Genomic DNA, 115343 nt, shown 5'->3' with positions numbered 1-115343 from the left:
AGAAAAAATGGAATGCATAAAAGAATGTCCTTTTGAATAGAAAATGAGAGATAGAGGAGGGGAGAGCAATGGCTAAATTTATGGATAAGATGGGAAATATAGCAAAAAAAGCCGCGGATAAAACTGGAGATATGGTTGAAATCGGGATGCTGAATTCTAAAATAGGGGCACAAAGACAGAATATTTCCTCCATAAGAGAAAGGATGGGCGGAATTATTTACGAGCAATTTCGCCAAGGGATAGAATTATCTGAAGAACTAACTCAATTCTGTCAGCAGATTGAAGAAATTGAAGCTACCATTGCAAAAATGCAAAAAGATATTCAAGATTTAAAAGAGTAAGGAAAAACCCGCCAAGGCATATGTTCCATGGCGGGTTTCTTTATAAAATTAATATGCTCTGCCCCAATAAACCATATGTTTTGCTTTTTTTCCACAGCAAACGCAGGTATCGGAGATTTCTTCTTGTTCAAAAGGGATGCAACGGCTTGTCGCGGCAGTTTTTTCTTTGATAGCATCTTCGCAAGCCTGATCGCCACACCACATTGCTTTTACGAAACCGGGTGTTTCGTTTAAGGTACGTTCGAAATCCTCCAAATTTGTAGCTGTATAAGTTTTGGAATCTCTTCTTTCTGTTGCTTTTCTCAGAAGGTTATCCTGAACTTCCTGAAGCAGGGCGGGAATTCTTTCCTCCAGTTCATCCAGAGAAACAATAATTTTTTCCCCTGTATCACGTCTTGCGATCACCGCCTGATTTTTCTCCAAATCCTTAGGGCCAACTTCCAGACGCAGAGGAACACCCTTCATTTCGTATTCACTGAATTTCCAACCGGCAGATTTATCTGTATCATCCAGTTTAATGCGACATGTTTTGCTAAGGCTTGCCCTTAGGGCTTCGGCTTTTTCCAAAACACCTTCTTTATGCTGAGCAATAGGAATGATGATAACCTGTGTAGGAGCTACCATTGGAGGTAAAACTAGACCGCTGTTATCACCATGAACCATAATCAATGCGCCAATTAAACGAGTTGTCATGCCCCAGCTGGTTTGGTGAACATATTGCAGCTGATTATCCTTATCTGTATATTGAATTCCGAAGGCATGAGCAAAACCATCACCAAAGTTATGGCTTGTGCCTGACTGCAATGCTTTTCCATCATGCATCAAACTTTCAATCGTATAGGTAGCTTTTGCTCCAGCAAAACGTTCTTTTTCTGTTTTTTCACCCTTTACTACAGGGATTGCCAAATATTCATGGCAGAAATCTGCATAAACGTTAAGCATGCGAACGGTTTCCTCTTCCGCTTCCACAGCAGTGGCATGGGCAGTATGTCCCTCCTGCCATAAAAACTCAGTTGTTCTCAGAAAAGGGCGGGTTGTTTTTTCCCAACGCACAACGGAGCACCATTGATTGTAAAGCTTGGGTAGGTCACGATAAGATTGTATAATATTTGCGTAATGATCGCAAAATAGAGTTTCGGAAGTAGGGCGAACACAAATACGCTCCTGCAATTTGGTTTCACCACCATGGGTTACCCATGCAACTTCAGGCGCAAAGCCTTCCACATGATCCTTCTCTTTTTGAAGCAGACTTTCGGGAATAAACATAGGCATGTAAACGTTTTCGTGTCCTGTTTCCTTAAAACGTCTGTCAAGTTCTTTTTGAATTAATTCCCAAATTGCATAGCCGTATGGACGAATAATCATACAGCCTTTTAAAGTTGAATAATCAGTTAAGTCCGCTTTTTTTACTACGTCAGTGTACCACTGAGGAAAATCCAGCTCCATATCGGTAATGGATTCAACCAGTTTTTTGTCCTTTGCCATTATAGTTCCTCCTAACATTTTCATTTAAAATAAGCTTTGTCAAATACATTTATTTAGGCAATGCTTTGTATATTCATCTGAATGGGTTTTCTTGACCAGTTTGTGCAAAATTTACGCAAATATTTCTAGAATTCATACAGGCTTTCTATTTTGGCCAACAGCACTGCACAGATTTATATACAGAAGTAATGGATTGCCTTTGCTTTCCTTAGACTGTGATGACGATGTTTTTTCCACAAAAAAAGACCTAATCCCATAAAAGGGACCAAGGTCGAATCGGCGGTGCCACCCTCATTGACGGAAAAAATCCGTCCACTTAAGTCTTGTTAACGCCAAGATACGCCGCATTTTCCCTGCGGAACTCAGGAGGGGGGTTCAAAAAGGTTTGTCAAGGCTTGCATCAACCGCCTATTTTCTGAAGACAAATGCACTTTTCTACTATTCTCTTTCACAGTTTTTATCAGTTATCATCATAAACCGAAAAGAAATGTTCTGTCAAGGGGATTCCCTTGAAATTTCCCATTTGCCCATAATTTATAGTATTCTTGCCTTATAATTGGGAAAATGCATATAGAAATTTGAGAACGCTTGTTGTATGATTAATTCATTATAAATGTTATTCTACGTTTGGAGGGTATGCCCATGAAAAATATATTGCTTGTTATTGATATGCAGAAAGATTTTATTGATGGTTCATTAGGAACAAAAGAAGCACAAAAAATTGTGGATTGCGTACTGAAAAAAATTAGTGAGAATCCCAAGGAAAATATTATTGCTACAAGAGACACCCACGAAGCAAACTATCTGGAAACCCAAGAAGGGAAAAACCTACCGGTTGTTCATTGTGTGCGAGGCACAGAAGGATGGCAGTTAGATAAACGAATTGCAGAGGCTTTGGAGGGTGTGCGGGTGCTCGATAAGCCTACCTTTGGTTCTGTGGAACTGGCTGAGCTGTTATATCAGGAATCAAAAGATGAAGAAATTGAAGTTGAAATGGTGGGGCTTTGTACTGACATTTGTGTTGTGTCCAATGCAATTTTATTAAAAGCCAAAATGCCTGAAATGAAAATTTGTGTGGATTCTTCCTGCTGTGCAGGTGTGACACCTGAAACCCATCGGGCTGCCCTAACAACTTTGGCTATGTGCCAAATTACAGTGAAATGAGGTGTTTTTTTGAGAGATGAGCGTTTGGAAAAACTGGCGGAAGTATTGGTAAACTATTCCACCAAAGTAAAAGCAGGTGACCGTGTTGCCATTTCCGGCGAGGAGGCGGCGTTACCCTTTGTGAAAGCAGTGACCCGTGCGGCATTGAAAAAAGGTGCTTTGATAGAATACTATATTGATATTCCCGAAGTAGATGCGGAAATTATTAAAAATGGTACTCAAGAGCAATATGCAAGGGAAAATATGCGTTTTGGTGCATGTGCAAAAAGTGATGTATGGATTAGTGCTTGGGGAAGTGAAAACGTTAAAGTTTTTCAATCTGTTGACGGAGAGAGATTAAAAAACCGTCGTTTAGCTAATCGGGAAAACCGTAAAATTTATTCGGAGCGCATGGGGAATGGCTCCCTGCGTTGGTGTGGTACCCAATTCCCCACCAATGGAGATGCACAAAATGCAGGTATGAGTTTAGATGAATATGAAGAGTTTGTTTATCGTGCCGGCTTTTTATATGAAGAAGATCCAGTTGGGAAATGGGAGGAAATGGCCAGAAAACAAGAAAAATGGGCGAATTATCTAAATAATAAAAAGGAACTGCATATTCTAACAAAAGACACAGACATTCATGTTTCCATTGCAGGAAGAAAATGGATTAATTGTTGTGGTCAAGAAAACTTTCCTGATGGTGAAATATTCACCTCCCCTGTGGAGGATGGCATCAATGGGTACATTACTTTTTCCTATCCTTCTATTATGAATGGAAATGAATTTGAAGAGGTTCGCCTTACTGTTGAAAATGGGCGAATAATTGAAGCTACCTGTAAGAATAAAGTGAAAGAAAAACAGCTTTTATCTTTTATTGACACGGATGAAGGCTCTCGTTATTTTGGAGAAGTAGCCATTGGCACAAATTATGGCATAAAACAACATACAAAAAACATTTTGTTTGATGAAAAGATTGGTGGCTCTATGCATATGGCCATAGGTGAGGCGTTCCATGAAGCAGGGGGTAAAAACGAATCTGCCATTCATTGGGATATGATTACAGATATGACCAAAGAAGGAAAGATTTTTGCAGATGGAGAGCTTTTCTATGTAAACGGTAAGTTTCAAGAAGCGCTTTTAGAAAAGTAAATATTAGTTTCTTTCATTCGTGAGTAATAAAAAAGCTTTTTTACATCTAAAACAAATGTGTAAAGAAGCTTTTTTTTATTTTAATTTTGTCTTGTAGGTATTTTATAGGCAAACAAATTTTTCTGTGATTCATTTAATCATTTTCAAACTTAAGACTGAATATAAGTAGGCTTTTCTTGAATGGTCTTAAGAAACGATGTATACTAGGTTTAGTTTAAAGCTTTTCTGAAAACTGATTTTCGTCCTGAATACACAGAACAACTTCCTTTTTTTAAAAGGGATGAAAGGGTTTTCAGAAGTGTTTTCGTGATTTAATGGGAGGAGGGGCTATTGTGTGGGAAAAAACAAAGACCCACATCATGAGTTGTGAGAGTGTTTTTACCATTTTTTTAAAATGGATAGTAATTGGGTGCGTGGTTGGAGGAATTGTGGGCATCATTGGCATCACATTTCATTGGTTATTGGAGGTAGCTACGGCTTTTAGAATGGAACACCCTAAAATATTGTGGTGTTTGCCTTTTGGTGGACTTGCAATCGTTGGTTTATACCATTTGTTAGGAATTAAAAAAGACCGTGGCACTAACTTTATTTTAGTAGCCGTTAGACAAAATGAGGCTGTTTCCTTAAAGATGGCTCCTTTGATTTTTATTAGCACTATCATAACCCATCTTTTCGGAGGGTCAGCGGGAAGAGAAGGTGCGGCATTACAGCTTGGGGGTAGTATAGCTTCTTTTTTGGGACGAATCATTAATCTAAATGAGAAGGATGAGCGAATTATTACTATGTGCGGTATGGCTGCTGGCTTTTCATCCCTGTTTGGCACACCTTTGACGGCGGTAATATTTTCAATGGAGGTAATTACCGTCGGGATTATGCACTATTCCGCTATAGTGCCTGCTACAATTGCCGCACTTGTTTCTTCGGCAATGGCGCAAAAATTGGGTTTTCTGCCCGTTACATATGCTTTACTTGGTGTTCCTGATGGGCTGAATTTAAAATTGGTTCTTTCTGTTGGCATTCTGGGCATTTGCTGTGCATTGGCAAGTATGCTGTTTTGTATTGTGATGGACAAAACCTCCGGTTTTTATAGAAGATATATAGAAAACCCATACATAAGGGTGTTTGTTGGTGGCGTTTTGATGCTGGGCTTTACATTGCTTTTGGGGACAACAGACTATAATGGTGCAGGCATGGATATTATACAGAAAGCAGTTGGTGGAGAGGCAAGGCCTGAAGCCTTCTTTCTAAAAATTTTGCTCACAGCAATTACCCTAGGAGCAGGGTATAAAGGGGGCGAAATTGTTCCTACATTTTTCATAGGTGCCACTCTTGGTTGTGTTTTAGGCCCTTTATTGGGAATTTCCCCATCGTTTGCTGCCGGAATGGGTTTAACGGCTGTTTTTTGTGGTGTTACGAACTGCCCCATTGCCTCCGTATTTCTTTGCATTGAGTTATTCGGTGCAAAAGGCATTGTTTACTGTGCTCTTTGCTGCGGAATAAGCTATATGCTATCCGGTTATTATGGGCTTTATAGCGAGCAAAAAATTATGTATTCTAAAGTGAAACCTGAATTTATTGATAGAAATGTAGCATAAAATCATTGGATTCATGAATATACAATGTTTATGCAACTAAAAATACATTTGAGTTACGAAAATATTAGAAACATATGTAATTTAAAGGTTCCCTAACCACTTTGACAAAGAGATTTAGTTGACTAAATAAAGCAATTTGCACAAAAAAATTTTTATTAATTAGAATTTATAGTGAAAAAATATCATTGTATTTTATGCAATTTTAGAGTATAATTTCATAAGTAAAAATGAATATTTTGATGTATGAATAGAGAAAAACAGGAGGAAGGGTATTTATGAAAAAGTTTTTGAAAGGTTTTTTAGCAACAACAATGGTTTTTGCAATGACAGCTGCTTTGGTTGGCTGCGGTGGATCTAAAGGTGCGGAGCAACCTGCAGGTGATAAAGATGCTGAAAATGCAGCAAAGGAAACCTTAATTATGGCAACCAATGCGGAGTTCCCTCCATATGAATATCACGAAGGTCAGAGCATTGTGGGTATTGATGCAGAAATCGGTGCGGCAATTGCTGAAAAGCTGGGCTATAATTTCCAGATTGACGATATGGCATTTGATTCCATTATCCCTGCTGTTACAAGCGGGAAAGCAAGCTTTGGTATGGCTGGTATGACAGTAACACCTGATCGTCTTGAGAGTGTAGATTTCTCTGATTCTTATGCTACAGGCATTCAGGTTGTAATTGTTAAAGAAGATTCTGCAATTACATCTGTTGACGACTTGCTGAAAGAAGGCGCAAAACATTCCGTTGGTGTTCAAACAGGTACAACCGGTGATATTTATGCTTCCGATGATATTGAAGGCAAAGGTCTTGGCACTATCGAACGTTATAATAAGGGCGCAGATGCAGTGCAGTCTTTGGCTACAGGTAAAATTGACTGTGTAATTATTGATAAAGAGCCTGCAAAAGCATTTGTTGAAGCAAATCAAGGTTTGAAAATTCTTGATACAGAATATGCTGTAGAGGATTATGCAATCTGCTTCGCTAAGGATAGCGAATTGACTGAAAAAGTGAATGGCGCGCTGAAAGATCTTGTTGCTGATGGTACAGTACAGAAGATTATTGATAAATATATCAAGGCTGAATAATTTTTGATACGCTTGGATTGGGGATGAGTTGCCCCTGTCAGAATGCATGCAAAGTCATTTTTAAGCAGCGGAAGGACTTGAAAAGTAGAATGCTTTGGATAATGGTGAGCTTTTCTTCCAAAGTGATTTTCCGTCCTTCTTCTGCTTCTTTGAAAAAAGCTTAAAAACTTTGAGCTTTTTTCAAAGAATAATGACTTTGTTGACTTTCATAGGGGCGAATTTCGTCCCTATTTTGGTTTCTAAAGAGAAGGAGGGTTTCTATGGCTGAATGGCTGGAAAAAATGCAAGCCCAATTTGAATTGAATTTCATTACCGAGGACCGTTGGCGTTATATAACCGATGGTTTGGGTGTAACGCTAAAGGTAACTTTTTTTGCCGTAATTCTGGGTATTGTGATTGGTGTACTTATTGCAATTATACGTTCCACATATGATAAAAACAAAAAGGAAATGCGTCCCGGCTTTGGGAAGTTTATTTTAAATGTGCTAAATGGCTTGAGTCAGGTCTATCTGACAGTTATCCGTGGCACACCTGTTGTTGTGCAGTTAATGATTATGTATTATATAATTTTCGCTTCTTCCAATAATAAGATATTGGTAGCTGTATTGGCGTTTGGTATTAACTCTGGTGCATATGTAGCTGAAATTGTACGTAGTGGTATTATGTCTGTTGATTCCGGACAATTTGAAGCAGGGCGCAGCTTGGGATTTAATTATTTTCAAACCATGCAGTTTATTATTGTTCCTCAAGCATTCAAAAATGTATTGCCTGCTTTGGCAAATGAATTTATTGTATTATTAAAAGAGACCTCTGTTGCTGGTTATGTTGCATTACAGGATGTTACCAAGGCGGGGGATATTATCAGAAGCAGAACTTTTTCTCCTATGATGCCTTTGATTGGTATTGCCCTCATTTATTTGGTTATGGTCATGTTCTTTACGTGGCTGGTAGGCAAGCTTGAAAGGAGGCTGAGAAACAGTGAACGCTAATACGACTTTAATTAAAGTTGAAAATGTTCAAAAATATTATAACGGCGGAGCAATAAAAGCCTTAGATGGAATTAACACCGAAATAAAAAAAGGTGAGGTCGTTGTTGTAATCGGGCCTTCCGGCTCAGGAAAATCCACCTTTTTGCGTTGCCTAAATTTATTGGAAGTCCCCACAGGGGGGAGTATTTATTTCGAAGATGTAGATATTACAGATTCTAAGACAAACATCAACGTTCATCGTCAGCGCATGGGTATGGTTTTTCAGCATTTTAATTTGTTTCCTCATATGACAATTCTAAAAAATATGATTATTGCGCCAATGAAGCTGCAAAGAAAAAGCGAAGCTGAGGCTACAGCCATTGCCATGGAGCTTCTGAAAAGAGTTGGGTTGGAGGATCGTGCCAATGCTTACCCCTCTCAGCTTTCCGGCGGACAGAAACAGCGTATTGCTATTGTGCGAGCACTTTGCATGCAGCCTGAGGTTATGCTTTTTGATGAGCCAACTTCAGCTTTAGACCCTGAAATGGTAGGCGAAGTTTTAGAAGTAATGAAACAACTGGCAAAGGATAATATGACTATGGTGGTTGTAACCCATGAAATGGGCTTTGCAAAGGAAGTTGGCACAAGAGTAATGTTTATGGCTGACGGAAAACAGGTAGAAGAAGGCTCGCCTGAAGAGATTTTTGAAACCCCCAAAAGCGAGCGTTTACAGGCTTTTCTTGCAAAGGTGCTATAAGTTTTAAAATGATTTAAATGATAACCCCGTTCGTTGCATAGATTTTGCAAAGTGCGGGGTTTTTATAATGAAATTTTATTTTTCAACCTATGATTCATCATTGGAACTATGGTATAATATGTATATCTTTTATTCGAGTACTTGCAGTGTATACTAATTCAAAAGAGGGCATGATAAATATGATTGTCTGTTTTAGTATATTTCCAAAGTGAAAAGGGGGATAACTATGATTTTAGTGAATACAGACTATATTACCGGCAAGGAATTTGATATGCTTGGATTAGTACAAGGTGCTACTATTCAGTCAAAGCATATTGGTAAGGACATTGGCGCCGGATTAAAAAGCATTGTTGGGGGAGAACTTGTCGGTTATACAGAAATGATGATAGAGGCGAGAAATATCGCCACGGAACGTATGATTAAAATGGCAGAAAAAATGGGTGCTGACGCGGTGATAAACGTGCGATTCGCAACCAGTTCCGTTACACCAGGGGCAGCGGAAGTTATGGCATATGGAACGGCTGTGAAATTTAAATAAATAGCTGTATATTCAACTTAATATTATCACTTGAAAGGGCGGTTTGCTGTGTTTTTAACAATCGAAGAGGGGAATTATAAAATCTGCCCGTTCTTAGAAAAAAATCAAGGGAAGAATAAAGAATTTTTGTCCATATCCACATACGAGGAAATGGAAGGCAGGGCAAATACTTGGGGTATTTCCATGAAAACTTTAGAAGAAGCTCGGCGATTCGGCTATGCAAAATACGACTCTTTTGAAAACTTTGATTGCATCAGCCTTGAAATGCCTGATTTCAAAAAAGTTATGATTAGTTTTGGTAGTGTAATCATTTATCTGGAAAAAGGACGGGCTTTTTTCTTTACCTCTCAAAAAGAGCGTGTTATGGAGCTGTTAGAAGAAAGTGCAAAAAGCTTGGGTGAAAAAATTTCCTTAAACCGTATTATCTATCTATTCTTTGAGGCGCAAACCAGAGAGGACTATCAGGTTTTTGATTCCCTAGAAAAAGAGATTATGGATTTGGAGCAAGCACTAATCACTTCTCAAAAACACAATTGTGTAGCCAACATTATTAGCCTTAGAAAAAGGCTAATGTTTCTAAAGAGATATTATGAACAATATTTAAATGTTTTGGATATACTAGGAGAGAATGAAAATGGCATTTTTGATGGCAAAACTTTGCGTTCCTTCAAAATGTTAAATCGAAGGACGGAGAGAAGGTTTCAAAGTGTCTTAAACTTACGGGATTCCGTTACTCAAGTGAGGGAATCTTATGAGGCAGAGGTGGATATTAGCTTAAACTCTACCATGAAAGTTTTTACTGTGGTGACAACAATCTTCCTGCCTTTGACCCTAATTGTAGGTTGGTATGGCATGAATTTTACCATGCCGGAGTATGATTGGAAGTATGGATATGCCATGGTAATCATCATCTCCATACTATTTATTATTGGAGGAATTTATTTTTTCAAGAAAAATAAATGGTTTTGAAAATCTGAAGTAAAATTGGAATAGAAGTTGGGTTTTTAGGGTAATTATTAAATATGAAAGCAAGATTCCAACAGAGTGTTTATGTAACTTGAAAAGGTAAATGTATATCATTGAGTATTTTAAAATTGTGTTTAGTGACTTTATTTTTTTAGCAAAAGTGTTGACAAGTTAGTTTTTAGTGCTATAATCAGAAGTGTTTCAATTGAAGAACAGAAAGCGTTGATGAGGACAGTAGTCCTTTCAAAACGGCCAGAGAGGGACATCAGATTATTCATAGTCTTGGGTGGAAATGTCCTACGTTAAGAAAGAGCACGAAAACCACCTCGGAGTGGCTCTAATAAAGCCCGTTGACTACGTTACAGTTATAAATGAGTGGTTTTTTAACAAAAAGGGTGGAACCGCGGGAGTATTATGCTCTCGTCCCTTTCCGAAAGGAAAGTGGACGGGAGCTTTTTTATTGCAGTCTGCTTTCCGAAAAATCTTGTTTATATCGAGAAGGAGAGGAAAATTATGAAAATTACACTGAAAGATGGCGTTGTAAAAGAATTTGAACAGGCAGTATCTGTGCTGGATATTGCAAAGGCAATCAGCGAAGGCTTGGCAAGAAATGCTTGCGCAGGTATTGTTGATGGAGAAGTTAAAGATTTGCGTTTTGTTGTAGACAAAGATGCGGAAGTAAGCATCTGTACTTTTGAAGATGAAGCTGGAAAAATGGCATTCCGCCACACAACTTCTCATATTTTGGCTCAGGCTGTAAAGAATCTTTACCCAGATACAAAACTGGCAATTGGCCCTTCCATTGCTGAAGGTTTCTATTACGATTTTGACCGTGAAAAAGCATTTACACCTGAAGAATTGGAAGAAATTGAAGCTGAAATGAAAAAAATTGTAAAGGCTGACTTGGCAATTGAACGATTTGAATTGCCCCGTGGAGAAGCTATTCAATATATGGAAGAGAGAAATGAGCCTTATAAGGTTGAATTGATTCAGGATTTACCTGAAGATGCAATCATTTCTTTCTATAAGCAAGGAGATTTTACAGATTTGTGCGCAGGCCCTCACTTGATGAGCACAAAATATATCAAAGCAATTAAATTGACTTCTGTAGCAGGTGCCTACTGGAGAGGTAGCGAGAAAAACAAAATGCTTTCTCGCATTTACGGTACTTCTTACCCCAAGGCATCTGAATTGGAAGCATATTTGACAATGATGGAGGAAGCAAAGAAGCGTGACCACAGAAAGCTGGGCAAGGAACTTAAGTTGTTTGCTCTGTTGGATGAAGGCCCTGGTTTCCCATTCTTCCTGCCTAAAGGCATGATTATTAAAAATACTTTATTGGAGTATTGGAGAGAGATTCATAAAGAAGCAGGCTATGTTGAAGTTTCAACACCTATTATTATGAATCAGCATTTGTGGGAAAACAGCGGTCATTGGGATCACTACAAAGACAATATGTATACCACAATGATTGATGAAATGAATTATTGCATTAAGCCAATGAACTGCCCTGGTGGTATGTTGGTTTATAAGCAGGATATGCATTCTTACAGAGAATTGCCTATGCGTGTTGCAGAAATCGGTTTGGTTCACAGACATGAAAAATCCGGTGCTCTGCACGGTTTGATGCGTGTACGTTGCTTCAATCAGGATGATGCGCACATCTTCATGACAGAAGAACAGATTAAAGATGAAATCAGCGGCGTTATCCGTTTGATTGATGGGGTTTACCGTCAGTTTGGCTTTAATTATCATATTGAGCTTTCCACAAGACCTGAAAATAGCATGGGTTCTGATGAAGCTTGGGAATTGGCAACAGAGGGCTTGAGAAGCGCTTTGGATGAGAATGGAATTGCCTATATTGTAAATGAAGGCGACGGTGCTTTCTACGGCCCTAAAATCGACTTCCATTTGGAAGACTCCATCGGCAGAACATGGCAGTGTGGCACAATCCAGCTGGATATGCAGATGCCTGAGCGTTTTGATTTGGAATATATGGCGGCAGATGGCAGCAAAAAACGCCCTGTTATGATTCACCGTGTTGCTTTTGGTTCTATTGAACGTTTTATTGGTATTTTGATTGAGCATTTTGCAGGTCAGTTCCCTACATGGCTTTCTCCTGTACAGGTAAAAGTATTGCCTATTTCCGAAAAGTTTGCTGATTATGCGAAACAGGTGGCTGATCAGTTAGATGCAGAGGGTATTCGTGTTGAAACTGACTATCGTGCAGAGAAGATTGGCTATAAAATAAGAGAAGCGAGAAATGAAAGAGTACCTTATATTATCGTTGTGGGCGAAAAGGATGTGGAAGCAAATAAGGTTTCCCTGCGCTCCAGAAAGAATGGCGATGAGGGTCAGGTAGATTTGGCAGATGTTATCTCTAGAGTTAAAGAAGAAATTAAAGCAAGAAGTATGAACTAAGCTGGTTTCGGGTGCAGATTAAAATATCTGCACCCATATTTAAATATTTCTTTAGAAAATTATTGACGTGGTTGTCAATTAATGCTATACTACTAGGGTAATAAAGAAGAAGTTCCGCTTCTCACCTTATGGCATGGGCTTTATAAGGTTAATACACGATTTTTAAAGCAGGGCTTTACTCTGTTTTTCTGTGTGCGGCGGGTTTCTTCCGGCGCAATTTTTTTTTGCGCACTTGCGGATAACGGTACAATAATTTGGGAGGTGCTTTGCTATTACAGAATTAATGATCAACGAGCAAATCAGAGACAAGGAAATTAGATTGATTGGCGAAGATGGGGAACAGTTGGGAATCGTGTCTTCTAAAGATGCGCAGAAGATGGCGGATGAAAAGAAGCTGGATTTGGTGAAAATTGCCCCGACTGCGAAGCCTCCGGTTTGTCGTATCATGGACTATGGTAAATATAAATTCGATCAGGCTAAGAAAGAAAAAGAAGCCAGAAAGAAACAAAAAACTGTAGACGTGAAAGAACTTCGTTTGTCTCCTGGTATCGATACTCATGACGTTCAGGTAAAGGTGAAAAAAGCGAATGAATTCCTGAAGGATGGGGATAAGGTAAAGGTAAGTATTCGTTTTAGAGGACGCGAAATTGGTCATTCTAAGGCGGGTATGGTCATTCTTGAGAACTTTGCAAACGAAACTGCAGAGTTTGGTGTGGTTGAAAAAGAACCCAAGATGGAAGGTAGAAGCTTAGTTATGTTCCTTGCACCAAAGAGCTAATCCGCAGGATGGAAGAAAGCAACAAGACATAAGCAGCAGATATATCTGCTAGGATTATTTTAGGAGGTTTTAACATTATGCCTAAGTTGAAAACAAAAAAAGCAGCAGCGAAGAGATTCAGAATTACTGGCACAGGTCAGCTGAAAAGACAGAAATCCAATACACAGCATATTCTTGGCAAAAAGTCCAGAAAGAGAAAAAGAAACTTGAGACACGCTACAACTGTTGATAAAACTGTATTGAACAGCATCAAAAAGAGACTGTTACCATACGCATAATTTCGAGTATATTTTTAGGAGGACTTTACCATGGCAAGAGTGAAAGGCGCGTTAAACGCGAGAAAAAGACATAAAAAAGTATTGAAGCTGGCTAGAGGCTATCGTGGCGCTAGAAGCAAACAATACAGAGTTGCAAAGCAGTCTGTAATGAAAGCTATGGCATTCGCATTTGCCGGCAGAAAGCAGACAAAAAGAGAATACAGAAGCCTTTGGATCACAAGAATCAATGCAGCAGCAAGATTGAATGATATTTCTTACAGCAAGCTGATTCACGGTTTAAAAATGGCTGACGTTAACATCAACAGAAAGATGTTGGCTGACTTAGCTGTTTCCGATCCCGCTGCATTCACTACATTAGTAGCTACAGCAAAAGCAAAACTGTAATTTATTAATTGAGAAACCGACCTTTTGTTTTGCACAAAAGGTCTTTTTTCATTCATAAGACATTGCTTAGGTTGAAGGGGGAGGGATAACACTACTATGGAAATTGTCTTGACAAAAGCTTTCGGGTTTTTGTTTATGATTGGCGTGGGTTTTGGGCTAAAACGAGGTGGGTTATTCTCTCAAAAGGATACCGACCTTTTGTCTAGATTGGTTATGAAAATTACTTTGCCAATGGTAATTATAAGTAATTTTAGAACCCTTAGCCTGGATGTTTCGTTCCTGATGGATATTGCCTTGGGCTTCATAACAAATCTTGTGGCAATTAGTCTGGTTCTACTCCTTACAAGAAAAAAACGGCCCTCAGAGCGAGCATTTTTTATTATCAATGCCTCCGGTTATAATATTGGACTTTGTACGTTGCCCTTTATGCAGAGCTTCTTCGCCTCGGATGCAGTGGCGGTTGTTTGTATGTTTGATGTGGGTAACGCCATTATGGTTTTTGGAATTACCTTTACCATTGCCACCCTTATTGTAAAAGGAAAAGGTAATGTAAGCGTGAAAGAAATTCTAAAAACATTATTTTCATCTATGCCCTTCGTAGCATATTTGGTTATGATTTTATTGTGCAGTCTAAACATTCAATTACCCAATATTATATTTGATCTTGCAACCATGATGGGTCAGGCAAATACATTTTTGGCAATGATTCTAATCGGGATTATGTTTGAACCTAAAATGAAAAAAAGTGTTTTAAAAGATATGGGGAGTGTTTTTGTATTAAGGATTGGAATCGCTTGCGTATTTTCCTATTTGATTTATCATTACTTACCAGGGCCGTTGCTACATAGACAAATACTTTCCATTGTTGTTTTTTCGCCTATTTTAAGTATTGCGCCGATTTATACTGAACGCTGTGGTTATGATCGTTCCGCTGCAGCCGTTTTAAACTCTTTGATGCTCCCATTTAGTTTGATTTTAATGACTATATTATTGATTGTTTTAAAACTGTACTAGACAATATTGATTTTATACGAAAGTCACACGAAAAAAGGGCTTTGATTGTATTAGAATATATAGAAATAATTCTTATTTCTTTGAGTTTATAAAAATAGTATGGTATAATTGCTTTGAAAAACGCAAAAGATTTGATAAAAAATCTTTTCGTTTGTTTTGAATTTACCATGATTGGGTTTATGGTTGTTGCAGGGGAGAATATGAAACAGAAAGGATGGTTTTCATGATTGGAGAAAAAATAAAGGCTGCAAGAGTGGAAAAGGGAATCACTGCAAAGGATTTGGCTGAAAAAGCTGAGGTGACCCCCGGATATATTTCACAAATTGAACGTAATTTAATCAGTCCATCTCTGTCTGTTTTGATGCGTATTGCAGAAGCGATTGAAATTCCTTTGGTTTCTCTTTTTTCCCAAGAGGAGCAAGAACAAGTTACAGTAATCACCAGAGATAACCGCACGAAAATTCAGTTTGCCGATATTAATATGGAGTACCAGTTTGTAACACCCTATAGTAGAAACAAAAATGCTTGTACTAAAATGGAAATGTTATGTTTTAAATTAGGTGCAAAAAGCTGGGGCAGTACCATGGTGCAGTATCACCAGGAAGCGGCGGAATGTACTTTGGTTCTAAAAGGAACACTGGAATATCATATTGGTGACGATGTATATATCTTAAATGAGGGGGATAGCATTTATGTACCCCAGCAAACATATCACCAGTTGTATAATCCCGGTGATGAAGATGTAGAAGCGGTTGCTGTTATATCACCGGCTTTATATTAAATAGATTTGTTCGATTTGAGAAACCAAAAAAAGTTTGCTTCAAGAGCATACCTCTTATCAACTTTTGAAATGATATCTATTGTATTAAATTAAGAACAAAAATTGCTATAAGAACTTTTCTTTTTTGCATGAAATTGCATAAAGGACAGGTTCTTTTTTTTATGATGTTTAGAAAGATAAACAATATAATTATCCTATTTGAAATCTATTTATTCTAAAGATATAAAATTTAAAAATACTAAAATTTATTTAATATTTCGTTGACATTTATATATATTAAATATATAATCCTATTAAACTAAATTTAGTATAATTAATTACAAAAGAGAACCTTGAAAATATAGGTAAAAGGAGGAATTATATGAGTATTTTATCATCAAAGAAATTTCAAAAATATTTTGTTCCAGGTATTGTTTTTCAGTCTTGCGTCATAGCAGGCGGTTACGGAACAGGCAGAGAGTTAGTCGAATATTTTATGGGATATGGGCCTTTGGGTGGTATCTTGGGTATGACCATCGTATCCATGTTGACATGGTCCATTGTTTGCGCAGTTTCCTTTGCTTTTGCAAGAAAGTTTCAGAAATATGACTATAAAAATTTTATGAAAAAACTCATGGGACCAGGCTGGTTAGTCTTTGAGGTCGCTTACATAATTTTTATTTTAATCGTTTTAGCAGTTGTTTCCGCTTCTGCGGGTTCCATACTTCATGAGCTTTTTGGCCTAAATAAATGGTTTGGTATCATTGGTATGTCAGCAGCAGTGTTTTTATTGGTAATGAATGGTTCAGATGTGATTGAAAAGGTATTATCTTTATGGTCCTTTGTGCTTTATGGTGTTTATTTTCTGTTTTTGGTATTGGTAATTTCCAGATATAGTTCAGACATCGGCCATAATTTTGCTACAGTGCCTGTAAGTGGAAATTGGGCTTTAGGTGGTTTTCAATATGCATTCTACAATTTAGCTATCATTATTGCGGTGCTTTATACCATTAGGCATTCTGATAATTCCAAAGAAGCATTTACCTCAGGGCTGATTGCAGGCGTAATCGGTATGTTGCCAGGTATTATCTTATTTGTGGCAATGGCAGGTTTTTATCCTACCATTATTGATCAGGAACTTCCTGTGGATTATATTTTAACCCAAATGAATATGCCATGGTTGCGTTATATGTTCCAAATTGTATTGTTTGGTACCTTGATTGAAACAGGTTCTGGTCTAATCTATTCAATTACAGACCGTATTGCCGAAAGCTATAAAAGCAAGAAACAGATAGTACCTAACTGGATAACACCGGTAATTGCAATTATTCTGTTGGTAGTTACTACCTTTATTTCTTCCTTCGGATTGATTAATCTGATTGCAAAGGGTTACGGAACATTGGCATGGATATTCTTCTTTGTATATGTCATTCCAATTATGACTCTTGGTGTATATAAGCTGATGAAAAAAGCCTAAATTGGTTTGAATGGTAAAGACGGGGAGATGAGAGAAATGGGTTTAACAACAACAAAAAGTGCTGCTTGGATTGCGCGTGATGAGAAAGTAATTGCACCATGTCAGCATTTTTCATATTTTCCGCTGACAATACAAAGGGTTGTGGGAGATATTATTATCGATCAAGATGACAATCGGTTTATAGATTTTCTAAGTAGTGCATCATCTTTGAATCTTGGTAGTGGTTTCCCTGCTGTTACAGAGGCAATCAAAGAGCAGTTGGAATTGTATAGCCAGTATACACCTGCCTATATTTATAATACGAAAAATATTAGCTATGCAGAGCGATTAACATCCGTCTATCCAGGAGGTGCTTCTGCTAAGGTATGCTTTGGAAACTGCGGTTCCGATGCTAACGACGCCTCCATTAAATTTGCAAGAGCCTACACCGGAAGAACTAAGATTATTACTTTTATTAATGGGTATCATGGAAGTACATATGGCTCCATTTCCTTAAGTGCAGTTACAACAAGAATGCGTTCAAAAATGGGGCCGTTCCTACCAGACATTTACAATTTCCCCTTTTATGGGGATGATTTGGAGGATGAGGTTTGTGAAAGGGAATGTATAAAGGATTTGGAAAGGGCCTTTGAGGCATATTTGCCACCAGAAGAGGTTGCAGCGGTTATCATTGAACCCCTTCAAGGAGATGCCGGATTAATTGCCGCACATCAAATCTTCATGCAAAAATTATACGCCCTTTGCAAAAAACATGGAATTCTTTTTATCGCCGAAGAGGTTCAGCAGGCATTTTTCAGAACGGGAAAATGGTTTTCCATCGAACATTACGATATAGTTCCCGATGGCATAATATTGGGCAAATCTGTAGGGGCAGGTCTTCCGCTGGGTGCTTTTATGGCAAAGGAGGAAATTATGGATTCCTTGCCTGCTCCGGCACATCTATTTACTTTAGGTGGTCACGCGCTAGCTTGCGCTGCTGGCTGTGCAGCATTTGATTATATGCAAGGAGAAGAATTTCAAAATATTTTAGCAGAAAATGAGAAAGCTATGGAGTACTATTTAAATAATATGATGGATAAATTTCCTCAAGTTGCAACAAAGAAAAGCGGAAAGGGAATGTCTAGAGGTCTGACTTTAACAAGAAAAGACCCCGAAAGCGATAAACAAATTCCTGATGATGTGGGAACCTACAAGGTTTTGTACCGTGCCTATGAAAAGGGATTGGTTGTGATATCCCTTGGGAAAAATGTATTGCGAATCCAACCCCCTCTAAATATTCAGCCCGAAAATTTAAAAAGAGGCTTTGAAATCATTGAGGAGTCTATACAGGAATACCTAGATGGAAAAATTCCCGATGATGTTCTGAAATTTAAAAAAGGCTGGTAAAAAAGCTGTCTAGTTCTTAATCGAAATCTAAAATGATTCAAAAATACCCCCAACAAATACTGTGGGGGTATTTTTTAGAAATATTAAAGTGCATACCATGAATTATTAAGACATCATTTCGCCACCCACGATATATGACCATTTTCCATCCTCTTTTTTTGCCGTACAATCTACAAAGCCATATGCACCTAAAGAGGAGCGCCATTTTTGAACAGAAAATGTAAACATATCCTTTTCAGCTTTCGTAGACTTCAGATTTACCCAAATTCCGTTCTCCATTTGGGCAAATCCCGTATCTTTTTCAATCGTAATTAAGTTTTCTGCAATCAAATCATCATAGGTCGCCATTCGTGTTTCTATTTGTGTCTTATTCCAAAGTAAGTAGAGAAGGGCTTTTTTCTCGCTGTCGGTAAGATTTTCTTCCTCTGATAAATTTATTGCAATAAGATTGATATCACTGTTTAGCGCAGGATCGGTCTTGAATAAATCTAGGAGGATATTGTAATAGAGTCCTACGAAGTCCTCACTTTTTTCGGTGAGAATTACGTAATCCGGATTGGCAAGAATCTCAGGGTAAATATCCAAAACCATACCGCTAAACCCGATCTCTACCATATCCCCCGGTTCTATTTGGGTGATATCCCCTATAAATGCGCTAGTAGAAACTTGACAGATATCTTTTTCTTCTGTTATCGCAACAAAGAGCATATCTTTTTCTATTTTGATGATTTTCCCATGTAACGTTTTCACTGACTTCTCTTTGGGTTTTTCGTTGGTGAGTGTAATGGGAGGGTTTTCGGCGGTTTCTGATGGTTTTACATTTCCGCATCCGCTAAAAAAAACCAAACAGCATATAAATAGAATCATGTATAATTTTTTCATCTTCTCAGCTCCTCTTTGTCTTACTAGACGCTGAAAGTAAGAAAATGTTTCCTAAATTCTAATTTTATTTATACGCTCATATTAAATGGGAGTATTCATGAAAGACTCTTTTCTAATTTCACAAAAGCTTCCAAGGCAACTAAAATCTCATTTTTCTCCCCTTGCATGGAAAGGGATTCACCATCAACGTAATTTACAATACTATCAAGGGTATCACCTTGGTATTCTACAACATTATTTAAAATAGAAGCGGTTTTTACCCCTCTTAAATGGCCAATTGTAAAAATTGCCGCTGTTTCCATATCACATCCAAGAACGCCTTTTTTTGACCAAAATGCATCTATCGCATCTTCGTCGTCTGTATAAAAGCTATCGTGGCTTCTTGCAATACCAGTATGATAAGAAATATTTTTTTCCTTTGCAGATTCAACGCAAGCATATAACAGTTCTGCATCGGGCACGGCGGGGAACATAGCATCCACATAGGTCTTGGATGCTCCATCATCACGCACAGCACCGCTCACCAGAATAATATCTCCCATTTTTACTTTTGGCTGTAAACTACCACAGCTTCCGATACGAATCATGGCTTCTACACCAATATTATGCAGTTCTTCAACGGCAATTCCAGCGGAAGCACCACCTATTCCCGTTGAAATGGCTAAAATTTTAATACCTTTATAGGTACCGATCAAACTTCTATATTCACGGTTAAATTTTAATTCCACAACATTTTCAAGAAATGGAGAAATTCGATCTAATCTGGCGGGATCCCCAGGAAGTAAAGCATATTTCACCTCAAGAGTATCGTCTAGCTGAATATGTGGCTGTATATTTGGCATATTTGTTCCTCCTTTGTAGTCCTTTTGTATGATATAATTTACCTTAATTTTTGAAAAAATGCAATGTTTGCAGTCTAATAATTTGAATCTATTTGAATAATATGTTAAAATCATTAGAAAGAGAAACACGGTCTGTGTTTTAGGGAGGGTAAGATGATTTATTTTGTTTTTTTAATTTTGGCCGGTATTTTTCAAGGCTTTATGGTATCACTAAATGGGCAGTTAGGAAATTACTATAGCCTTTTCGGGGTTTGTTTTTTTGTCCATGTCATTGCTGCGTTACTTCTTTTCCTATATATTAAGTTTAAGGAAAAAAAGCCAATTACCTTTGGCGGAGTGCCAAAATATGTTTATGCCGTGGGTTTTATGGGGGTCACATTGGTCGCCAGCAGCAGCTGGTGCATCTTGCATATTGGCGCAACCCAATTATTGAGCCTATCTATCATTGGACAAATGATTTCTTCAGCATTGGTTGACCATTTCGGATGGTTTAATGCAATGAAAAAACCGTTTCGCTTCAAACAGTTACCTTGCTATTTATTGGTGTTGGCAGGAGTTTTGATAGTTGTTTATGCTTAAGGAGGCAAAAAATGATATACTATATAGCGGCGATTGCGAACGGATTTTTGTCTGTTATTAATAAAATGGTAAACGTAAAGGCGGGAGAATGCTTGGGTACAGCCAGAGGGGCATTAATCAATTACATTGAAGCCTCTGTTATTGCTTTTTGCCTTGTTTATATCACCGGAAAAGGAGGGGAATTCAGCCTTTCCTTTATAAAGGAGGTTCCACTGCTTTTTTATTTAGGCAGTGTTTGTGGATTGGTTGCCATGATTTTTTTAATCATTGGCACGAAAAATACGGGAGCCATGACATCAACGGTTTTGATGCTTTTTGGGCAGTTGAGTGCCTCAATTGTGTTAGATTATGTTTTTTTTGGAACCTTTCGACCCATTCAAATTTTGGGCATCTTTATGATCTTAAGCGGAATTGCATGGAAAGAAAAGCTTCGTGAATTAGAATTGAGAAAATCTATTTTAATGAATACTAAGGAGGAAATAGAATGAAAATACTGAATTTTGGTTCTTTAAATATGGATTATGTCTATGAGGTGGATCACTTTGTTGAACCCGGGGAGACCATGTCCTCTAATGGTCTATTTGTCAACTGTGGTGGAAAAGGATTAAATCAGTCGATTGCAGCGGCGAAGGCTGGGAATGAGGTATATCATGCTGGTTTTGTTGGCAAGGGCGGAGAGGCTTTAGCAGAAAAACTTGCAGAAAATCATGTAGATATTTCTTTACTCAAGGAAACCACCGAAAACTGTGGACATGCTATCATCCAGGTAGATGAAAATGGGCAAAATTGCATTTTGCTTTATGGTGGCACAAATCAGCTGTATACCAAAGAATATATCAACGAAACGTTAGATAAATTCGGCAATGAAGGGCTTGTCCTGTTACAAAACGAAACAAATTTAGTGGATTATATGATTGAAGAATCCCATAAAAGAGGGCTGAAAATTGCATTCAATGGGGCACCCATGAATGAAAAAGTTTTAGAGTATCCTTTAGAGCTTTTAGATTGGTTGATTGTAAATGAGGTTGAAGGTAGACAGATTGCGGGCTGTGAAAAGGATGAAGAGATGCTTCCTATTTTAAAAGAAAAATATCCTAAGGGAAATATTCTACTGACCCTTGGCAGCCGAGGTGCCATTTGTTATTCCCAAGGGGAGACTTACAAAATCGGATGCCATCAAGTTGAAGTTGTGGACACTACTGCTGCGGGGGATACCTTTAGTGGTTATTTCTTATATGGTATACTAAATGGAGAATCTATATCGGATTCCTTATTACTAGCTACAACAGCAAGTGCGCTTGCCATTGGTAAAAAAGGTGCATCTGACTCTGTTCCCTTAAAAGCAGAGGTTGACTATGTTTTGCGAGAAAACAAATTTGGCGTTTTAGCCGTTGATAAAATAGATTAAAGGAGCGTGTTTTCTTTGGAAAAAGTATTATTTGTAAATTGCTGCATTCGTAGAGATGCTTCTCGAACCAAAAAACTGGCAGATTTATTTCTGGAAGAAATAAAAAAGAAAGGTGACTATGAAATTGAGGAGCTTTGCTTGATGGATGAAGCCTTAATCAATATGACTGAAGGTTATTTTCACCAAAGAGACGTGTTCCTAGCGAACAAAGATTTTTCTCACCCACGTTTTCACTATGCCCATGCATTTGCTCAGGCGGATAAAATTGTGATAGCGGCACCTTTTTGGGATTTAAGCTTTCCTGCTTTATTGAAAACATATATTGAAAATCTGTGTGTGGAGGGCATCACTTTTGGCTGTAACGAGCAGGGGTGTGTTGGCACTTGTAAAGCCAATCATATGGTTTATGTTACCACACGAGGTGGGTTTTATCAGGATTCTCCTATGGAGATGGGTTCCAGATACATGGAAGCAATGAGTCAATTTTTTGGCATTGAAAAGTATGATTGTATTTTTGCAGAAGGATTAGATATGGGACTTCGTCCTGTTGAGGTTATTATAGAAGAAGCAGCTGCAAAAGGAAAAGAGGTTGCTGCTACATTTTAATAGAGTATGTTATAATGCATATTATATTTTGCCGAAACAAATAAAAACAAAAATAAAAAGGGTCTACGATCTAGAATTGGGGGCTGAAAATGGGGGAAATGATGAAAGCAGTTGTATACAAGGGAAATGGTATTGTGTGCTTGGAAGATAGACCAATTCCAGTGATTGAAAAGGAAACCGACGCCATTGTAAGAGTAACCAGATCCACAATTTGTTCCAGCGATTTGCATATTAAGCATGGGGCTGTGCCTAGAGCTAAGGAAAACACGGTTTTAGGTCATGAATTTGTTGGAGAAATTGTTGAAGTTGGCAGAAAAGTGAAGCATTTTTATGCGGGTGACCGTGTTTCTGTAAATGTAGAGACTTTTTGCGGCGAATGCTTTTTCTGTAAACAAGGTTATGTAAATAATTGCGTCCACGGCGGTTGGGAGCTGGGTTGCCGTATTGATGGGGGGCAAGCGGAATATGCCCGCATTCCCATGGCTGACCAAGGTTTAACGAAAATTCCCGATGATGTATCCGACGAAGAAGCATTGTTTAATGGTGACATCCTAGCAACAGGCTATTGGGCCGCAAGCATTGGAGAGTTAAAACCAGCGGATACGGTGGTTGTTTTAGGAGCCGGTCCTACAGGTTTGTGCACTTTAATGAGCATTAAACTCTATAGTCCTGCCATGGTTATTGTCGTGGATACAAGTACAGACAGATTAAATTTGGCAAAAGAGCAGGGGCTGGCAGATATCTGCCTAAATCCTCTGGAAGTTGATATAGAAGAAGAAATTTTAAAGCTGACTCAAGGCAGAGGTGCCGACCGTGTGTTTGAAGTAGCAGGTGGAGAGAATACCTTCCAGCTGGCATGGAAAGTTGCAAGACCAAATGCCATTGTGGTTTTGGTGGCTCTTTATGAAAAAGAGCAAACCTTGCCGTTGCATCAGATGTATGGCAAAAACTTAGTATTTAAAACTGGTGGGGTGGATGCCAATAGCTGTGAAGCCATTATGAAAATGGTGCAGTGCAAAAAGATTGATACCAGCTGTCTGATTACCCATCGTGCCCCTTTAAATGACGTAATGGAAGGGTATCGTATATTTGAAAACAGACTGGATGGCTGTATTAAATGGGTCATTACACCATTTGAACACAATTAAAGAAAATTGCACAAGCCGTAAACCCCTCGATTTTAAGCTGGGGAAACCATTGCTAAATATAAAGCAGACATCTATTTGGTGTCTGCTTTTAAGCATATGTTATTAATAAAAAAGTCTGAGAAAAGGAGGAAAGCAATGAAATTTTTTCACATAGGAGATTTACACTTGGGAAAGAAAATTTACGATTTTTCTATGATTGATGATCAAAAATATATCCTTATCCAGATTTTAGAAAAGGCGAAGGAAGAGAAAATAGATGGCATTTTTATCACCGGAGATGTTTATGATAAAGGTGTTCCTCCGGTGGAAGCTGTACGACTGTTGGATTGGTTTCTGACAGAGCTATCCAAACACCAAATTGCCATTTATATGATAGCGGGAAATCATGATTCTGCCCATCGTTTGGATTTTGGCAGCCGACTGTTTCAAGAAAACCAAATTCATATTTGCGGAAGCTATGATGGCACTTTAAAATCCGTGGTTTTGCAGGATGAATTCGGAGAAATTGAAGTGCATTTACTCCCCTTTATAAAGCCTGCATTAGTAAGTCCTTTTTATGCTGAGGAAATATCCTCCTATCAGAAAGCTATGGAACTTGTTTTGCAAGAATATCCGCACAAAAAAGAGAGAAGAAATATTTTATTGGCTCATCAGTTTGTGACGTGGCATGGAGAAGCGGAGCGAAGTGATTCGGAAACAAATTCTTTAGGTGGTGTGGATGAGATTGATGCAAGTATCTTTTTTGACTTTGATTATGTTGCTTTGGGGCATTTGCATCGTCCACAAAAGATTGGGAAAGAAACCATTCGATTTGCAGGCTCGCCACTGGCATATTCTTTTTCTGAAATCAGCCGCAAAAAAAACATTATAAAGTTAGAATGCAGAAAAAAAGGAGATACACAGGTAGACTTTATACCTCTTTCCCCCAAAAGACCCCTTCGGGAAATCAAGGGTCCTCTGCAAGGCTTGTTAGAAGCGGCAAAAGCCGAGGATGGCTCTGAGGACTATATTCGAGGGATACTTACGGATAAAATGCCATTAAACGACCCGCTGGGTCAACTTCGTGTATTTTACCCCAACTTAATGACATTAGAGGTGGAAGCTAGAACCTATGAGGAACGGGAGTTTTCTTATTCAGCAGAGGAAACATCACCCCAAGAATTGTTCCAGATATTTTTCGAAAGACAAAATCAAAAGGAAATGGATGACCTGCAAAAACAAGGTGTAAAAAAAGCTTGGGAAGCGTTGGAGGATGATATGGAATGAAACCAATACATTTAACAATATCAGCTTTTGGTCCTTTTGCTGAGAAAATAGAGATTCCATTTTCAAAGCTTGGATCGGGAGGCCTTTTTCTTGTAAGCGGTGATACAGGGGCGGGAAAAACCACAATTTTTGATGCCATTTGTTTTGCACTGTTTGGAGAAACCAGTGGATCTAATCGGGGCATTGACAGTGTGCGCAGTGATTTCGCCCAAGGCACTACAAAAACATACATAGAACTATTGTTTCAACATAAAGGCAAGATTTATCGTATTATCCGCAATCCTGCTTATCGACGCCCCAAAAAAAATGGTGATGGAATGACAACGGAAGTGGCGGAAGCGGCATTATTTTGCCAAGATGAAACCATTTCCACAGGTTTTGTTCAGGTGAAAAAAGCAGTTGAAGAGCTCTTATCTGTGGATGCAAAGCAGTTTAAACAAATAGCTATGATTGCTCAGGGTGAGTTTTTAAAGCTTTTATACGCTGAAAGCAGTGAAAGAGGAGCAATTTTCCGAAAAGTTTTTCATACCAATACTTTTGCAGATTTTCAGCAACGGTTAAAGGAAATGGAAAAGCTAAATCGTACACAATTCGAGGATAGTGAAAAACGTTTGCTACACTATTTGCAACAGCTTTTCCACGAGGAAAGTCTTGATGCAAAAAGTCTGATTTACCAAGCCGAAGCCATACTAGAGCAAGAAGAAAAGACCTTTGCAGATGCGCAAAGAGAAGTTTTACACCTAAAAGAGGAGAAAGCAAGTCTTTCAAAAATGGAGCAGGAGCTTACCAGGGATATCAGTAAGGGTGAAATCAATAATAAGCGCATTGAAAATCTAGAAAAAGCAAAAAAGGAACTGCAACAATTATCAGAGAAGAAAAAAGAGAAGCAAGATGCGCAAGCGTCTCTTATAAAGCAAAAAATTGCACAGGATTATGTGCTCCCTCTGGAAAAAGCAATGCTTCATGAAAAAGAAATGCTGGAAGAAACGGAAGCCCAAACTTTAGCTTTTCGAAAAAAATTAAGTGCACTTTACCCTGTTTTAAAGAGCATAGAGGATGAGCGGCAAAATCAAGAAAATGCACAGCCAAAGTTGAATGAAGAGAGAATCCGTCTGAAGAAAATGGAAAGTGATTTTGCAGACTATTCCAGGAAAGAAGCTTTACAAAAAGAAAAGGTTGTTTTAAAGGAAGAAAAGGAAGCTTTGGAGAAAGATATAATTGCAATACAAACGAAAATAAAGGTTCTGGAAGAGAGAATATTAGAAGTTAAAACAAAGCTGGAGGATAAGCCTCTTTTGGAAAAAAAAGAGCTAATGCTCGAGCAAGCAAAGCAGGGGAAAAAAGATAGAGAGAAGCGGATTAGACAGATTATTTCCATGCAAGATACCTTAAAGGTGGATGAGATCGCTCTGGATGCTTTGAGAAAGCAATACAAAATAGCCGAGTTGCAGTGGAAAGAAGCAAGACAATATCGAGAGGCCATAGAAACGGCTTTTTTAGGGGAGCAGGCGGGTATTCTGGCAGAAAAACTTCAAGAGGGCATCCCTTGCCCAGTATGTGGGTCCTTTGAACATCCAAAAAAGGCAGTACTTTCTTCAAGTGCACCTACAGAAGAAGAATGGAAAAAATCTAAGGCAGATGAAGAGCTTACAGGTGCAAATTTGCAAGAAATTGCTTCCAAAGGAAAGGAGCATTCCGCCAGATGCCAAGTGGAAAGAGAAAATATCTTAAAATCTTGTACCGAGGAAGCCATATCCATAGAAACGATACAAGAGAATCTAACATGTATACAAGAGGAAGTATACAGCTTGGAACTTGAGTTGAAAATACACAAGTCCAAATTATCGGAGTTTTCAGAGTTTGAAAAGGTATTGGAAATAGAGACTACCTTCCTTGCTGAGCAAAAGAAGCAATTAGAAGGGATAGAAACAAAAGTCAAGAGTAATATTGAAAAATCAGGACTTTTACAAGGGGAATTCATTTCTTTGGAACAACGTCTTGAGAAAAATACAACAGCAGAGCAAGCAAAATCAGCAATTGATGGGTTACAACGATATATCGATAAAGCGGATAAAGAATATAAACGCATACTTACCCTTCATCAGGAGAAAAAAGAGGAAGTGCAAAAACTTGAAACCCGGTTAGAGGAAAGCCGAAGCATGGCTTTACAGGGGGAAAAGCGCTTCAAACAAGCACAGTCTCTTTTTTATACCATGCTAGAGGAAAAAGGATTTACTGAGGAACAGTACCATTCAGGCTTGCCTGAAAGCAGAGAGGCTTTAGAGCAGGAGGAACAAAGGGTACAAGCCTTTTTTTATCAATTGACCCAACTTGAAAATTTCGTTCAACGCACTGAGTTAAGTGAGGAAACGAAACGATATGATTTGACAGCGCTGCAAGATGAGAAGGATACCATTACTTTGCGTATAAAAGCCATTGATGATGCATTGGAAGAATTAAACGGAAGCAATGCCGTTCGAGAAATTGCTTTGCAAAAAGGAAAAGCAGAACTGAAGGATAGAAAAAAGTTGGAAAAACAGTATTTGCCCATTCTTGAGCTATCCAAAACAGCGAATGGTGAGCTTTCAGGTAAAGAAAAAATCACCTTTGAATCTTTTGTTCAAGGTTTTTACTTTGAACGTGTGCTTCAGGCTGCGAACTTACGCTTGGGAGAAATGACCGAAGGCAGATATCGTTTGCTTCGGGCGGAAAACGCTTCCGATAAACGAAGTCAAAGTGGTTTGGAAATGGAAGTTATGGATTATTATACGGGAAAGAGCCGCTCCGTGAAATCCCTTTCAGGGGGTGAAGCATTCAAAGCCTCTCTTTCCTTGGCCTTGGGACTTTCTGACGTAATTCAAAGCCATGCAGGCGGTGTTCAAATCGATGCTATGTTCATCGATGAAGGTTTCGGAGCTTTGGATGAGCATTCCAGAGAGCAGGCTGTACAGGTCTTACAAAGACTCTCCTATGGCAATAGATTGGTTGGCATTATATCCCATATTACTGAATTAAAGGAAAATATCGAGAAGAAAATATTAGTTCAGCGTAGCTCAAAAGGCAGCTCTGTTGAGGTAATTTCTTAATGATATCCAAGCAAATGAAAACAGCAGGCTTAGTGTTTTAGGCCTGTTGTTTTTTACGTGGTCAAAAAGACGAAAAGATAGGGATTCCTTCTTGCTGTTATCCAGACAAACACATGATTTTTTATAATGCATATTTTAATAAAGATAGGGGGCGGGATAATGGAATGGTCAGAAAAAAAAATTCTTGTACTGGGAGGAGATCTTAGACTTCTTTACTTGGCAGATGCATGTAAAGATATTTTTCCCCAAGTAGGAACATATGCCTTAGATGGTGCGGAACAATTATCGGGGAATGAACGGTTTGAGTCATTGGAAAGTGCCATGCAATGGGCAGATATTACAGTTACGCCTGTACCTTTTACGAAAGATGGTCAGCATCTTTTGACAAAAGATGAAACAGTGATTGCGTTGTCCGATTTTTCTAAACTGTTAAGAGAAAATACAGTTTTATTTGGAGGTAATATTGCAAGCTCCGTATTGGAAGCGGCAAACACAAAAAATGTGCTTTGCTATGATTTTATGAAGATGGAAGAAATAGCAGTGGAAAATGCTATTACTACTGCTGAAGGTGCTATTGCAGAGGCAATTACTTTAAGCACCCAAAATATGAATCAAGAAAATTGTCTTGTGTTGGGATATGGTCGATGTGCAAAGGCTATTGCAAAAAGATTACAAGGATTGGATGCAAAAGTAACCATAGGAGCAAGAAAAGAAGCTGCCCGGGAAGATGCAAAAGCACAGGGCTATCAGGGTGTTTCTTTGGATGAAGTACCTGAGCTTATTTCTACACAGCAGTTTATTTTTAACACGATTCCAGCCATGGTGCTTGATGCAAAACTCATTGACAAGGTGAATCCTGATGCAGTGATTATTGATATTGCCTCATCTCCTGGAGGCACGGACTTTGAAGCTTGTAAGAAGAATGGGATTACTGCAAAGTTATCCCTAGGGATACCTGGTAGATATTCGCCAAAAACCAGTGCACGAATTTTATTGGGTGGTATTGTAACCTCATTGGATCATTGATATAGGGGGAGTTTATGATGAAATTAGAAGGGAAAAATATCGGTTTTGCTATTACAGGTTCCTTTTGTACATTTGATAAAATTATCAAAGAGTTGGAACAATTGAAGCGGGAAAAAGCTAACATAATTCCTATTTTATCTACAAATGCCGCAACCATGGATACCAGATTTGGTAAGGCAGATGACTTCTTAAAAAAGGTTGTGGAGATAACAGGAAATGAACCTGTTTTAACCATTGTTGATGCAGAGCCCCTTGGGCCTCAAGGAATGCTGGATATTTTAATTATTGCGCCTTGCACCGGAAATACCATAGCTAAGTTGAGCAATGGTATCACAGATACCTCTGTGCTTATGGCGGCGAAGGCACATATGCGGAACAATAAACCTTTGGTTATCTCTATCTCCACCAATGATGCGTTGGGTCTGAATTTAACCAATATCGGCTGTTTAATGAACACAAAAGGGATTTATTTTGTTCCCTTCCAACAGGATAACTATGAAGGAAAGCCTAAATCTATGATAGCCAGAACAGAATTGATTGTTCCAACTTTAGAATTTGCATTTGACGGTATTCAAATTCAACCTTTGCTACAGTAGAATTAGGGAATAGGTATTTTTGTTTTGAAAGATACTTCAGTAGTTAAAAATTTGGTACCCAATTGCTTCATCCCCAAGCAGTTGGGTACATTTTTTATTCAAGCAGTATTCTGGTTACTTGCAAAAAAAGCGATATTCTGGAAACATCTGCTGCTTTTGATTATAAGTTATTTAAAACGTTTCTTTCGTATTTATGCTTATATTCAGAAAAAAATGGCATGGATAGAACATCATACTTTACTGTTTTTATAAAGTTTTTATTGACAAACAAAATTGAGGTGCTATAATGAAACAAATTAAATATAAAAGCTATGACGAAGAGGGCTGAGTTGCTGCGTTTACAGAGAGTCGGGTTTGGTGGAAACCGATAACAAAAATACTTAATGCCTATGGCTTCTGAGCTGAAGGTTCGAAAACATGAAAATGTCGGTAGGCTCCTTCCGTGATTGCTGCGTAAAAGCATAGGGCTTGTTTGAGCCTGAGAGGTGGCATTATTTTTTATAATGCAATTTGAGTGGTACCGCGGGAATATCCCGTCTCAAAGTTTATCTTTGAGACGGGTTTTTTTAATTTCAGACAGAAAAAGGAGGATTTGAGAATTATGAGTGATTACAGAATAGAAACAAAATGTGTACAGGGCGGTTATACACCACAAAACGGTGAACCCAGACAAATTCCAATTATTCAAAGCACTACGTTTAAATATGAAACCAGTCAGGAAATGGGAAAACTCTTTGATTTGGAAGCAAACGGTTATTTTTATTCAAGACTGCAAAATCCTACTTGTGACTATGTTGCTGCAAAAATTTGTGAAATGGAAGGCGGCACAGCGGCCATGTTGACTTCATCAGGTCAAGCAGCAAACTTTTTTGCCATCTTCAACATTGCATCCTGCGGAGATCATGTTGTGTCTTGTGCTACAATCTATGGGGGTACTTACAATCTATTTTCCGTTACCATGAAGAAAATGGGTGTTGATTTCACTTTTATCGCCCCAGATTGTACAGATGAAGAATTGCAAGCTGCATTTAAACCAAACACAAAAGCTGTTTTTGGCGAAACCATAGCAAATCCTGCTTTGACTGTCCTTGACATTGAGCGCTTTGCAAATGCAGCCCATGCCCATGGCGTACCTTTGGTGATTGATAACACCTTTGCAACCCCGGTAAATTGTCGGCCTTTTGAATGGGGGGCAGATATCGTTACACACTCCACAACAAAATATCTGGATGGCCACGGCGCAGGTGTGGGTGGTTGTATTGTAGATTCAGGTAAATTTGATTGGAAGGCAAATGCAGAAAAATTCCCAGGTCTTTGTACCCCTGACCACAGCTATCACGGCATTACTTATGTGGAAAAATTCGGTCAAGGTGGAGCTTTTATCACCAAGGCAACAGCCCAACTCATGCGAGATTTCGGAGCTTCTCAATCTCCTCAAACGGCATTTCTGTTAAATTTGGGGTTAGAAAGCCTGCATGTAAGAGTGCCATGTCATTGTGAAAATGCCCTTGCTGTTGCAAAATATTTAAAAGCAAATGACAAAATTTCATGGGTAGTTTATCCCGGTTTAGAGGGTGATAAGTTCTATGAAACTGCGCAAAAGTATATGCCAAATGGAACATGCGGCGTTGTTAGTTTTGGCGTAAAAGGCGGAAGAGAAGCCGCCGAAAAATTTATGAATGGATTGAAGCTTGCTTCCATTGCAACCCATGTTGCTGATGCAAGAACCTGCTGTTTGCATCCTGCAAGCGCTACCCATAGACAGATGAATGAGAGTGAGCTTGTTGCGGCAGGGATCTCTGGGGATTTGGTTCGTTTCTCCTGCGGTTTAGAAAATGCGCAGGACTTGATTGATGATATTGAACAGGCTTTAAAAGCAATCTAACACATGGTTTCATTAAAATTTTGCTTTAATATTCTTGAAGAAGCCCCTTTAAGGAGAAATTACAGAATATCCTTAAAAATAGCTTTTCAGATGCATATACAACAATTATACAAATCCCTGCAACATCATCTATTCACAGATGATGCATTACATTCAACTACTTTGATGTTTGCAGGAATTATTCTGTTAGTAAAATAAAGAAAGCGGTGATGGAAAATGCCAATCAAAATACCTAATGAGTTGCCCGCAGTAAAGGTATTAACCGAAGAAAATATTTTTGTTATGACGGAGCATAGGGCAATAACTCAAGATATACGCCCATTAAAAATACTATTGTTAAACTTAATGCCCACAAAGATTGATACTGAAACCCAAATATCCAGACTTTTAGGGAATACGCCTTTACAAATTGAGTTAGAATTGATTCATATTAAATCTCATATAGCTAAGAATACCTCAAGTGAACACTTGTTGGCGTTTTATAAAACCTTTGACGAGGTAAAAAATGATAACTTCGACGGATTTATCATTACTGGTGCGCCAGTGGAAAAAATGGAGTTTGAAGAGGTTGATTATTGGGATGAATTGAAAGAAATGATGGAGTGGAGCAAGACAAATGTTCACAGCACATTCCATATTTGCTGGGGTGCACAGGCTGGTCTTTATTACCATTATGGAATTCAAAAACATGAAATGAATGAGAAGCTCTTTGGCGTCTTTCCGCATGTTATTGAAAAGAAAAATTCGATGCTTTTAAGGGGAGCAGATGATGTGTTTTTTGCACCCCATTCTCGATATACAACAGTAAAGGAAGAAGATATTCAAAAAGAAAGTAATTTGGAAATCCTTGCATCCTCTAAAGAAGCAGGCGTCTATGCAATTTCTTCCCTAGATGGCAAGCAAATTTTCATTATGGGACATTCGGAATATGATCCTTATACACTGAATAATGAGTATACAAGGGATAAAAATTCCGGGTTGGATACTGCTGTTCCTGCAAATTATTTTCCAAATGATGATGATACAAAAGAGCCCCTTGTACGTTGGCGTGCCCATGGTAATTTATTATACTCAAATTGGTTGAATTACTACGTCTATCAGACCACTCCTTATGACATAACGAAAATCAACACATAGTCCAATGTTTACAAGGATTTGAGTATATAGCATTATTGATCAGTTTTATGCGTAAAATGGGATACGGATTGGGTTGCTATTATTAAAAATTAGAGTGAAAAACAATGGAACATCTGTAAAAAGCCATGATTATTTAAATTATTGATTATTTTGTAATATAAAATAGATACGCATCTTTCTTTTAAGGCAGGTAAGAGATACTCTTGCCTGCCTTATTATATAAATATAATGGTGATTCTTTAGAGTTGTGTAGCATCCTATGATATCACTATTAAGATACTTTTATTTATATACTCCAATAACTGGTAAAACAAATGGAAAAACTGTAGTGTTTTTGTTGAGATTTACTCTATCGAAATCACTTGCATTTTGATATACTGGAAAAAGAATTTCTAAATAATACAAATGTTTTATTGGAGGACTTGCCATGAATAGAAGATTTAAAAAACTAATTACAGCGGCATTGACTATGGCAATAGGATTCTCGTCCATGTCTCAAGTCGCTTTTGCTTATGAGGTACCCCAAGTGGTTCGAATTGGACTGGAAAGTATCTGTAAAAACAAAACCAATGCTTCAATCGGCGGAAGAGAGCTGTTAATCGGAATAGAAAAAAATGGTTCATTCAAGGAAAATGGATCGATTTCTTCAAGCTCAGGCTTTACCGCCTCCATTGCCTCTGGTGAATATATTGCAATTGAGGAAGAAATGAGTCAAGGGAATGCTTCTGATTTGGCAGATATTTTGTCACGATTGGGACATCGGGCATACTTGGCATATCTGGGTAATGACGTATGGACAGTATATGTTTCAGGCAGTTCTGTTTCTGAGGTGGAATCAGCCAGTCGATACAGCGCAACCAGAACAGCCTTTACAGGCATACGAATAGATGGAAGCCAGACTTCTGTTCTTTTCCCCAGTGATATAAACCCTGCGTTTATGGGAACAGGAGAACAGGATACCTTTAGCTTAAACGGGAAGATCTATCGGGGAATGCTCACATTTGTGATTCACGGTGGAACCATGACAGCAGTAAATATTGTGGATTTGGATAAGTATCTTTATGGTGTTGTGCCTGCCGAGATGCCGGCGTCTTATGAAATGGAAGCATTGAAAGCTCAGACTATTTCAGCCAGAACTTATGCACTGATGAAGATTAGCGCTTATCGCAGTTTAGGTTATGAATTTAATGATACAATAAGTTGTCAGGTTTATAATGGCTATAGTGGTGAGTCAGCTAGAAGCACGCAGGCTGTGAATGCGACATCAGGAGAGATTGCTGTTTATAATGGTAATCCTATAGAGGCATACTTTTGTGCATCCACAGGGGGATATACTGAAAACAGCGAAAATGTTTGGGCGAATGCATTGCCATATTTAAAGGCAGTACCCGAGATAGCAGAGGATGGGGATAATTCGTGGAAAGTGACCTTAACCCTGAATGACTTAGATGCACTGCTTTCGGCAAAGGGCGAAAATATTGGTAGTGCTGAGGATATTGTTATTACAAAGCTTTCTACTGGTGGCAGAGTGCAAGAAATGAAGATTGTTGGTTCTAGAGGTTCAAAAACCCTCACAAAGGAAAGTATCCGAACCTATTTTTCCGCAGCTTCCATAGGCAGTCTACCAGGTAAAATGTTTACGATCAATGGCAAGGGCGGTGAAATTGGTCTATATGGGGAAACCGCAAAGAAAAATGGAAGCGGTAATCAAACCTCAAATTCAGGGAATGGTTCCTTGTCAGAAGCAGCGGCAAAAAATGGTATAGTTGCCAATACCGAAGGCTCCTTATCTGCAATGAATGGAAGAAACATCTCCATTTCTGGGGGGAGTAACCCAGGCGCTAATGTATCTCAATCCTCAGATTACGAAGTTTATTCTGTGAACATCAGTACAGTTGATAATAGCGGTCGTTTTGTCATTGAAGGAATTGGCAGAGGACATGGCGTTGGGTTAAGCCAGAAGGGTGCCCAAGCTATGGCGAAGTTAGGCTATAAATACGACGAAATATTGAAATACTATTATACAGGTATTACAATTGAGGGATAAGTATGGAATTAAGAGAATTCTTATTGCAACAGCATGGCTTTGCAGATGATAACGAGAATAAAGTCTATTTCACCGATAGAGGCCTAACACAAGAGCCCCAGGGTAGTGAATTTTGGATTTTTCTTGATGAGGGTTTGCGTTGTGGTGGCACAGCACGGAAGATTTCCTGTGACAAAGAGCATATTCAAGAGGTATTATTGGGCTGTGGCAAAAAAGATTTGTGGAATAAAGTCTTATATCATATTGAAACATGGGAAAAAGATAAAAATTAGGAGACAATATATAACAGATAAGTTTATTGCCGGTTGGATAAACTTATCTGTTCCTTTTGCTTTAAAGGGGAAGGTAAAATAGTCATATAATATAATTTTCAAGGAGTTTTAAAGCAATAAAACAATATTATTAAATATATAGGAGTTTAACATGAAAACAAGTGATTTTTATTATGATTTACCAGAAGAATTAATTGCCCAAGAACCATTGGAGGATAGAGCCTCATCCAGATTATTAGTGGTGGACAAGCTGACGGAAAAATGGGAACATAGGCATTTTCGAGATATTAAAGAATATTTGCGCAAAGGGGATTGCTTGATCATAAATGACACCCGTGTATTACCTGCCCGCTTATATGGAGAACGTGTCGGCACTGGAGCGGTGATGGAGATTCTCCTTTTAACAAGAAGGGATTTGGACACTTGGGAGGTATTGGTACGTCCCGGGAAAAAGGCTAAACCAGGAGACAAAATTTCTTTCGGTAATGGCAGACTCATTGCCGAGGTTTTAGAGGTTGTAGAAGGGGGGAACCGCATCATTCGTTTTTCCTATGAAGGTGTTTTTGAAGCAATTTTGGATGAACTGGGAGAAATGCCTTTGCCGCCCTATATCACCCACCGCTTGGAGGACAAAGAACGCTACCAAACTGTTTATGCAAAGCATGAGGGTTCTGCTGCAGCACCTACGGCAGGGTTGCATTTTACCCCGGGGCTTTTAAAGGAAATTGAGGAAATGGGTGTTCATATTGCCCACGTCACCTTACATGTTGGTTTGGGTACCTTTCGGCCGGTGAAAGCAGAAGATATTTTGGAGCATGAAATGCATTCAGAATATTACGTGGTTGAGCAGGAACAGGCGGATATCATTAATCTTGCTAAGAAAAATGGCGGACGCATTTTTTCCGTTGGTACAACCAGTACAAGAACCCTAGAATCGGTTACGGATGAAAATGGCATAGTACAAGCAAAAAGTGGCTGGACACAGATTTTTATTTATCCAAGCTATAGCTTTAAAATAGTTGATTGTCTCATTACAAACTTTCATTTGCCTGAATCTACATTAATTATGCTGGTTTCTGCATTGGTTGGAAAGGATTTAACCATGGCAGTATATGCCCAGGCGGTGAAGGAGAGATATCGGTTCTTCTCCTTTGGAGATGCTTGTTTGTTCTTGACAAAACCATAAGGCGGTGAAGGAATGGATCTTTTTGAATATAATCGAAGCTTAAAAGGAAATGGAGATTCTCCCTTGGCCGCTCGCATGCGTCCAAAGACCCTAGAGGAATTTGTGGGTCAGGAGCATATTGTGGGTGAGGGCAGGCTGCTATACCGTGCAATCAAAGGCGACCGTATCAGTTCTGTTATTTTTTATGGCCCCCCTGGCACAGGGAAAACCACCCTTGCGAAAATTATTGCGAATACAACGAAAAGTGAATTCCGTCAGATTAATGCAACGACTGCAGGGATTAAAGATATTAAAGAGGTGGCCTCTGAAGCAAAAGACAGACAAGGGATGTATGGAACAAAAACAATATTGTTTATTGATGAAATTCATCGGTTCAACAAAACCCAACAGGATGCCCTATTGCCCCATGTGGAGGATGGTACCATCATATTAATTGGTGCAACCACGGAAAACCCCTATTTTGAAGTGAACAAAGCCCTTGTTTCCCGTTCTATAATTTTTCAACTAAAACCCCTAGAGCAAAAGGATATTGAGAAACTTTTACTTTGGGCGATAAAAGATGTTGAGCGAGGCATGGGTGCATATCAAGGGGAGATTGATGCAGATGCACTGGCTTTTCTTGCAGATACTGCTAATGGGGATGCCAGAACGGCTTTAAATGCATTGGAACTTGCCATACTGACTACCGATAAAGGGAATGACGGCAAAATTCATATTACATTACCAGTTGCAGAAGAATGCATTCAAAAGAGGGCTTTGAACTATGATAAGAACGGGGATAACCATTATGATACCATTTCCGCATTCATCAAAAGCATGAGGGGTTCTGACCCTGACGCCGCTTTATACTATTTGGCAAAAATGATTTATGCCGGAGAAGACCCTAAATTTATTGCCCGAAGGATTGTAATTTGTGCCTCTGAGGATGTGGGGAATGCAGACCCTCATGCCCTTCAGGTGGCCATCGCGGCTATGCAAGCAGTGGACTTTATTGGCTTGCCCGAAGGAAGGATTCCTCTGGCTCAAGCGGTGACTTATGTTGCCTGTGCACCAAAAAGCAATGCAGCTTATATGGGAATCAATAAAGCCCTAGAGGATGTAAAGAACATTCGGATTTCCTCGGTTCCTGCTCATTTGAAGGATTCCAGTTATGGCGGTTCAAAAGAAATGGGCAACGGCATCGGCTATTTGTATACCCATAATTACCCAAACCATTATGTGAAACAGCAATATCTACCCGATGAATTACTGGGAACGGTCTATTATGAACTTTCTGACAGTGGCGTGGAAAAAAGAATCAAAGAACACATGAGACGTTTAAAGGAGAATCGTAATTAGATTAAATTGCTATTCCCCATCAATGAGGTGCTTTTTTGGTTTTACGGAATTAGATACGGACTACTATACCCTCCGCTTTCAATTTCTTGTAAATCCATTTATAAATGACTACATGTCGCTTCCATAGGCAATAAAGTGATTGGTGTGCAATATTATGGTGATGAGAAGATATCTGATTATTTCGGTGATAAGGATTTATCAAAATTTAGTGATGAGATTTATCATTCTCTCATTCAATTTGAATAATACTCTGATAACCTTTATCGGATGCCACTGACGTTCCCGCAACCAAAAGTAATATTTTTCTTTTCTAAAGCAACCTTTTTAGGTTGCTTTTTATCTTTGCAATTTGCAAGGAAATATATGGATAGTTTATTTGACAATATCGTTATACGATAATATACTAAGGGTAATATCATTTATCGATATTATGAGGGGTGATACCATGGCGAAAAAAGCTTTTGAAGGCCTAACGGAAAGTATGTATTATATTTTGATGGCATTTGCAAAAGAGGAAATGTGTGGTACTGATGTGGCACAGTTTATTGACACCCGAACAAAGGGCAGAGTGAAAATTGGCCCTGGTACACTATATACCATACTAGCTCGTTTTGAAGAAGAGAAAATCATTGAAGAAACCGCTGTGGAGGGAAGAAAACGTATTTATCGTATTACTGAAAAGGGACACGGTATGTATCAAGACGAACTTATGCGGTTGAAGACTTGTATTTTTGATAGTGAGGGGGACACTTTATGAAAATTGTAAGAAGACCTATACCAGTGCCTTTGCATTCTGCAAATTTGTATGATATCGCTCAAGCAGAAGCGTACCTTAGCCACATGGCATCCAGAGGCTTTTTTGTAAAAAAAATTGGTTTAATTACTACCTTTGAAAAGAACTCTCCGGAAAAAACAAAATATCGTCTAGAACCAGTAAAGAAAGAGAATGAAAAACCAGATGAAGAAATACGTGAGTACTATGAAACCCAAGGTTGGAAATATATTTGTACCTTCTCCTCCTTTCAAATTTACCAAGCAATTAGAATGGATGCAATGGAAATTCACACAGACCCCATTACTCAAAGCGAAACTTTCGCTAGTTTGAATAAGCGTACAAAATATATGTTTTGGTATATAACCATACTTTATTCATCTTGTATCGTTGTAACTTTATACACCCTGTTACACATCCACCCTGTTTATTTTAGGGTTAGCTCTATATATAACATTGCCCAGATACCTATGATGTTAATGTTTCTTTATGCCATTTGGTCGTCCTTTTGGGATTATAGAAAGATAAAAAAACTAAAACAGCAATTGGATGCGGGCGTTAGAATGAAACACGACGTTAAATATAAGCCTTCCTATGGTCGGTACTTTTCGTTGGCAGTACCAATTATCATTCTAGCTTATATGTTCTTAGCATCCCAGTATAATAAGAAGGTCTATTGGGAAGAGAGTTTATTCACATATAATGGCAGTATTCCTACCATATCCATCAATGCATTAGAATCAGCCCCTAATTTTTCAATTGAATATGGCATAGATTCTGTTGGAGATAATATTAGCTATGTTTCCCATCACTGGACTGAACTATCACCACAAGCTTATCAAATTAAGGAGCAGGGAAGACTAGAGGGTAAAATGAATAAGGATGCCGCCCCAGTATCTTCACCTTTTATGGAAACAGAATATTATAATATGAGGTTCCAGTTTCTTTCTAAAATACTTTTTGATGAAATGCTTCAAAATAAAGTTGATAAAGGCTCCTATGATACAGTGCAATATCATAATATACAAAATACAAACTTCGATGAAGCTACCTTGGTTGAATCAGGGGGAATTCAAATCCTTTTTGCAAGAACAGGGAAAGACGTAATTTATGTTGCGTATCACGGAAACGGTAGCCTTGAGTCGGTAGTTGAACAAATCTACGATGCAGTTACGAATTTTAAAGAAAATAAAGTAAATAATACAAATAATACAAATGAACGGTAATTTGTGAAAGCCTTGAAGGCTTTTCTTCAAGCGTCAATCTGGAATTAGAAATAGATTATCCTACTCTTTTATATAATTTCAAGGGTAATATAATTTTTACCCTTGACTTTCTATTTTGTTGTGATAAAATTATTTTGATATAAAATGAATAAATAGCTATGAAGGTGAAAAGTATATAAGCAAAAGGCATCAGAGAGAAAACGTCATCGGCTGAAAGCGTTTTTGGCACAGTAGCTTTTAGAAGTTCCCACCGGAGCTGGTTTTCTGAACTATAGTAGGAAAATCCGATTCATGCTCGTTACGCATAAGAGTGCCTGTGTTTGCAGGAATTTGGGTGGTACCACGGAAGTCTTCGTCCCTTTGTCGGATGAGGGCTATTTTTTTTGGAATAAGAATTGAGAGGAGAAGCGTTATGAAGGATATGTTGAAATTAATCCATGACAAGGCAATTGCTGCCTTTCATGAAGCGACAGAAATGAAAGATATTGAAGATATGAAAGTAAAATATCTTGGGAAAAAGGGTGAATTAACTGCCATTTTAAAAGAAATGGGCAAGCTTTCTGCGGAAGAACGCCCCATTATTGGTCAGTTGGCCAATGAAGTAAGACAGGATATTGAGAATAAATTGGAGGAAGCAAAAAGACGTCTGGAAGCGGCTGAAATTTCTAAGCGTCTGGAAACCGAAAAAATTGATGTTACTATGCCTGGGAAGCCTCAACCCAGTGGACATAAGCATCCTATGAGCATTGTTATTGATGAAATTTCAAATATTTTCATGGGTATGGGCTATGAAGTGATTGAAGGACCCGAAGTAGAGCAGGAATATTATAACTTTGAGGCTTTGAACATTCCTGCGAACCATCCCGCAAGAGATGAGCAAGATACTTTCTATATTGGTAATGGGATTTTATTGAGAACACAAACCTCTCCCATTCAGGTACGTACCATGGAGAAGGGTAAAATGCCTATTCGTATGATCTCTCCCGGTACAGTTTATCGTTCCGATGAGGTAGATGCTACCCATTCTCCTGTATTCCATCAGTTAGAGGGTCTTGTAATTGATAAAAATATTACCATGGGTGACTTAAAGGGTGCTTTAGCGGTATTTGCAAAAGAGTTGTTCGGAGAAGATACAAAGGTGCGTTTCCGTCCTCATCATTTCCCATTCACAGAGCCCAGTGCAGAAATGGACGTAACATGCTTTGCTTGCGGCGGTGAAGGCTGTCGTGTATGTAAGGGTGAAGGATATATCGAGCTTTTGGGCTGTGGTATGGTGCATCCTAAGGTATTAAAAATGAGCGGAATTGACCCCGATGAATACAGCGGTTTTGCTTTCGGTATGGGCCTTGAGCGTGTTGCAATGCAGCGTTATGGTATCACCGATATGCGACTATTATTTGAAAATGACGTAAAATTCTTGAAGCAATTTTAAGGGATACCAAAAGCTTTTATTTGAAAGGAGAGTTATTATCATGGATTTACCGATGTCATGGTTAAAAGAGTATACTGATGTAAACGTAGGCATAAAAGAATACGTAGAAGATATTACAATGAGCGGCTCTAAGGTGGAGGGCTACACCACTTTAGCGGGGGAAATTAAAAATGTTGTTTCCGGCTATATTAAAGCCATTGAAAAGCACCCCGATGCAGATAAACTGCAAATCTGTACCATTGATGCAGGTCAAGGTAAGGATTTGATCATTGTAACAGGAGCACAAAATATCAAAGTTGGGGACTATGTGCCTGTTGCTTTAGATGGTTCTGTCATTGCAGGTGGAAAAGAAATCAATACAGGGGCTTTGCGTGGAGTAGAATCCCAAGGTATGCTTTGTTCTGTGGAAGAATTGGGCTGTGACCGTCATGATTTCCCTGAGGCACCTGAACATGGCATCTATATCTTCCCCAAAGCTGTTGAATTGGGCAAGGATGTCGTAGAACTGTTAGATATCAAAGACGTAGTTGTGGAATTTGAAATCACATCCAACCGTCCAGATTGCTTTAGCATTTTAGGTTTGGCAAGAGAAACAGCCGCAACCTATAAAAGCGAATTCAGATATCCTAAAATCACAGTGAAAGAAGAAGGAACAGGCAAAATCGAAGAAATGATTTCCGTCGAAATCAAAAACTCTGACCTTTGCCCCAGATATATTGCAAGAGCGGTAAAGAACGTAAAAATCGGGCCTTCTCCTCGCTGGATGCGCAAAAGATTAAGAGCCGCAGGCGTTCGCCCCATCAATAATATCGTAGATATTACGAATTATGTAATGCTGGAAATGGGTCAGCCTATGCATGCATTCAATATTGATTGTATTGCTGATAGAAAAATCATTGTAAGAAATGCAAAAGCCGATGAAAAAATTGTAACGCTGGATGGTGTTGAAAGAACACTGAACGAATCTATGCTGGTGATTGCTGATCCCGAGAAGGCTGTTGCCATTGCCGGGGTTATGGGCGGCGAAAACTCAATGATTAGTGAAGATGCGGAAGCGATTTTATTTGAATCCGCAAACTTCAATGGCCCTAACGTGCGTATTACTGCAAAAAATGTTGGTCTGCGTACTGATGCTTCCAGCAAATATGAAAAGGGCTTAGACCCTAATCTGGCAATTGATGCGGTAAACCGTGCAGTTCAGTTGGTTGAAATGCTGGGTATTGGTGAGGTTGTTCCAGGTATGGTGGACTGCTACCCCAATCAGCGTAAGCCTTGGGAGCTTTCCTATTCTCCTGAATGGATTAATAAATTCCTTGGAACAGAGATTTCTGAGAAGGAAATGCAGGAAACCTTTGAACGCTTGGGTATGGTTGTTGACCCTGTAAACCACACGGTGATTGTGCCTACCTATCGCCCTGATTTGGAAGCACAGGCAGACTTATCAGAAGAAGTCGCTCGTTTCTTCGGCTATGATAAAATTCCTGATACTTTGGCAGCGGGCACACCTACCGTTGGTAAGAAAAATTATGAGCAAACCATTACTTCTTTGGTAAAGGATACCATGATTGCTGATGGTCTTTGCGAAGGAATGACCTATAGCTTTGAAAGCCCCAAGGTTTTCGATAAGCTGTTGATTCCTGCTGACAGCAAATTGAGAAAAACCGTTACCATTTCCAACCCTTTAGGTGAAGATTTTAGCATTATGCGTACTGTTTCCTTCAATGGCATTTTGAACTCACTGTCCACCAATTATAATAGACGTAACGAGCAGGCAGGTTTATTCGAGGTTGCAAGAGTTTATTTGCCTAAAGCGTTGCCTTTGACAGAATTGCCCCACGAAATCCCCACATTAACCGTTGGTATGTATGGAAATATGGATTTCTATGACTTAAAGGGAATTGTGGAGCATTTGGTTGATGTTTTGGGCTTGGCTGAAAAAGCAGAATATTTGCCAGAAAAGGAAACCCCTTGGATGCATCCCGGTAGAACTGCATGCTTGAAAATAAACGCAGAAACTGTAGGTTACTTTGGTGAATTGCACCCCGTTGTTGCGAAAAATTATGAAATCGGAACAAAAGCATACATGGCAGTTCTGGATTTGGAAAAAATGACTGCTTATGCAGATAGAAATGTAACTTATAAGCCTCTGCCTAAATTCCCTGGCATGACAAGAGATATTGCTATGCTAGTGAAAGAGGACGTTACCGTAAAGGAAATCAGCGACATTATCAAGAAAAATGGCGGAGAATATTTGGAAAGCGTTACTCTGTTTGACGTTTACAAAGGAGCGCAAATTGAAGCAGGCTATAAATCCGTAGCTTACTCCATTTCCTTCCGCAGTGCCGAGAGAACCTTGGCAGATGCAGATATTTCTGCTGCAATGCAAGCAATTTTGAGCGGTTTGTCTACAGAATTGGATGCGCAGTTAAGAGATAAATAATTGAAAGCAACAAATGAATAGTTTCGAAATGCCGTATGTATGAAAAGCTGACTTTATTCTATTAAGCTTTTATACTGATAAAAGCAGGAATAAACAGAATTTCCATGGAGCTTTACAGCTTTAGAAACACATAGTATATAAAGAAAGAGACCCTTTATCTTTGGATGTAAGGGTCTTTTTCATATGTTGACAAAATAAGGCGTTGATTTTTAATAAAAGTGAAACGTAAAAAATTTAAAATAAAAAAGTAAAAAAATTTAACAAAAACTATTAAGTCGTAGAAAATTTTACCGATTATATAGTTGTACAACAAAAAGTGTTGTATATGCATTGGTAAGAGATATCCTTACCAATTTAGCAGGCAAAGCCAGTGCACGGGCTTTGCTTGGATAATAAATCACGGAATGCATGGATGCATTCCATTGACAAACAAGGAGGTTTTATCATGAGAATTCAACACAATATCGCAGCTTTAAACTCCCACAGACAGTTGGGTGCAAACAACAATGCAGTGAGCAAAAACCTTGAGAAATTGTCTTCCGGCTACAAAATCAACAGAGCTGGTGACGATGCTGCAGGTTTGGCTATTTCCGAAAAAATGAGAGCACAAATCAAAGGCTTGGAAACAGCTACAAAGAACGCTAACGATGGTATTTCCTTGGTTCAGACAGCGGAAGGTGCTTTAACAGAAGTTCACTCCATGTTAAACCGTATGGTTGAGTTGGCAACACAGTCTGCAAATGGAACTTATGATAATGAAGTGGATCGCAAAAACCTTCAGAAAGAAGTAGAATCTCTGAAGTCTGAAATCGATCGTATTGCAGAATCTACAAACTACAATGGCATTAACCTATTGGATGGTTCCATGGGCGAAGGTGCTACAGGAGCAACAGGAAAACTTACAGGTGGTGGTACTCCGGATGTTTCTTTCATAGCCGAGGAAGGATGGAGTTTGACCTTTGCTGATGGTAAAGCAGCAAGTAATGATGATGTTGCAGTTTCAGGGAAAGATATTACAATTACTTTAGGTACGAAAGATTCTGCCAAAACTTATACCGAGGCAGACATCAATAAATTGTTAGCTGATGCTGGTATAACTGCAAAGGTTAAACTAAGTAAAGATATTACAACAGCTGCTGCTGCAGAAGAAGTTTCTATGGGAAAAATCACTTCTGCAAAAGCCACAAATGCAAAGGCAACAGTTGGTGGCATCGACTTTGAGGCTATGAAGGCAGGGAACATTACCAGTAATGTAGAAGTTGTAAAGAACGCTTCCGCTTCATCTACAGGTGTTTTAGTTGACGAAAAAACAGGTGATGTAAAAATCACTCTTAACGGAGATGAAGACTTAGATACCATAAATAAAATGCTTACAGATGCAGGCGCTAATGTAAAAGCAACAAAAGTTGGTACAATTGCCACTGGTTCTGCTACAGCTTTGTCTGGGGGAACAGGTATTGCGGGCGATGGACTTGAACTTCAGGTGGGTGATACTGCAGAAAAATTCAATAAGGTTGCCGTAAAGGTTGGTAACATGAGCTCCAACTCTTTAGGAATTGGTAGCATTTCTGTTGCAGATCAGGACAAAGCTTCCGATGCAATTGCAAAAATCAAAACAGCAATCAACACCGTTTCAGGAACCCGTGGTGATTTGGGTGCGATCCAGAATAGATTGGAGCACACAATCAACAACTTGGGTGTTGCAAGCGAAAATATGACAGCTGCTGAAAGCCGTATCCGTGACGTTGACATGGCAAAAGAGATGATGGACTTCACAAAGAATAACATCTTAACTCAGGCTTCTCAGGCAATGCTTGCTCAGGCTAACCAGTTGCCTCAGGGCGTATTGCAGTTATTGCAGTAATTCCAAAAGCAACAATTCATATTTTAAATTTAAAGCCCATACCTTTGGTATGGGCTTTTCTTTCAATTTACAATATTTAAGTTTTCTATTTCATCATAGGTTTAAGGTAAGAGAATCTAACCGGAGAAACTTAATAACGAGTGAATTTTCTACGAATAATAAATGAGAACCTTAATAAATACATAAGAAGTGATATTTAAAAGGCCTAGAAAGGAATGATATAAAAGGAAGAAATTTGAAGTCCTATCGGGAATGGAATCACTTTTTTTGACAAATGTAAATCAAAAATGATGTTTTGGGAGAATAGAATTACTAATGCATGTTGATGAATTATTATAAACTTGAAACTGGTTGACTTTTGTCGAATAAAATGCTAGAATTTAATGGAAAACTCTTGGATAATCAATGGAATTGATACCAAAAAATAGGAAATTTCAGGTTTATTTTCATAAAATAAAGAGAAAAGATTAATAGATTTTATTGGTTTTATACAATTAAATTTCATGAAGAAAACGAATGGATTATGGATTTCCCCAAAAAATTGAGGAGGATATTGCTGTGTCTTTCACGAAGACTGTCCTTATTGTTGATGATAATAAAGTAAATAGACAAATGCTATCCTTAATTTTAGGCTCTCAATATGAAATAATGGAAGCAGAAAACGGTGAAGCAGCCCTTGAAGTTTTGCAGAATTCATATGCAGGCATTTCTGTAATACTGCTTGATTTGGTTATGCCCATTATGAATGGGTATGAACTTTTAGCAGAAATACACAGAGATGCTTTTTTACGCAATATTCCTGTTGTTGTAATCTCTCAAAATGAGGTTCTGGATGCTGCCGCTAAGGCAAAGGCTCTTTCATATGGAGTACAAGATTTTATTCAGATGGCATGTGGCCCTGATGAAATTAAGCGAAGGGTAGAGAACACCGTTTTATTAAAAAAGACTGCAAATATTCTTGATTTGGTTCAGAGAGATACCCTTACGGGTTTGTATTCTAAAAAGCATTTTTATAGCTTAGCGGAAAAAACAATAAAACAAAACCCAGAACAAAAATATGACATCATCTGTTGCGATATCGAGCGGTTTAAATTGGTTAACGAGCTGTTCGGCTTTAGCGAAGGGGATGCCCTTTTAAAATATGTAGCCCTGATGATTCGAGATAAGTTTCAAAAGGGAGGTATCTGCGGCAGAATTGGCGGCGATATTTTTGCAGTTCTTGTAGAGCATAGGGAAGAATATAACGAAAATGATTTTTTTGATTGCGTTGAGTATATCAACCGTTTTAATGAAAATTTACATAGTGTAATAAAATTTGGGATTTATACAATTGATGATGCGATGTTACCTGTTAGCATTATGTGTGCAAGAGCTTGTCTTGCGTTAGAGTCAATCAAGGGTAAATACGCTTCATATTTGGCTTTTTATAAAGATGATATTCGCCAAAAGTTGTTAGATGAACAATTCATTTTATCAAATATGAAAACTGCATTAAACAATAGAGAATTTGTTGTTTATTTTCAGCCGAAGTATGATTTGATGAATGAAAAAATTTGCAGTGCCGAAGCCTTAGTTCGTTGGATGCACCCTGAAAAAGGAATGATCCCACCCAATCGGTTTATAAAAATTTTTGAAGACAACGGGTTTATTACTGAGTTGGATTTATATGTATTGGAGGAATCCTGCCGATGGATTCGTTCTTGGATAGATCGAGGGAATCCCGCAATTCCTGTTTCCGTTAATATGTCAAGGGCTGATATTTATAATCCAAACATTGATGGGATTTTGTTATCTTTGCTTGAGAAATATGGCTTAACGCCTAATCATATTTATATTGAAATTACAGAAAGTGCATATACTGAAAATTCAGAGCAGATTATTAATGGCATTAAGCAGCTGAAGGAATTGGGCTTTACCATTGAAATGGATGACTTTGGAAGTGGCTATTCTTCTTTAAATATGTTGTCTGAACTCCCCATTGATGTTCTCAAATTGGATATGCGCTTTGTGCAGGATCAAGAAAAATTCAGAGACAAAAGAAGTGTCATGAGCTTTGTAATCAGTCTTGCAAAATGGATGAACTTAAAGGTTATCGCTGAAGGGGTTGAAACCGAGGAGCAAGTGAACCTATTGAAAATTCTAGGATGTCATAGCGTACAGGGTTATTTTTTCTCCAAACCCTTACCCTTGCATTCTTTTGAAGAGTTAATCAACGAGGTAAATTTGAGCCTGATTGATTCCGAGGCTGAGCTTGTTGCCACTAGTAATGAAAACATCTTAAAGCTTGATACGGATAATAAATATATGTTGATATTCGACCCAACTTCTGAGGATTTTGAAAGGTTTCAGGCTGTTTTTGCCTACAAGTATGCACTATTACAAGTTAAAACAATACCTGAATTACATGATATCTTAAAGGAAGAAAAAGCAAATATTGCTATTTTGGTTTTTTCTGTTACTGAAAATGTAATGGAGGAAGACTTACATGAAATCAGTTATTTAAGCAAACAATTTGATATACCTATGATTACAATTCATGAAACAACGGAATTGGTAGCGAAAGCTGTTTCTTTTGGCGTATTAGACTGTATTTTCAAACCGTATTTATCTGAAACCCTTGAGAATACAGTAAGCAACACCTTATGCCGTATGCAAACCTCTCAGTTCCAAAAAGAGGTTCAATTCAATGACGCAATTGCAGAAATGAAAAAACGTGCAGAAGTTGACTTTTTATCAGGGCTTCTAAACCGTTCAGAATTAAAAATCAGAATTCAAGATTTCTTTAATCATAATCAAGAGTTTACAGGGGTATTTATTTTAATCGATATTGACCATTTTAAGTCAATCAATATCGCTTTGGGGTATGGCATGGGGGACAAAGTTCTATGTGCCGTTGGGGAAATGTTAGAATCTATTTTTGAAGAAACCAACTTTATCAGCAGAATGGATGGAGATTTATTTGCTATATTTATTCCATTCCGTATAGACGAGGAGATTCTAGAGGAAAAGCTTGAAAAAATTTGCCATGCCATTGCATATGATAATGCAAACCTAAAATTATCCCTTACTTGTTCCGCTGGTGTTTGTTATTCACCTGAGCATGCTACAAACTACGAAGAGTTGTACAGTAACGCAGAAATTGCCTTGTTGAATGCTAGGGTAAACCGCAAAAAACGATTTCTTATTTACGATGAAGGCATGAAGGCTCCATTAAATGAAGAACATCAGCAACAGACCTTTATGTTTTTGGATGATGTTTCTGATGGTGTATTCATATGTGATACATTAAACGGAGAGATTATTTACATTAACGATACGGCCTGCAGATTAATAGACAAAACAAGAGAAAACTGCATTGGCGCCAGTTGCTCGGCCATTTTTGGTGAAATGAATCAAAACTTTGATTTTTCTTTCCAAAATATGAATTCATCAGATACTTTTTATGAGGAAGATAAATATTTAAAAGGTGCCGATGTGAAAGTGCATTTAAAAGCAAAACCAACAATCTTGAATGGAAAAAGATTAATCATCTATTACCTGCAAGAAAGTGAAGCTAATGCTTCTGTGAACTACGGACATTAAGGTGTATTATCAGTTGGCTGTCATTTTTTTATTGCCAGCTTTCGGTAAAAGTACACCAAAAACGATAAAACATAGAGTATTCGTCTGCCCCCCTGGGAATAATCCTTGGTGGGGCATTCGCTTTTATCCTTTATTTTTGAGATGGAATGAAGGGTTTTTCTTAAAAGACTTCCTGAATTTACAAAAAAATGAAAAAAAACAACTTTTTTTGACAAAGAATAATTGCATCACATGAAACCCTGTGCTACAATATAACGATGTTTAAATTTTAGAAACGATTGGAGCTTGTTATGGAACAAAAGATCGAAAATATTAGAAATGTGGCAATCATCGCCCATGTTGATCATGGCAAAACAACGCTGGTTGACCAGTTACTGCGTCAGAGTGGTATTTTCCGCTCAAATCAAGTGGTACAAGAACGAGTAATGGACAGTGGTGATATTGAACGTGAAAGAGGCATTACCATTCTTTCCAAAAATACTGCTGTAAACTTTCATGACACCAAAATCAATATTATTGATACCCCCGGGCACGCGGATTTTGGCGGTGAGGTAGAACGTGTATTGAAAATGGTAGATGGCGTTGTTTTAGTTGTTGATGCTTTTGAAGGACCTATGCCTCAAACAAAATTCGTATTACGTAAGGCTCTTGAGTTAGACCACCCCGTTGTCGTTTGTGTGAACAAGGTTGACAGACCCGAAGCACGTCCTGATGAAGTTGTGGATGAAGTTCTGGAGCTTTTTATGGAGCTGGATGCCAGTGAAAAGCAGTTAGATTCTCCCTTTGTTTTTGCTTCTGCAAGAGGGGGTTATGCTTCCACAGATTCCTCCGCCAGAGAAGGGGATATGATGCCTTTGTTTGAAGCGATCATCAATCATGTTCCAGGCCCCAAGGGTATTTTAGATGCGCCTTTGCAGGCGTTAATTTCTACCATTGACTACAGCGAATACGTTGGTCGTATTGGTATTGGCAAAATTGAAAACGGCACAATTCATGTGAATGATGAAGTTGTTGTTTTGAATATGCATGATGAGGATTCATTGAAAAAACTGCGTATTTCAAAGTTATATCTTTTTGAAGGTTTGCAACGAGTTGAAGTAAAAGAGGCAAGTGTGGGTAATATTGTTGCTATTAGTGGTATCGAAAACATTATGATTGGTGACACCATTTGCTCTCCCGATAAACCGGAGGCACTGCCTTTTGTAAAGATTTCTGAACCTACTTTATCTATGAATTTCGCTGTTAATGATAGTCCTTTTGCTGGACAGGATGGTAAGTTCGTTACTTCTCGTCAGGTAAGAGATAGATTATATAAAGAATTGAACACAGACGTTAGTCTTAGAGTGGAAGATACTGAATCCATGGATTGTATGCGAGTTTCCGGCAGAGGGGAACTGCATCTTTCAATTTTGATTGAAACATTGCGCCGTGAAGGCTTTGAATTTCAGGTTTCTAAACCCGAAGTTTTATTCAAAGAAATTGACGGAAAACAATGTGAGCCTATGGAATTTGTTACAATCGATGTTCCTGAAGAGTTTGTTGGGAATGTAATTGAAAAGCTTGGCTCCAGAAAAGGTGAAATGACAAATATGTATCCCTCAAAGGGAGGATATACTCGTTTGGAGTTTACCATTCCTGCCAGAGGATTGATTGGTTATCGTAACGAGTTTTTAACAGATACAAAAGGAAATGGTATCCTGAACTCAATTTTTGAAGGATACGAACCCTATAAAGGGGAAATCCCCATGCGTTCTCAAGGGTCCTTGGTGGCTTTTGAAAGTGGCGAGGCAATTACCTATGGTTTATACAATGCCCAAGAAAGAGGCAATTTGTTCATCGGTGCCGGCGTTAAGGTATACGAAGGAATGATTGTGGGTAGAAATGCTCGTGTAGATGATATGGATATTAATGTGTGCAAAAAGAAACAGCTTACCAATACACGTTCTTCTGGTTCCGACGATTCATTGCGTCTGACCACACCAATTCAAATGTCTTTGGAACAGTGCATGGAGTTTATTGGTGAGGACGAGCTTTTGGAAGTGACACCAATAAATCTGCGTATGCGCAAAAAGATTTTGGACAATAACCTTCGCAGAAAGCAAAAAGCACGTAGTAATTAATGAGTATGAGTGAGTATGAGGTGTGATATGGAAGAACGAGTAAATAGAAAGACTTCCTTTGTCAAGCAGGCCGCCATTTTAGCGACGGCCAGCATCCTTGTACGCTTTTTAGGCTTTGTATACAGAGTACCTCTAACCAATATGATTGGAGACTCTGGGAATGGTATTTACAGTGCTGGATACTATATTTATACTTTTTTACTCATACTTTCTTCAGCTGGCTTACCGGCAGCTATCTCAAAGATGGTCTCTGAAAGACTTGCGTTAAAGGAATACCGAAATGCACATAAAGTATTTCAAAGTGCTTTGATTGTTTCTGGAACTTTAGGACTTATATTTGCCGTCTTACTTGCGGTTTTCGCTCAAGAGGTGGCAAGCTTTTCTAATGCTCCAGAGGGTTATTATTGCATTTTAACATTATCTCCTACAATTTTTATTGTAGGAATTATGTCTGCATTCCGTGGGTATTTTCAAGGAATGAATACCATGGTGCCAACAGCAATTTCTCAAATTATTGAGCAAGTGTTTAATGCTTTTTTCAGTGTCTATCTTGCCTATCTGTTTTTAAGCTATGGTGTACCTACGGGACAAAAAAATATTCCCTTAGGTGCCGCCGGTGGCACGATGGGTACGGGTATTGGTGCAGTAGCAGGTCTTTTGGTGATTTTATTCAGTTACCTTTTAATTCGACCAACCATAAAAAAGAAGGTAAAAAGATGTCATCAGGCCTACGAAGAAAGCCGTAAAGATACTATATTGCAGCTTTTGAAAACAGCTTGGCCAATTATTGCCGGTACAGCGGTATTTAGTATTACTAATTTAATTGATATGAAGATGGTTATGCATATTCTGGAAAACACAGGCCATACCCATGAAAAGGCCTTGCTACTTTATGGGCAACTTTCTGGTAAGTATGTAACCTTAACAACATTGCCAGTTTCTATTTCAACAGCTTTGGCAACTGCGGCTTTGCCCAGTATTGCAAGTTCGGTTAAATTAAAGGAGTTTAAGCAGGTTCGTAGAAAAATGAATTTAACATTTCGTCTTTCTATGATTATTTCTGTTCCTGCGGCAGTAGGGATTGGTGTTTTGGGTGATCCCATCATTCAATTGCTGTTTCCTAACGCCAAAGAAGGTGGAACGCTCTTAATGGTAGGTGCAGTTTCTATTCTATTCTTGGCACTATGCCAAACTGCAACAGGAATCCTTCAAGGTATCGGACATATTAAAATCCCTGTGATTGGTGCAGTGTTAGGTGCAATTGTCAAGATAGTTTTAAACTATGTCTTAATTGGAATTCCTCAATTGAATGTGCTTGGAGCAGTTTTGTCAACAACAGGATGTTATTTTGTGGCAGGTGTTTTTGATGTAATCATGCTTTCAAGAATTACTGGGGTAAAATTTGACATGATGGGTACATTCTTAAAACCCATTGCCGGCTCAACGGTTATGGGAATTGCTTCTCTTGCAATATATCACATTGTAAATATGCTCTATCCAAGCAATACTTTAGCAACGCTTATTTCAATTATGTTTGCGGTAGGAGTTTATGGATTGGTAATGCTTTTAATTGGTGGAATTACAGAGGAAGATTTACGTAGCTTGCCTATGGGTACAAAACTTATTGGTATTTTAAGACGCTTTCGTATGATATAATTATATGATTTGATTACCTAGGTAATAGATTGTTTGTCTGCAATTCCAATGAGATAGGTTATCTTTTAATATCAAAACCTTCTATGGAGATTGGTGTTTATGAAAATACCTTTGCTACATAGAAGGTTTTTTTAGATTTTAAGGCTTGAAATTGCTGTTTCAACAATTTCAAGCCTTGTTAAACTTTATTTATAAACTTTTCAATCTAAATTTTAGCAAATCATTTTTCTTTTTCGGCTGTTACTGCTTTTTCTTCTTGGGGATTTCTTTTTCCCTCATCTCCTCTGCCTTTTCCTTGACTTCCCATGGTGGAGATGTCAATTGTACTTGCATCTATCAAATTTGCTGTTTTTTGTTCTGCCGTGGTAGAAGCAAGGGTGCCATCAAGCTGACTGCGAATGCTCTGGGCACGAAGGAGACAGAATTGGGTAATGGTATCCACAGCTGTGTCAAATTCTTCGACTGTATACCACGCAGTTGGATCACTTTCTACGTAAGGTCGAATCATTGCAGAAACACGACTAACCGTGCTTTCAAATTTGCCGGACTCAAAGTAATCAGTAATTAAAGTGTTAAAATATTCATGATATAGCTGTAAATTTTCTTCCTTTGCCATCACCTTATCCCACATAGGCCTATTGCCTACATTTTGTTCATCTAAAGGCGTATCAATGGCTGTATTTACAATGCTTGTTGCATCATTATCACCTTTCATATGGAATCCACCAAAGGCAAGATTATAGTCCCATGGGAGCATAGACAGGATTCCGTCGTCCTCATAAAGCCAATAGTTGTGCAGCATAGAGCCGGTATAGCTGTCACCATTCAATACGAAATTGTGTGCCACAAAATAGCGAATCACTGCATCGACATCCACACATTTTTCCAAGTCTTCTCCTGTTGATAATTGTTTTAATGCTTGAATTAAGCGTGTCTTGTCTTCATCTGTAGCATCCGTTTCGGCATTATCAAAAATATCAGAATAGCTGGATATTTCATCATCGGTATAGACAAGGTCAGCACCTTTTGCTGTACCACCCATACCCATTCCTCCCTGTGGACGTTGTCCTTCGCCCTTAGGCATATCTGTTTTTTCTTCGTTAGTAGGTATTTGTCTTTGTGTGTCATTTTCAGGGCGTTCCATGCCTTCCGGCATTTCCATACCCTGGGGAGGCTCCATGTTTTTCTTATCATGCTGTCCCATATTGCCTAACATTTCGGTTTCCGGCTTATAAAGCTCTCCGTAATCTGCGCCATAGGTCCGTTCCAAGAAAGAATCGCTTATATCCTCTAAAGCCAAGTATAAACCATAGACCTCACCGTTAATGGAAAGGGAAACATAGCTTGTAAGGGGAGATGCAACACCGCTTTCTTTCATGATTTCATACGCCAAATAGTCTTTCATATAAGTGGCATCGGAGCATATATTTTGCAAATTTAATTTATCCAAACCAACATAAGTTTGGCCTTCTGTAAATTTGCCAAAATTGATTTTAAAACTATACCGATCACTTTCACTATCTGCCACCTGAGAAAGAGAAGAGTTTCCTTTTGTGGCAAAGGAAACATTTTCAACCGTGTTTCCATCAATTACAACGGTGGATTTATACTTCGTTTTCTCCATTGGATTTTCCAGTAAGTCTGCCCAGCTATCCTCATCAATTTGAATATCTATGGTATGTACATAGCTGTCGTTAAAAAGAGCATTGGCGTATTCCTTACTGTCAGATTCTGCTCCTTGGGCATTGCTGCAACCGGTTGAACCTAGCAGTAACGTTAAACAAAGCAAAGTTGATATCATTCGTTTCATTCATTTCATCCTTTCAAGCTTTTTGGTTCATTTTACTTCCTTTCATTTAAACATACCTTAAAAAAACGAAAGATAACGTATCTAAATAAAATTTCACCAAAGCTTTTATAACACAAATAGCCATCAAAGTATTTACAAAACCTCTTCCTATTTTACTTGAAGTCCTTTATAATACTATGTATTCGGTAAGAGACAAAAGGTCGTCTTCATGGCCTGTCTTTTTTGCATTGTGTTTATAAATAATTGTAAATATGGGGTTTTTCTCAAAAAATCCGTTTCAGATAAAATTAAAATAGGATGAATAGAGCAATACGTGTGTAAAATCGTAGAAATTAAGCATTTTAGGAAAGCTACACATACGCTCATAGAGAAGGTGAGAACGTGTTTGATATCAGCGAAGAATTAAAGAAGCTTCCCCAAAAACCAGGGGTTTACCTTATGAAAAATGATAAGGGACACATTATATATGTAGGGAAGGCAATTAATTTAAAAAATAGAGTTCGCCAATATTTTCAGAGCAACAAAAATCTAACTGCAAAAACCAGAGCAATGGTACCGCAGATTGTGGAATTTGAGTATATTGTTACCGATTCAGAACTGGAAGCATTGATTTTAGAATGTAATTTAATTAAACAACATGAGCCTTATTACAACATCATGCTGAAGGATGACAAATCCTATCCCTATATTAAGGTGACCATTCAAGAGGAATTTCCTCGAATTTTTATTACAAGGCGTTTGGATAAAGATAAAGCTAAATACTATGGCCCTTATACCGATGGTTTGGCAGTGAAAGAGACTGTAGAAACGTTGCATAAGCTATTTCCCATTCGTAAATGCAAAAAAAACCTACCAAAAGAAATCGGAAAGGAACGTCCTTGTTTAAATCATCATATTGGGCAGTGCCTAGCACCATGCAGTGGCGCAATAGCATCTGATGAGTATAAGGAATTTATCAAGGATGCCATGGATTTTCTGGAAGGAAAGCATGACGGCATTCGTAAAAAAATGGAAGCTGAAATGGCAGAAGCTGCAGAAAATATGGACTACGAAAAAGCTGCGGCATTAAGAGACAAAATTCGTGCTGTGCAGAGTGTTGCTCAAAAACAAAAGATGGCAAATATGTCTGTGGGTGATGCTGATGTCATCGCAATGGTTCGTGCCTTCCATGAATGCTTGGTTCAAGTTTTCTTTATCCGTGATGGAAAAATGACAGGAAGAGAAAACTTCACCATGACCGCTTCGGAAGAGCAAAGCCGCAGTGAAATATTAACTGCTTTTGTTCAGCAATTTTATACAGGTACTGCTTATATTCCCAGGGAAATTATTCTGCAAGAGGACTTGGTTCCCGAGGAAAAAGAACTTTTGTTAGAATATTTCTCGGGAAAAAGGGAAGGTAAAGTTGTTTTTACCGTTCCAATAAAAGGAGAAAAACAGAAACTGGTTGAACTGGCTCATAAAAATGCAATGCTGATTTTTGAACAGTTTGGTGAAAAGCTTAGAAGAGAGGAACAGCGCACCAAAGGGGCGATGGAGGAGCTGCGCCAGGCTTTAGGAATCGAAGGGACATTACACCGGGTTGAGGCATATGATATTTCCAATACCCAAGGATTTGAATCCGTTGGTTCTATGGTGGTTTTTGAAGACGGTAAATCGAAAAATAGTGATTACCGAAAGTTTCGCATCAAAACAGTCATTGGTGCCAATGATTATGCCTCAATGAAGGAAGTCATTACCCGTCGCCTGAATCATGCATTAAAGGAAAAGGCTGAGGGTAAAACCAGCAGCTTTACCCGTCTGCCTGATTTGATTTTTATGGATGGCGGAAAAATACAAGTAAGCGCTGCCGAGGAGGTTTTACTATCCTTTGGTATGAATATTCCTGTTTGCGGCATGATAAAGGATGATAAGCATCGTACACGAGGACTGCTATTTGATGGCGAAGAAATCAAAATACCCTATACTTCTGAAGGTTTTAAGCTTCTGACAAGAATACAAGATGAGGTTCACCGCTTTGCAATAACCTATCATCGAAAACTAAGGCAAGAGGCAGGGCTTCATTCTGTTTTAGAGGATATCAAAGGGATTGGCGAAGTTCGCAGAAAGGCTTTGATGCGGCATTTTGGCTCTATAGAGGACATTGCTCGTGCCGAGGTGGGAGACCTTTTAGAAGTAACAGAAATGAACATTCCTTCGGCGGAGCAGGTTTATGCCTTTTTCCATCAGGATGAATTGCAAAATTAACCTTTTTGGGTTATGATAGCAGTAGGTATAAGTTTGAAGCCTTAGGAGGTTTTTATGTACAGTGCAAAACTAACAAAAATAGTTGAAGAATTTCAATTGGAAGCAATTTTACCTGAGATAGATATTTCTGGAAGAGTGATAACCCGTAAAGAAATCAATCGTCCTGCGTTACAGCTTACTGGGTTTTATCATCGTTTTGATAATGATAGATTACAAATTATCGGCAGAGTTGAGCATGGGTATTTACAAACATTGAATGCCCAAGCAAGGGATGAAGCCATTTGTCAGTTATTTGAATATCATATTCCATGCTTAATTATTTGCAAAAATCTAGAGGTTTTTCCTGAAATGCTTTATTATGGAAGAAAATATGGCATCCCCATTTTTCGGACAAATAAAACCACCACGGACCTTGCCGCGGAACTGATTATGTGGTTACGAGGAGAACTGGCGGATCGTGTTATGATGCATGGTGTTTTGGTAGATATTTATGGGGAGGGTGTACTGATTACTGGTGCCAGCGGCATCGGTAAGAGTGAAACTGCGTTGGAGCTGATTAAAAGAGGTCATCGTTTGATTGCCGATGATGCGGTTGAAATTAAAAAAATTGCAGATCAGACCCTTGTAGGCACTTGCCCAGAGCTGATTCGGTATCTTATTGAATTACGAGGCATCGGTGTTATTAATGTAAAAGAATTATTTGGTATTGGTGCAGTAAAACAGTTAAAATCCATTGATCTGGTAATCAAACTTGAGATTTGGGATGGAAACCAATGCTCTTATGACCGTTTGGGCTTAAGTGAGGAATATATCGAAATTTTAGGGAATAAAGTACTTTGTAATACCATTCCCATTCGTCCCGGCAGAAACGTTGCAGTAATTTGTGAGTCTGCGGCAATCAGTAACCGCCAGAAGAAAATGGGAACTAGCACAGCAGTAGAATTTGAGAATAAGATATTAAAAAACAATCGTACTGAGGCAGAATAGGAAGGTGACTAAATGGATACAGTAGTTGAGGCATTACGCCTAAAACTTGGTGAGGATGCCGTTGCATTGGCAGAACCAATGAGTGGACATACTACTTTTCGTACAGGTGGGCCTGCGGATATTTTTATTATGCCAAAGAGCTTGGAGGAAGTAAAAGCAAGCATTGAGATTTTGCAGAAACACCACATACCTATTTTGGTTATTGGGAATGGAAGTAATCTTTTGGTCAGTGATAAGGGCATTCGTGGTGCAGTGTTGCATATTGGCGGAAGAATGTCTGAAATATCAGTAGATGGAGAAACCATTTATGCCCAAGGTGGCGTATTACTATCCACTTTATCCGCAAAGGCGGCAGAAAATAGTCTGACAGGGCTGGAATTTGCTTCGGGCATTCCAGGTTCATTAGGTGGTGCCGTTACCATGAATGCTGGTGCCTATGGCGGGGAAATGAAGGATGTTTTAATTTCGGCAGATATTTTAACAAAAGAATTAGAGGTAAAAACCATTCTGGCTGAAGATTTACACTTATCCTATCGTCACAGTGTTTTACCAGAAAAAGAATATATTCTCTTAAATGCTATTCTACGCCTGAAAAAGGGAAATATAGATGAAATTAAAAACAGAATGAAGGAACTTGGGGAGCAACGAAGAGAGAAACAGCCTTTGCAATTTCCTAGTGCAGGCAGTACTTTTAAACGTCCTGAGGGATATTTTGCAGGTAAATTAATACAAGATGCAGATTTAAAAGGTAAGAGCATTGGCGGTGCACAGGTTTCTGAAAAGCATGCCGGTTTCGTAATAAATAAAGGTAATGCCACAACACAAGATATCCTTGATTTAATTTCCTTTTGCCAGCAAACAGTGTTTGATAAATTCGGTGTCTCTTTGGAGACAGAAGTGAAAATTGTTGGGGAATTTTAAGTGTAACAAAGGAGAAGATGATATATGAGGTTCGTTGTAGTTACGGGTATGTCCGGAGCAGGAAAATCTTCTGTTCTTAGGTTCTTAGAAGATATAAATTTTTTCTGTGTGGATAATCTGCCCCCTGCTTTAATACCTAAGTTTGCCGAGCTTTGCTATGAGCAGGAAGGAGAAATTGAACGGGTTGCCATGGGAGTTGATATTCGTGGTGGAAAACTGTTTAACGACCTGTTTCAGGTTTTGTTCTCCTTAGAGGAAAAAGGCTATCAATATGAAATCATTTTTTTAGATGCTTCTGATAACGCATTAATAAAACGTTATAAGGAAACACGCCGCAGTCACCCCCTTTCTAAAAAAGGTTCCATCGAAGATGGAATCCTGTTAGAGAGAGAAATGCTGCAGGAGGTTAAGAGTCGGGCAACCTATATATTAGATACAACAAATGTGCTCACGAGGGAATTAAAGGCTCAGATTAATCGCATTTTTGTGGAGAATCAGCAATTTGATAATCTGGTGGTTACTGTTTGCTCCTTTGGTTTTAAATATGGTATCCCTGTAGACAGCGATTTGGTTTTTGATGTTCGTTTTCTGCCCAATCCATTTTATATTCAGGAGTTAAAGGAGATGACAGGGAATGAATCCCCTGTGAGCGATTATGTAATGTCCTTCCAGGAAAGCCAAGATTTTTTGAAAAAATTGGTGGAAATGGTTGAATTTTTATTGCCTCTTTATGTAAAAGAGGGGAAAAATAGTCTTGTTATCAGCATAGGATGTACTGGAGGCAAACATCGTTCAGTTACATTGGCAAATGCATTATATAACGCTTTGGATAAAAATAAGCACACACTTTTACTAAAGCATAATGACATGGAGAAAGATGGACGTCACAAAAAGCAATCATAAACTTTTCGTAATGTGTAAAAACTTGCAAGGAGGCTCAAATTTGTCATTTTCATCTAAGGTAAAGCAAGAGTTATTCGAACATTTTGGGAATGCAAGACATTGCAATATAGCTGAACTTGCAGCCATCATAAATATTTGTGGTCAAATTCGTTATTTTAATGATATTTTTTGTTTAAAAATACAAACAGAGAACTACCTTGTCGCGAAAAAATGCTTTACATTATTGAAAAATACTTTTAATATTAACAGTGAAATATTTATCAAATCAGGCGGTAAAAAACGCAAATCAAAGGTCTATGTTCTTATACTAAAAGATTCTGACCAGGTTGAAAGGTTACTTAGAGCAACGGGTATTTGGTTGACCGAGAATGGTACTACAATCATTCGAAACAAGATGTATCCCACGGTAGTCAGCAGTATATGTTGTCGACGTGCGTACATCCGGGGAGCATTTATTTCGGTTGGTTCTGTAAACAACCCTGAAAAAAACTATCATTTAGAGTTTGTTTTGCCATCTTACGAATTAGCGATACAGCTTCGTGATTTGGTAAATACTTTTGATCTCGACTCAAAAGTGGTAGAGCGGAAAGATCATTTTATTGTTTACCTAAAAGAAGGGGAGCAAATTGTAGATTTGTTGAACGTTATGGGTGCCCATATTGCACTGATGAATCTGGAAAACGTACGTATTGTAAAAGAAATGCGAAACGATATTAACAGAAAAGTCAATTGCGAAACAGCAAATCTCAATAAAGTGGTACTTGCGGCGGTCAAACAATTGGAAGATATTACATATATCCAACAAACTATCGGGCTGGACAAACTCCCTAAGCAGTTAGAGGAGGTTGCGAGGCTCCGGTTGGAATATCCGGATACTAGCCTTAAGGAATTGGGAACCTTTTTAACAGAACCTGTAGGCAAATCTGGTGTAAATCACAGACTGCGTAAAATCAGCAATTTAGCAGAGACGCTCAGAGAGGGTAAGGGTGAAGAAAAATGACTCAGAGAACAGTGACAATCAAAACATCTTTAGACGCAAGACAGGCTGCTTATTTCGTGCAGACTGCAAGCAAGTTCAATGCGGAAATCCAAGTGAGTATTGATGAAAAAAAAATTAACGCAAAAAGCATTATGGGTACCATTGCGTTAAACATGAAGGAGGGCCAGACTGCTACAATTATTGCAGATGGCGTAGATGAGGCACTGGCTGTTGAGGAATTGGCAGCTGTTTTGTGTTAAGCAATTATTTTTATTAATTTATAATTTTCCGCCCTTCGTTTACGAAGGGTTTTTCTATTTAAACTATAAAAAAACTGCAAAGCCGATGAAGGCAATGCAGTTTTATTTTTATGCACGGGGTGGTTTTGGCCCTTCAAATTGATAATAATCGGTTTTAATACGACCATTGAACAATTTTCTTTTTTTATCCGCCTGTCTTCCGAACAAAGTTTCAAAATATTCCATGGATGTAATGACATATGTTGACCATGTACGATCACTTTTCATCGTTGCGCCTAAGGCACGATACATTTCTTCAACTTCCTTTAACTCACCAATTCGCTCACCATAAGGAGGATTTGTGATTAAGACACCATATTTTCCTTGTAAGGTGATTTCTTGAGAAGGTTTAACCTCAAAAGTGATGCAATCATCCACACCCGCTTTTTCTGCGTTTTCCTTTGCAAGGGCGATGGCAGCTGGGTCAATATCACTTCCATAAATTTCAGGGGTAACATCATAATCAATTGCTTGATAAGCCTCTGCTCTAGCTTTTTTCCAAAGCTCTTTACCAATGCGCCCCCATTCCTCACTGGCAAATTTTCTTTGCAGACCAGGAGCAATATTTCTAGCAAGCATAGCAGCTTCAATGGGGATGGTCCCGGAACCACAAAAAGGATCCAGTAAAATTCTATCCTTACGCCAGTAGCTCAGCTGCACCATGGCAGAAGCGATGGATTCCTTTAGCGGTGCATCCAAGGCGTTGGCACGATAACCTCTCATGTGTAAGCCAGAACCACTGCTATCAATCGCCAAGGTAACAACATCTTTTAAAATACCAACTTGAATGGTATAAGAAGCACCCGTTTCATCAAACCAATCGGTTTGATATTTTTCTTTCAATTTTTCTACAATGGCTTTCTTTACAATGGCCTGACAATCTGGCACACTAAAAAGCGTTGATTTTACAGATTTTCCAACAACAGTAAACTTTCCATCCTCAGGAATCCAATCACCCCATGGTAAAGCTTTTGTTCTATCAAATAATTCGGTAAAAGTTACTGCTGTAAAAGTTCCCATTTTTACCCACACTCTACCTGCACAACGCAGCCAGAGGTTTGCTTTTACTATGTCTTTTTCGTCTCCTGAAAACTCAACCTTGCCATCGGCAGTGTTAATATTTTGAAATCCAAGGGCTTGACACTCACGTTTTACCACAGATTCCAGCCCAAAGGTTGTACTTGCAATTAATTGTATGCTCATTGTTTTAACTCCGTTCATTCTCTCAAATAATATAAAATAGAAGGTGGGCAAATCAGATTTTATTCAACATAATATATCCAAATACATAAATAAAAAAAGCCCAATTAAATAATAAATTCCACAAGATATAAAGCTCAATTAAAAGATACTCATAGCAAGTGAATTTAAGCAAAAAATAAAAATCCAAAATTAGGTCAACCTACTAAGTAGAAAATTTCCATTTTTATGCCATGAATCAGATTATTATATCATGTTCTTGGAAAAAACAAAAGAATTGAGATTATATTTATCAGAAAAGTATAAATATTCTTGATAAAAAAATGGAAAAACGTTATTATAGTATTTACGTATGTAAAAATAGAAACGAGGAGAATTATGTATAAATTATTAAAAACTTGCGGAAGAGCGAAACGCGGTGAGTTTCACACCCCCCATGGAGTCATCCAAACTCCAGTTTTTATGAATGTAGGAACATTGGCGGCGATTAAGGGCGCCTTATCAACAGAAGATTTGGAACAGATCAAATGTCAGGTGGAGTTGTCAAACACCTATCATTTACATTTGCGTCCCGGTGATACAGTGGTAAAGAAACTTGGTGGATTGCATAAATTTATGGTTTGGGACAAACCGATTCTCACTGATTCCGGTGGATTTCAGGTATTCTCCCTAACCTCTCTCAGAAAGATTACCGAAGAAGGTGTACTTTTTAATTCCCATATTGATGGCAGAAAAATTTTTATGGGCCCTGAGGAGAGTATGCAAATTCAATCCAATCTTGCCTCTACCATTGCTATGGCCTTTGATGAATGTATTGGCATCCCTGCTGAACGACCTTATGTTGAAGCATCTGTTGCTCGTACGACACGATGGTTGGAACGCTGCAAAAAGGAAATGACAAGACTAAATAACTTGGATGATACCATAAATAAAAAGCAGATGCTTTTTGGCATAAACCAAGGTGCAATTTACCCAGATATCCGCATCGAGCATGCAAAACGTATATCCGAATTAGATTTGGATGGCTATGCAGTGGGCGGTCTTGCAGTAGGGGAAACCCATGCTGAAATGTATCATATATTGGAGGAGGTTGTGCCATATCTACCTCAAAATAAACCTACCTATCTTATGGGTGTTGGTACTCCGGAAAATATTTTAGAATCCGTGGAACGAGGGGTTGACTTTTTTGACTGCGTTTTGCCTGCAAGAAATGGTCGACATGCTCATGTTTATACCAATGCGGGTAAACTGAACTTGATGAACGCAAAATATGAGTTGGATGAGGCTCCCATCGATGAAAGCTGTGATTGCCCTGTTTGCCGAAGATATACAAGAGCTTACATTCGTCATCTCTTTAAAGCGAAGGAAATGTTGGCAATGCGCTTGTGCGTGATGCATAATCTTTACTTTTTCAACACCATGATGGAAGAAATCAGACAAGCACTGGATGAAGATCGGTTCCCTGCGTATAAAAAAGCAAAGTTAGAAGGATTTGAAAAATCGAAAGGGAAATAATTCCTTGACGTAAAATTGATTTTTATATATAATTGTCTTATTGCACAATCATAGTTTGAAGTTTGGTACTTATGTACACTTCAAACCTAAAGAAAAATATGTTAGGAGAGATACAAATGTCATTCGTACCATTTTTATTAGACACAAGCACTACAATTTTGCCTAGTAGTGGCGGTACTGCTGCTGCTCCAGCAACTTCTGGTGGTGGCAATATTTTTGGTTCCTTTGCTGCCAGTAACCCAGTTATGTTAATCGTTCTTTACTGCATCCTTTTAGTTGGTGTAATGTATTTTCTTTCTGTAAGACCCAATCAGAAAAGAGAAAAACAAATGGCTGAAATGAGAAGCGCCATTGCAGTGGGTGACTCAATCGTGACCAATAGCGGCTTGTTTGGCAAAGTTGTAGATATCACTTACGAATGTTTCATCATTGAATTTGGTATGAATAAGGGTGTTCGTGTTCCTGTTGTAAAGGGTGAAGTTTTCGGCAAAAGAGAGCCTAATTTATCCAATGAAGCTCCTCCTCAGGCAGAACAGCCTAAAAAGAAGAAAAGCCTTTTTAGCCGTGGTGAGTAATAACAGAAACAGATTTTTAAGCTTTGCAGAATTGAATAAAGTAATTATTTATTAAAATGATTATCTCTGAAACGTTTTAACTGAACCGAAAAAAGCCCCGTTTGATTAGGTGAAAACCAAACAAATAGGGCTTTCTTTATGAAATGTAGCATAAATCTTTCTAATCTCATTTCTCATATATATCAGTGAATGCTAAAACTTCTATTTACTGCAAGAAAAATAGATTTAGTCATAAATAATAAATTGGTAAATAATTACTCAATAATTCACAAATAGTCATTTTGATTCAATGTCTGCCATATTACAAACGTATAAAAACGCAGTGATTGTCGTAAAATAACAAACATTTCATACAAATTTTAGACCAGATAGTGGTAATTTATTGACAAAATTGAGCAATAGAGGTAAAATATCCATATGCGAAAGCTCGTATGATTATGACGCTTTTGCAAATAGTATTAAAAAATATGCAAAAAGAAAGGGAGAAAAACTATGAAAAAATTGCTTTCCATGCTTCTTGCTTCTGCACTGGCTGTTTCCATGCTGGCTGGTTGTGGTAGCAAAGCCAACACAGACGCTAATAAAGGAGATGCTGCAGAGGGAGACAAAAAGGTTTATAAGGTTTGCAACCTGGTAAACGGTACTTTGGGTGACAAATCCTTCTTTGACTCCGCACAAGCTGGTCTGGAGAAATTGAAAGCCGATGGGAGAATTGATTTCAAAACCATCGAGATGGGTGGTACAACAGAAGATCAAGCAAAATGGCAGGGATATTTGGAAGAGGTTTCCGCTTCCGGCGAATATGATCTGATTATCTGTGGTACATACCAGATGCCAGATTACCTGAAGAATGTTGCTGAACAGTTCCCTGATCAGAAGTACCTCATTTATGATGACACAACCTACACACTGCCTAACGTTGCAAACTTAAGCTATGCTCAGAATGACTTGGGCTACTTGGTTGGCGTTTACGCTGGTGCAATGACAACAGAGACAAGCGTTGAAGGTATTAACGAAGATGCAGTAATCGGTTTTGTTGGTGGCGTTGACAGCCCTGTTATCAATGACTTCTTGTATGGCTTTATTCTGGGTGCACAGAATTCCAACCCTGATATTAAAATTGATACAAGATATGTAAACAGCTATGTTGATCCCGCTAAGGCAAAAGAATTGGCAGAATCTATGATTAACGATAAAAAGTGTGACATCATCTGGGGTGTTGCTGGTAACTCCGGTAATGGCGCTGCTGAAGCAGCATTGGAGACAGGTAAAGCTTACTTTATCGGTGTTGACTCCGATCAGGAATTAACTTTCTCTCCTGAAATGGCTGCAATCACATTAACATCTGGTTTGAAGAACATTGGTAATTCTCTGGTATGGTTCTTTGATGAATGGGATAAGGGTGTTGAACATTTCGGTCAGCAGACTTTATTGGGCATGAAAGAAGGCGGCATCGGCGTTGTTACAGATAAAAACTACGACAGCAAAACACCTGCTGCAGTGAAAGAAAAAGTAACAGCTGCAATTGATGCTATTTCCAAAGGTGAAGTTGTAGTTCCTACAGCAATTGGAAATGAGACAAACGAAGTTCAGCAGTTAAGAGAATCAGTAAAACCTTGATGATTTTTATCAAAGCGTTTGAATGCTGGTAAAATGTAGGGGGGCTTTTATGCTCCCCTTTTACCTTTAAACAAATAACTTCCTTTAATTTACTTTTATTGTTTAATTTTGACAATGTTTGAATGAAATTGTTAAATTAAGCAGTATCATGCAAATTGAAAAAAATTTTTTAGATACAATTTAAAGAATTTTTTTGAAGGTGCATGGTTAAAAAAAGTAAATGGACTTTCTGCTTAATTTAAAGAAATGCAAAAGAGGAGGGGAACCGCAATGTCTGACAACAACGATTTCGTTGTTCAAATGAAAGGGATCACCAAAGTTTATCCAAACGGGATTGCCGCAAATCAAGGGGTTGACTTTAGTGTAAGACGTGGAGAAATTCATGCGCTTATGGGTGAGAACGGTGCCGGTAAATCTACGTTAATGAAAATGCTTTTTGGATTAGAACAGCCTACGGAAGGCGAGATTATCATTAATGGGGAAAAAGTATCACTTTCATCGCCAACTGTGGCAATTTCTAAAGGAATCGGTATGGTGCATCAGCATTTTATGTTGGTACCGAGCTTAACTGTAGCCGAAAATATGGTTTTGGGGATGGAACCAAAGCAAGGGAATAAATTATTTATCAATTACAAAAAAGCAGTAGAAATTACAGAGGAATTTTCAAAAAAATATAACCTCTTTGTAGATCCTCATGCAAAGGTAAGAGATATCCCTGTTGGCATGAAGCAAAAGGTTGAAATTCTAAAAGCATTGGTGCGTGGGGCGAAAATACTTATTCTTGATGAGCCAACCGCCGTATTAACAACACAAGAAACAGAGGAATTATTCAAAGAATTGATGCATTTAAAAGAACAAGGCTATACTTTGATCTTCATTTCTCATAAGTTGAACGAAATCAAACAGATTACAGATAGACTTACCATTATGCGTAGTGGCAAATCCATGGGCGTACATGAAACAGCTGAAATTACAAAAGAAGAAATTTCTCGTTTGATGGTTGGTCGTGATGTAGTTCTTACGGTTGAAAAAGAACAGGCACAGCCTACAGATATCGTTTTAAGCGTGCGTGATTTGGAATATACCAATGATTGGAATAAAAAAATGCTTGATAAACTCTCCTTTGACGTAAGAAAAGGTGAAATATTAGGAATTGCTGGTGTTGAAGGCAACGGTCAGCGAGAATTGGTTGATATGCTTTTTAACTTAAATGTTCCTGATGATGGTGCGGCAACTGTAAATGGGAAAAACATTTTAGGTCGACCCCAAAGAGAAATTCGAGATATGGGTGTTTCTTTAATTCCTGAAGACAGAATGACATTTGGTATTGCAGGCACCGGTACAATTGAAGAAAACCTGATGAGTGACCGTGCTGCTGATAAAAAGTATAACAACGGACCCTTATTCAATTTGAAGGCCATGCATGAGGATAGTGATAAGCTGATTAAAGATTACAAAGTCCTATGCAAGTCTCGCAGACAGCAGGTTGGTATGCTTTCCGGCGGTAATATTCAGAAGGTTGTTGTTGCCAGAGAATTTTCCAGCGAACCTATTTTGATTATTGCAGATCAGCCTACTCGAGGCATTGATGTTGGTGCAACAGAGTTTATTCGCAAAAAATTAGTTGAACTAAGCCGTGAGGGTGCTGCGGTTCTTTTGGTTTCTGCCGACTTAAACGAAGTAATGGAGCTTTCCGATAGCTTAATTATCATGTATAACGGTAAAATAGCCGCTTATTTTGAAGATACAGCTGTTTTAAATGACACCATTATGGGTGAATATATGCTAGGTTTAAAACAACAAAGTGCTGAAGAGATAGGAGGAGTTATACATGGAAAATAAGCGTCAAAATATGTTTGAATTTTTCCGTGGATTCGTAGCAATTGCCATTGCGATTCTCGTTGCTTTTATTTTAATTTTAATTTGTGCTGATGATCCCGGTAAGGCTTTGGAGTGTTTGTTAGTTAAACCGATTATTAGCAATGGTGCACTAAACGCTAAATCAATTTTTACGATTTTTGCTCGTATGACACCAATTATTTTCACTGGTTTGGCGGTTTGCGTTATGTTCTCTGCCAATCAGTTTAACTTGGGAGGCGAAGGTGCAGTAATGCTTGGCGGTTTTATAGCTGCTGTTATCGGTATCTATCTTCCTTTGGGCGCAGGTGTTCATGTTTTTGTTGCAATATTAGCAGGTGCAATCATTGGCGGATTGGTTATGATTGTTCCCGCTGTAATTAAGGTTAAGTTAAAAGCCAGTGAGATGGTGTGCTCCTTAATGATGAATTACGTTATTATGTTTATCATATTACATTTTTTGAATAATGTTTTTGCAGATAGAAGCAAAGGTGCTACCCAGACGTATCCTTTTTTGGATACCGCTACAATTCCTAAAATGATTCCAAACACAGAGTTGTCTTGGGGATTTGCAATAGCAATTATTGCAACCATCATTGCTGCATATTTTATGCATCGCACACGTTGGGGATACTCCATCCGCATGATTGGTATTAACGAATCCTTTTCTAAATATTCAGGCATGAAAGTTGGGGGGATCATTGTTTTATCTCAGGTTATTGGTGGTATGCTTTCCGGTATGGGTGGCGCTATTGAAATGCTGGGTAGATATAAGACCTTCCTATGGCTTGATTTGCCGGGATATGGCTGGACAGGTATTACCGTTGCAATCCTTGCTAAAAATAATCCCATTATGATTCCATTTGCTGCATTCTTTATCTCTTATTTGAATAGAGGATGTGAACTTATGTCTATTTACGCAGGAGTTCCTGCTGAAATGATTGATATTATTCAGGCTGTTATCTTCCTATTCTTTGCGGCAGAGCATTTCCTCTCTGGCACACGTCAGAAGATTGTTGTAAAAGACGCAAAAGAAGAATTGCAGAAAAAACAACTGGAAACAGCAAAGGAAGGGGGTAATGCATAATGTTTGAACAGTTAATTAATATGGTATTTTCCGCCAGCTTTGGCTATTCCATCATTCGTATTACTTCTCCTATTTTATTTGCTGCTTTGGCGGCAGTTGTCGCTGAAAAGGGCGGTGTGGTAAACATCGGTCTTGAAGGAATTATGATGATTTCTGCATTATTTGGCGTGCTATTTTCCTATTGGACAAACAGTTGGCTGCTAGGCGTACTGGGTGCTGTGGTAATAGGTATTTTAGTGGCAATGATAATGGCTGTATTCGCATTGAAATTGAAAACCGATATCATTCTATCGGGTATTGCTGTCAATTTATTAGGTGGTGGAGGTACGGTTTTCTTGCTTTACCTTTTTACAGGTTTAAAAGGAAATACTGCAAGCCTTACAACACCTAACATGCTGACGCCTAAGATTCATATTCCTTTATTAAAGGATATCCCTGTAATTGGACAAATTTTTTCTGGACATTCAGTGTTGACTTATGTTGCGTTCCTTCTGGTATTCCTCGTTTGGATTTTACTGTATAAAACAGCAATGGGACTTAGAATTCGTGCTGTAGGTGAAAATTCTCATGCGGCAGATAGTGTTGGCGTTAGTGTGCTGAGAACACAGTATATTGCATTAGCAATTTCTGGGGCTTTAGCAGGCTTGGGCGGTGCATATATGTCTATGTATTATTCTCAAAGTTGGAACATTGGTATTGTTGCAGGTCGTGGTTTCATTGCTTTGGCTGCCCAAGCAATGGGGCAAGGTGAGCCTGTTGGTGCAATGTTGGCATCCTTATTATTCGGTTTCGCCAGTGCATTGGGGAGTAAGATGGAGGGTATGCAAGGATTTTCCTCATATCTGGTGGCATCTATTCCCTATGCGGTTACGATTATCGGTTTGGTCATTTATGCTTTGAGTACACTGAAAAGAGTAAAGCGTTTTAGAGATAAGGCAAAATAATAATATTCCTGAAAGTTGGCGGGGGACATACCTTGTCAACTTTTCAAGTATAGTAAATAAGGAGGATAACATGAAGAGGATTCCTATTATTTTAGACGGAGATCCAGGACATGATGATGCCATTGCGTGGGTATTGGCGAATGCTAGTCCGGTTCTTGACATTCGAGCAGTTACATCTTGTTGTGGTAATCAGACAATCGAAAAAACAACATACAACGCCCTTCGTATTTGTACTTTGATTAACCTGCATGTTCCAACCGCAAAGGGTCGTGTTAGACCTTTGATAGCAGAACCCATTATTGCACCAACGGTTCATGGTGAATCTGGTTTAGATGGCCCAGAGCTGCCTGAACCTGATTTTGAAGTTGTTAATATGGATGCAGTTACCTTGATGGCTAAGATCATTCAAGAGAGTGATGAGCCTATTACAATTGTGCCTACAGGCCCATTAACAAACGTGGCAGCGCTATTGTTGGCTCACCCAGAATTGAAAGGAAACATTAAGCAGATTTCACTGATGGGTGGCGGTGTGCAGTACGGCAATTGGACACCTGCGGCAGAATTTAATATATTAGTAGATCCTGAAGCTGCTGATGTGGTATTCAAATCCGGAATACCAATTATTATGGCAGGTTTGGATGTAACGGAAAAGGCCATGATTTTTCCTGAAGATTTTGAGCGTATCCGTGCCTTGGGTAATCATGTTGCCATCATTGTTGCTGAATGGTTGGAATTCTTTTATCAATTCCATAGAACCTTGGGTTACGAAGGTGCACCTGTCCATGATGCAGTGGCAGTGGCTGCCTTAATTAAACCAGAAATTATGGAATCAAAAGATTTATATGTTGAGGTAGAGACCACGGGTGATTTCTGTAAAGGCGCAACGGTGGCTGACTTTGATCATGTTTTAGATGTAGTTCCAAATGCTAAAGTATTGATGGGTATTGACAGACAAGCATTTGTCGACCTGTTAGTAGAAGCAATCAGTGTATATGGGGAGGTGGCGAAATGAATCGTTTCCCAGTAATTATCGACTGTGATCCAGGTGTTGACGATACAGCGGCGTTGTTGTTGGCAAGCCGCTTAGAAGAATTGGATATACGTGCAATTACAACTGTGGCTGGTAATGTTGGTGTTGATAAAACAACGGCAAATGCTGTGAAAGTAAGACATGCTATGGGCAAAGACATCCCCATTTATATGGGAGCAGACAGACCAATGTTTCGCGAGCCTGTAACTGCAGAGAAAATTCATGGAGTCGATGGATTTGGCGGGGTTTCCTATCCTGCTGAAGTAACAAACACAAAGATTGAAGAAGAAAAAGCATGGGATGCCATTTATCGTATTGCAAAAGAGTGCAATGGCGAATTGGTTATTATCGCAGTTGGCCCTATGACAAATCTAGGAATTGCTTTATCCAAATATAGCGAACTGCCTAAGCTCATTAAACGTATTGTTATTATGGGTGGAGCTGCAATCGGCGGCAATGTGACACCCTCTGCTGAATTTAATTTCTACGTTGACCCGGAATCAGCAGATATGTTGTTCTGCTGTGGCGTGCCGGTTTATATGTGTGGTTTAGATGTGACCTTAAAAGCTTATTTAACTCCAGAGGAGCTTGAAGAAATCGGTTCTTTAGGTTCTTTTCAGGCAAAAATTTTTCGAGATGTTATGCAGGGCGGTCTAAGACATTATCTAGAGTTGGGTTATAAAGGTGTGGCCTTACACGACCCTGCGGCAGTATTATACGCTGTAGATGACAGTATATTTGAAACCCATCATGTGGGCATCCGAGTAGAAACAAAAGGACAAATAACCCTTGGTAAATCGGTGACAGATTTATATAGTGATAAACAGTTTGAGCATAACGCTTATATTGTGACCAATGTAGATCGTCAGGCATTCCGCGATAAAATTAAAAACCTAATGTCTAAATTTTAAAGAGCAATCCCTTATCCTATAAACGGATAGGGGATTTTTTTTGATAAAATTTTTATTAAATAATTTTTGACTCCTTTATTATGAATCGAAATAATGTTGCTCAACAATAAATTCCTTTTTTATTTTTCTCAATTTCCTTGACAAAAGAAAAAAGAACAAATAATATATTTATATAGACTGACAGTCGGTCAAAAAAAGTGTTATTACTGTTTCAATTTTGAGGAGAGTCTTTTTTAATTTAATTGGAGAAATAGATACACTTCTAAATGATTTCTGTAGATGAACTAAAGCAGATTTTTTGATCAATAGACATTCTTTTTATATTAGACAAAAGGTTTTTTGTTTCATCTTTGAAGATATTAATACACTTCTTTTTAAGGAAAAATGACAGACTGATCTTTCAGTGGAAATGGAGAAAAATATGAAAAACTTTATAATTATATGGATAGGTGAATTGGTATCCAGCATTGGAAGTGGCATGACAGCATTTGCTTTATCTATTTACGTATATCAGCTTACTGGAAGCGTAACTTTCGTGTCATTAATCACATTATTGGCATTTATGCCAACAGTATTGCTCAGCCCATTTGGAGGGATTTTGGCGGATCGGTATGATCGTAGGCTTTTAATGATATGTGGTGATGTATTCTCAGGCCTAGGATTGCTTTATATACTGGTCAACTTAAAAACGGGAAATCAAAGTATTCTACCAATCTTAATTGGGGTAAGTATTAGTTCCATCTTCGTATCTTTAATGGAACCTGCCTATCGGGCAACTGTGTCCGATTTGCTTACGGAGGAGGAATATGCAAAAGCAAGTGGAATGGTACAAATGGCCGGAAATGCAAAATATCTAATTTCGCCAGCACTTGCTGGATTTTTGCTTCATATTTCAGATATTAGTCTAATTTTAATGCTGGACTTCGGAACATTTATTATTACAGTCTCATCTGTTCTCATTGCAAGAAGTCATCTGCAAAAACCAATAAAAAAAGAGGCAAAAAATAGTTTTGCTAAGGAATTCCAAGAGGGCTTTCAAGTGGTTTCGAAAAACAAGGAAATACGTTCCCTTATCATAATTATGACAATGATGTGTTTCTTTTTAGGCTTTATTCAAACACTGACTGCGCCAATGATTCTTGCTGTAAGTGATGCAAAAACAGTGGGCTATATTGAATCAATCTGTGCAGGTGGTATGCTGGTAAGCAGCGTCTTTATCGGTATTTTTGGCATTAAAAGTAATCAGTATAGAAAAGTGTTGATACTGTCTGCTGTATTGTGCGGTCTTTTTATGGCATTGGTTGGTGTGAAAACCAATTTATACTTTGTTTCTTTTATGTTATTTATGTTCTTTCTAACCCTTCCTTTCATTAACTCATGTGCTGAGGTACTTCTTCGCCTAAGCATACCCAATGAATTACAGGGAAGAGTATGGGGATTGGTCAGCTTACTCACACAAACTGGTATGATTATCGCATTTGCCAGTTGTGGCGTGATTGCAGATGTTGTTTTTGAACCAATGTTTCAAAATTCAGGGCTTCTTGCCGATAGCATTGGAAAAATAATTGGAATAGGGCAGGGGCGAGGAATCGGGTTTATGCTAATTCTATCAGGCATCGGTATGGTTCTGTCAATGCTAATTCTGGGAAGAAAAAGCTATCTGCGCAGGTTAGAATCGAAATAATAGAAAATCCTATAAGATGGATTTATAATATATGGTACTGAACTTCAGAAGCTCAGATATTAATTCATGAACAAGAAATTAAAAACCCCTGACCATAGGTACTTCCTATTGTCAGGGGGTGAATTATGTCTTAACTCATTATTTACCGAAGTATCTGTTCAGAAGACCTTCGAAAGCCTTACCGTGTCTAGCTTCATCACGAGCCATTTCATGTACTGTATCATGAATTGCATCCAAGTTTGCTGCTTTTGCACGCTTAGCAAGATCAGTTTTACCAGCAGTTGCACCATTTTCAGCATCAACTCTTAATTCTAAGTTTTTCTTGGTTGAGTTTGTAATAACTTCGCCTAACAATTCTGCAAATTTTGCAGCATGTTCAGCTTCTTCCCAAGCCGCTTTTTCATAATACAAACCGATTTCAGGATATCCTTCTCTATGAGCAACTCTTGCCATTGCTAAATACATACCAACCTCGGTGCATTCGCCTTCAAAGTTTGCTCTCAAATCCTTCATAATATCTTCACTAGCGCCCTGAGCAACCCCAACAACATGTTCAGCAGCCCAAGATTTTTCGCCGCCTTGTTCGATAAATTTTTCAGAGCCTACCTTACAAACTGGACAGATTTCAGGTGCGGAATCACCTTCATGTACATAACCACAAACGGAACAAACAAATTTCTTCATATAATTTTCCTCCTTGAATTTTTAATATTATTTACTAACTAATAATGATTATAAACTAACGACTTCTATTTGTCAACACAAAATTTTAAATATAGAAATTTTTTCTTTCCTGTGATAAACTAATGATTGCATTCTAATATTGCTTAAGAAAACAAAGATGAATTTACTATAACTATTTGCAAATGAAATAAGGAGGTTCTTATATGGAATTAAAGCTTAATACAGTGATGCATGGCTTCTTACTAAAAGACAAAGAAGTTATATCAGACATTCATGGAGAAGGATATTTATTTGAACATCTAAAAAGTGGAGCAAGGCTTATCTATATAAAGGCAAAAGATGATAACAAGGTATTTTCTATTTCCTTTAAAACGCCTCCTGAGGATGATTGCGGTACCCCTCATATTTTGGAGCATTCTGTACTATGTGGTTCCAGAAAATACGCTTCAAAGGATCCCTTCAATGAGTTGGCAAAAGGATCATTAAATACATTTTTAAATGCCTTGACTTATGCGGATAAAACCATGTATCCCATTGCCAGCTGTAATGAGGAGGATTTTCATAATTTAATGGATGTTTATTTGGATGCTGTTTTTTATCCTAACATCTACACAAAAAAAGAAATATTTATGCAAGAAGGTTGGCGGTATATTGTCAATGAAGAAACAGGACAGCTTGACATTACAGGCGTAGTTTATAATGAGATGAAAGGAGCTCTTTCTGATCCTGAAAGCTTACTGCAAGGGGCTATCTCTAGGAACTTATTTGGTAAAACCACATACGGCTTTGAATCCGGTGGAGACCCTGCCTCAATTCCGGATTTAACTTACGAAGCGTTTCTTGCTTTTCATAAGAAATACTATCATCCATCAAATTCCTATATTTATTTATATGGTGATATGGATATAGATCGTTGTTTAGCCCACATTGGCGATGGATATTTGAATGATTTTATGCGAACCATTGATTTGCCGGAAATACCGGAGACAAAAGGTAATAATTTACAGACATCATCAAAAGAAACCTATCCAACTGATAGTGATGAGGAAAAAGGGTATTTTGCATACTCTGTGAACGTTGGTCTATGTACGGATGAAGAGCTCACAATGGCCTTACAAGTACTATCCTATGTTTTGTTGGAAACAAATGCCTCTGTGATAAAAACTGCTCTAATGGAAGCTAAAATTTGTGATGATGTAGAAGGGTGGTTCGACTCCTCAACCTTTGAAATGCTGTTTAGTATCGTTGCAAAAAATGCTGATTTGTCCAAGGTTTCTGAATTTGAAAAGACAATTAATAAAACGCTTGAGGGCATACTTCGAGATGGACTTGATCAAGAATTATTGTCCAGCAGCCTTAGAAGGCTTTCGTTCTTATTGAAGGAAGAGGATTATGGCTCAACACCAAAAGGATTAATTTATGGAATGAAATTAATGAAGAGCTGGTTGCATGGGAAAAATCCATTTTTCTGTCTACGGCATTTTGAGACTTTGGAGAAACTTAAAAATCCAAATTATGATTGGATTAGCTTAGTTGAAAACCATATCCTGCATAATGAAAAAAAGAATATTTTGGTCTTTTCCCCAGATAGAGATAAGGAAAAGGAAATACAAAGGGCCTTTTTACAGAAAATGCAAGACAAAAAGGCTTCTTTCACTGAAGAAGATATGATGCAAATAAAGGAAGATACGAGAAAACTTGAGATTTTCCAGCATACAGAAGATTCTCCAGAAATTCTTGAGCAGATTCCCATATTGCAGTTATCTCAGATTAATCCCGCACCTTCTATTCCTGTATACACAAAAAGCAGGGTAGGAGAGGGGAAACAAATTTTTGTCCCAATGCAGAGCAATGGAATCATTTATTTGAAATTACATTTTGATGTGGATTCCTTAAATGAAGAGCTTTTACCTTATGCAGGACTTTTAACAGATGTCCTAGGAAAACTGGATACCAAAAAATATTCATATCAACAATTACCTATGGTAACCAACAAAGTTTTTGGTGGACTATCTTTTCAAAATGATGTCTATAGTGAGAATACGGAAAATTATACGGGATTTTTAACTTTGAAAAGTAAATTCTTAAAAGAAGATATTGCTGAAGTTGCTGAATTGACAAAAGAGATTCTTTTAAATACGAATTTTAACGCCCTGGATAGTCTGAAAAAAATTATTCGTGGAGCTAAAATAAAAGGTGAAAACTATCTCCTTAATTATTCTCACTTAGAGGCGATACATTTTAGTGTTGGCCAACTGTCCAATGGAGGAAAAGTAAATGAGATTACAAGTGGAATTGATTATTTTCATTTCCTAGTTAACATTGACAAGTTGCTTTCTCAAAAACCTGAAATTGTTATTGAAAATCTAAAGAAAACTGCAGAATGTTTATTTACGCAAAAAAGTTTCTATATTTCCTTAGGCTGTGAAGAAGATGATTTAGATAAATCTATTGAATTGCGTGATTATATTTATAAAAATTTAGAACCTGGAAAAGATAGGAAATTAAAGAATTTCTCTTTCGATAAAAACCCATCATCCATTGGATTTACAGCGAACAGTACCGTGCAATACAATATTTTTTCAGCAGATTATAGAAAACTGGGTTATAACTATACTGGGAAAATGCAAGTATTGAGAACCATTTTAAATTTAGAATATCTTTGGAACGAAGTACGCGTTAAGGGTGGCGCTTATGGAAGTGGTTGCAGCTTCCAGCAAAATGGAATTTCCTATTTTTATTCCTATCGAGATCCAAACGTGACCGAGACCTATGAGATTTATAAGGAATTATGGAAAAAAATTGGAAATTTCTATGCTACAGACAGAGAAATGACAAAATATATATTAGGTACAATTAATCGATTAGATCAACCTAAAACAAATGCAGAAAGACTCAATGACGCAATAAATAAAGAATATCGGGATTTTCCAGAAGATTTTGAAATCATGGAAAGAAATCAAATCATACACACAACAAAAAATGATATTTTAGAATTTTCAGTTTTATTAAGAGATATTTCTAAAGTTAAAAATTATTGCACAATTGGTGGCGAGGGAAAAATAATTGCTAATAAAGATTATTTCGATTCTATACAAAAACTAATACCATAACATAGACAAGAAAACCCTTATGGAATATTACCATAGGGGTTTATTGTTAATATTAATAACAGCTATAATGCTATAGCAAAATTTCAGATTGCAATATCATTGACAAAACATTATATAGAAACAAACAGGGGGATAGCTATAACTATTCGCAAAACGACACTTTTACGAATAGTTATGTTTGTATTTTATATTATCTTAGATAATCCAGCTATATAGTCTCTGTATTTCTTTACCTTTAATAAAAGTATTAAATTCTTCTTCAAATCGTAAACCATACTTTTCATATAATCCCTCATGAGTCGTATATAAAAAAATTTGTTTTATTCCAAGTTGCTGACAATTATCCTTGGCTGATTTCATCAAAAGATTTAAATATCCTTTGCCTCTATGTGGTTTATCAATATAGACATTAATAAGCCATGGATAAATATCCGGCCGAACATCAATATCCATTACAGACAATTGGTATACACCTATCAATTCTTCATCAGCTAACAATATATACGTTTGAGGTATTCTATCTTCACACAATGAATGCAATACATAAGCTTCCATTTTATCGCTGCTAAAGCCTTCCTGTTTTCCCCACCAGTGATAAAACCAAGAGCTGATTTTTGTAATATAGCATTTATCATCTTTTTTGAGCCGTACAACACGCACATTCAATTAAAAAGCCCCCATTTGTTTACATAATATAATTATGGTATCCTGATAATCCTTGTTTAAAAAAACACCCTCACAAAGCACTATCTATATTCATATAGGCCATCTGTGAGGATGTTTCATCAACAATATTCTTTTTTAACAATTAACGACTAATATTTTTAACGCCTAAGTAAGATTGAGGATTAACATATTTGCCATTTACTAAAACTGAGAAATGACAATGGTTACCCGTTGAAATTCCTGTACTACCACATTTTGCAACGGTCTGCCCTCTTTTTACCATTGCGCCCTTCGATACAACAAGAGAAGAGTTATGTCCATATAGTGTGGAGAGTCCGCCGCCATGATCAATGATAATGGTATAGCCATAGCCATTCATCCAACCGGAATATGTAACCTTCCCAGCTTCTGCGGCAACAATAGCTGAACCATATGGTGCAGGAATGTCATAACCACTATGATTCTCGCTTCTTCCTGTAACAGGATTCACTCTATGCACAAAACCACTGCTTAAGCTTGAGGAAGACGCCGATTTTGCAGGTACCGGCCATCCTAAAGAGCCATTTCCAGTATAATATGGTGTAGAGCTACTTGTTTGCTGAGCAATCAAGTTTAAAACCTGTTGATCAGCCTTTGCATTTGCAGCAATTAATTGCTCCTGCTTCTTTACATCTTTTGCATAAGACGCCATCAAAGCTTCTTTCTCTGAAATGACGCTCTTCATACTTTCAACTTTTTCCTTTTGTACTTTCACCACTTCAGCCTGAGCCGCATGGTTTTTTGCAATCTCTTCTTTCTTGGTCTGAATTGTTGTTTGAATTGCTTGCAGCTGATCCAAAATATCTTTATCAAAAGACATAATATCATTCACATACTGCATTCTTAAAAATAAATCAGAAAAACTTTCAGCCTCCAAAAGAATTTCCAGATAGCCTGAAGAACCCTTTTGCTGCAAAAAACGCATGCGACTGCCCAAAAGCTCAAATTGTCTATCTCTCTTTGCAGTTGCTTCTACTAATTCTTTTTCAGTGGCCTTTAAAGATGCAGCCAGCTCATCTAAATCTGATTGCGCATTATCCAACTCTGCTTGCAAACTATTCATAACCTTATCCATGGCATCAATTTCTTGTTCCACAGTTAACTGCTTGTTCTTTAGGTTTGCAATTTCCTTTTTTGCTTTGTCCGTCTGCTGTGACAGTGTCTTTCTTTTTGCTTCTAATTCAGCAACAGTAGCAGCACCCGTCTGATAGGTAGGAAAAACACCGATGGCTAGAAAAGCCGTTAAAACAAGGCAAGTAGCCTTTTTTAGTATTTTCATTATTTAAACCTCATTATTATCACAATTTGTCTCTTTATATTATACAGATTTTGTGACAATTTTCAACTTTAAAACACAATTAAATATTTTTAATTTTCAATTAAAATATTCCAATCTATTTTTTTAACCTCCTGAGGAAAATTCCCCCGTTCGTTACATAAAGAAATCATATAATCTTCCATCTGAAACGATTTTAAACACAATTTTTTACCTTCTATAAAGATGATATTTCTGTTTCGCAACCCATCCATTACAGTAAAGCTGTTAAAGGGATATGTGATACCTGTACCCATCCATTTTGTTACGCTTTCTTTCCGGGTCCATAGTTGAAAGAAAAACGCTTTTTTATTTTCATCATCTAATTCATAAGAAAATTGCTCTTCTTCCGGAGAAAAAATTTTTGCAACTCTCGGTAAGCGATCCCGCATTTTTTCAATATCACAACCAACGGATTCAAGAGAAAAACCGCAAATTGCAAACTGCCCAGAGTGAGACAAGCTAAAGTAATATTCATGATTGGGTAAATATAGCATGCCTTTTTCTGTTATTTCAATCTCATTATAAAGAGCGATTTGATTCAACTTTGAAAAAGCATACCTCAATAAAAGACCCGCACATAAAGAAAGACGTTTACTTTCCTCTTTCATCATTTTTTCAACTTTGGCTCTACGTTTCTCCCCCACAAGCTCCATAGCAATCTGAAATTTTGCAGTATCTTTTAATACATCCCCATCCATCATCAGTAATTCTACCATTTCAATCACCTCATAGCACAAAAAGCAGAGCTGCTAGAGAACAAGCTCTCACAACTCTGCAATAATAGTTCAATGAATTTACTTAACAATGAGATTTACGATTCTACCGGGTACATAAATCTCTTTTACAATTTCTTTTCCATCTAAGCGACTACCTAAAGTCTCTTTTGCCTGTGCCAATACTGCTTCCTTATCGGCATCAGCGGAAATCTCCATGGTTCCTCTTAATTTACCACCAATTTGAATAGCGATTTCAATGGTATCCTGTACAAGCTTACTTTCATCCACTACAGGCCAGCCAGCGGCAAAAACGGAGTCCTCATGACCCAATTCCTTCCAAAGCTCCTCAGAGATATGAGGTGCAAAGGGAGCTAACATAGTAACCACTGTTTCCAAGGTTTCCTTTGAAAGACCGCCCTGTTTTTTGGCAATTTCATTAAATTTATTGGATGATTCCATAAAACCGCTGACAATTGTATTCATTGTCAAAGCTTCTAAACGGCTGGTAATATCAGCAATCATCTTATTGCAAACAAATGCTTCTTCTTTGCTTGCTTGCACAGGTGCATCTTTATAGGAATAAACCATTTTCCAAATTTTATTTAAGAAACGGAACACCCCATCAATACCGCTATCGTCCCAATCGCAATCCATTTCAGGAGGGCCAACGAACAATTCATACATTCTCAGTGAGTCACAGCCATATTTTTCAACCAATTCGTCGGGAGATACCACATTACCCAAGGATTTACTCATCTTGCCGCCATTCTTGGTTATCATACCTTGGTTAAACAGCTTCTGGAAAGGTTCTTCAAAAGGAACCGCACCAATGTCATATAAGAATTTTGTATAGAAACGAGCGTACAGTAAGTGCAATACAGCATGCTCGATACCACCAACATATAAGTCAACAGGAGCCCATTTTTTCAAAGCTTCCATACTTGCCAATTCTTTATCATTATGGTTATCTACATAACGCAAGAAATACCAGCTGGAACCTGCCCACTGTGGCATGGTATTTGTTTCTCTCTTTGCAGGCTTGCCGCAAACAGGGCAAGTTGTATTCACCCACTCATCAATATGAGCCAAAGGAGATTCTCCTGTATCCGTAGGCTTGTAGGATTCTACTTCTGGAAGCAGAACAGGCAACTGATCTTCGGGAACAGGAACAGCCCCACAGTGATCACAATGGATAATAGGAATAGGCTCACCCCAATATCTTTGTCTGGAGAATACCCAATCGCGCAATTTATAGTTTACTGTTTTCTTACCAATTCCCTTTTCTTCCATCAAATGAGGCACTTTTTTCTTGGCTTCAAATGCCTTCATTCCATTCCAATCACCGGAATTAATAATAACACCGTCACCAACATATGCTTCGGTTAAAGGCTTCTCTTCTTCTCCTTCAGGCAAAATAACCTGAATAATAGGCAATTCAAATTTTGTGGCGAACTCAAAGTCACGTTCATCATGAGCAGGTACACACATTACTGCACCAGTACCATAATCCGCCAATACATAATCAGCAACCCAAACAGGGATTTCTTTACCATTCACTGGATTTACACAATAAGTGCCAGTAAACACACCTGTTTTTTCTTTATCTGTCATACGGTCAACAGAGGATTTTGTGGAAGCGTCAAAGCAATATTTCTTCACGGTTTCCTCATATCCAGGGGCAATAAAATCATCAATTCCTTTATACTCAGGAGCCAAAACCATAAAGGTACAGCCAAAAAGTGTATCAGGTCTCGTTGTGTAAACAGAGATATTTTTATCACTTCCGCTTACTTTAAACTCTATTTCAGCACCGTAGCTTCTTCCAATCCAATCAGACTGCATTTTCTTTACTTTATCAGACCAATCCAACTTCTGTAAATCTTCCAATAATCTGTCTGCGTAAGCAGTGATTTTCAGCATCCATTGACGAAGATTTCTCTTTGTTACTGTAGAACCACAACGTTCACAAGTACCGCCGGCAGCTTCCTCATTCGCCAAAACGCATTTACAGCTAGGGCACCAGTTTAAAGGCATTTCTTTTTCATAAGCTAAGCCTTTTTTAAACATTTGAACAAAAATCCACTGGGTCCATTTATAGTAACCCGGGTCTGTTGTATCAACTTCTTTATCCCAATCATAAATTGCGCTGATTTCGTGAAGCTGACGCTTTACGTTTGTAATGTTATTTGCAGTGGCAATACGAGGATGCATATTATTCTTAATTGCAAAGTTTTCAGCAGGCAAACCAAAGGCATCCCAGCCCATGGGGTGAAGCACCTGATAGCCCTGCAAAACTTTGTATCTGCTGACAACATCGCTTAAAACGTACCCTCTCCAGTGACCAACATGAAGCCCTGTACCAGATGGGTATGGGAACATGTCCAGACAATAAAACTTAGGCTTTTTGTCATCCTCTACATTAATAGGATTCTTCTCCCATTCATCACGCCACTTTTTCTCAATTTCACCAAATTCATAGCGACTGTTCATACAATCTCCTCCTTAATAAAACAAGCTCCCAAACAATCTATTTCCTAAACATAGCCCAAATTTCAGTATAATTATTCAGATTTATCAAACAGAAATAAATACACCTTATAAGGTCTGGAAATTTTTATACCAAAAAATAAAAAAACCTTCGTCTCAGTTAGAGACGAAGGGATACTCCGTGTTACCACTCTAGTTTGCCAAAAGGCACACTCAAAACCGATAACGGTGGCAGCCGTTGCCGCCTACTAATCTAAAAAGATGTTCAGGGCAAAACTCCGAGGCCAGTTCCAAAACGCGTTTTTACCGACTTGCACCAACCGACGGCTCTCTGAAAAAAACAAATCGAATTGTACTCTTCCTCATCAAAGTCTATTCATGAAAATATTTATATCATATTTACCAATAAAAATCAAGTGTTTTTGGTTGTTTTTCAAAAGAATACAGTCTACACAATTTTTTATACAGCCTGCTCCGATTCAAACTGATTGCTATACAGACTATGATAGAAGCCTTTTTTCGCCATCAATTCCTCATGGTTCCCTCGCTCTATAATTTCGCCATGGTTAATTACAGCAATCAAATCAGCATCTTTTATGGTGCTTAAGCGGTGAGCAATGACAAAACTGGTGCGCCCCTTCATCAAATTCTGCATAGCTTCCTGAATTTTCACCTCTGTACGTGTATCTACACTGCTGGTTGCTTCATCAAGAATCAATACTGAGGGGTTCGCCAAAATTGCTCTGGCGATGGCAAGCATTTGTCTTTGTCCTTGGCTTAGATTTCCACCGCCGTCGGTTAAAACGGTATCATAACCATCGGGTAAGCGTCGAATAAATTCATGGGCATTGGCAAGCTTCGCCGCCGCTATGATTTCATCATCTTTCGCATCTAATCTACCATAACGAATATTCTCACGAATGGTATCCGTAAATAAATAGGTATCTTGTAAAACAATTCCTAGGTTTGAACGCAAACTTTTTCTCTTGATATCCTTAATTTCTCGTCCATCAATGGTAATGGTACCTTTATCTATATCATAAAAACGAGTCAATAAATTTATAATCGTGGTTTTTCCAGCACCGGTAGGTCCAACTAAGGCAATAGTCTGCCCCGGTTTTGCATACAGGTTTACTTCTTTCAAAATAGGATGACCTTCTTCATATGAAAAATCAACATTTGAAAGAACAACATCACCTTTTACATCAGTGAGCGCAATGGAATTGGGTTGATCCTTCATTTCCTCCGGCTCATCCAAAACCTCAAACACTCTCTCAGCTCCGGCGAAGGCCGCCATCATGGCATTTACTTGGTTTGCCAATTCATTCAAAGGTCTTGTAAATTGCTTGGAATATATAATAAAGTTAGAAATGGTACCTAATGTCATAGGCATACCCATAACCATCATAAGACCGCCTGCTGCAACAACAATGGCATATGAAATGTTGTTCAGAGCCATCATAATTGGTGCAATGATTCCCGAGAAGATTTCTGCACGAATACCAACCTTCAGTAAATCGTTATTCTTTTCAGAAAACGCTTGTGTCATTTCATCTTCTTGACAGAATACCTTAACAACCTTTTGCCCTGATATAATTTCTTCAATATAACCATTCAGTTTTCCAAGACGCTCTTGCTTTTCTTTATAATTTTTTCGTGAGCGAGTGGTTATGGCTTTTGTGACAATAAGCAATATTGGTATAGTCACGATAGATGCAATGGTCAAAGGAATATTTAAATAAAGCATCATTGCGAAGGTCCCAATTAAGGTTAAACCGCTTTGTAATACTTGGGAGATGCTGTTATTTAGAGCCATAGAAATATTGTCTACATCATTAGTAACACGGCTCATGATTTCGCCATGGGTTGTAGTGTCAAAATATTTTAAAGGAAGTCTCTGAATCTTTTCAAAGAGCTCCTTACGGATTGTGGCAACAACATTTTGCCCTACTAAAAGAAGCAAATAGCTTTGAAGCCACATGCACAAAGAAGAACCAACATAAATGGCTAAAAGTATTGAACAAACTTTGGCTAAACCAGCAAAATCAAACTTTGTAATATACTGATCAATGGCAATACCAATCAGGCGAGTTGCATAAACTGTCCCAAGTGTAACAAAGGCAATACAAATAAAAGAAATTAATAAATAGAGCCAATATTTATTTAAATATTTTAAGAGTCTGCCAAGGGTTTTCTTCGTATTTTTTGGTTTCCTGGATTCTATTGGCGGTTTACCACCCATACGGGGATTAGGCATCTATAACTACCCCTTTCTTCATTTGAGATTGATAAATTTCCTGATAATCCAAGCTAGTTTCCATAAGATAGTTATGGTTACCTTGCGCGGAAATTTTACCATCCTTCAGCACAAAAATTTTATCTGCATGTTTAATCGAGCTGATTCGTTGGGCAATAATGAACTTTGTACACTGGTCATGAGAATCTTTCATTGCTTGACGAATTCTTTTTTCAGTTAATGAGTCCACCGCACTGGTACTATCATCAAAAATAATAATACTTGGATTTTGAATTAATGCTCTGGCGATAGAAATACGTTGTTTTTGCCCACCGGAAACATTAACCCCCTTCTGTCCCAGTTCAGTATCATAGCCATTGGGTAATTCTACGATAAAATCATGGGCTTGTGCAGCCTTCGCAGCAGCAATCACTTCTTCCTCTGTTGCATTTTTATTTCCCCACATGATATTCTCTCTAATTGTGCCGGTAAATAAAATCGTTTCTTGCAGTACAACAGCCACTCTTTTTCTTAAGTTATGGATGGAATAATCTCGTACATCCACATCATCAATAAAAACGGCACCTTCGGTCACATCGTAAAGACGAGGCATCAAATTCACCAAGGTGGACTTCCCTGAACCGGTCTCTCCCAGAATGCCAATGGTTTCACCGGCATTAACGCTAAAGCTAAGATTCTCCAAAACCGGTTCACCACTTCCACCTTTATAACGAAAGGTTACATCTTTAAATTCAACCTTCCCTATACTTTTTTCAGGCACAATGGGATGAACGGGGTCTGCAATGTCAATATCCTCGTTTAAAACCTCATTTACACGGTTTAATGAAATTTGCGCTCTAGAGATATACATAAACACCATGGCAATCATCATCAGTGCTATAATCATTTGCATTAAATATGTGATAAATGCCATAATCTCTTCAATTCTTAATCCGCCTATGGAAACCTGAATTCCACCATACCAAAGAATTGCGATAATGGAAATGTTTAAAATAAACATCATCAGAGGCAGCATAAGCACTACAATGCGGAATGCTTTCACACTGGTTTCTTTATAATCGTCATTGGCTGCATTAAATTTTTCCATTTCATAATCATGGCGCACAAAGGCCTTTACCACTCTCATACCTGCCAAACATTCTCTCATAACTGTATTAACGCCATCCAGTTTATCCTGAACCATTTTAAATTTTGGCACAGCCTTGCGCATTACCAAAAAAGTTGCGATAGCCAGAACAATAATTGAAATTACAAAAATCATAGCCAACTTAGCATGAATGGAAAATGCCATAATTAAACTACCGAAACATAGCAATGGGGCACGTATCAACATACGCAAAGACATCAATATAACCATCTGAATTTGGGTAATGTCATTGGTTAATCTTGTAATCAACGAAGGTGTTTGAAATGTATCTATATTATGGAAAGAAAAATTTTGTATTTTTGTAAACAGGTCTTTTCTTAAATCTGTACCTGCTCTCTGACTGACTATACTTGCTGCAATCAAACAGCCAATACCGCCAATAATACCTAAAAGAGCCACAAAAATCATTCCTGCGCCCATCTTCAATATATAATTGGAATCCGATGCACCAACACCATGATTGATCAAAAGGGTCATCAGCTTTGGCATAATTAATTCAGACGATGTTTCAATCAACATAAAAAGCGGCGCTAAAATTGCCAATTTTCTATAGGGCTTCATATATTTTAAAATGATCTTCAAACATTCTCCCTCTTTTCATTTAAATCTCTATTCATATTTTCTAATATTCTGCCTAAATAATGCAAGCATATATTCTTTTCTTCATCTGTAAAGCCAAGTAAAGCCACATCATCAATAGATGAGCCTTTATCAATAAACAGCTGAAATTTCTCTCTACCTTTTTCAGTTATACAAACACGAATACTGCGCAAATCTTTTTCATCACGAATGCGGTCAATTAACTCATCTCGTTCCATTCTCTTTAAAATATCAGTCATAGACGCTGGTTTTATACGTATAAACTCACATAGCTCTTTTTGTGTTTGCATATCTTTTGACGCAAGAGACATTAAAATTTGCGGTTGCCCCCACGAGAGCCCAATCTCCTGAGCACTATTTTTCATATTTACATGATAAAGTTTAACCAGTACACTTAAAATAAAAGAGAAATCTGTAACATGATCACCCAGAGCCTCTCTTTTTTTTGCAAATGTATCAGAACAAAACATTCCATCCCTCCTAAATATTTTAACTGGAATAAGCATAAAAACTATTTTCTTTTTTCAATTGCAATATATCTATTTTCAATTATGTAGGTTCAAAAAAAAATATAACGTAGCAAAAAAATAGTTAGACATCTAACTAATTGATTAGATACCTAACTATTTTATCATATTTTTTTTATTTGTCAAATTAAAATATTATAATACATATTCAAACATAAAAGCTATGTGAAGGCTGCTGCCAACCATAACAAATATATGAAAAACTTCATGGAAACCAAAATGTTTGAAGGTGATATTGGGCTTTTTTAGTCCATAGATTACAGCCCCGACAGTGTAAGCAATACCCCCTGCAAGTAATAGTCCAACGCCGTTCCAACTAACGGCTTTTTCTAATGGTACGAATACAACCACTGCCAGCCAACCCATGACAACGTAAATCAATGTAGACAACCATCTAGGAGCATTCATCCAAAATATTTTAAGTAAAATACCAGCCAATGCAAAGGCCCAAATAAGAACCAACATCGTCCAGCCCCATGCACCATGGAGGGATACCAAGCAAATGGGCGTATAAGTTCCTGCTATTAAGACGAAAATCATCATATGATCAATGCGGCGTAAAATATTTACTTTATTTTGTGACAACTTTAATGTATGATAAATTGTGCTGGCTCCATATAAAAGCAATAAAGAGATACCAAAAACGGCAAATCCCCATTGATGCCAAACGCTTGCCTCAAGCTTTGCCTTATGCATCAGCAATAAAAAACATGGGATTACTGCAAGAAAGCCAACAAAATGGGTTAATGCACTGATTGGGTCTTTTACTTTAAATATTATTTTACTCATATACTCCACTCCTTCATGTAGTTATCAATACTACATATCATTATATCCATATAGTAGCACATTATTTAAAAAAGCGCAAGAAGAATTTGGAATAAAATCTTGAAGCATTGTTTGAAATAATATATAATAAAGAAAGCAAGAAATTTAACAAAATAAAAATCTCGGGGTGAACAAATGACAGCTCTTGAAAAAATCATAGATAACTTTAAACAAGAAGTTAAATCTTCAGGAAGTATAGATATTGAGGATATTCCAAATATTGATTTATATATGGATCAGGTTACTACTTTTATGGATAAGGCTTTGGTCAGAAATAAGCGTTATGATGAAGATAAGATATTAACAAAAACCATGATTAACAATTATACCAAAGCAAAAATCTTTCCTGCACCTGTGAAGAAAAAGTATAGCCCCATGCATATCATGCTTTTAATTATGATATATCATTTAAAAACAGTTTTATCTATCAAAGACATTGGCATTCTATTTCAACCGGTGCTTTCGGTAAAATCTTTGGAAGAACAGGAAAAAATGATTCAAAATATTTATAAAGGCTTTACCAAGCTGCAACTTTCAACGCAACAGAATATGCAGTCTTCCGCAGAAGGAATTCAGGATTCAGCAATTCCCGTGAAAGAAATTATTGAAGCATATCAAGATGAAAAGATAGAAAAGATTTTATTAGTTTTGCTTCTTGCAATTCGTGCCAATGCGGAAAAACAACTGGCCGAAAAGGTTTTGGATACCTATTTCTAATAGAAAAACAATAAAAAAGCGATTCTTCTATATTTAGAAGAATCGCTTTTTGGCTTATTTGTAGTAATTATCAACGGAAGCAAATGTGAAAATTAAGATAAATTATTATCTACTCTTCTTGCTGTTCCAGCTTCATACAACTGTTAGTACTTGTTAAAACAGGCTAAGCTGATTCGTTTCGGGAATACCATTTAAAACGCCATTCTCCTTCAATAGATCTATGAGAGAGCGACCCAAGGTGGTTCTGTTTTTCAGTTCCTCTAAGGTATTGAATTCCCCTTCTTTCCTGCCTTCTACAATACTTTCAGCTGCAGTGGTACCTAAGCCCTGCAAGGAGTTAAAGGGAGGTATCATCCCTTGCTCAGTAATGATAAATTTTTTGCTGTCTGATTTATAAAGATCAATGGGCAGGAAGTGAAATCCTCTGGCATAAAACTCAACGATAATTTCTAAAACAGTCATTTTATTTTTATCCTTCGCCGTTGCTTCCATCCCTTTTGCCTGAATCTCCTTAATTGCTTCTTTCGCTTTTTCCATACCTTTACACATGGTTGCATAATCAAAATCGTCACTGGCTCTTACAGTGAAGTATGCCGCATAATATGCTTCAGGATAGTGAATTTTAAAATAAGCAATGCGGAATGCCATCATAACATAGGCAGCTGCATGGGCCTTAGGGAACATATACTTGATTTTTTGGCAAGATTCAATATACCAATCGGGAACTTGAGAGGCTTTCATGTCCGCAATATCTTCCTCTGTCAAGCCCTTTCCTTTACGCACCTTCTCCATAATTTTGAAAGATTTCTTTTTATCTACGCCTTTATTTATCAGATAAATCATAATACTATCTCGAGTAGAAATTGTTTCTTTCAAGGTGATGGTACCATTTTCGATTAATGTCTGTGCATTGCCAAGCCATACATCGGTACCATGGGAAAGCCCTGAAATTCGCAATAAATCAGCAAAAGATTTTGGTTTTGTATCTAAAAGCATGCCACGAACAAATTTTGTACCGAATTCCGGAATACCCAAAGTTCCTGTTTTACAATTGATATCCTCCTCCGTAACCCCCAAAGCTTGTGGTGATTCAAACAAAGACATGGTCTCTGGGTCGCCAAGGGGCACCGTTTGTGGATTTACTCCAGTTAAATCGTATAGCATTCGAATAACTGTAGGATCGTCATGCCCCAAAAGGTCAAGCTTCAGCAAACGTCCACTGATGGAATGATAATCAAAGTGTGTCGTGGTAATTTTAGAATTTACATCATTTGCGGGCCGCTGAATGGGGCAAAATTCATAAATACTATGGTCATTGGGCACTACCATTAAACCCCCGGGATGCTGTCCCGTGGTTCTTTTTACGCCAGTGCAACCTAATATCAAACGATTTATTTCTGCATTATGTACTGTCTGCTCACGCTCATCAAAATATTTTTTTACAAAGCCATAGGCAGTTTTATCTGCAAGAGTACCGATGGTTCCAGCCTTAAAAACATGTCCTGTTCCGAAAAGCTCTTCTGTATAGGCATGGGCACTCTGCTGATATTCCCCTGAAAAGTTCAAATCAATATCCGGTTCCTTATCCCCTTCAAAGCCAAGGAAGGTTTGGAAGGGAATGTCGTGTCCATCCTTATGAAGCTTTTCACCGCAATTTGGGCATACCTTATCGGGCATATCACAGCCACAAGCCTCTTCCGAAGCGAAGGTTTTTACTGTTTCAGATTCAAAATCCGAATATTTACAGCTTGGGCACACATAATGGGGCGGCAGGGAATTTACTTCTGTAATACCCGCCATATTCGCCGCAAAGGATGAACCTACCGAACCACGGGAACCAACCAGATATCCATCCTCCACCGATTTCCATACCAACTTTTGGGCAATGATATAAAGCACCGCATAACCATTACTGATGATGGAGTTTAGTTCTGTTTCCAAACGGTCTTGCACAATGTGCGGTAAGGGATTGCCATATAAAGAATGAGCTTTATCCATACAAATACGCCTTAACTCATCATCCGCACCCTCAATTTTGGGTGGGAAGGTTTCATCGGGTATGGGCTTTATTTTTTCAATGCAGTCGGCAATACGATTTGTATTGGTGATGACCACTTCCTTTGCCTTTTCCTCTCCCAAATATTGAAATTCCTTCAACATCTCTTCCGTAGTTCGAAAATATAAAGGTGGCTGATTATCTGCATCGGAAAAACCCTCTGCCGCCATGATGATCTTTCGATAAACCTGATCATCAGGGTCAATAAAATGAACATCACAGGTAGCAACTACAGGTTTATGGTATTTTTCCCCCAAGGAAACGATTTTTTGGTTCATTTTCTTCAAATCTTCCACTGAACGTATCGCTTCCACCCTTGGGGAGTCAATCATAAAATTGTTATTTCCTAAGGGTTGTATTTCCAAATAGTCATAAAGCCCTACAAGGTTTTCTATCACCTCTTTGGGTGCGTTATCCAATAAAGCACGATAAATTTCCCCTGCCTCGCAGGCACTGCCCAAAATAAGCCCCTCTCTCAAACGCAAAAGCTGACTTTTTGGGATACGTGGTCTTCTATAAAAATAATCAATATGGGATAAGGACACCAATTCATATAAGTTTCGTAAGCCCGTATAATTTTGCACCAAAATAATAGCATGATGGGCACGCAGCTTTTTATAATTAACTGTACGGCTGGAAAAAATATTTATTTCATCCAGTGTAAAAACATTCTTTTCTGCCAGCATATCAATAAATTTCAAAAACATTTCTGCTGTAGCCTCAGCATCGTTTACAGCTCTATGATGCCCCACCAGAGAAATATTCAAAAAATCACAAAGAATATTAAGCTTATGCTTATTCAACTGGGGCAATAAGGCTCTAGCCAGTTCCAGAGTATCTAGGACAGTATGTTCCACCTCAATTTGACAATATCTCTCTGCCGCCACCCGAATGAAACCCATATCAAAGCCGGCGTTATGAGCCACCAAAACGGCGTCTTTTGCAAATGCCAAAAATTCCGGCAACACTTCCTTTATCTTAGGAGCATCTGCAACCATTTCATCGGTAATACCCGTTAGCTTTGTAATTTCGGCGGAAATGGGTTTGCCGGGATTCACAAAGGTACTGAATCGATCGATAATTTGTCCATTTTCTAATTTTACGGCGCCAATCTCCGTTATCATTTCTGTTTCTCTAGAAAGTCCTGTTGTTTCTATATCAAAAACCACGAAAGTCTCGTTGAGCTTTTGGCCTCTTGACATGGTAACTACATTGCCAAGGTCATCCACCAAATAAGCCTCCACACCGTAGATTACTTTTAAATCGGACTTGCCTGCAGCATTCATGGCATCAGGGAAGGCCTGTACAACGCCATGATCGGTTATAGCAATTGCCTTATGTCCCCAATCTATGGCACGCTTTATGTAATTTTTCACCGGAGTTACACCATCCATACTACTCATTTGGGTATGTAAATGGAGTTCTACTCTTTTCTCTTCCATCGTATCCATTCTGGTAGGGGGCGCTTGTGCAAGATTAATATTTTTTGCCATAATATTGATTTCACGGGCATATTTATCGAATTGAACGTCGCCTTGCACTCTTAAATACGCGCCCATTTTAAAGCGATCCTGAAGCTCACCGTCATAAATACTTTTCTTTACAAAGAATTTGACTGTAGTTGAGTCTGTTTTATCTGTAATATCAAAGGATATGATATATTTTTCTCCTTTAATCTCTCTGCTCTCCACATTGAAAATACTGCCTTCTATAACAACCGTCTCCCCAATGATTTTACTTTCAGAGATAGGTATTTTTGTTCCCACGCATTCCTTGCCAAACAAAATTCCCTTTTGAACAGAATCGGAAACTCCTGCTGCCACTGCGGCTGATTTTTCTTGCTCTGCCGCCGTTTGTGCAGCAACTATTTTTTGAATAAACTCAGCAGCTCTTTCTTCCTTTGCCTGTTCAAATAATTTGGTTTCTTGTTCTGAAATAATTGCATTTTTAAATTGGGTAAGGATCACTCTACCGGTTTCCTTTTCTATCATCTTCTGCAATTCTATATCCAGTTTTTTTTGAGCCATAAAATACGCCATGTTATTTTTTACATGGATATATAACTTGCCGTCTTTATACTTCCAAACTGCATCTGAAATAACACCGGCACAAATTTTGCTTTGCTGAGAAATATATTCTTTTATATTTTCCCAATAAACGGATAAAAAATCTTCGTCGTCAATTTCATTCAATACATATTCTAAAGACAAGCGAACCTCTTTAATTCCGGGTAGTGCTCGCTGTAGTTCTGTTTTTAATTGTTCTGATTCTTGTAAAGGGATCAGCTTAGGCGAGACAAGCTTTACATCCACAGAGCGATCTTTTTTATATATGGTTAACTTTTTTACTTCCGTATCGCAAAAGGTCTCTTTTACCCCCACTGACAAAGAAATTTTTTGAAATACCTGATGAAAACTTTGTATTGTCACACTATCCCTCCTTTCCAATTCCATTTCAATTAAAAGCGTTCAATCTCTTCCATTAGAGCAGAAACCAACTCATACTCCTTAACTTTTTTGATGATTTCTCCCTTTTTAAATAAAAGCCCCTCTCCTTTTCCACCAGCGATACCAACATCGGCTTCTCTGGCTTCCCCAGGACCATTTACCACACAGCCCATTACGGCAACCTTTATATTTTTATCAATATCCTTGCAAAGTCCTTCCACCTCATTGGCAATGGAGATTAAATCTATTTGTGTTCTTCCGCAGGTGGGACAGGAAATCAATTCGATGCCAAACTTTCGCAATCCAAGGCTTTTTAAAATCTCTTTTGCCGCACGAATTTCTTCTATTGGGTCCCCTGTTAAGGAAACACGCAGGGTATCCCCTATACCTGCCGCAAGAATTGTACCTATACCTACTGCAGACTTAATGGTGCCGCTATAAACAGTTCCTGCCTCGGTAATCCCTACATGTATAGGATAGTCAATGGCTTGAGAAAGCAGACCATACGCTTCCAAGGAAAATGGGACGTCTGATGCTTTAATGGACACAATAATATCATGAAAATGATACTTCTCAAGAATGTGTACATGACGCAGTGCGCTCTCCACCAAACCTTGGGGAGTTACACCGCCATATTTCTCAACCAAATCCTTTTCCAGAGAGCCACTGTTTACACCAATGCGAATAGGAATGCCCTTTTCCTTTGCTTTTTCCACTACTTGACGAATGCGACTTTCCTCTCCAATATTACCGGGATTAATTCTAACTTTATCAATTCCCAACTCCATAACTCGCAGAGCCAATCTATAATCAAAGTGAATATCAGCAACCAAAGGAATATGTATTTGTTTTTTAATCTCTTCCACAGCATTGGCGGCTTCCATATCTAAAATTGCAACCCGCACCAACTCACATCCGGCTTCCTCCATGTCCAATATCTGTTTCACCGTTGCCGCCACATCCCGAGTATCTGTGTTGCACATGGATTGAATGACGATGGGATTTCCACCGCCAATTTTCACCTTCCCCACTTGCACTTCTCTTGTCATTTTTCGCAACATATTTGTCACATCCTTTTACAACCACTTTTAATCACATGTTTAAGAAACAAAGACTTTATTTTATTTAAGCATAAAAAACGCCCAAATGATAGTCATTTGAGCCATATCTCATGAAAGCCCTTTGCTGAACTTTCAAGATGAAAGAATTTAATTTAAGCAACCACGGTGAAAAGAGAAAACAGGAGACCATAAATTTCAAAACAATCTCCCGTTTCTTACCAGTTATCGCTTTTTAAAAATACGACTCATAAACTATGCAAAAACCTTAACTATATCTCCGTAAAGAACAAAAACCATTAATCCCATTAAAAAGGCAAATCCAAGAAAATGTATTTTGCTTTCCAGATCGGGATTTAAAGGCCTTCTTCGGATTGCCTCAACCAGCAATAAAAGAATCCTTCCTCCATCCAGTGCAGGTATGGGAAAAAGATTAAGTACCCCTAAGTTGGCACTAAGCACGGCCCCAATATAGATTACATTTTGAACTGCTTCCTTTACGCCATAAGTCATACCGGCTTCATAGCTATCTCCAACCATTTTTACAATGGAAATGGGACCACCATACTCATCCTTGTCGGCGGTAAAGGTAAATACTCGCGCCAACCCCTCTGCTGTAAGCTTCACATAATTCAGCATAGAATAGTAGCTGTAGTACATGGTATCAACCACTGAAATTTTGCTATATCCTTCAACTGCTTCCGCAAATAAACCCACTTGGATTTCAGGTGCAAATCCAATTAAGTAACCCTTGCGTTGTGCATCATATTTTGGCGTCAATTTATAGGTATACACCTGATTCTCTCTAATGACGTCCAATCGCAACTCTTCACCGCCACTTTTATAAATCTGTGCTTCCAATTCATCGTAAATATGAATACGCTTCCCATTAATTCTATACATTTCATCGCCAGCTTGCAAGCCAATTTCCTGAGCAGGCGTACCCGGCAAAACCTCTTTGATTTTAGGGAAAGCCGTATATGAGGTAGATGTAAGCCCTATAATCATAATAAAAGCCAAAAGAAAATTCATAAACGGCCCTGCGAACATGACAATAAAACGAACCCCTACAGATTTATTCAGAAAAGACCTTGGGCCAATTGTTCCGTCTTCTTCCTGATCCTGCATACGACAAAACCCACCTAGGGGTAAAAGTCGAATACTAAATTCTGTTTCTCCCATTTGGCGAGAAAATATCTTTGTGCCCATGCCAATGGAAAATTCTTCAACCAAAATACCACTTTTTTTTGCGGCAATAAAATGCCCAAATTCATGTGCAATTACAAGTACACCAATTAAAATCAGCGAAATCAAAATGGAGAACAAGCTCCTGCCTCCTTTCGTTTATTGAAAAGTCACACCTGTGGCAAAGCTTCTTGCCCAGTCATCTGCTTCCAATAAATCTTCTAATGTGTAATCATACTTCACAGTATATGCATTCATAGTCAGTTCTATCAGTTCAGGAATTTGTAAAAAAGATATTTTACCATTTAAAAATTTTTCTACTGCTATTTCATTTGCTCCATTTAAAACTGCGGGTAATGTTCCCCCGATTTCAAGTGCATGGTATGCCAATGCCAGACACCGAAAGGTTTCCATATCAGGCTTTTCAAAAGTCAGTGTATTTCTTTTGGTAAAATCCACTTTTGGGAAAGGACTTTTTCTTCTTTTGGGATAAGTTAGAGCATATTGAATAGGCACCTTCATATCAGGCTCTCCCATTTGTGCCATGATGGCACCATCCTCATACTCAACTGCGGAATGCATAATACTTTGGGGATGCACCAACACCTCTATTTGGTTTGCCGATACATCGAATAACCACTTTGCCTCCATTACCTCTAAACCTTTGTTCATCAGCGTAGCAGAATCAATTGTGATTTTTCTACCCATAGACCAGTTGGGATGCTTTAATGCATCAGCGGCAGTCACATGCAGCAATTCCTCTTTTCTCTTACCACGGAATGGACCACCTGATGCCGTCAATAAAATGCGGCGAATGGGGTTATCTTCATTCCCTTGCAAGGATTGAAAAATTGCAGAATGCTCACTATCCACAGGATAAATCGAAACACCTTTTTTCTTTGCCAAATCCATTACCAGTTGTCCTGCAGAAACAAGGGTTTCTTTATTTGCCAAAGCAATATCTTTCCCAGCAGAAATGGCTTCAAAAGTGGGTTTTAAACCTACATTCCCAACAACAGAAGTTACCACAGTATCAACACTGTCTAATGTTGCAACCTCAATCAGCCCTTCCATTCCACTTAATACCTTAGTATTCGTGTCACGCAAACGGTCTCGAAGGGTTTTAGCACGGTTTTCATCCATAACTGCAACATAGCGGGGACAAAATTTTCTTGCTTGCTTTTCAAGTAAATCTATATTATGGTTTCCCGTAATTCCTGAAACTTTGATGTCACCTAAATGCTCAATTACTTCCAAGGTTTGTGTACCAATGGAACCAGTTGAGCCTAAAATAGAAATTTCTCTCATACCTAGATACCTCTTTACGGTTTTGCTTTAATTAAGAAGAACATAATATAATACAAGGCCGGAGCAGTTAAAATTACACTATCAAAGCGATCTAAAACACCACCATGACCGGGTATTAATTTTCCAAAATCCTTGATTCCGTTTATTCTTTTCATGGCTGAGGCTGCCAAATCGCCAATTTGGGCTAAAAAGGAACCGAAAAAACCTGCTAAACCACATAACAGCAATAAATTTACATCCTCAAACATCACAACTTTTCCGATCCATAAACCGTATGCCATAGAAAGTAAAGTTGCAGTTAGAATGCCGCCGATTGCTCCTTCAATTGTTTTTTTGGGACTCAAGGTAGGAATTAGTTTATGCTTTCCAAAATTGACTCCAATGAAATATGCCCCTGTGTCACAGCCGAAAGCTGCAATAAATGCAAGCCAAACCAATTGCTGACCATATGCAAATTCTCTAATTAAATAGATGTGAGACAGCAAAAAGAATGCATAGAAAAAGCCAAAAAATCCTGTCATGCCTTCCAATGCATTTGTTTTATCATGACAAACTACTGTGTAAACCAATAATACCACTAGGAAAAAAGAAACAAAAATATTAAAATAATTGTTCTCGTTTATAATTTGCTCCATAAAAAGTCCATAATATAATGCAAAAATATATCCAATGATATGCAATCCTGCATTCTCTTTGGAAAAAGCACGATAAAACTCATGCATGCCTATCAGCCCCAAAACAATAACTGAGGCTTTTAACCAAAAACCTCCGGATGCAACAACAAATATTAGAAACGGCAAAAGGGCTACTGCGGAAATGATTCTAGTTTTCAATGAAAAATCACCTCAATTCATCTTCCGCCGAAGCGGCGTTCTCTATTCTGATAATAGTAAATTGCCTCTACCAGGTCCTTTTTATTAAAATCAGGCCATAACACATTTGAAAAATATAATTCAGAATATGCAATTTGCCATAAAAGAAAATTACTGATGCGCTCCTCACCGCTTGTTCTAATAAGCAGCTCGGGGTCAGGCACGCCAGCAGTATCAAGATTTTCTTCGATTGTTTCTTCTGTAATATCTTGAAGATAAATCTGTCCATTCAGTGCTTTTTCTGTAATCTTTTGAACACTGCGCAATAGCTCATCTCTTCCGCCATAATTTAAAGCGATATGGACCGTCATGCCATCTTTTTCTTTGGATTTTTCTTCAACCTCTTGTATTTGCTCTTGAATATCCTTGTCCAAACGAGAAATATCTCCTATTATATGCATCCTTACATTATCCTTTAAAAAGCGTTGAAAGGAGTTTTTTAAATAATGGCGCATTAAATCCATAATGGCATTGACTTCCTCATCTGAACGCTTCCAATTTTCCGTAGAAAAAGCATACACGGTGATATGCTGGATTCCTATGTCCTTTGCTTCAGTAATCAAGCGCTCAAATGCCTCTGCTCCTGCCTTATGCCCTGCTTTTCTGGGCAAAGCCCTTTTAGCCGCCCATCGACCATTCCCATCCATAATAATCGCAATATGTTTGGGTAAGCGAGTCATGTCAATGGATACAGCTTTTTCCTTCTTTTGAAAAAACATAAATTTCCTCCGTGAAACAAAGTAACAAAGCCCCTCTTATTACCAGAGGGGCGGATTATATATTTTATACCGCAAGGATGTCTTTACACTTTTCGTCACATTTTTTATCAATATCTGCAACATATTTATCTGTCAGTTTCTGTGTTTTATCTTCCAGATCCTTAAGTTCGTCCTCGGTAATTTCCTTTTTCTTTTCAGTTTTTTTGAAAGCATCCATTGCATCTCTTCTAATGTTTCGAATTGCAACTTTTGAGTTTTCAGCTTTCTTTTTTACTTCTTTTGTCAGTTCTTTTCTTCTCTCTTCTGTTAATTCAGGGAAAACCAAACGGATTACTTTACCGTCATTGTTGGGGTTGATGCCCAAATCTGAGGCATTGATTGCTTTTTCAATCAACTTCAAGGTTGTGCTGTCCCAAGGCTGAATCTGAATGATACGTGCTTCTGGAACAGTTATATTTCCCACCTGATTGATTGGTGTAGGCGTACCATAATATTCAACTGTGATTTTATCAAGGACATGGGGGTTTGCACGGCCTGCGCGGATGGTTGCATAATCGCTCATCAAAGCTGCAACGGTTTTTTCCATTTTTTCTTCAAAAGGTTTCATTAATTCTGATGCCATAGCATTTGCCTCCTATGATTATTCTATCAAGAAACTGTAACAACTGTACCGATTTTTTCTCCGCTTACCGCACGGATTATACTTTTCTCTTCATTTAAACCGAAAATAACAACGGGAATTTTTCGCTCAAAGCAAAGATTGGCTGCCGCCATGTCAATTACCTTAAGATTATTTTTGACAATTTCTTCCGATTTAATTACATCTATTTTTTTTGCATTGGCGTTCACCGCAGGGTCGTCATCATAGACGCCATCGATATTCTTTGCAAAAAATAACCCATCTACATCAAGCTCGGCCCCTCTTAAGGCTGTAATTGTATCTGTTGAGAAGAATGGATGCCCAAGCCCAGCTGCAAAAATCAGCACCTCGCCCTTTTCCAGCCGTGCCAATGCAACATCCTTAGAAAAAAGCTCTGTCATAGTGCCAAAAGGAATGGGGGTTTGAACGGTTGCTGATACATCGTTTTGTCTGAAAGCATCTGCCAAATAGATAGCATTCATTACCGTTGCCAACATCCCAATTTGGTCAGCTTTTGTTCGATCCATACCGGAAGTAGCACTTCTGCCACGCCAAAAATTGCCGCCGCCAACAACGAGACATACTTGTGTGCCCCTGCTTATGACTTCTTTAATTTGAGACACTAACCCCCAAATAATGCTATCATCAAAAGTGACGCCTTCCTTATCACCAGCTAGAGCCTCGCCGCTTAATTTCAGGACAATTCTCTTATACATTGTAACAGCCTCCTTACCATTCTAATGTATCACAATCTAACTAAAATTACCACATTTTTTACAAAAGTAAAAAAATTCATAATTTCCGAAAAAAAGAAACGCCAGAATTTGGCGTTTCTTTTCAATTTTATCGTGTTTGATAAAACAACCACAATACGTACCATCACCAAATGCAGCAAGGGTACTTGAAGGTATCTTATACTAACGCAGCTTTTGCAACTTCATCAGCAAAGTTTTCTTCTTTTTTCTCTAAACCTTCGCCTGTTTCGAAACGAACATAACGTGCAACTTGGATAGGAGCACCTACAACTTTCGCTACGGAATCAATATATTTTTGAACTGTCAGGTCGCCATCTTTTACATAAGGCTGTTCAACTAAACACATTTCCTTTAATTCTTTTTTCAGTCTGCCTTCAATCATTTTTGCAATAATCTGATCAGGCTTGCTTGCATTTTTAGGATCATTTTTTGCCTGCTGTGTTAAAATTTCTGTTTCTTTTTCAATAAAATCAGAAGGAACATCATTTTCAGTGATGAACTTAGGGTTTAATGCTGCAATCTGCATTGCAATGTTCTTACCCAATTCTTCCAATTCTTCACTTTCATTTTCGCAAGCCAATTCAATCATAACGCCGATTCTGCCGCCGCCGTGAATGTAGGAAACCAATTTGCCGGATTGAGCTTTTTCGAATTTCTCAAAACGTCTGATGTTAAGGTTTTCACCAATAATTGCAACCTGCTGGCTCAAAGCGTCTTTTACAGTGAACTGAGGATCCAAATCCCATTTCTCTTCAAAGAATGCATCCATATCAGCTGCTGAAGACTTGGAAGCCTGTTTTGCAACTGCTGCAACATAATCTTTGAAAATCTGGTTTTTTGCAACGAAGTCTGTTTCGGAGTTTACTTCGATAATTGTACCGATTTTATTATCATCGCTTAAATAAATATCTACAATGCCTTCAGAAGCAATACGTCCAGCTTTCTTTGCGGAAGCGGCAAGACCTTTTTCTCTCAAAAGTTCTACTGCTTTTTCCATATCGCCATCTGTTTCTGCCAGCGCTTTTTTACAATCCATCATGCCTACGCCTGTAGTTTCTCTCAATTCCTTAACCATTGCTGCTGTAATAGCCATGTTTTTTTCCCTCCGTATTTTCTTCTATAATATGAAAAGAGCTTCAGCCCGTAAGTTGGCTGAAGCTCGGGCAAATGCCTTGTAAATAACTTATTCAGCTACTGTTTCTTCAACAGCTGGCGCTTCCTGCTCACCCTGCTTGGATTCCAAAACAGCGTCTGCAACCTTGGAAGCAATCAACTTTACTGCGCGGATTGCATCATCGTTACCGGGAATAACATAATCGATTTCGTCAGGATCACAGTTTGTATCAACGATAGCAACAATAGGGATACCCAAATTGTGTGCTTCCTGAACTGCAATTCTTTCTTTTCTTGTATCAACAATAAAGAGCATGTCTGGCACTTTCTTCATGTTTTTGATACCGCCAAGGTTCTTTTCCAGCTTTTCCATCTCGTGTAACAAAGCTGCAACTTCCTTCTTAGGCAGTACTTCAAAAATGCCGTCAGCCTGCATTTTCTCTAATTCTTTCAATCTTGCAATTCTTGTTTTGATTGTTGTGAAGTTTGTCAACATACCACCCAACCATCTCTGGTTAACATAGTACATACCGCATCTTTCTGCTTCTTCTTTCAAGCATTCCTGAGCCTGCTTCTTTGTACCAACAAACAAAATTTCGCCGCCGTCTGCAATTGTCTTGCAAACTTCTGCATAAGCCTCATCAACCTTTTTTACAGTTTTCTGTAAGTCGATGATATAAATACCGTTTCTTTCTGCGAAGATGTATTCCGCCATTTTGGGGTTCCATCTTCTTGTCTGATGTCCAAAATGAACACCTGCTTCTAATAATTGTTTCATTGAAATTACGCTCATAGCGCACCTCCTGTGGTTAGTCCTCCGCATCATTTTCCAGAAGAGACCGACCCTGTCGGCACCATTCCTCTGGCAACAGATACGTGCGTTTTAAAGTTACCTTTGGGATTATATCATAGACAAATATAAAAAACAACCATTATAACCAAAGTTTTTCTAACTTTTTGTTAAATATGGTTGTTTTTCTGTATTTTATTCCCCTTCAGTGGGCTTTTCCTTTATATAGCCGCACTTTTCATTGGAACAAACGATTTTTACGTTTTTGCGACCCTTTTCTACCATAAAACTGCCGCACTCAGGACACTTTTCTCCTGTAGGTTTATTCCAAGACATGAAGCCACATTCTGGATTATTCTCGCAACCGTAATAAATACGACCTTTTTTGGTCTTTCTGATTAGAACCTTTCCACCACATTCAGGGCAGTTTACACCGGCTTCCTCAAAGAAAGGCTTTGTATTCTGGCATTCCGGAAAACCCGGGCAAGCCAAGAACTTTCCATACCGTCCATATTTTATCACCATGTTTTTTCCGCATTTTTCACAGATAACATCGCTTACTTCGTCTTTGATTTCCACCTTGGCAAGCTTTTCTCTAGCATCCGTTACGCATTCTTGAAAGGCAGGATAAAAATCACGGATTACTTGTTTCCACTCCTCATGGCCGTTTTCCACTTCATCCAAACGTTTTTCCATGTTTGCAGTAAAATCAACATCAACGATATCTGAGAAATAACCTTTCATAATGTCGTTCACTGCTTCGCCAAGCTCTGTAGGATAGAGGTTTTTTGCCTCTTTGATTACATAATGGCGTGCCAAAATTGTGGTAAGGGTCGGGGCATAGGTACTGGGACGACCAACGCCGATTTCCTCCAGCATCTTGATTAAAGAAGCGTCGGTAAACCTAGCCGGGGGCTGGGTGAAATGCTGTTCAGGCAAAAGTGTTTCTACCTTTAAAATATCTCCCTTTTCTAAAAGAGGAATCATTTTTTCGTCTTCATCCTCGCCCTTATTATAAGCTTCCAAAAAGCCTTTGAATTTCAAGCTTGAACCTGAACTTCTAAAGCTATATTCCCCAGCTTGCATTTTCACTGAAAGGGTGTCATACACAGCAGGGCTCATTTGACTGGCAACAAAACGTTCCCATATCAATTTATACAACCGAAATTGATCCTTTGATAATGATTCCTTAATACTATCCGGTGTACGCAATACTTCTGTGGGGCGAATGGCTTCGTGGGCATCTTGGGTTTTCCCTTTTGATTTATAGATAACCCGTTCCGGATTCACATATTTATCGCCGTACTCTTCTTTTATAAATGATACAACTGCTGAATAGGCTTCATCAGAAATACGGAAGGAGTCTGTACGAATATAGGAAACCAAGCCCACTGTGCCTTCCCCTTTAATATTGATACCTTCATATAATTGCTGCGCAATCATCATGGTCTTTTGAGTTGCCATATTCAAATGCTTGCTGGCTTCCTGCTGTAAGGTACTTGTGGTAAAAGGTGCCACAGGTTTTTTCTGGCGCACGCCTGTTTTTACGTCTGTAACCAAAAAATCTTTACCTTCCACACCCTTCACAACTTCATCTGTGATCTCGCCATCAGGCAACTCCATCTTTGTATCGCCTTTGCCATAAAACTTTGCATCCAGATGCTTCGCATTTTTATCCGATAGCTTTGCTGTTAAAGACCAATATTCCGTAGGAATAAAAGCCAAAATTTCCTCTTCTCGGTCACAAATAATACGCAGTGCCACTGACTGCACACGTCCACCGGAAAGGCCTTTTTTCACCTTTTGCCACAGCAAATCGCTGATTGTGTAGCCCACCACACGATCCAGCACACGTCTTGCCTGCTGAGCATTTACCAAATCCATATCAATTTCTCTTGCTTCTGTAATAGAACGTTTTACTGCTGTCTTGGTAATCTCATTAAAAGTAATACGGCTGATGTCCTTATCTTCACCAAGATTTAAAGCATGAACCAAGTGCCAGCTAATGGCTTCTCCTTCACGGTCAGGGTCAGTTGCCAGGAACACTTTATCAGCACTTTTCGCATCTCTGCGCAGTTTGCTTAATAAATCTCCTTTCCCCCGAATTGTAATATATTTTGGTTCAAAATCATTTTCCACATCTATACCCAGTTGGCTTTTGGGCAAATCTCTTATATGTCCCATGGACGCTTCTATTTTATAACTGCTGCCAAGAAACTTGCCAATTGTGGTGGCCTTAGCAGGGGACTCTACAATAACAAGATATTTTTTAGACGCTTTTGTCCCCTTCCCGGTGGACTTTGTTGTTTTATTCTTTTTTTCAGCGATCTCTTTTGTCATACTTCACCTCAAATTAACCTTCCCTGATATATCCCGCTTGAGAAATTTTTCGTATGTATCCCGAAATTTCCAACAAGGAAAGTATATACTGCACTTCCTGTATATTTTTATGCAGTTTCCTGCAAATGGTTTCTGCCAAAACAGGTTCTTTATCAAGAATCTGATCATAAATTTCTTTTTCTTCCGCCGAAAGCTTTGCAGCCAATTGTTTGGAAAAAACCTGTTTTTCATATTCTTTATAAGTAATTCCCAATTCAAACAAAATATCGTTGCTTTCTGTTACAACAGGACAGCCTTGCTTGATTAAATTATTCGTCCCTTCGCTCAAAGCACTGGTAATATTTCCGGGGACAACAAATACTTCTCTTCCGCTTTCCAATGCAATATCCGCTGTAATCAGCGTACCGCTTTTTTTCCCAGCCTCTACTACCACCACAATTTTTGACAAACCGCTGATGATTCGATTTCGATTGGGAAAATGATGGGGTGCTGGTTCAGTACCTGGGGGATACTCGGAAATCAAACAGCCATTTTTTGCAATGCTTTCCATTAGCTCTCGATTTTCAGCAGGGTAACAAATGTCTACTCCACATCCCAGCACTGCGATGGTTTGCCCGCCGCCGTCCAATACGCCTTTATGAGCCATGGCATCAATACCCTTTGCCATGCCACTGACAACAATAATGTTTGCCTTGCCCAAATCTTTGGCAATCTGATAGGTTACACCGGCTCCATAGCGTGAGCAACGCCGTGCCCCTACCAATGAAACTTTATCAATAGCATCATCAGGCAATGTGCCTTTTACATAAATTCCAATGGGAGGATTATAAATTTCCTTTAATAAACTTGGATATAGCGGATGTAAGAAAGAATAGAACTGTATATTTTTATTCTCCAGCTCTTCAATCCAAGAATTCAGCTTATCCTCGTCCCTTCCAAAGAGTATTGCATCAATGGTTTTTTCAGGGATTCCTTTCACATTGATGAGCTGCATGCGATGGGCATTCCAAACTGCTTCGGCACTTTGAAAATATTCCAAAAGCAAATGAATACGTTTGAATCCAATCCCTTCCATTCTTGAAAGCCACATCAAATAGTATTCTTCCATGCCAGCACACCTCCGTACATCGAGTTACGCCCTTAACTATATAACCATTTTTTTAAAAATTCAATAAGAAAATGTATAATCGACAGAAATTTCAGTAATTATGGCTATTTATTCGTAGTAAATTACTGGAATCATTGCAAATTTTAGTAATTATTGATATGATAATTCCAACTAGTATGAGAAATGAGGCGTTATCCATGCTTTCTATGATTAAAAGTTCCGCATTGCAAGGAATCGACAGCTATCCAGTTTCTGTAGAGGTTGATTTGAGCAGCGGATTACCTTCCTTTGATATTGTTGGCTTGCCCGATTCAGCGGTGAAAGAATCCAGAGAACGGGTGCGAACGGCAGTAAAAAACTCGGGATTTTCCTTCCCCGTCAAGCATATTACGGTAAACCTTGCTCCTGCGGATACACGCAAAGAGGGAGCTTCCTTTGATTTACCCATCGCTTTGGGCATTCTTTGTGCTTGCGGCGCACTGGAAAACGAAGCCGCCGCTGATTATTTTGTTACAGGAGAACTTTCTCTGGACGGCTCAGTAAGGCCTGTAAATGGCGTACTGCCAATGGTTTATGGCGCAAAGCAAAACGGGATAAAAAAATGCTTTATTCCTATGGAAAACATGGACGAAGCTGCCCTGATTGACGGAATTTCTGTTTACCCTGTACATAGCTTAAAACAAATCGTTTCCCATTTAAGCGGCAAGGATAAAATACCAGCTTATTCTGTAGATGTAAAAGCATTGTTTGGTGATAAAAAAGAGTCTGACATCTTGGATTTTGCCCATGTAAAAGGCCAGGAAAATGCGAAACGAGCAATGGAAATTGCGGCTGCAGGTGGACATAACTTTCTAATGATTGGTCCACCCGGATCAGGTAAAACGATGCTTGCAAAACGACTTCCCACTATCCTGCCTGACTTGACGTTTGAGGAAAGCATTGAAATTACAAAAATATATAGTATAGCGGGATTATTGAGAAACAAAAACTCTTTAATACTTACTCGCCCCTTCCGCTCCCCGCACCATACCATTTCTGCATCTGCTTTAACTGGTGGAGGGCGAATTCCAAAGCCCGGAGAAATTTCCCTTTCTCATCACGGAGTATTGTTTCTGGATGAATTGCCCGAATTCCAGAGGGCTGCATTGGAAATTATGCGTCAACCCCTTGAGGATGGACAAGTTACCATAGCTCGTGTAAACGGAACACTTACATTCCCCTCAGATTTTATGCTGGTTGCCGCTATGAATCCTTGTCCATGTGGGTATTTAGGAGATGGAAACAAATGCCACTGCTCTATGAACGAAATCATTCGGTATCGAAGCAAAATCAGCGGCCCCCTTTTGGATCGAATTGATATTATGGTAGAAATGCCGGGGGTTTCCTATGAAGATTTAGAAATTGAAGAGCAAGGCGAATCATCCTCTAACATAAAGGAAAGAGTGCTGACAGCACATGAAATTCAGTTGAAACGGTATCAAAAGGAAGGGATTTTTTTTAACGCTCAACTTAGTGCCGCACAAATAGAAAAATACTGTGCTCTGGGGACCAAAGAAAAGGAACTGCTGAAACAGGCCTTTTTACGCTTGGATTTAAGCGCAAGAGCATATCACAAAATACTAAAGGTTGCCAGAACAGTAGCCGACTTAGCGGGGAGTGAGGAAATCACACTGCCACATCTGGCTGAGGTTTTGCAATACCGTTCGTTAGACAGAAAATATCTGCTTTAATCTATAAGGAGTTCAAAATGGAACAATGGAAAAATCAAATGTCGGAAAGCTTTCGAATTGGCGCTTTATTGGCCTTTGCGGGGGGATTTTTCGATTCATATACTTATATTGCTAGAGGTGGAGTGTTTGCAAATGCGCAAACAGGAAATATGATTTTATTAGCGATTCAGCTGGTACAGGGACAGTTTATGAATGCACTGTACTATCTAATCCCTATAACAGCTTTTGTATGTGGTATATTCCTAGATGAATACATTAAGCAAAGATTTTATCTAACTCATAAGCTGCACTGGCGGCAAATTGTGCTCTTCATTGAAAATGTTGTGCTAATAATTGTTGCATTTCTACCTTTAGGAAAGGGAAATGTTTTAGCCAACGTATTTATTTCCTTCATTTGCGCAATGCAAGCCCATAGCTTCCGTACCCTTCATGGTCTGCCTTATGCAACAACCATGTGCACAGGAAATCTTCGCAGTGGTACAGACCAATTGGTACACCTTGTGTTTCATAGAGACACTGCTGCAGGGAAAAAAGCTTTTCTTTATTTTGCCATTATTTTTGTTTTTATTGCAGGGGCAGGTGCAGGTGCAATCGTAACACCAATTATAGGTGCAAAATCAGTTCTTTTCTGCTGTATTCTTTTAGGTATGGCACTTGTGATGCTCTCATTAGAGAGAAAAAATATGGAGTAAATTAAATTGCTAAAGATAGGGTAAATCATCATTTACCCTATCTTTTCTTGTTTTTGTAGAAATCTTTTATTAAAAAGACGTCTTCTATAATAATAAAGATACTTTAGCTTTAACATCGTAATAAGGGATTCTTCTATGGTTCAGCTTATTTATAGTCGTAGTACTTTGCAAAAAAATTCATTACTGAAAATAAAGGAGTGCCAATATCCAAACAGATAATTGGAACTCCTTTATAAAATGATTTATTTATCGGTAACTAATCTTAATAATTCATATTATCGTCAACATCATTTGTTTCCTTTACGTCTTCAGAGAAAAGCTTAAACCTTCCCACAAGGTCTTTTAATGTTTCTGCTTGTCCGCTTAATTCCTCTGATGTTGCGGCACTTTCTTCTGCTGTTGCCGAATTATTTTGTATAACACTTGCAATCTGTTCAACGGCGAAGGTAACCTGACCTGCCCCTTGGGCCTGTTCATTGGAGGCGTTCACAATGCGCTCAATCAGGTTTGTGATTGCGGAGGTTCCTTCCACAACCACTTCCATGGCTCTCTCTGTTTTATCTGCCATTAATGTTCCATCCTCCACAGCATTTACAGTTTCTTCTATTAAAATGGCAGTATTTTTTGCCGCTTCTGCTGATTTTCCTGCAAGATTACGAACCTCATCCGCTACAACCGCAAAACCCTTTCCTGCCTCTCCCGCACGAGCTGCCTCAATCGCCGCGTTTAGTGCGAGAATATTGGTTTGAAAAGCAATGGCATCAATGATTTTAATAATTTCATTTATTTCATTAGATTTATCATTGATTACCTTAATTGCTGTAACCATCTCTTTTAATTGCTTATTGCAATCCTCAACCTGATGTTCCGTTTTGGACACAACCATTTTAGCATTCTCTGCATCTTCTGCATTTCGCTTTGTGTGTTCAGAAATTATGGCAATTGTGGCAGAAAGCTCCTCTATGGAAGACGCCTGTTCCGCAGCCCCTTGTGACAACGCCTGTGCCCCGGATGCAACTTGATCCGATCCAAAGGAGACCTGTTCCGATGCTTGGTTAATTTCCGACAATGTATTGCTGAGCTGAATTTTTATCCCTCTCATTGCAAGTAGAATTTCTCTGTAATCACCCACATATTTCTCTTCATATTGAGATGCCACTTGAAAATCACCATTTGCCATAAGTCCAAGGAGATAATTAACGTCCTGAATAATTGTCTTTAAATTCAAAGCCGTGGCTTGGAATGTCTCAGCCAATTTGCCGATTTCATCCTCAGAATTCACCTCTAAATCAATATCAAAACAACCAAGTGAAATATTTTCTGCCGCTTCTACTACATAATCAATGGGCTTTAGCATTCTTTTTAAAAGCACCATAATGACAATGATAATGGTAAGCAACGCCAATACAGACATAATCAACATAATTGCCGTAAGCCAAATAACATCTTTATTCAAATCCTTTGTCTCAACAGATGTTTGCGCCCACCAAGTTTGCTGTCCACAATCAATGGGATAAAAATACCTTGCGTATTCTTTGGTTTTCCCATCCAAACCGATATATGGTGCGTCCATCTGAAAAGGTTCTCCCTTTGCAAATTCTTCCATAATTTTCTCATAAACCTCGGCGGAATTTCTTTCTTTGATATTTGTTCCAGAAAGGTCATTAGAAGTACTATCATATACATAGACCCCATCTTGGGTCAATATATTAGCAAACATGGTAGGATACTTTTCATTGGCTGATTCGATCTTGGAAAAATTAGATACAATAACATCAATATTAATATTTCCCTTAACCTCATTGTTATAAAGAATTGGATAACAAAGGGAACAAAGTTGTTTTCCTTCATATATAATAGGATCGGTTATGTATTGCTGCTTTGTCTCTTTTGTAATGCGATAATAGGCTTCATTGGAATAACTTTCATAGTCTCCTTCCGAAGTAACCACTTTATTTTGAGCATCCTCTGTATCAACATAGATTGCATAATCTCGAATGCTGGGGTCAAAAGCATATGGTTCAAAATAAATTCCCATACCGGAAATATCATCATTATTTTTTACCATAGGCCAAGCTGTATTTGCAAAAAAGCTTTCTTTTTCATAATTCTTTTCTTGCAATGCAACGTTGTAAACAATGCTGTTCTTTGTAGGCACCTCAGCATCTACAGCTGGTATAGACTTACTTTCTTTTTCGTATTGATCTTGGAAATAGTATTGCAAATTTTGCGCAGTGGTATTTGCGTCATCCATCATTGCTTGAACGATAAGTCCATTTTGTGCCGCTATTCCTGAAAATTCCTCGTTCACCGTTGTTCTTAAGGCTTTATTGGCTTGGAAAACCGATACTGAAACCAATAAAGTAAGAAATACAATTAATGTTCCCCCAATATAAATTGCAATTTTTTTCGCAAGTTTCATCCTTCTTAACATTTTAGAACCCCCATTCCAAAAATAACAGGCACTTCATATTAAGCGCCTAAAAGTTACTCACCCGTATTTAAACCATTTCTTATCTCTTGATTTTCCTCCCCATTTCATGTATGGGTTCTTACCACCTCTTCAAAGAACTTTCGATACCACACCCCTAAGTTTTTGGAATTTTTCTTGAGATCGATTTAGTCATGCTGCATTCTCATAAGACAATACCACCTCACTCTCCTTTATTCGTTAAATACTTAGCAGTTTGGGAATTTCGTAATCATGTTAGAACAATCATACATATCCCTTTCGAAAATGTTCGGATAACAGTCGAAAATTCCCGAAGTTTGTTAAATTATACATTATAGTATATACCCAAATATGAATTATTTCAATATTTTCACAGTAAAATAATACATTTTTTTGCATATACTGTTATATTTTCATAAAAAAGCACAAAAAAAGCACATCTGTTGTGAACCGTTGGAAGATTGATTTTTACTTCATACGTCACATCTGATGTGCCAAGGATTATTGCTTCTTTTTATTAAAATAATAAAACATTCAAATTGCAATTTTATAACTTTGTGAAATAATTTGTTATTGTCGAAATTTCTACTAAGATTTAGCAAAAGTTTACGCTTTAAAATTCATGATTACTATATCATCATAAAACAATATCCTTTAATCTTTCCGTTTTTCTATATTTTTCATATAAATGAACAACAATATCCCATTCCTCTAATACCATTCTCCCTATCTCCAAATCATACATGATGCCTAAATTCTTTTTAATTTCGTTGTAACAAAAATCATAATTATGTGCCTTTCGATAACTTCTGTCTGATAACATGGCATCAATAGAATCACAAACAGCAATAACTTTCGCACCAAAAGGTATTTCATTACCAGATAGCCCTTTAGGATACCCTCTCCCGTCCACCCTCTCGTGATGATATAAGACCATATCTTTCAGTTCATTCAAATGATGTGATTTGCTCAAAATCTCAGCACCAATTTGCGGATGCCTTTTCATACACTCCCACTCTTCATTTGTGAGCTTTCCTCCCTTATTCAATACACCGTCAGGAACACCCACTTTACCGATATCATGAAGATGAGCGGCGATATGTATTTTATCAGCCTCTTTGCTGTTTAATCCTAAAATTTTGCACACTTCTAAAGATAAATCACTCACTCGCTGTGAATGTCCCGCCGTATAGGCATCCTTTGCATCCAAAGCACTGGTTATGCATTCAATGATTTCGTGATAGTCTATTCCATTTCTATAAAAAGAAGCCTTCTTCTTCATACTCACCCCGCCGTTTTTCTTTGTATTCACTTCTTTCACATGCGCTTATATTTAATAGGATGCTTTACTTGTATTTTCATTCAAGACAGAAAATAATTTCAATCAAAGCAACCTCAGAAGCAACCCTAATAGCATAAAAATAAATACCGCAATCTTAGATTTGCTAAAATTTCATTGTCAAATCCCTTTGCGTGATTTGTGAATGTGATCACCAATTAACTTCAAAACAAAGACCCTTTAAGTAATTAGTTTATACTAACTATCATTGATTTGTCAATATTTAGATAAAATTCTTAAAACCGATTCAGCATTTCCCTGTATCTAAGTTAACTACAGCAAAGGCCTTTTGTAAAGGTAAGCGTTTCATCAGTAAGGCGGTAAACATAAAATGGAACAATTTATGCATATGAAATAATCTTGTCAATACATCCCCCTTTCAATTCTCATATGAATCATCCTCACATCCCTTCCCCCTATACATGCATTTTTAAAGTTTTTTACTAATATAATGTAAGAATACCAAAGGGAGGACGACGGTTATGTCATATCAATCATGCCATTTTAATAATGCGCAAAAATCTGTGTTAAAGTATTCTCCACGACAACACCATATTTTAGCTGAAAAATATATCTCCCTGCTAAAAAACCATACGGATACCATCGTTTACCTCACATTAAAGAATCATTATAGTTACTGGTATTTTATTAAATCTTGTGACGATACTCAACTTACTGGCTTTGTGAAGCTTAATGAAAAATGGGTCTATAAAGTAATCAGTTTATCCAATATCCTCGAATTCTGCTAAGCCAAGGAGTGAAATCTATGTCCAAAGAACCAAGGAATATTCCCGCTTCCCTTAAACGCGATATATTTGTTTCAGAAATATCAAATGAGTCTGAATTAATAAATGAATTTGAATTTCCGGAATTCATAGAACCTACTTTAGAAAGAATTGAGGTCATTGCAAAATTTAACGGTGATATCGTAAGGGTTGCACAATCGTTGGATGCTGAAGCGGAAATCATATACGAAAACTATGCAATCATCACAATTGCAAAAGATAAGATTAAAAGATTAGCCTCTTATCCTCAAATTGAACACCTAGAGTTGCCTAAAAACTTATATTTTGAATTAAGCAGCAGCCTATCAAGCAGCTGCATTCCTTCTGTGCAAAGAGTGGATGGATTTAACTTAAGCGGGCGAGGTGTAATTGTGGCAATCATTGACTCTGGAATTGATTATATGCATCCAGATTTTCGTAACAGTGATGGAACCAGCAGAATTCTGTTTATTTGGGATCAAACACAATCGGGAACGCCACCCGTTGGGTTTTACAGTGGCGCAGAGTATAATAACCAACAAATCAATAATGCCATCCTTTCTGAAACTCCATATCAAGTTGTTCCCAGCAGAGATACCAATGGGCATGGCACCGCTGTAGCAGGTATTGCCGCAGGAAACGGAAGGGCAAGCAATGGCACAAATCGGGGCGTTGCTTTTGAAGCTGATATTATTGCAGTGAAAGTTGGTTATCGAGGATATGAATCTTTTGCAAGGTCAACAGAACTAATGAGAGCACTAAAATATGTCATTGACAAGGCCAAACGCTTCGGAAAGCCCATCTGCATTAATATGAGTTTTGGTATGAACAACGGCTCCCATAAAGGAGATTCTTTGTTTGAAACATTTATTACAGAAATTTCTTCAAACTGGAAAACGTCTATCATTATTCCCACAGGAAATGAAGGTTCCGCAGGACATCATTATCACGGAAAAATCCAAACAGATGAAGTGCAGGAAATTGAATTTTTTACAGGACCTGGGTTAGAAACATACTATTTATCCTTATGGAAAAACTTTGCTGACAGTTTTGCAGTTGAGCTAATTTTTCCGGATGGAAGCTCCTCCGGAGTAATCAATATTGAAAATCAGGCTAAGACAGTAAGAAGGCCAAATTTGATTCTAAATGTATTTTATGGTCAGCCTTCCCACTACTCCTTAGAACAGGAGGTATTTTTCAATATCACTGCAACCCAAGGGCCTCTCCCCCAAGGAATTGTCAAGCTAAGATTAATTGCCAGAAATATTGTTGATGGAAATTATGATATATGGCTTCCCACCATAGAGGAGGTAGGTGAAGAAACTTTTTTTTCTGATCCATCCATATATAACACCATCACCATACCCGCAACCGCAGAAAAAGTAGTCCGTGTTGCAGGTTATAATGCCCGTGTGGGTAACATTGCACTATTCTCAGGCAGAGGTGATCTTGCAGATACTAACTCTTATCCTGACATTGCCGCGCCTTCCATTGATATCATTACAACAAAATCCGGCGGCGGCTATGATTCCTTCACAGGTACCAGTGTTGCTGCCCCCTTTGTTACCGGTTCAGCGGCTCTTATGATGCAATGGGGAATCATAAACAACAATGATCCTTATTTATATGGGCAACGGCTTAGGGCATTCCTGCGCATTGGTGCAGAAAGAAAAACGGGTATCGTTTATCCAAATGCATCCTTTGGATATGGTACCCTTTGCTTATACAATACAATGAATTATTTGGTTGAATATCAATTAGGTGAACAATTCTGGTTAAATCTTACCTAGGAGGTGATTTTATTTGGCTGCTGTAAATTTAGAGAATATTGATTTACCATTGTCAGAATTTATAAAACTTCCCACAACAGTAGATTTCAATATCATAAATACAGACCGATTTAAGCTATATGTTCAAGATAAGCCTTATTTAAAACTGGGGACAGAAATGGCAAATGAGTTAATTATTGTTTATACTCATAGAGATAATTTGCCCTCTTTATTTGAAGATTTGGGTAATGACTTTAATGAGTTTTTTCCCAAAATTTTATCCCCTTTAGACAGTAGAAGCAATGAAGATAGTGGAATTACACAAATTCAGAACCAGCCGTTTCTAAGTCTTTCCGGAAGAAATGTTGTCATTGGTTTTGTTGACACCGGGATTGATTACACAAAAGAAGCATTTCGTTTTGAAGATGGTTCCACAAAAATACTTTATCTTTGGGATCAAACCATTGATGGAAACAGGCCGGACTATCTTTATTTTGGTTCCGTGTATACACAAGATGATATCAACCGTGCTTTGAATTCCGATAATCCTTATTCTATCGTCCCCTCTGTAGATGGGGATGGACATGGCACTTTTTTAGCATCTGTTGCAGCCAGCAACGATAAAGGCGAGTACATTGGAGCTGCACCTAAAGCATACATTATGGCGGTAAAGCTGAAACGCGCCAACGAATTTTATATAGAACGATTTCTTTTACCCAAAGATAATCCAAATCTTTACGAATCTACTGATATTATCTTAGGAATAAAATACATCAATGATCGAACAGAGGAAATGAATCTGCCCATTGTGCAATGTATCGCATTGGGATCCAATAGCAGTGCACACGATGGCAACTCCCTTTTCGAGGATTACATTACATTTCTTTCTCAGAGAGCAGGTTTTTGCTTTGTAACTGCAGCTGGTAATGAGAGCAATGCAAGACATCACTCCCAAGGAAAGCTGCCAAGAACGGGAACCACAGAAACCGTCAGTGTTAAAGTGGGAAGACAAGGTGAATCCTTCTCACTGTCCATATATGGTCCGGCTTACGATAAAATGTCTGCCAGCATAACTTCACCTACAGGAGAAGTTATTGCACGGCTTCCTTTTAAAGTAGGATTAAAGTATAGCGAGAAACTAGTATTTGAGGCTAGCACAGTATCCATTGAATATTATAGAAGTTTCAGTAATCTGATATGGATTGGTTTTAGTCAGGCAACACAGGGTATTTGGGACATTACCCTTTTTGGAGATGCCGTTGTGAGTGGTGAATATTTTGCATGGCTGCCCATTACAGGTCAAGTGAGTGAATATGTAGAATTATTAAAACCCGTTCCCGAATATACCATAGTTTACCCGGCAACTGCAATGGGTTCCATTACAACAGGGGCATTCAATAGCAATGATAACAGCCTTTATGTTTCTTCCTCTTGGGGGCCAACAAGATTGCCACGCATGGCGCCGGACATTGTGGCACCCGGTGTTAATGTAAAGGGGATTTATCCAACTGGAACAGGTACAAAAACAGGCACCTCTGTGGCTGCAGCAATCACTGCCGGAGCAGCTGCCCTTTTATTTGAATGGGGATTGATTCAAGAGAATCTCCCTTCCATGGA

89 protein-coding genes and 5 other annotated features (1 of these 94 only partly in view) are annotated in these 115343 nt (G+C 38.2%); of the genes, 61 read left to right on the top strand and 28 right to left on the bottom strand.

Annotated elements, in window-relative coordinates:
- The first annotated feature begins 68 nt into the window (after positions 1-68).
- Positions 69-341: a hypothetical protein gene (locus tag NE558_RS09680; protein WP_256149839.1), complete on the top strand. Its 273-nt coding sequence runs from the start codon at positions 69-71 to the stop codon at positions 339-341.
- Positions 342-389: 48 nt separating this feature from the next.
- Here NE558_RS09680 and proS read toward each other — a convergent pair whose 3' ends face one another.
- Positions 390-1826 carry a proline--tRNA ligase gene (gene proS, locus NE558_RS09675; protein ID WP_256149837.1) on the bottom strand — a complete coding sequence of 479 codons (1437 nt, stop codon included), beginning with the start codon at positions 1824-1826 and terminating at the stop codon, positions 390-392.
- A gap of 257 nt (positions 1827-2083) precedes the next feature.
- Positions 2084-2287: a binding site (T-box leader), on the bottom strand.
- Positions 2288-2468: 181 nt separating this feature from the next.
- On the opposite strand from proS, the gene NE558_RS09670 reads away from it, so the two are divergent.
- The 16 genes from NE558_RS09670 to NE558_RS09595 all read left to right on the top strand — a co-directional run bounded on the left by NE558_RS09670 (position 2469) and on the right by NE558_RS09595 (position 18528).
- Positions 2469-2990, top strand: a complete 522-nt coding sequence (locus NE558_RS09670) for a cysteine hydrolase family protein (protein WP_256149836.1) — start codon at positions 2469-2471, stop codon at positions 2988-2990.
- Positions 2991-2999: 9 nt separating this feature from the next.
- A complete protein-coding gene (locus NE558_RS09665; protein ID WP_256149835.1) occupies positions 3000-4121 on the top strand; it encodes an aminopeptidase in 1122 nt (373 codons plus the stop codon).
- A gap of 332 nt (positions 4122-4453) precedes the next feature.
- Positions 4454-5716 carry a chloride channel protein gene (locus NE558_RS09660; RefSeq protein ID WP_330643443.1) on the top strand — a complete coding sequence of 421 codons (1263 nt, stop codon included), beginning with the start codon at positions 4454-4456 and terminating at the stop codon, positions 5714-5716.
- Positions 5717-5991: 275 nt separating this feature from the next.
- Positions 5992-6801 carry a transporter substrate-binding domain-containing protein gene (locus NE558_RS09655; protein ID WP_256149834.1) on the top strand — a complete coding sequence of 270 codons (810 nt, stop codon included), beginning with the start codon at positions 5992-5994 and terminating at the stop codon, positions 6799-6801.
- A 260-nt stretch (positions 6802-7061) separates the two neighbouring features.
- A complete protein-coding gene (locus tag NE558_RS09650) occupies positions 7062-7790 on the top strand; it encodes an amino acid ABC transporter permease (RefSeq protein WP_256149833.1) in 729 nt (242 codons plus the stop codon).
- Complete coding sequence (locus NE558_RS09645; protein WP_312061251.1) at positions 7780-8526, top strand: amino acid ABC transporter ATP-binding protein; 747 nt, start codon at positions 7780-7782, stop codon at positions 8524-8526. The genes NE558_RS09650 and NE558_RS09645 overlap by 11 nt, the downstream gene beginning before the upstream one ends.
- A 226-nt stretch (positions 8527-8752) precedes the next feature.
- Positions 8753-9064 (top strand): YbjQ family protein, encoded by a 312-nt coding sequence (locus NE558_RS09640; protein ID WP_256149832.1) that lies wholly within the window; start codon positions 8753-8755, stop codon positions 9062-9064.
- A 48-nt stretch (positions 9065-9112) separates the two neighbouring features.
- Positions 9113-10033, top strand: coding sequence for a CorA family divalent cation transporter (locus NE558_RS09635; RefSeq protein ID WP_256149831.1), 921 nt, complete (start codon positions 9113-9115; stop codon positions 10031-10033).
- 510 nt (positions 10034-10543) lie between these two features.
- Positions 10544-12451: a threonine--tRNA ligase gene (thrS, locus tag NE558_RS09630; RefSeq protein WP_256149830.1), complete on the top strand. Its 1908-nt coding sequence runs from the start codon at positions 10544-10546 to the stop codon at positions 12449-12451.
- 97 nt (positions 12452-12548) lie between these two features.
- Positions 12549-12680 (top strand) — a sequence feature (ribosomal protein L20 leader region).
- A 54-nt stretch (positions 12681-12734) separates the two neighbouring features.
- Positions 12735-13229 (top strand): translation initiation factor IF-3, encoded by a 495-nt coding sequence (gene infC, locus NE558_RS09625; protein ID WP_256149829.1) that lies wholly within the window; start codon positions 12735-12737, stop codon positions 13227-13229.
- A gap of 77 nt (positions 13230-13306) precedes the next feature.
- Complete coding sequence (gene rpmI, locus NE558_RS09620; RefSeq protein ID WP_066049731.1) at positions 13307-13507, top strand: 50S ribosomal protein L35; 201 nt, start codon at positions 13307-13309, stop codon at positions 13505-13507.
- A gap of 30 nt (positions 13508-13537) precedes the next feature.
- Positions 13538-13891 carry a 50S ribosomal protein L20 gene (gene rplT / locus NE558_RS09615; protein ID WP_256149828.1) on the top strand — a complete coding sequence of 118 codons (354 nt, stop codon included), beginning with the start codon at positions 13538-13540 and terminating at the stop codon, positions 13889-13891.
- Positions 13892-13987: 96 nt separating this feature from the next.
- Entirely contained in the window at positions 13988-14905 is a 918-nt protein-coding gene (locus tag NE558_RS09610; RefSeq protein ID WP_256149827.1) for an AEC family transporter, read from the top strand.
- 223 nt (positions 14906-15128) lie between these two features.
- Positions 15129-15686, top strand: a complete 558-nt coding sequence (locus NE558_RS09605) for an XRE family transcriptional regulator (RefSeq protein ID WP_256149826.1) — start codon at positions 15129-15131, stop codon at positions 15684-15686.
- 361 nt (positions 15687-16047) lie between these two features.
- A complete protein-coding gene (locus NE558_RS09600) occupies positions 16048-17142 on the top strand; it encodes a hypothetical protein (RefSeq protein ID WP_256149824.1) in 1095 nt (364 codons plus the stop codon).
- Positions 17143-17178: 36 nt separating this feature from the next.
- Entirely contained in the window at positions 17179-18528 is a 1350-nt protein-coding gene (locus tag NE558_RS09595; protein WP_256149823.1) for an aminotransferase class III-fold pyridoxal phosphate-dependent enzyme, read from the top strand.
- 105 nt (positions 18529-18633) lie between these two features.
- On the opposite strand, the gene NE558_RS09590 is transcribed toward NE558_RS09595, so the two are convergent.
- A complete protein-coding gene (locus NE558_RS09590) occupies positions 18634-19410 on the bottom strand; it encodes a hypothetical protein (protein WP_256149822.1) in 777 nt (258 codons plus the stop codon).
- 95 nt (positions 19411-19505) lie between these two features.
- Positions 19506-20252 (bottom strand): nucleoside phosphorylase, encoded by a 747-nt coding sequence (locus NE558_RS09585; protein ID WP_256149821.1) that lies wholly within the window; start codon positions 20250-20252, stop codon positions 19506-19508.
- 153 nt (positions 20253-20405) lie between these two features.
- Between NE558_RS09585 and NE558_RS09580 the strand changes: the two genes are divergently transcribed.
- From NE558_RS09580 to NE558_RS09470, 23 genes are all read left to right on the top strand, one after another.
- Positions 20406-20831, top strand: coding sequence for a DMT family transporter (locus NE558_RS09580; protein ID WP_256149820.1), 426 nt, complete (start codon positions 20406-20408; stop codon positions 20829-20831).
- 11 nt (positions 20832-20842) lie between these two features.
- Complete coding sequence (locus NE558_RS09575; protein WP_256149818.1) at positions 20843-21319, top strand: DMT family transporter; 477 nt, start codon at positions 20843-20845, stop codon at positions 21317-21319.
- On the top strand, positions 21316-22239 hold the full coding sequence (locus NE558_RS09570) for a ribokinase (protein WP_256149817.1): 924 nt from the start codon (positions 21316-21318) through the stop codon (positions 22237-22239). The genes NE558_RS09575 and NE558_RS09570 overlap by 4 nt, the downstream gene beginning before the upstream one ends.
- A gap of 15 nt (positions 22240-22254) precedes the next feature.
- Positions 22255-22845, top strand: a complete 591-nt coding sequence (locus tag NE558_RS09565; protein ID WP_256149816.1) for an NAD(P)H-dependent oxidoreductase — start codon at positions 22255-22257, stop codon at positions 22843-22845.
- Positions 22846-22946: 101 nt separating this feature from the next.
- Positions 22947-23993: an alcohol dehydrogenase gene (locus NE558_RS09560; protein WP_420314595.1), complete on the top strand. Its 1047-nt coding sequence runs from the start codon at positions 22947-22949 to the stop codon at positions 23991-23993.
- A gap of 135 nt (positions 23994-24128) precedes the next feature.
- Positions 24129-25259, top strand: a complete 1131-nt coding sequence (locus NE558_RS09555; RefSeq protein ID WP_256149813.1) for an exonuclease SbcCD subunit D — start codon at positions 24129-24131, stop codon at positions 25257-25259.
- Positions 25256-28345, top strand: a complete 3090-nt coding sequence (locus NE558_RS09550) for an SbcC/MukB-like Walker B domain-containing protein (protein ID WP_256149812.1) — start codon at positions 25256-25258, stop codon at positions 28343-28345. Before NE558_RS09555 ends, NE558_RS09550 begins: the two co-directional genes overlap by 4 nt.
- Before the next feature lie 159 nt (positions 28346-28504).
- Entirely contained in the window at positions 28505-29371 is an 867-nt protein-coding gene (dpsA, locus tag NE558_RS09545; RefSeq protein WP_256149811.1) for a dipicolinate synthase subunit DpsA, read from the top strand.
- A gap of 17 nt (positions 29372-29388) precedes the next feature.
- Positions 29389-29967, top strand: a complete 579-nt coding sequence (locus NE558_RS09540) for a dipicolinate synthase subunit B (protein WP_066049779.1) — start codon at positions 29389-29391, stop codon at positions 29965-29967.
- Positions 29968-30269: 302 nt separating this feature from the next.
- Positions 30270-30511, top strand: a binding site (T-box leader).
- Between the two features lie 57 nt (positions 30512-30568).
- Complete coding sequence (locus NE558_RS09535; protein ID WP_256149810.1) at positions 30569-31852, top strand: O-acetylhomoserine aminocarboxypropyltransferase/cysteine synthase family protein; 1284 nt, start codon at positions 30569-30571, stop codon at positions 31850-31852.
- A 216-nt stretch (positions 31853-32068) separates the two neighbouring features.
- The gene (gene metA / locus NE558_RS09530) at positions 32069-32989 is read left to right on the top strand and encodes a homoserine O-acetyltransferase MetA (protein ID WP_256149809.1); all 921 of its coding nucleotides are present in this window, start codon (positions 32069-32071) and stop codon (positions 32987-32989) included.
- Between the two features lie 427 nt (positions 32990-33416).
- Positions 33417-35036 carry a SpoIID/LytB domain-containing protein gene (locus NE558_RS09525; protein WP_256149808.1) on the top strand — a complete coding sequence of 540 codons (1620 nt, stop codon included), beginning with the start codon at positions 33417-33419 and terminating at the stop codon, positions 35034-35036.
- A 126-nt stretch (positions 35037-35162) separates the two neighbouring features.
- On the top strand, positions 35163-35390 hold the full coding sequence (locus NE558_RS14780; RefSeq protein ID WP_420314594.1) for a hypothetical protein: 228 nt from the start codon (positions 35163-35165) through the stop codon (positions 35388-35390).
- A gap of 69 nt (positions 35391-35459) precedes the next feature.
- Positions 35460-36494: a tRNA preQ1(34) S-adenosylmethionine ribosyltransferase-isomerase QueA gene (queA, locus tag NE558_RS09515; RefSeq protein WP_256149806.1), complete on the top strand. Its 1035-nt coding sequence runs from the start codon at positions 35460-35462 to the stop codon at positions 36492-36494.
- A gap of 12 nt (positions 36495-36506) precedes the next feature.
- Positions 36507-37832: an AAA family ATPase gene (locus NE558_RS09510; RefSeq protein WP_256149805.1), complete on the top strand. Its 1326-nt coding sequence runs from the start codon at positions 36507-36509 to the stop codon at positions 37830-37832.
- A gap of 445 nt (positions 37833-38277) precedes the next feature.
- Positions 38278-38589 (top strand): PadR family transcriptional regulator, encoded by a 312-nt coding sequence (locus tag NE558_RS09505; RefSeq protein ID WP_256149804.1) that lies wholly within the window; start codon positions 38278-38280, stop codon positions 38587-38589.
- Complete coding sequence (locus NE558_RS09500; RefSeq protein ID WP_256149803.1) at positions 38586-39830, top strand: DUF2812 domain-containing protein; 1245 nt, start codon at positions 38586-38588, stop codon at positions 39828-39830. Before NE558_RS09505 ends, NE558_RS09500 begins: the two co-directional genes overlap by 4 nt.
- A gap of 149 nt (positions 39831-39979) precedes the next feature.
- Positions 39980-40193: a binding site (T-box leader), on the top strand.
- A 49-nt stretch (positions 40194-40242) separates the two neighbouring features.
- Positions 40243-41262, top strand: a complete 1020-nt coding sequence (pheS, locus tag NE558_RS09495; protein ID WP_330643440.1) for a phenylalanine--tRNA ligase subunit alpha — start codon at positions 40243-40245, stop codon at positions 41260-41262.
- Positions 41263-41302: 40 nt separating this feature from the next.
- The gene (gene pheT, locus NE558_RS09490) at positions 41303-43702 is read left to right on the top strand and encodes a phenylalanine--tRNA ligase subunit beta (protein ID WP_256149802.1); all 2400 of its coding nucleotides are present in this window, start codon (positions 41303-41305) and stop codon (positions 43700-43702) included.
- Positions 43703-44147: 445 nt separating this feature from the next.
- Positions 44148-45566, top strand: a complete 1419-nt coding sequence (locus NE558_RS09485; RefSeq protein ID WP_256149801.1) for a flagellin — start codon at positions 44148-44150, stop codon at positions 45564-45566.
- A gap of 558 nt (positions 45567-46124) precedes the next feature.
- Positions 46125-49148, top strand: coding sequence for an EAL domain-containing protein (locus tag NE558_RS09480; RefSeq protein WP_256149800.1), 3024 nt, complete (start codon positions 46125-46127; stop codon positions 49146-49148).
- Between the two features lie 290 nt (positions 49149-49438).
- A complete protein-coding gene (gene typA, locus NE558_RS09475; protein ID WP_256149799.1) occupies positions 49439-51268 on the top strand; it encodes a translational GTPase TypA in 1830 nt (609 codons plus the stop codon).
- A 27-nt stretch (positions 51269-51295) separates the two neighbouring features.
- Positions 51296-52924 carry a putative polysaccharide biosynthesis protein gene (locus NE558_RS09470; protein ID WP_256149798.1) on the top strand — a complete coding sequence of 543 codons (1629 nt, stop codon included), beginning with the start codon at positions 51296-51298 and terminating at the stop codon, positions 52922-52924.
- A 220-nt stretch (positions 52925-53144) separates the two neighbouring features.
- Here the strand turns inward: NE558_RS09470 and NE558_RS09465 are convergent, their stop codons facing one another.
- Entirely contained in the window at positions 53145-54734 is a 1590-nt protein-coding gene (locus NE558_RS09465) for a CotH kinase family protein (RefSeq protein WP_256149797.1), read from the bottom strand.
- A 381-nt stretch (positions 54735-55115) separates the two neighbouring features.
- On the opposite strand from NE558_RS09465, the gene uvrC reads away from it, so the two are divergent.
- The 6 genes from uvrC to NE558_RS09435 are packed head-to-tail and all read left to right on the top strand — an operon-like array spanning position 55116 to position 61028.
- The gene (gene uvrC, locus NE558_RS09460) at positions 55116-56978 is read left to right on the top strand and encodes an excinuclease ABC subunit UvrC (RefSeq protein ID WP_256149796.1); all 1863 of its coding nucleotides are present in this window, start codon (positions 55116-55118) and stop codon (positions 56976-56978) included.
- 54 nt (positions 56979-57032) lie between these two features.
- Entirely contained in the window at positions 57033-57965 is a 933-nt protein-coding gene (gene hprK / locus NE558_RS09455) for an HPr(Ser) kinase/phosphatase (RefSeq protein WP_256149794.1), read from the top strand.
- Between the two features lie 12 nt (positions 57966-57977).
- On the top strand, positions 57978-58886 hold the full coding sequence (gene murB, locus NE558_RS09450; RefSeq protein ID WP_256149793.1) for a UDP-N-acetylmuramate dehydrogenase: 909 nt from the start codon (positions 57978-57980) through the stop codon (positions 58884-58886).
- 24 nt (positions 58887-58910) lie between these two features.
- A complete protein-coding gene (gene rapZ / locus NE558_RS09445) occupies positions 58911-59789 on the top strand; it encodes an RNase adapter RapZ (protein WP_256149792.1) in 879 nt (292 codons plus the stop codon).
- 40 nt (positions 59790-59829) lie between these two features.
- A complete protein-coding gene (gene whiA / locus NE558_RS09440; RefSeq protein ID WP_256149791.1) occupies positions 59830-60789 on the top strand; it encodes a DNA-binding protein WhiA in 960 nt (319 codons plus the stop codon).
- Positions 60786-61028 carry an HPr family phosphocarrier protein gene (locus tag NE558_RS09435; RefSeq protein ID WP_256149790.1) on the top strand — a complete coding sequence of 81 codons (243 nt, stop codon included), beginning with the start codon at positions 60786-60788 and terminating at the stop codon, positions 61026-61028. The genes whiA and NE558_RS09435 overlap by 4 nt, the downstream gene beginning before the upstream one ends.
- A gap of 108 nt (positions 61029-61136) precedes the next feature.
- On the opposite strand, the gene NE558_RS09430 is transcribed toward NE558_RS09435, so the two are convergent.
- Positions 61137-62270: a THUMP domain-containing class I SAM-dependent RNA methyltransferase gene (locus tag NE558_RS09430; RefSeq protein WP_256149788.1), complete on the bottom strand. Its 1134-nt coding sequence runs from the start codon at positions 62268-62270 to the stop codon at positions 61137-61139.
- Positions 62271-62645: 375 nt separating this feature from the next.
- On the opposite strand from NE558_RS09430, the gene tgt reads away from it, so the two are divergent.
- From tgt to NE558_RS09385, 9 genes are all read left to right on the top strand, one after another.
- Positions 62646-63782, top strand: coding sequence for a tRNA guanosine(34) transglycosylase Tgt (tgt, locus tag NE558_RS09425; RefSeq protein WP_256149787.1), 1137 nt, complete (start codon positions 62646-62648; stop codon positions 63780-63782).
- Between the two features lie 116 nt (positions 63783-63898).
- Positions 63899-64357 (top strand): preprotein translocase subunit YajC, encoded by a 459-nt coding sequence (yajC, locus tag NE558_RS09420; protein ID WP_256149786.1) that lies wholly within the window; start codon positions 63899-63901, stop codon positions 64355-64357.
- Positions 64358-64849: 492 nt separating this feature from the next.
- Complete coding sequence (locus tag NE558_RS09415) at positions 64850-65977, top strand: BMP family ABC transporter substrate-binding protein (protein ID WP_256149785.1); 1128 nt, start codon at positions 64850-64852, stop codon at positions 65975-65977.
- A gap of 270 nt (positions 65978-66247) precedes the next feature.
- Entirely contained in the window at positions 66248-67819 is a 1572-nt protein-coding gene (locus NE558_RS09410) for an ABC transporter ATP-binding protein (RefSeq protein ID WP_256149784.1), read from the top strand.
- Positions 67809-68921, top strand: a complete 1113-nt coding sequence (locus NE558_RS09405) for an ABC transporter permease (RefSeq protein ID WP_256149783.1) — start codon at positions 67809-67811, stop codon at positions 68919-68921. Before NE558_RS09410 ends, NE558_RS09405 begins: the two co-directional genes overlap by 11 nt.
- Positions 68921-69865: an ABC transporter permease gene (locus NE558_RS09400; protein ID WP_256149782.1), complete on the top strand. Its 945-nt coding sequence runs from the start codon at positions 68921-68923 to the stop codon at positions 69863-69865. Before NE558_RS09405 ends, NE558_RS09400 begins: the two co-directional genes overlap by 1 nt.
- A gap of 70 nt (positions 69866-69935) precedes the next feature.
- Positions 69936-70877 (top strand): nucleoside hydrolase, encoded by a 942-nt coding sequence (locus NE558_RS09395; RefSeq protein ID WP_256149781.1) that lies wholly within the window; start codon positions 69936-69938, stop codon positions 70875-70877.
- Complete coding sequence (locus tag NE558_RS09390; RefSeq protein ID WP_256149780.1) at positions 70874-71806, top strand: nucleoside hydrolase; 933 nt, start codon at positions 70874-70876, stop codon at positions 71804-71806. Before NE558_RS09395 ends, NE558_RS09390 begins: the two co-directional genes overlap by 4 nt.
- A gap of 421 nt (positions 71807-72227) precedes the next feature.
- Complete coding sequence (locus tag NE558_RS09385; protein WP_256149778.1) at positions 72228-73490, top strand: MFS transporter; 1263 nt, start codon at positions 72228-72230, stop codon at positions 73488-73490.
- A 138-nt stretch (positions 73491-73628) separates the two neighbouring features.
- Here the strand turns inward: NE558_RS09385 and NE558_RS09380 are convergent, their stop codons facing one another.
- A complete protein-coding gene (locus tag NE558_RS09380; protein ID WP_256149777.1) occupies positions 73629-74174 on the bottom strand; it encodes an NADH peroxidase in 546 nt (181 codons plus the stop codon).
- A 203-nt stretch (positions 74175-74377) separates the two neighbouring features.
- Between NE558_RS09380 and NE558_RS09375 the strand changes: the two genes are divergently transcribed.
- A complete protein-coding gene (locus tag NE558_RS09375) occupies positions 74378-77287 on the top strand; it encodes an insulinase family protein (protein WP_256149776.1) in 2910 nt (969 codons plus the stop codon).
- 195 nt (positions 77288-77482) lie between these two features.
- Here NE558_RS09375 and NE558_RS09370 read toward each other — a convergent pair whose 3' ends face one another.
- From NE558_RS09370 to trhA, 8 genes are all read right to left on the bottom strand, one after another.
- On the bottom strand, positions 77483-77947 hold the full coding sequence (locus tag NE558_RS09370; protein WP_256149886.1) for a GNAT family N-acetyltransferase: 465 nt from the start codon (positions 77945-77947) through the stop codon (positions 77483-77485).
- A 148-nt stretch (positions 77948-78095) separates the two neighbouring features.
- Positions 78096-79271 (bottom strand): murein hydrolase activator EnvC family protein, encoded by a 1176-nt coding sequence (locus NE558_RS09365; protein ID WP_256149775.1) that lies wholly within the window; start codon positions 79269-79271, stop codon positions 78096-78098.
- A gap of 89 nt (positions 79272-79360) precedes the next feature.
- The gene (locus NE558_RS09360) at positions 79361-80026 is read right to left on the bottom strand and encodes a 4'-phosphopantetheinyl transferase family protein (RefSeq protein ID WP_256149774.1); all 666 of its coding nucleotides are present in this window, start codon (positions 80024-80026) and stop codon (positions 79361-79363) included.
- Between the two features lie 78 nt (positions 80027-80104).
- Positions 80105-82516: a leucine--tRNA ligase gene (gene leuS / locus NE558_RS09355; RefSeq protein ID WP_256149773.1), complete on the bottom strand. Its 2412-nt coding sequence runs from the start codon at positions 82514-82516 to the stop codon at positions 80105-80107.
- Between the two features lie 156 nt (positions 82517-82672).
- Positions 82673-82891 (bottom strand) — a binding site (T-box leader).
- Between the two features lie 82 nt (positions 82892-82973).
- Entirely contained in the window at positions 82974-84770 is a 1797-nt protein-coding gene (locus NE558_RS09350) for an ABC transporter ATP-binding protein (protein WP_256149772.1), read from the bottom strand.
- Positions 84763-86499: an ABC transporter ATP-binding protein gene (locus NE558_RS09345; protein ID WP_256149771.1), complete on the bottom strand. Its 1737-nt coding sequence runs from the start codon at positions 86497-86499 to the stop codon at positions 84763-84765. The genes NE558_RS09350 and NE558_RS09345 overlap by 8 nt, the downstream gene beginning before the upstream one ends.
- Positions 86496-86987, bottom strand: a complete 492-nt coding sequence (locus NE558_RS09340) for a MarR family winged helix-turn-helix transcriptional regulator (protein ID WP_256149770.1) — start codon at positions 86985-86987, stop codon at positions 86496-86498. The genes NE558_RS09345 and NE558_RS09340 overlap by 4 nt, the downstream gene beginning before the upstream one ends.
- A 192-nt stretch (positions 86988-87179) precedes the next feature.
- A complete protein-coding gene (gene trhA / locus NE558_RS09335; RefSeq protein ID WP_305145039.1) occupies positions 87180-87833 on the bottom strand; it encodes a PAQR family membrane homeostasis protein TrhA in 654 nt (217 codons plus the stop codon).
- Between the two features lie 174 nt (positions 87834-88007).
- On the opposite strand from trhA, the gene NE558_RS09330 reads away from it, so the two are divergent.
- The gene (locus tag NE558_RS09330; RefSeq protein WP_256149769.1) at positions 88008-88589 is read left to right on the top strand and encodes a DUF1836 domain-containing protein; all 582 of its coding nucleotides are present in this window, start codon (positions 88008-88010) and stop codon (positions 88587-88589) included.
- Positions 88590-88742: 153 nt separating this feature from the next.
- Here the strand turns inward: NE558_RS09330 and NE558_RS09325 are convergent, their stop codons facing one another.
- From NE558_RS09325 to dprA, 12 genes are all read right to left on the bottom strand, one after another.
- The gene (locus NE558_RS09325; RefSeq protein WP_256149768.1) at positions 88743-93074 is read right to left on the bottom strand and encodes a PolC-type DNA polymerase III; all 4332 of its coding nucleotides are present in this window, start codon (positions 93072-93074) and stop codon (positions 88743-88745) included.
- A 29-nt stretch (positions 93075-93103) separates the two neighbouring features.
- Positions 93104-94153: a flavodoxin-dependent (E)-4-hydroxy-3-methylbut-2-enyl-diphosphate synthase gene (ispG, locus tag NE558_RS09320; RefSeq protein WP_256149767.1), complete on the bottom strand. Its 1050-nt coding sequence runs from the start codon at positions 94151-94153 to the stop codon at positions 93104-93106.
- A gap of 252 nt (positions 94154-94405) precedes the next feature.
- Positions 94406-95476 (bottom strand): M50 family metallopeptidase, encoded by a 1071-nt coding sequence (locus tag NE558_RS09315; protein ID WP_256149766.1) that lies wholly within the window; start codon positions 95474-95476, stop codon positions 94406-94408.
- A gap of 18 nt (positions 95477-95494) precedes the next feature.
- Entirely contained in the window at positions 95495-96643 is a 1149-nt protein-coding gene (locus tag NE558_RS09310; protein ID WP_256149765.1) for a 1-deoxy-D-xylulose-5-phosphate reductoisomerase, read from the bottom strand.
- 14 nt (positions 96644-96657) lie between these two features.
- The gene (locus tag NE558_RS09305; RefSeq protein ID WP_256149764.1) at positions 96658-97476 is read right to left on the bottom strand and encodes a phosphatidate cytidylyltransferase; all 819 of its coding nucleotides are present in this window, start codon (positions 97474-97476) and stop codon (positions 96658-96660) included.
- A gap of 17 nt (positions 97477-97493) precedes the next feature.
- Positions 97494-98234 carry an isoprenyl transferase gene (locus NE558_RS09300; RefSeq protein WP_256149762.1) on the bottom strand — a complete coding sequence of 247 codons (741 nt, stop codon included), beginning with the start codon at positions 98232-98234 and terminating at the stop codon, positions 97494-97496.
- A 64-nt stretch (positions 98235-98298) separates the two neighbouring features.
- A complete protein-coding gene (gene frr, locus NE558_RS09295) occupies positions 98299-98856 on the bottom strand; it encodes a ribosome recycling factor (RefSeq protein ID WP_256149761.1) in 558 nt (185 codons plus the stop codon).
- Positions 98857-98882: 26 nt separating this feature from the next.
- Positions 98883-99590, bottom strand: a complete 708-nt coding sequence (pyrH, locus tag NE558_RS09290; protein WP_256149760.1) for a UMP kinase — start codon at positions 99588-99590, stop codon at positions 98883-98885.
- A 196-nt stretch (positions 99591-99786) separates the two neighbouring features.
- On the bottom strand, positions 99787-100722 hold the full coding sequence (tsf, locus tag NE558_RS09285; protein WP_256149759.1) for a translation elongation factor Ts: 936 nt from the start codon (positions 100720-100722) through the stop codon (positions 99787-99789).
- A gap of 90 nt (positions 100723-100812) precedes the next feature.
- Positions 100813-101535, bottom strand: a complete 723-nt coding sequence (rpsB, locus tag NE558_RS09280; RefSeq protein WP_256149758.1) for a 30S ribosomal protein S2 — start codon at positions 101533-101535, stop codon at positions 100813-100815.
- A gap of 192 nt (positions 101536-101727) precedes the next feature.
- Positions 101728-103872 carry a type I DNA topoisomerase gene (gene topA, locus NE558_RS09275; protein WP_256149757.1) on the bottom strand — a complete coding sequence of 715 codons (2145 nt, stop codon included), beginning with the start codon at positions 103870-103872 and terminating at the stop codon, positions 101728-101730.
- Between the two features lie 13 nt (positions 103873-103885).
- The gene (gene dprA / locus NE558_RS09270) at positions 103886-104980 is read right to left on the bottom strand and encodes a DNA-processing protein DprA (protein ID WP_256149756.1); all 1095 of its coding nucleotides are present in this window, start codon (positions 104978-104980) and stop codon (positions 103886-103888) included.
- Between the two features lie 197 nt (positions 104981-105177).
- On the opposite strand from dprA, the gene NE558_RS09265 reads away from it, so the two are divergent.
- Together NE558_RS09265 and NE558_RS09260 are read left to right on the top strand one after the other, a co-directional pair.
- Positions 105178-106710 carry a YifB family Mg chelatase-like AAA ATPase gene (locus NE558_RS09265; RefSeq protein WP_256149754.1) on the top strand — a complete coding sequence of 511 codons (1533 nt, stop codon included), beginning with the start codon at positions 105178-105180 and terminating at the stop codon, positions 106708-106710.
- A 17-nt stretch (positions 106711-106727) separates the two neighbouring features.
- Entirely contained in the window at positions 106728-107402 is a 675-nt protein-coding gene (locus NE558_RS09260; protein ID WP_256149752.1) for a YoaK family protein, read from the top strand.
- A gap of 262 nt (positions 107403-107664) precedes the next feature.
- Here the strand turns inward: NE558_RS09260 and NE558_RS09255 are convergent, their stop codons facing one another.
- Positions 107665-109836: a methyl-accepting chemotaxis protein gene (locus NE558_RS09255; RefSeq protein WP_256149750.1), complete on the bottom strand. Its 2172-nt coding sequence runs from the start codon at positions 109834-109836 to the stop codon at positions 107665-107667.
- Between the two features lie 655 nt (positions 109837-110491).
- Positions 110492-111136 carry an HD-GYP domain-containing protein gene (locus tag NE558_RS09250; RefSeq protein WP_256149749.1) on the bottom strand — a complete coding sequence of 215 codons (645 nt, stop codon included), beginning with the start codon at positions 111134-111136 and terminating at the stop codon, positions 110492-110494.
- 823 nt (positions 111137-111959) lie between these two features.
- Here NE558_RS09250 and NE558_RS09245 point away from each other — a divergent pair.
- Both NE558_RS09245 and NE558_RS09240 read left to right on the top strand, forming a co-directional pair.
- Positions 111960-113747: a S8 family peptidase gene (locus tag NE558_RS09245; protein ID WP_256149748.1), complete on the top strand. Its 1788-nt coding sequence runs from the start codon at positions 111960-111962 to the stop codon at positions 113745-113747.
- 13 nt (positions 113748-113760) lie between these two features.
- Positions 113761-115343: the 5' portion of a S8 family peptidase gene (locus NE558_RS09240; RefSeq protein ID WP_256149747.1), read on the top strand. It continues 151 nt past the right edge of the window; the window shows 1583 of its 1734 coding nt (coding positions 1-1583); it begins with the start codon at positions 113761-113763; its stop codon lies off the right edge, out of view.

The sequence above is a fragment of the Anaerotignum propionicum genome (assembly GCF_024461735.1).
Taxonomy (GTDB): domain Bacteria; phylum Bacillota; class Clostridia; order Lachnospirales; family Anaerotignaceae; genus Chakrabartyella.
This window is presented reverse-complemented; position numbering and strand designations above follow the sequence as displayed.

What these genes read in the sequence shown, in the direction of transcription:
- dpsA (WP_256149811.1), top strand. Translation starts at nt 28,505, where the DNA reads ATGGAATGGTCAGAAAAAAAAATTCTTGTACTGGGAGGAGATCTTAGA.
- NE558_RS09385 (WP_256149778.1), top strand. Translation starts at nt 72,228, where the DNA reads ATGAAAAACTTTATAATTATATGGATAGGTGAATTGGTATCCAGCATT.
- NE558_RS09310 (WP_256149765.1), bottom strand. Translation starts at nt 96,643, where the DNA reads ATGAGAGAAATTTCTATTTTAGGCTCAACTGGTTCCATTGGTACACAA.
- NE558_RS09590 (WP_256149822.1), bottom strand. Translation starts at nt 19,410, where the DNA reads ATGAAAAAATTATACATGATTCTATTTATATGCTGTTTGGTTTTTTTT.
- queA (WP_256149806.1), top strand. Translation starts at nt 35,460, where the DNA reads ATGAAAACAAGTGATTTTTATTATGATTTACCAGAAGAATTAATTGCC.
- rplT (WP_256149828.1), top strand. Translation starts at nt 13,538, where the DNA reads ATGGCAAGAGTGAAAGGCGCGTTAAACGCGAGAAAAAGACATAAAAAA.
- NE558_RS09485 (WP_256149801.1), top strand. Translation starts at nt 44,148, where the DNA reads ATGAGAATTCAACACAATATCGCAGCTTTAAACTCCCACAGACAGTTG.
- topA (WP_256149757.1), bottom strand. Translation starts at nt 103,872, where the DNA reads ATGACAAAAGAGATCGCTGAAAAAAAGAATAAAACAACAAAGTCCACC.
- NE558_RS09550 (WP_256149812.1), top strand. Translation starts at nt 25,256, where the DNA reads ATGAAACCAATACATTTAACAATATCAGCTTTTGGTCCTTTTGCTGAG.
- ispG (WP_256149767.1), bottom strand. Translation starts at nt 94,153, where the DNA reads ATGTTGCGAAAAATGACAAGAGAAGTGCAAGTGGGGAAGGTGAAAATT.
- rpmI (WP_066049731.1), top strand. Translation starts at nt 13,307, where the DNA reads ATGCCTAAGTTGAAAACAAAAAAAGCAGCAGCGAAGAGATTCAGAATT.
- NE558_RS09510 (WP_256149805.1), top strand. Translation starts at nt 36,507, where the DNA reads ATGGATCTTTTTGAATATAATCGAAGCTTAAAAGGAAATGGAGATTCT.
- NE558_RS09375 (WP_256149776.1), top strand. Translation starts at nt 74,378, where the DNA reads ATGGAATTAAAGCTTAATACAGTGATGCATGGCTTCTTACTAAAAGAC.
- leuS (WP_256149773.1), bottom strand. Translation starts at nt 82,516, where the DNA reads ATGAACAGTCGCTATGAATTTGGTGAAATTGAGAAAAAGTGGCGTGAT.
- NE558_RS09390 (WP_256149780.1), top strand. Translation starts at nt 70,874, where the DNA reads ATGAATCGTTTCCCAGTAATTATCGACTGTGATCCAGGTGTTGACGAT.
- NE558_RS09250 (WP_256149749.1), bottom strand. Translation starts at nt 111,136, where the DNA reads ATGAAGAAGAAGGCTTCTTTTTATAGAAATGGAATAGACTATCACGAA.
- NE558_RS09410 (WP_256149784.1), top strand. Translation starts at nt 66,248, where the DNA reads ATGTCTGACAACAACGATTTCGTTGTTCAAATGAAAGGGATCACCAAA.
- NE558_RS09330 (WP_256149769.1), top strand. Translation starts at nt 88,008, where the DNA reads ATGACAGCTCTTGAAAAAATCATAGATAACTTTAAACAAGAAGTTAAA.
- NE558_RS09430 (WP_256149788.1), bottom strand. Translation starts at nt 62,270, where the DNA reads ATGAGCATACAATTAATTGCAAGTACAACCTTTGGGCTGGAATCTGTG.
- tsf (WP_256149759.1), bottom strand. Translation starts at nt 100,722, where the DNA reads ATGGCTATTACAGCAGCAATGGTTAAGGAATTGAGAGAAACTACAGGC.
- pheT (WP_256149802.1), top strand. Translation starts at nt 41,303, where the DNA reads ATGGATTTACCGATGTCATGGTTAAAAGAGTATACTGATGTAAACGTA.
- NE558_RS09585 (WP_256149821.1), bottom strand. Translation starts at nt 20,252, where the DNA reads ATGCCAAATATACAGCCACATATTCAGCTAGACGATACTCTTGAGGTG.
- NE558_RS09575 (WP_256149818.1), top strand. Translation starts at nt 20,843, where the DNA reads ATGATATACTATATAGCGGCGATTGCGAACGGATTTTTGTCTGTTATT.
- pyrH (WP_256149760.1), bottom strand. Translation starts at nt 99,590, where the DNA reads ATGTATAAGAGAATTGTCCTGAAATTAAGCGGCGAGGCTCTAGCTGGT.
- NE558_RS09265 (WP_256149754.1), top strand. Translation starts at nt 105,178, where the DNA reads ATGCTTTCTATGATTAAAAGTTCCGCATTGCAAGGAATCGACAGCTAT.
- dprA (WP_256149756.1), bottom strand. Translation starts at nt 104,980, where the DNA reads ATGGAAGAATACTATTTGATGTGGCTTTCAAGAATGGAAGGGATTGGA.
- pheS (WP_330643440.1), top strand. Translation starts at nt 40,243, where the DNA reads ATGAAGGATATGTTGAAATTAATCCATGACAAGGCAATTGCTGCCTTT.
- NE558_RS09380 (WP_256149777.1), bottom strand. Translation starts at nt 74,174, where the DNA reads ATGAAGAAATTTGTTTGTTCCGTTTGTGGTTATGTACATGAAGGTGAT.
- NE558_RS09360 (WP_256149774.1), bottom strand. Translation starts at nt 80,026, where the DNA reads ATGGTAGAATTACTGATGATGGATGGGGATGTATTAAAAGATACTGCA.
- NE558_RS09255 (WP_256149750.1), bottom strand. Translation starts at nt 109,836, where the DNA reads ATGTTAAGAAGGATGAAACTTGCGAAAAAAATTGCAATTTATATTGGG.
- trhA (WP_305145039.1), bottom strand. Translation starts at nt 87,833, where the DNA reads ATGAGTAAAATAATATTTAAAGTAAAAGACCCAATCAGTGCATTAACC.
- NE558_RS14780 (WP_420314594.1), top strand. Translation starts at nt 35,163, where the DNA reads ATGAGGGTTTGCGTTGTGGTGGCACAGCACGGAAGATTTCCTGTGACA.
- NE558_RS09595 (WP_256149823.1), top strand. Translation starts at nt 17,179, where the DNA reads ATGGGTTTAACAACAACAAAAAGTGCTGCTTGGATTGCGCGTGATGAG.
- rapZ (WP_256149792.1), top strand. Translation starts at nt 58,911, where the DNA reads ATGAGGTTCGTTGTAGTTACGGGTATGTCCGGAGCAGGAAAATCTTCT.
- NE558_RS09260 (WP_256149752.1), top strand. Translation starts at nt 106,728, where the DNA reads ATGGAACAATGGAAAAATCAAATGTCGGAAAGCTTTCGAATTGGCGCT.
- tgt (WP_256149787.1), top strand. Translation starts at nt 62,646, where the DNA reads ATGTATAAATTATTAAAAACTTGCGGAAGAGCGAAACGCGGTGAGTTT.
- NE558_RS09535 (WP_256149810.1), top strand. Translation starts at nt 30,569, where the DNA reads ATGAGTGATTACAGAATAGAAACAAAATGTGTACAGGGCGGTTATACA.
- NE558_RS09470 (WP_256149798.1), top strand. Translation starts at nt 51,296, where the DNA reads ATGGAAGAACGAGTAAATAGAAAGACTTCCTTTGTCAAGCAGGCCGCC.
- NE558_RS09555 (WP_256149813.1), top strand. Translation starts at nt 24,129, where the DNA reads ATGAAATTTTTTCACATAGGAGATTTACACTTGGGAAAGAAAATTTAC.
- thrS (WP_256149830.1), top strand. Translation starts at nt 10,544, where the DNA reads ATGAAAATTACACTGAAAGATGGCGTTGTAAAAGAATTTGAACAGGCA.
- NE558_RS09655 (WP_256149834.1), top strand. Translation starts at nt 5,992, where the DNA reads ATGAAAAAGTTTTTGAAAGGTTTTTTAGCAACAACAATGGTTTTTGCA.
- NE558_RS09435 (WP_256149790.1), top strand. Translation starts at nt 60,786, where the DNA reads ATGACTCAGAGAACAGTGACAATCAAAACATCTTTAGACGCAAGACAG.
- rpsB (WP_256149758.1), bottom strand. Translation starts at nt 101,535, where the DNA reads ATGAGCGTAATTTCAATGAAACAATTATTAGAAGCAGGTGTTCATTTT.
- NE558_RS09400 (WP_256149782.1), top strand. Translation starts at nt 68,921, where the DNA reads ATGTTTGAACAGTTAATTAATATGGTATTTTCCGCCAGCTTTGGCTAT.
- NE558_RS09500 (WP_256149803.1), top strand. Translation starts at nt 38,586, where the DNA reads ATGAAAATTGTAAGAAGACCTATACCAGTGCCTTTGCATTCTGCAAAT.
- NE558_RS09395 (WP_256149781.1), top strand. Translation starts at nt 69,936, where the DNA reads ATGAAGAGGATTCCTATTATTTTAGACGGAGATCCAGGACATGATGAT.
- yajC (WP_256149786.1), top strand. Translation starts at nt 63,899, where the DNA reads ATGTCATTCGTACCATTTTTATTAGACACAAGCACTACAATTTTGCCT.
- NE558_RS09605 (WP_256149826.1), top strand. Translation starts at nt 15,129, where the DNA reads ATGATTGGAGAAAAAATAAAGGCTGCAAGAGTGGAAAAGGGAATCACT.
- NE558_RS09405 (WP_256149783.1), top strand. Translation starts at nt 67,809, where the DNA reads ATGGAAAATAAGCGTCAAAATATGTTTGAATTTTTCCGTGGATTCGTA.
- NE558_RS09650 (WP_256149833.1), top strand. Translation starts at nt 7,062, where the DNA reads ATGGCTGAATGGCTGGAAAAAATGCAAGCCCAATTTGAATTGAATTTC.
- NE558_RS09560 (WP_420314595.1), top strand. Translation starts at nt 22,947, where the DNA reads ATGAAAGCAGTTGTATACAAGGGAAATGGTATTGTGTGCTTGGAAGAT.
- NE558_RS09245 (WP_256149748.1), top strand. Translation starts at nt 111,960, where the DNA reads ATGTCCAAAGAACCAAGGAATATTCCCGCTTCCCTTAAACGCGATATA.
- NE558_RS09350 (WP_256149772.1), bottom strand. Translation starts at nt 84,770, where the DNA reads ATGCCTAATCCCCGTATGGGTGGTAAACCGCCAATAGAATCCAGGAAA.
- NE558_RS09540 (WP_066049779.1), top strand. Translation starts at nt 29,389, where the DNA reads ATGAAATTAGAAGGGAAAAATATCGGTTTTGCTATTACAGGTTCCTTT.
- NE558_RS09525 (WP_256149808.1), top strand. Translation starts at nt 33,417, where the DNA reads ATGAATAGAAGATTTAAAAAACTAATTACAGCGGCATTGACTATGGCA.
- NE558_RS09340 (WP_256149770.1), bottom strand. Translation starts at nt 86,987, where the DNA reads ATGTTTTGTTCTGATACATTTGCAAAAAAAAGAGAGGCTCTGGGTGAT.
- NE558_RS09580 (WP_256149820.1), top strand. Translation starts at nt 20,406, where the DNA reads ATGATTTATTTTGTTTTTTTAATTTTGGCCGGTATTTTTCAAGGCTTT.
- proS (WP_256149837.1), bottom strand. Translation starts at nt 1,826, where the DNA reads ATGGCAAAGGACAAAAAACTGGTTGAATCCATTACCGATATGGAGCTG.
- infC (WP_256149829.1), top strand. Translation starts at nt 12,735, where the DNA reads ATGATCAACGAGCAAATCAGAGACAAGGAAATTAGATTGATTGGCGAA.
- typA (WP_256149799.1), top strand. Translation starts at nt 49,439, where the DNA reads ATGGAACAAAAGATCGAAAATATTAGAAATGTGGCAATCATCGCCCAT.
- NE558_RS09670 (WP_256149836.1), top strand. Translation starts at nt 2,469, where the DNA reads ATGAAAAATATATTGCTTGTTATTGATATGCAGAAAGATTTTATTGAT.
- NE558_RS09465 (WP_256149797.1), bottom strand. Translation starts at nt 54,734, where the DNA reads ATGAAACGAATGATATCAACTTTGCTTTGTTTAACGTTACTGCTAGGT.
- murB (WP_256149793.1), top strand. Translation starts at nt 57,978, where the DNA reads ATGGATACAGTAGTTGAGGCATTACGCCTAAAACTTGGTGAGGATGCC.
- NE558_RS09300 (WP_256149762.1), bottom strand. Translation starts at nt 98,234, where the DNA reads ATGTTTTTTCAAAAGAAGGAAAAAGCTGTATCCATTGACATGACTCGC.
- hprK (WP_256149794.1), top strand. Translation starts at nt 57,033, where the DNA reads ATGTACAGTGCAAAACTAACAAAAATAGTTGAAGAATTTCAATTGGAA.
- NE558_RS09505 (WP_256149804.1), top strand. Translation starts at nt 38,278, where the DNA reads ATGGCGAAAAAAGCTTTTGAAGGCCTAACGGAAAGTATGTATTATATT.
- frr (WP_256149761.1), bottom strand. Translation starts at nt 98,856, where the DNA reads ATGGCATCAGAATTAATGAAACCTTTTGAAGAAAAAATGGAAAAAACC.
- NE558_RS09365 (WP_256149775.1), bottom strand. Translation starts at nt 79,271, where the DNA reads ATGAAAATACTAAAAAAGGCTACTTGCCTTGTTTTAACGGCTTTTCTA.
- NE558_RS09600 (WP_256149824.1), top strand. Translation starts at nt 16,048, where the DNA reads ATGAGTATTTTATCATCAAAGAAATTTCAAAAATATTTTGTTCCAGGT.
- NE558_RS09640 (WP_256149832.1), top strand. Translation starts at nt 8,753, where the DNA reads ATGATTTTAGTGAATACAGACTATATTACCGGCAAGGAATTTGATATG.
- NE558_RS09680 (WP_256149839.1), top strand. Translation starts at nt 69, where the DNA reads ATGGCTAAATTTATGGATAAGATGGGAAATATAGCAAAAAAAGCCGCG.
- NE558_RS09570 (WP_256149817.1), top strand. Translation starts at nt 21,316, where the DNA reads ATGAAAATACTGAATTTTGGTTCTTTAAATATGGATTATGTCTATGAG.
- NE558_RS09415 (WP_256149785.1), top strand. Translation starts at nt 64,850, where the DNA reads ATGAAAAAATTGCTTTCCATGCTTCTTGCTTCTGCACTGGCTGTTTCC.
- metA (WP_256149809.1), top strand. Translation starts at nt 32,069, where the DNA reads ATGCCAATCAAAATACCTAATGAGTTGCCCGCAGTAAAGGTATTAACC.
- NE558_RS09610 (WP_256149827.1), top strand. Translation starts at nt 13,988, where the DNA reads ATGGAAATTGTCTTGACAAAAGCTTTCGGGTTTTTGTTTATGATTGGC.